The following is a 115,343-nucleotide window of genomic DNA, read 5'->3' on the forward strand; positions in this document are numbered from 1 at the left end:
ACACTGACGCTCATTCGGATCATCAAACCTTACAAACCGCAATTGAAGGCGTCACTGCTATCCAGTAATGGTGGTTTGCGAACCGCCCCTACGAGATCTGTCGCTCTATTCCGGGATGGTATCCCCCCCGATTGGTAGAACTTACGGCAGATCTACCCCTACTCCTTACTCCCTACCCCCCAATCCCCAATCCCCACCCCGCCATGACCCAATCTGCTGTCGCTCCGGAACTCAGCCAGACTGATTCACCCATCATGCTGAACGTTTCCGGCTTAAACGTTTATTATGGCGAAAGCCATATTCTGCGAAATGTTGATTTAAGTGTGCCGCGTGGACAAATGGTGTGCCTCATCGGCCGAAATGGGGTTGGTAAAACCACCTTGTTGAAAACGATTATGGGCTTGCTAAAGCCACGCAGCGGCACAATTGTGTTTGACGATCGCCCTATTGTTGGACTGACACCCGATCGACGAGCCAGACTAGGAATTGGCTATGTGCCGCAAGGACGCGAAATTATTCCGAGACTAACGGTGAAAGAAAACCTACTGTTGGGGTACGAGGCCCGCGCCGACAAACCCCGCAGCAACCAAGAAATTCCAGAGGAAATTTTTGACTTGTTTCCCGTCCTTAAAACCATGCTGTCTCGGATGGGCGGCGACCTCAGCGGCGGACAACAGCAGCAGCTAGCCATCGCCCGCGCTATTATGGGCAATCCTCAATTGCTGGTGTTGGATGAACCCACCGAAGGAATCCAACCCTCGATTATTCTCGACATTGAAGCAGCTGTGCGACAAATTATCGCCAAGACGGGCATTTCGGTACTACTCGTCGAGCAACATCTTCACTTTGTGCGTCAAGCCGATCGCTACTATGCGATGCAAAAAGGCGGCATTGTGGCCTCTGGTCCTACGAGTGAACTCAGCAACGATATCATTCAGCGCTTCTTGGCTGTGTAACCATATGGCGTCTAGTTGAAAAGACTCACTTGAAGCCTCACACAGCGCTAGCAGGCCGGACATGGGACACCATCTCCTTCATTCGAGCCGCCCGTCGGCGCTTTCCCCAGTGCATTCAACTTTCCCAGCGTTCGGTGCGAGCGAACATCTACCCAAACTTTGTAGTGATGTTGGGAGACTGTGATCACCGTTTCGCTGCCTTGATAAGCTAGCTGACAGCCAATACTATAGGCCTGCGATCGATGTTGCAAATCAAAGGCTTTCACCAAGCGATACAACTTGGTGTGATGACTCATGGCTTGGTGAATGACGCCTTCATGGTAGAAGTTGAACAACTGGACGGCGGTTTCGTAAATTACGACAGGGAACATGTCACTAACCTGATTGGCTGCACGATACTTCTTCTGCTAAGACTTCCTTCAGTTTGTCGCTTGGTAATGGTTAATTGCATCCGCATCGTGGCTGCATTGTTTCCGCATCATGACTGAGTTAAGACTCACTAGAAGTTTCGCTTACCAAATTGTCACTTACAAACGAGCAGTGCTGCTGTACTGCCTGTTTAAGCAGCCGTTTATACTCACGGTTCGACACAATATAAGCGCCAAATCGCTCTAGATGCGGATTTGTCATTTGTGCGTCGAACAATAGAAATCCGCGCGATCGTAACCATTCCACCAATTTCACCATCGCCACCTTAGAGCCTTCAGGTATTTGGTAGAACATCGACTCTCCGATGAATGCACCGCCGATGGCAATTCCTAGAATTCCACCCGCCAATTCCTCACCTTGCCAAGTTTCAAAGCTGTGGGCCCAGCCCATCAGATGTAACTCCCAATAAATCTCTTTGAGTTCTGCTGAAATCCAGGTTAAGTCGCGATCGGCACAACCGTCTACAACGGCTTCAAAGTTGCGATTGATAGCCACCGTAAACCGATTTTGGTTCAAAACTCGTTGTAGCGATTTGGGATAGCGAAATCGATCGTCCAGGGGAATGAGTGCCCGCTCTTTGCTGGAATACCAGCTTAAATTGTCACCGGCATCATCTGCCATTAAAAAATAGCCTTCTGCATAGCCACGAATGATGCTGGTAATGTCATACCGAAGTTGAATCACGAGGAAAAATTGATCTGCTAACTTCCATGATCTTATGGCAGCGAATGGCACGTGAGGATAATCCAACCCCGTCAAGCGGCATATCGACTGGCTAGCAACTCGAGAAACCGTCGTAATGGTGCTGGTTATGACCCTAAGAGAATGTTTAATCCTGTAGCGGGGGCTGTCCATAAATCCTCAGAGTCACCCTTAAAAAGTCGCGATCGGGCGCAAGTTCTTGACAAGGGAAGCTAAGGGTTGGATGACAGTCTCCTGCGGTTCACGCAAATGGGTATTTTTGAACAAAATGGTAAATGCTCCGGCTCCCAACCGCTCCTGCGGAAACATGCGATAGCAAGGCAAGTGGCTATAGCGAGACTGATAGGGCTGAAGGTGGGGCACGTCGATCGGGGCAAACTGTGGAAATTGCTGCACAAGCCATTCGCTGACCTGTTCATTTTCTTCGATTGAATAAGCACAGGTCATATAGGCAAGATACCCTTGAGGAGCCACCAGTTGGGCCGAGTTGGCTAAAATTCGCTTTTGGCGGTTAGCGTTTTTGTTGATAGTGACGGGATGAAAGCAGCCAGGATTGTTCAACCCTTTAGCCAGCAACGATTGCCCAGTGCAGGGCGCATCGACCAAAACCACATCCGTCGATCGCGGCAATTGCTCAGCTAGTAAACTAGAGTCGAGATTGAGCACAGTCGCTGGTTGTACATGACAACGTTTGAAATTAGAAATTAGCGCCCCTAGTCGTTTACCGATCACCTCATTGCTGATTAGATAAGATGGCTGCAACAACACCCACGCAAATATACTTTTACCGCCGGGTGAGGCACAAACATCGATGACCGATTGTACCGGAACGTCAAGGGATAACAGAGTAGAAATGGCAAAGACCGAGGAAAAATCTAAGCAGTAAAAATAGCCTTGCTGGTGTAGGGGATGTTGACCTGGCTTCTCGCCTATTTGCAGCCGATCGATAAAGTCTGGTTGCCAGGCAATTGGTGGCTCGGTTGAAAACGGCGTGTCACTTGGTTTCGATCGACACCATAAAATACAAGGAGAAAACGGCTGAGGTTGGGTCAACGCCTCGATAAACTGCTGTCGATCGCTGGGCACAGGAAAGAGCTTTTGGCTCAACTTAACTAATAATTTAGAGGCAGGAGCCATCCCGTTCCTCCAGGGTTGACAGACTTTCAATCCAGTGTCTCTCAAAAGTTGTTAGAGTGTATACCCCTGGGTGGAGACGAATTCTCCCGTAGCGAAACCGGATCAGAACGATCGCGGAGTGTCCGCATGCAATTACGTCGCATTAGACACTTGCTCTTTTTGAAATTCATCCTGAATACGACTGGAAAACTGGAAGTATAAAGTGGTAGATGCACCCTGATTCCCACCTCCTGGCAAATTGCCGGGAGGTTTTTGTTTTTTTGAGCAAAAACTCATTTTCAAGTATATATACGTTTGGGTGTGAAAAAAATACAACATTTCTGGTAGGATTGCAGATCGGAGTTAGATGATGTGTCTGTTTGAATGGACTCTATTGCCGTCTGTCCAATGGTTCAGGACGGTGATAACGTTTCCGCAATAGACGTTCGTTGACAACCTATACTTAATGCGCAGCATTCAACACGGTTTCCGGCAACCCCCCATTCAACATAACCAAGCGGAACTTTTTGGGCTTGGCACGATTCACCAACCGTAATGATCGACTCACTCTGCCATTGCTGATGAAAGGACAGTGGATAGAAATCGGCGGAATAACTGTAAGCGAAATGACTGTGAAATGACTGTAAGTCAATGCTCAATCTGCGACGAATTCTATGCCACACCTGCCAATTTAGGGAGAGACTAGCAACTGTGAAACACTGGCTATTACCCAGTCTTTTGAGTGTCATGGGAACAATTTGCTTCGCTGTTCCCGCTGAAGCTGCGCAACTAGAGGTTTGGCGATTTGATGCAGACAATAATCGGTTAACTTTCACAACCGATGAAGCGGTTCAACCCAGGGTACAACTGCTTGCCAACCCCACCCGCCTTGTGATCGATTTGCCCGATACTACCTTGGCTCGATCGCCCGTTGAAGACGTGTTAGATGGCGTCATTCGGGAAGTGCGCGTGGGACAACTAGATGCAACCACGACTCGAATTGTGATTGAGCTAGAACCTGGCTATACGCTAGATCCACAGCGGGTTCGGGTGCGTAGTACCACTTCAACGCGGTGGACGGTAGAACTGCCTGCACCAGCCCCTGTGACGGCAGCAGCTACAACGATTGCGCAAACCTCCGATCCTCTGGAGGCTCAAGCTCGCATTGAAGACGTGCGCATTACACCCGATGGCTTTTTCGTGCGGGTTACGGGTGAACCAGACAATATCGATCAAGATAACGATCGCCGTCCCCGCCGCTTTACTGTAGAGTTTGAGAACACGGTGCTGGCTCCTGCCATAGCGCAGCGAGACATCGCCCTCGATCGACACGGCGTTACCCGGCTGCAACTGATTCAAGATATAGACGGGGACGAACCAGTCGTCCGTTTGATTTTGGATCTAGATGCAGATAGCCCCAACTGGCGAGCCAATCCAAGCGACTATGGCGGTGTGGCATTGAACCCCAGTCGGGGAAGGGTATTAACGCAAGGACAATCCTCACAATCCTTGACAACTGCTGAAACCGTTACAACTGCTCCGTTACCCGTTCCCGATCGACCGATTCCTGCTCCTGACGCTCCATCCATTCTCGCTCCTGTTCCCTTGCCTGATGTATCAGACAGCCGCGTTACCATTGCCATCGATGCAGGACATGGCGGCCGCGATCCGGGAGCCGTTGGTATCGGTGGTCTGCGAGAAACCGATGTGGTGTTGGATATTAGTCTACAAGTGGCTCAAATTCTGGAACAGCAAGGTGTTCGTGTGATTTTAACTCGACGAGACGATCGTGAGATTGATCTAGAGCCACGGGTACAGACAGCCAATCGCGCCAACGCCAATCTGTTTATCAGCATTCATGCGAATGCCATCAGTCTCGATCGCCCAGATGTGAATGGAGTTGAGACTTATTACTATTCAGACGCCGGTCAGCGCTTAGCACAAGTGATTCACAATACAGTGGTACGGCTCACCAATTCTCGCGATCGGCGAGTACGATTTGCGCGCTTCTATGTGTTACGCAACACAACCATGCCAGCGGTGCTGGTTGAAGTGGGATTTGTTACAGGGGCAGAAGATGCCCAGCGTTTAGCTGATCCAAGCTTCCGAACGCAGATGGCTGAGGCGATCGCTGCCGGAATTTTGCAGTATGTGCAGCAAAATTTTTGAGAGAGTGGTGTTGGCTGCTTCAAACGGCTGCAAACAAAGCATCTAAAGATTGAGTTGGGGCGTCGGGTTTAGCCACAATTTCCACAATTTTGTTTTTGGCTTGTGGTTGAACCAACGCTTCGACACAAACTTGAGCCACCTTTGTGCGGGGAATGCTGCCATCAAACAACGTATCTGCACCTTGCATGACGATCGCATCGGTGTTGTCTTCGTTTTTGAGACCGCCTGGACGAACGATCGTGTAGGGGACTCCACTTTTTTGCAGGTACTCCTCGGCTCGTTTTTTCCACACCAGAATCAGCCAGAACAAATTTAGCGGATGGAAAAGTTTAGAGACGCACAGGGACGACACCATCACTAGTTGCTGAATGCCCTTTTCTTTCGCTACATCAACTAAGTTTTTTGTGCCTAAGTAATCCACCTTGTAAGGGCCGGTTGGATCAAAACTAGGAGCCGCCCCCGTTGCCGAGAGAATCACCGTACTGTCACCGATCGCCTCTCGAAGACTTTGAGGATTCAACACGTCCCCTGTCACCAATTCAACGTTATCTGGCAACAATTGCTTGCCTTTATCTAAGTCTCTCACCATTGCCCGCACTGGAATTTGCCGCTGTACCAGTTCTTGCACAATCCGTCGTCCGGTTTCACCCGTTGCACCAACCACTAACGTTTTCATGATTCCCCCTGATTGTTTAACCTCATCGCCTGGATCATCTAGCTTAAAGGATCAACAAACCTAAAAATTCAAACTATAGAGTGAGGTCTGTCACTGGTGTAGTCAGTCAAGAGAACTATTCTACAGAAGGGCAGTTGTCCAAGTGCCCAGCTTTTGTCCTGTTTACCTTGCTTGACCAACCAACTTCCAACTTATGTTCACGTCTCAGCTACTGCTTCAGCAACGTTTACAACAATCTATAATCTGGATGCAATCTGCTCCAAAGGGTATTTCACGGATCTTCACTGCGTTCAGCGTGCATATAGAGCGCGATCGAGGGCAGCCTCTGCGTCCATCAATGGTTGTTGTCCGCACAATAGAGTCGTCTGATCAACGCCTCAGATCCGTAGATCGCTCATGGCGACTCCACAAAATGTAAAGATATGCTGAATAGATTAAACAAGCTGACTTACTTTTGGAAGGACTGCTAGACTGATCTTGAAGTTTGGTAACAAAATGAGTCGAAATATAAACTTTCTTCCTCCTCATCCTCACCTGACTCCAATGCTAGTCTCCCTTGTTCTATTCCAGATGACAAACCCATTTCAGCCATTTAATCGTTGCTTCTTCAGGCAAACTCCTTAATCGCAGCAGACTTCAACTAGACAGCACAAACGAATTGTAGGAAATTGTGTTATGCAGGCAAATTCGGCTGAACACTGTACCATCGAACAGACTCCTACTGTTTTGGGAGCCACTTCTGATTTAATTGATGGCACATCTTTGATGGAAGAACAGCTAGCCCCCACAACCGATGCCAACTGTTTTCACGGCAGCTTTTCAAGCTGTATGGAAATGTATGCCGATACCAAGACCGTAGCAGATTATTTAGATGGGCATCGAGCTTGGTTTCCACGTTGTGCTCGGCCCATGAAGGTAGAAGCGATCGGTGACACTGGCTATGCGCTGACGATCGGACGGTTTGGCTCCTTTGGCTATGAGGTAGAGCCGCGAATTGGATTAAATTTGTTACCACAAGACCACGGCATTTATCGAATTGAAACGATTTCTGTCCCAGGCTATCAACCCGTTGGCTATGATGTGGATTTTCAAGCCGCTCTACAGCTGATCGAGACTGATCCTACGAACTCAGATTTCTCTCCTTTGATTACCCGGGTGGAATGGGAATTGGATTTAAAAGTATTGATTCAGTTTCCGCGCTTTATTCAAGCTTTGCCCAAATCCTTAGTGCAATCCACAGGCGATCGACTGTTAAACCAAATCGTTCGACAAGTTTCTCGTCGTCTCACCCATAAGGTTCAACAAGATTTTCATCAAACCATTGGGATTCCATTTCCGAGGCGGCGTTAATATCTTTCCTGACTCTATCTAGCCTTCGGGCTTAGTTGGCGATCGAACTAGTTCTTCTGACCGTTCAGTTGATTCTGATGGGTTTCCCAAGTTGCAGAACCGAACGGAGACGAGAACGTTCGATCGCTCTTTTTTTTGCATACCTTTGCATACCGTTGTGGCATTTGGCGAATTGCTCCAATTCGTGGCGCGAAAAAATCGACGTTCAGCGCTGAAAAAAGGCTGAAAAAAGAATGAGGAGAACTCACCGAATAAGTTTAAGTTTTATTACAAATAGCTTAGAATAACCTCAGCGAAGCAATTCAAACGAAGCATGACAAAAAAACAGGGGTGGTCTCTCTTTCCGTTTTCCAAAGGAACCGCCGTCAAGCCGTCAATCGCGATCGATTCAGCCGCATCGCAGCCACCGTCTGGGGCAATGATACAGATTGAGCATCTCACCAAGGTCTATCAAGAAGGAGAAGCCCAACGGGTCGTTCTCGACGGAGTCAATCTGACGATCGCTGCGGGTGAGTTTGTCGTGTTGCTCGGGCACAGCGGTAGCGGTAAGAGTACGCTACTCAATCTCATCAGCGGTATTGATCAACCGTCGGCTGGGACGATTCGCATCAACGACTTAGCCATCACAACGTTGGATGAACGATCGCGCACGTTGTTGCGGCGAGATTACATCGGCTTTGTTTTTCAGTTTTTTAATTTAATTCCGACGTTGACTGTCCTTGAAAATATTACGTTGCCGCAGGAGTTAGCAGGTGTGGCAGCACCGATTGCACAACAGTCTGGAGTGATGCTACTTGAAAAAGTAGGACTGATCGATCGCCAACAAACCTATCCTGATAAGCTTTCTGGAGGGCAACAGCAGCGCGTGGCGATCGCCCGTGCCTTGGCTCACAATCCGCAACTGGTCTTGGCTGATGAACCAACCGGAAACTTGGACGAAGAAACCGGACAGACGGTGCTGCAATTGTTACTAGATTTAACCCGCAACGCCAACAAAACGTTGATTATGGCGACGCACAACCCGGAGATTGCCCGCTATGCCGATCGGGTATTACGAGTGCAGGATGGACAGTTAACGCCTGTGCGAGTGCATCCAGATGCGGCGGAGGAGGTGTTGGCGTGACCCTCACCTCTAATCGCCCCCTGTGGCGACTGGCATGGCAACGAATTCGACAACAACCGTTGCAATACGTCCTTTGTATTGTGGGTATTGCTTTGGGTGTGGCAATGATGGTGTCGATCGACCTAGCGAATGGCTCGGCTCAACGAGCATTTGCACTGTCTACCGATGCGATCACGGGTCGGGCTACGCATCGGATTGAAGCGATTGCTCCAACTGGGGTGGATGAAGCGGTCTATACCACACTGAAGCGATCACTCCATTCGGTAGCTATGGCTCCAGTTGTAGAAGGCTATATCAAGGTAGAGGAACTGGGCGATCAACCAGTGCGATTAGTAGGACTAGACTTATTTGCCGAAGCACCGTTTCGCAATTACTTTGGCAATGTCGAAAGTCGCGGGACGGGGTTTGTGCAATTTCTCACCAATCCCAGTGCGGTTGTTTTATCGCAAGAAACCGCTACACAACACCAGGTTCATTTAGGTGATACGCTGCATCTCGATATCTCTGGGCAGCACCATCCAGCCCAATTGGTTGGCACAGTAGCAACCAGCGATTCCTTGAACCGTCGCGCCCTCAGCAACTTTCTGTTCGCCGATATCGCGACTGCCCAAGAATTGTTGGGACAGATTGGTAAGCTCAACCACATCGATTTGATTGTCAGCCAGCCGCAAGATCTCCAGACGATCGCTGCCCTGTTGCCACCAGACTTGAAACTGGAAACCGCCGAAGCTCAAAAAAATTCGGTGCAGCAAATGACGGCTGCTTTTGAACTTAACCTGACAGCTTTAAGTTTGCTGGCGCTCGTGGTGGGTATGTTTTTGATCTACAACACCATTACCTTTAGCGTCATTCAACGTCGTCCGCTGTTCGGTGTGCTGCGCTGTTTGGGCGTGACGCAGGGGCAATTGTTCGCACTGATTTTGGGAGAGTCCGCCATTTTTAGCGCCGTCGGCTCAGTATTGGGCGTGGGGTTGGGCATCGGGTTGGGCCGCAGTATTGTTGGATTGATCACACAAACAATCAACGATTTTTACTTTGTCGTATCGGTGCAGCAGGTAACGCTGGCGAACAGCACAATTGTCAAAGGCTTGGTAGTTGGTATAGTTTCGGCACTGGTGGCATCGGCGTTGCCGGCACTGGAAGCGATGAATACTCCTCCAACCATGACCTTGCAGCGATCGACGTTGGAAAGCAAAATCCAGCAATGGTTGCCGAAACTGGCACTGCTTTGGCTGGGGTTCACGATCGCCGGAGTGTTACTGTTACAGTGGGCTTCGGCTGGACTAGTAGCAGCCTTTGCTGGTTTGTTTGCCGTACTATTGGGAGCCGCCCTACTGACGCCGTCGCTGATTAGTTTGGCAATGCAGGGCTTTGCCCCCATCGGGAGTCGAACGTTAGGGGTCTTGGGGCGCTTAGCTCCCAGAGATATTTTGCGATCGCTCAGTCGCACCTCGGTTGCTGTAGCAGCTTTGATGGTCTCGGTCTCGGTAATTGTCGGCGTATCAATTATGGTGGGGTCGTTCCGGGGAACGGTGGTGCAGTGGCTTGATCAAACGCTGCAAGCAGATATCTATGTCTCACCTCCCACTGTTACGGCCAACCGCGTTTTGGGCAAACTCGACCCGGCGATTGTCTCTGCTCTGAAAACCTATCCCGGCATCCGTCAAGCCGTCACCTACACGGATGCGGATGTGCGCGTGGTGGAGTTCGATCGCCAAGCCAAACTGATTTCTGCTGATGGGGATGTGTCGCAAGGCAAACGCCCCTACGCTTGGATTCGCCCAGATTTGCGCCCTGATCCGTGGCAAGCGCTGGATGCAGGCAACGGCGTGATTATCTCAGAAGCGCTGATTTTGCGGGAAAATTTGCCAGACATTCCCCCAACTATTACCCTCGAAACTCCAAAGGGCGATCGGTCGTTTCCAGTTTTGGCCGTGTTTTACGATTATTCCTCTGACCAAGGCACAGTCATTCTAGACAATGATGTATATGAACCGCTGTGGCAAGATGACAGTGTGGCCTCCCTGGGGTTGTTTGTTGAGCCGGGGGTTTCGGTAGACGCAACCGTGGACGCCATCAACCGAGATTTTCAATCTATTCAAAGCCTTTCAGTGTCATCCAACCGCAGTCTGCGCGAAGACTCGCTGATTATATTCGATCGCACCTTTGCCATTACCAATGCTCTACGACTTCTAGCCGTGGTGGTCGCTTTTATTGGTGTACTCAGCACCCTCATGAGCCTGCAATTAGAGCGGACCCGCGAACTAGGCATTCTGCGGGCCACAGGCATGACGCCTCGTCAATTGTCTGGCATGACGCTGTTGGAAACCGGACTCATGGGCACGATGGCCGGTGTGTTTGCCCTGCCGCTGGGCTTTGCCTTGGCATGGATTTTGATCTATGTCATCAACGTGCGATCGTTTGGTTGGACGCTGCAAATGGCATTGGAAGGGCGTTACTTTTGGCAGGCGTTGTTGGTGTCCATCATTGCGGCCCTGCTGGCTGGGCTTTATCCCGCCTTGCGACTAGGACGCATGAATATTTCCACGGCGGTGCGACAAGAATAACGAACCATCGAACTGAACGCAAGATGAATACTAAATCCACTGATCGATCGAGTCTTTGGCTCAAACAAGGCTTCACCCGACTGAGACAACTGGGGACGATCGTCACATTGGGGATCTGCCTGTTGCTGTTGTCCATTCCATCAGCAGCGTCCAGCACCACCCAACTGACCTGGTTGGATACGGCTCCACCTGATACGACTGGCTTTCTGAAAGCAACCGCCCCTCAAACCTGGCACTTTCCCGAAGATTTTGGTCCCCACCCAAGCTATCAAACCGAATGGTGGTACTATACGGGCAATCTTGAAACATCAGAAGGACGGCCGTTCGGCTTTCAGTTAACCTTCTTTCGCCAAGCGTTATTCCCAAACGCTGCCCAATCCACTTCTACGTCGCACTGGCGCAACAATCAAATCTATTCCGCGCATTTTACCATCAGCGATATCGCCCAACAGCAGTTTTACCCATTCGATCGGTTTAGCCGCAGTGGGATTGACTTAGCCGGAGCCACGGCCATTCCCTATCATGTTTGGTTAGAAGATTGGTCTGCCACCGAAATCGCACCTGGACAAGTGCAGCTACAGGCTCAAACCTCAGATGTAGCCTTAGATCTAATCGTTGAACAAACCTTGCCGCCTGTCTTACACGGCGATCGAGGCTTGAGCATCAAGGGACTGGAACCCGGCAATGCTTCCTACTATTATTCGTTGGTGCAACAACCCACAACTGGCACGATTACGATCAACGATCGGTCGTTTCAAGTCACAGGGCTGACCTGGAAAGACCACGAATATTCCACCAGTTCCCTGAGTCCAGGGACAGTGGGGTGGGATTGGTTCTCTATGCAATTTGACAATGGCTCAGCACTGATGCTGTACCTATTGCGTCATGAAGATGGTACGATCGAACCGACCTCAGCCGGAACATTCATCGCCGCTAATGGAGATTTGATCCCATTAACTCCACAAGACTGGCAAATTGATGTCTTAGATACCTGGAAAAGCGCCAAGAGCCAAGCTACCTATCCGGCTGCATGGACCATTCGCATTCCTAAAGTAGACCTAGTCCTGCAAGGTCAATCTATGATGGGCAATCAGGAATTGAATACCGCCACCGCCACCTACTGGGAAGGTGCCGTTGCCTTTGAGGGATTGCAACAGGGACGATCGCTGCACGGTCAGGGCTATGTCGAACTCACAGGCTATGCTGATCGACTCGATGCTATCCTATCGGCACGAACACCCACATAGCAAGCACGAAGGATAAAAACTGTAAAAGATGAGGAGGTAAGGGTAGACTGACTTGCCTACCCAGCGGCGCGCCAGTTTAACGAGTAGTGATTGCCTCATCACTCATCGCATGTCTAGATGAAGGGGTTGCGCCTTGAACCGCTAGCACAGGACAGGCGGCATGGTGCATGACATAGTTGCTGACACTGCCCATCAGCCACTCGTTCAGTCCAGAGTGGCCGCGACGACCCAACACAATTAAGTCTGCCTGCCAATCTTGTGCAACCTGACAAATCAACGGCCCTGGGTTGCCAATATTTTGAGTAAATTCGGTTGGTATGCCCAAGCTGGTTGCTTGAGTGGCTAACGATCGTAAACGCTCTAGCCCCCGTCGTTCAGCAGCTTCCCACTGTTCTCGGTATTGCTCTATGACTGCATCGGTAACGATCGGATAGTAATAAGGAATCAAGGTTGGAACCACCGGCCCTGCTTGTCCATTTGACGAAAGCACATGCAGCAGCAACAAGGCAGCCTTGCTCTGTTTAGCTAGATCTAGCGCTTCGTTAAATGCCTGTTCACTAATTGGCGAATCATCCACCGCAACAAGAATTCTTTGAAACATCGCTTTTCTCCTGCTGAATGGGTTTCTGTAGCGCTACTCCCCACTCATTTGATTATGAAAGAACAATCTGAGAAACTTGTGAAGAGACCGATCGCAGGCGATATCGTTAAAATCGGAGAAACTACGTCTTTCTTTCCCACCGTGCCTGAACAGACTCCACCCAACCCCAACATTGAACCGCTGACCCGTACCCAAATTTTGATTGCCATGGGTGCCACCGCAGTGGTTTTGCTCATTGCGGCGCGGTTATGGCTATTGTTTGATCCCTCTATTACTCTGCTGCCCTTATTGTGGTCGTTCCCAACGCTACTTTTAGGGCTGGGGCTGGGTGTGGCCATTAGTCTCGCCAGTTCTGCCATTTACCAAGTATGGCCGGCCTATCGCAAGAGCGCGGATTTTTATCTGCAACTCGTCATTAAACCACTGGCATTACCGGATTTGATTTGGTTGGGGCTGTTGCCCGGTATGAGCGAAGAACTGTTGTTTCGAGGGGTGATGCTGCCTGCCATTGGGCTAACTTGGTTTGGACTGGGAATTTCAAGTGTTTGTTTTGGAGTGCTGCATTTTAGTGGATCGCAACATTGGTCTTATGTAGTGTGGGCGACGGTCATCGGACTAGTGCTAGGAATCAGTGCTATGACAACCGGAAATCTATTGGTGCCCATTCTGGCACACATTACTACCAATCTGCTTTCCAGCTATATCTGGAAGTTCAGCAACTAAACAGTTTTAGGCTCTGCCTCGGTGTTCCTCAATGGCTAGGGGCCAATTCGTCGGATACATCCTTCTTCGATTGCCTCCCGCAAAATCGTTAACAATGTGCGATCGTAGTCAGAAAGATGGCGCTGAGTCTCCCACTGTTTGATTTGTAATTCTAGTCCTGGCGAAAGCTCGCCCAACTCCAACGCCGTTCGGATGCAGCATTCTAAGGAAGTAACGTTGGATTGAGAGGAACTCATTAACGAAGTGGAGACCATGTGGCAAGGAGGAAGAAATGGCGTAACGAGTACAGCTTCAGCGTGAAATTTGCCTATTCCTGAAAATAAATGAATTTTCGATTGACGGTGGTTATAGGCAATACAGCAATTGAAAGTACCCCCAGGTAAGACCCTTCAAGTAGAAGACAAGTAGGAGACCAGCACTCATGGGACTTGGAATTTTAGATCACGGTAAATGGATTCCTGAACGCGAGCAGGAAGATGACAAAGGGCGGTTTGTGCGACCGTCTACTACCTTTCGCAATTGGATTACGGCAGATGGATCAAGCGGATTCCAAGCAGAAGCCGATCGATATCACCTTTATGTATCGCTAGCGTGTCCTTGGGCCCATCGCACGCTGATTTTGCGGCAATTAAAAGGGTTAACAGATGCTATTTCTATTTCGATTGTTGATCCGGTTATCGATCAAAACAGTTGGGAGTTTTCGGATGCCCCCGGAGCGATTCCCGATTCAGTCAATCATGCCAACTATCTGTGGGAACTGTATGTGAAAGCTGAACCCGACTATACTGGGCGCGTCACTGTACCAATATTGTGGGATCGACAAACGAATTCGATTGTCAATAATGAATCTCGTGAAATCATCCGCATGTTCGATACCGAATTCACAGACATTGCTACTACCCATCTCGATCTCTATCCGTCAGTGTTGCAATCGCAAATCGATGACACGATCGATGCTATTTATCAACCTATTAATAACGGTGTGTATCGGGCGGGGTTTGCCACCACCCAAGATGCCTACGAAGAAGCCGTTACCGAATTGTTCGACGCGCTTGATCGCTGGGAAACGGTTCTGCAAAATCAACGCTATCTTTGTGGCGATCGCCTCACTGAAGCGGACGTTTGCATGTTTACAACCCTACTACGGTTTGATCCAGTATATTATCTTCACTTCAAATGCAACTTGCGCCGCATTGTAGACTATCCCAATCTCTGGGGCTACTTGCGCGATATTTACCAGTATCCGGGTATCCAGGAGACGTGTAACTTAGAACACATTAAATTGCACTATTACAAAAGCCACCCTAAAGTGAACCCAACCCGGTTAGTGCCCAAAGGTCCAATCCTTGATCTGGAGAGTGCCCATGGGCGCGATCGACAATTTGCTTGATTACAGATCGCATCACAGGTCGCCTGATCCTGCCTAGTTATTCGGCTGGCTATCGAGTTTGATTGGCAATATCAATGGAACTTTTTCCCTGAACCCCCATCAACTTATCGATCGCTTTGTTACGGAATTTGTAACTCTTGTGTCATCTTGTTTGCGATCACTTCTGGTAACAGTGTAATTGGGTAAAGTGGTAAAAGTGAAGAAAGTCTTAAGCGGAGGGTACCATGAGTCCGATAATGTTGCGGCAATTTTGGTCTCTGGTGGAGATGACACGGGCCAGTATTCCCCTGACGATGGATGATCCAAGCTTGGCACAGTGGCTTCTGCGTCGAGTACGTTCCGAACGATCGCTCAATAATGTTGAAGCAGACATTTTGACTGACTATATTCGGTCGCGATTGCCGTTGATTCGAGATTTAGCTCAAGATCAAGCCTGTTAGCGGTGTGCCTATCTTCCTACACCATTGAATCCTACTGGAATTTGGTATCTAGCTCGTTCCTCCATCATCTGGCGATCGCTACGCTTCAAACACTTAACTTTTGGCTCGTTTGGATGAGAAAGAGTTGTAAGCTGTGATACAAAAAGAAAACATAAACCAAGAGAAGGTTGAAAAGGTGAAAAGCGGTGTCGCAGAAAAAGCACGAGGCTTCAGACCTCGTTTCTAGATTCGGCATTCGATCCTGTCTCGAGAATGATTCACTTGGATGAGCGCCGCTGAGTAACTGCTTCCGTGGAGATGTACAGTGAACTCTGTACGTTTTTCAACCCCAATGAATGGTTGTTCTCAAGGTTTGTTTTCTCAGTGCAAGGAGTAAAGACAATAGCTATGCAAAAGAGGGGTTCTTTGTTGCTGGCAGTGGCACTTTCAGTAGTCACCATATCCGCCTGTAACTCGCCAACAGCATCTAATACAGCGGGTTCGGGGTCTGAAACGACAACCACAGCAACGACAGGTGGCGCTAGCCGCTTGGATACTGTCAAATCTCGAGGCACGCTTGTCTGTGGCGTTGAAGGCAGTATTCCAGGTTTCAGTTTTGTAGACTCTAGTGGGAACTACTCTGGGTTAGATGTCGATGTATGCAAAGCGGTTGCTGCTGCTGTCCTTGGCGATGCAGAAAAAGTAGAATATCGCAACTTGGACTCTACCGAGCGCTTTACAGCATTATCGGGTGGCGAAGTTGATATGTTATCTCGCAACACCACCTGGACAAGTAGCCGCGATGCCGCTGGTGGTAATGGATTAGAGTTTGCTCCGACTACCTTTTTTGATGGTCAGGGCATTATGGTACGGACAGATTCTGGAATTACAGATCTTGAAGGTTTCGAAGGCAAATCCATTTGTGTAGAAACCGGAACCACGACCGAATTAAACTTGGCGGACCGAATGCGTGAACTGGGTGTCACCTACAATGAAGTCAAGTTTCAAGATTCCGACGCCACCTATGCTGCGTATGCGGAAGGCCGATGCGAAGGCGTTACCTCAGACCGATCGCAATTGGCGGCTCGTCGTACGACGTTGCCCAATCCAGATGAGCATGTGCTGCTGGATGTTGTCATGTCGAAGGAGCCACTGGGCCCTGTCACCACCAACGGCGATTCTCAGTGGTACGATGCTGTCAAATGGGTGACGTTTGGCTTAATCCAGGCAGAAGAGTTTGGCATCACCCAGGCTAATGTGCAGCAGCAGCTTCAAAGTGAAAACCCAGAGATTCGGCGTTTTCTGGGGGTAGAGGGTGATTTGGGCACGCAGCTAGGGTTGCCGAACGATTTCATGGTTAAAGTCATCGAAGCGGTGGGCAACTACGGTGAAATCTATGAACGCAATGTCGGTGAAGGCTCGGAACTCAATTTAGAGCGTGGACAAAACCAACTCTGGACGGAGGGCGGGCTAATGTACTCACCTCCGTTCCGCTAAGCCCCGAAGGGCAGGTCGCGCTAGAGCATCTTCACCTGTAACGGCTGCTCATTGCTAATCAGGCCCTGCCAAAACCTGCCCTAGCAGGAGGCTTAATGTTCGTTCTCATCCTCACTATTTCCGAAGGGCTGCATCCTTCCTCTTTCATCCTTCATCCATACAACCAGAGATGACCCACGCTAGCGATCGTGAAAAAGTTCCCTTGTGGCGAGACGAACGGTTTTGGCGCATTGCCCTGCAAGTCATAGTTTTGGTCATTATCGTTGCCATCTTATCCCTACTGATCGGCAATATGAACCAAAGCCTACAGCAACAGGGGCGACAGTTTAATTTTTCCTTCCTGTTTAACACCGCTAGTTTTAACATTGGAGAGAGCATCATTCCCTACTCGCCCAACGATCGCTACTATTGGGCATTTGTGGTGGGGTTGGTTAACACCCTACGCTTGATCCTCGTTGGGTTTGTACTCACGACGATTGTTGGCGTCATTGCCGGCATTGCCAGCTTTTCGGACAACTGGCTGGTACGTAAAATTAGCCAAGTTTATGTAGAGTTGGTGCGCAACATTCCGCTGCTGCTGCAACTGTTCATGTGGTACTTCGGGGTGTTCTACAGCTTGTCGCGATCGGCCCAACCAGGAGCCAATCAGCCCCCAAACCAACTCCTCGGTGCTGTCTTCTTCACTCGACAGGGAATTGTGATTCCCTGGCCTGCCAATACGCCAATTTCGTGGATTTCCTTTGGACTCCTGATCCTGGCAGCGATCGTGGCGCTGTTGCTGTGGCGCTGGCGCATTCAGCTTATGGAAGAACAGGGCGTCTCCGGCAAGCCCCAGTTGATTGCCCTCGTCGTTTTGGGGATAGCGGCGCTGCTGCTGTTTGTCATAGGGCTGGGATGGCAATTTCCTCAATTAAATGAGTCCAACGCAATCACGGGCGGATTGCGGTTGTCGTTGGAGTACTCAGCCGTTCTGGCAGGACTGGTGTTCTACACCGGAGCCTTCATTGCTGAAATTGTACGGGCTGGGATTCAAGCCGTTTCTAGAGGTCAGTGGGAGGCAGCCAAAGCCCTAGGGTTGCAGCAAGGCTTACTAATGCGGCTCGTGGTGTTTCCGCAAGCGCTACGGGTGATTATTCCCTCCCTCAATAGCCAATACATGAACTTGGCCAAAAACTCTAGCTTGGCGTTGGCGATCGGCTATCCGGACATCTTTTCGTCGGCGGCTACGGCGCTAAACCAATCAGGGCGGGCTGTGGAAGTGATGCTGTTAATTGCGGCAACGTACTTGGTGATTAATCTCATCATTTCCGTCGTGATGAATACCCTGAATCGCGCGGTTCAACTCAAAGAACGCTAAGCCGTTTTTCCTGCCCCCCATGCGGTTTGTATCTTGCAGTGGTGTATCTGTCTCTAATGTCCTGCTTTAATGTTCCTGCGCCCTACTCCCATGACCACTACTCATCCTCCTTCTTCTGCCTCTCCTCCGCCTGTAGCTCAGATTGGGCCGGTTGCCTGGTTACGAAAAAACCTGTTCAGCGATTGGTTTAACAGCCTACTAACGATCGTCATCCTGCTGTTGTTGTTTAATACCCTAACCAGTTTTCTAGGTTGGGCAACGACGGTGGCACAGTGGCAAGTCATTCCGGCTAACTGGCCACTGTTCTTTGTGGGGCGGTTTCCAGCGGCGCAATACTGGCGTCTCTGGGTTGTATTGGCGCTCATTGCTAGCTTGGCTGGACTTAGTTGGGGCATTCTGGCACGCAATGCTGCAACCTTATTTACTCGTCCGGTGCTGGCGGCGATCGCCATTGCATCCCTGCTGGCGCTGCTGATGCCCACTCCCATCTTCTACCGGCTGCTGATGCTGGGTGTCATTGCCCTCTTGCTGATCGGGGCTTGGGTGGGACGCCGAGTTTCTCGCACCACACCGACCTTGGGCAAATGGATTCCACTGGTCTGGTTTCTCTCTTTCTTTGTGGTGCTGTGGCTGATGGCGGGTGGCTTTGGCTTGCCCGCCGTTTCAACCAGTTTATGGGGCGGGCTGCTGCTGACCATTTTTATGGCGGTGGTCAGCATTGTGCTTTGTTTTCCGTTGGGGGTGCTGCTGGCCTTGGGACGACAGAGTAGTTTGCCTGTGATCCGCTGGCTTTCGGTACTTTACATTGAGATCATTCGCGGCATTCCCCTGATTGCCATTCTGTTTATTGGACAGAATATGATCCCGCTGTTTTTGCCCCAAGGAGTGCGGCCGGATAACATCTTGCGGGCTATTATCGGGCTAACAATATTCAGCGCAGCATACTTGGCTGAAAATGTGCGGGGTGGACTGCAAGCTATTCCGCGCGGTCAAACTGAAGCGGCCAATGCCCTGGGATTGAACCCAATGTTGACTACGGGGCTGATTGTGCTGCCGCAAGCGCTAAAAATTTCGATTCCGGCGATCGTGGGCCAATTCATTAGCTTGCTGCAAGATACCACGCTATTAGCGATCGTGGGCATTATTGACTTGCTGGGCATTACTCGCGCTATTTTGGCTAACCCGCAGTTCATTGGGCGCTATTGGGAAGCCTACATTTTCATTGGTGCAATCTACTGGGTGCTGTGCTACGGCATGTCGCTAGGTAGTCGTAGGCTTGAAGAATCACTAAACACGGGTCACTAACAGAGCTAAGAAGCTATGATTTTTCCATCAGGTTGTGCGTTTAACTCTAGCCCTCCAACTTAGCACTGGCTGTATTTGAGACTTGGCTAGCTTGATACAACGCCTCGATCGGGGTTTACCTACAATCAACCCAATAGGGTTTGTGACTGGATTTTGCGGACTAATTTGTGGACTGATTTGTGGACTGATTTGTGGACTGACAGGGAGATAAGCGAATGACCCAATCTCAAACGGATGCTGACATTCTGGCTGCGGCTCAAACTGGCGCGGAAGACATGATTATTGCTGAGAACGTAGAAAAGTGGTATGACAACAACTTCCATGTGCTGCGGGGTGTAAGCCTGACGGTAAAAAAGGGCGAGGTTGTGGTCATTATGGGCCCTTCAGGGTCTGGTAAATCCACGTTCATTCGCACCTTTAATGCCCTAGAAGCCTATCAAAAAGGGCGTATCATCATCGACGGCATTCACCTATCGCACGATTTGAAGAATATTGAAACCATTCGGCGGGAGGTGGGGATGGTGTTTCAGCAGTTCAATCTGTTTCCCCACCTGTCAGTATTAAGCAATATTACCCTGGCTCCCATCTGGGTCCGCCGTTGGACTAAAGCCCGCGCCGAAGAAGTGGCGATGCAACTGCTGGAACGAGTTGGCATTCTGGAACAAGCGCACAAGTTTCCGGGTCAACTATCTGGCGGGCAACAGCAACGAGTAGCCATTGCCCGGGCATTGGCGATGCAACCCAAAATCATGCTGTTTGATGAACCAACCTCGGCACTTGACCCAGAAATGGTGCGGGAGGTATTAGATGTGATGCGATCGCTGGCCAAATCCGGCATGACGATGGTATGTGTTACCCACGAAGTAGGGTTTGCCCGCGAGGTAGCCGATCGGGTAGTGCTGATGGCCGACGGCGTGTTAGTGGAAGAAGGCACCCCGGAAGCATTCTTCAACACCCCCCAAGAGGAGCGTACCAAGAAGTTCTTGTCCCAAATCCTTTAGATAGGGTTTATCAGTTAGCGAATGAGGCAACCGCCTACAGTCAACGAATTCTTCGAGATCATTCTTCGAGATCTTAGTTGCCCTAAGCAGGTTGTAGCGTGTGCAGAATCTCTCGCAGCAGGTACTCACTAAACGGAGACGTATGCTTCCAGAGAATTTCCTTAGCACGAGGAGTCACGAGCAAGCCACCCACCGGTAAGCTGCTGAAGTCTTGTCCGGGAATACAACCTTGCCGAATGAGTTGCCGAGCCGCCGCAACCACCGTTCGCCGCCGTAACTCTGTATAGAATTCCGAATCGTAGTTGTGTAAAGCCCAGCGAAATGCATCTAAGTCGCTATCGGCAAGATGATGGAGCGCAGCGACTAGAATATTGTTCAAACTGTTGCGATCGAGGCGCAGGTTGGCTTCTTCCTTGAAGGACTGAATCACTTGTGGATCTTGAGTTTTGAGGATGCTGACAGCCCAGTTTAGATAAAGTTCAAAATCTGCGATATTGATGTTATCCATAGGAAAGTTTAGAAACGCTGTACAAACTCACTACAACTTGTTGCTAAAGCGTGACAAAAGGCGATCGCCCCACACATTGACTCGATCTGAGACTCAATCTGACCGATAAACCGATAAGCAGTTCTGCTCTATCCACTCGCCTTAACCAATCCACCCCGCTGGCTGCTGAAGGCAACGCACCCACATGAAACCTCACTTGACAACAACTCCATTGACAACAATCACTTAGCAGCATGGTTGTTATCTGGCTTTTCTGAGGCAAACTTCAATCCCTAGATGGTGTTACTAGCAGGCAACTATTGACTTTCAGGAACCAAGGATACAATCTTATCGTTGTCCAATCACTGCCCAACGATTGGGGCTATTTCGACCTTCACTTAATTTTTGTTTCGATCGAGGATGTGCCCCTGTTGCCCTTATCGACAGCGGTACTCGACAAATTTCTACCGGTTGACAAAATAGCGACGCAACCCAGTACAGACACACCAAACTTGTGATGGTTATTACCTATATCATGGCAGATACTTTGTCCTGTATCAAATTCTAGAGAATAACAGCCCGTTCCGGTATGCAGTAAATCTCTCTACTGCTATTTCTACGCTAGATGAAGAAAGTGTAAGTTGCGTGAAGATGATAGATTTTTATAATATTTATTCCTGATGCGAGGCAGATGCCGGCGATCGTCTTCGTTGTCAATAGCGGACAACAGCGAAGAAGCTTCCCGATCGATCACCCTGCTTGTCGGTGTGACCCTTGATAGATGTGGAGATAGCTGCGCGTGGTTCACTGTTGCAGCGTTTGAATCAACTCGTCCAGATCATGAGGGCACGAGCTAAATCCGCCAAAACCGAGCGCTCCAGGAGGTTTCGATTAATTATACATCCAGGGTTGGAAGTTCCTCCGCATCAGGAGATGGGTTAAGATTTTCTTGGAGAATGTTGAGCACCACTTGCGGATCAGTGGCTTGCTTCATCATCTCCGCTTCCCAATCATGGCGATCGTGCAAATTCGGCAGATCCACCCGCAGTTCTTCCAACAGTCCAATAATTTTGGCGGTTTTTTGCTCAGTGAGAAGATTAATTTGCAGCATCAAATGCGATCGTTGTTCAGCCAGTTTTTCTTGGCGCGATTGGCGCACCAGCACACCTGTGGCGATTAATAGAGCCGCTGTATCCAGAAATTGATCTTGAACCCTATATTTAGGGAGATTGAACGGCAAGGTTAGATCGCCGGTCGTTTGACTCCAGATGATCCAGACAGTAAAGAATAACAGTTGAGCATACAAAAAATAAGACGTACCAAAAACGGCAGCAATTTTGGTTAAGAGTTGCTCATGCCAAGGCTCACATTGCTCTTGTTTCGCTTGAAACCCCAGCACCGTTTCAATGTTGTCAATGACCTGTTGCGGCAACGGATATTTTTCACCTCGGATATACACTGATCCAGAATACATTTGAGTGTCCCTAGACGGTGGATGAGAGCGATCGCTCATTGGCATTCAATCCTTTGTTCTGTTGTTATTTTGAATGATTTCAAAAACTATCGTAGGATAGGCAACCGCAGAATCCAAACACAAGTCTAGATGGATAGAGATCCATAGAGAGTCCACAGGTAGACACCATCAGCGATCAGAGGTGGGATGACAGCACTCTATGCTCAACTTGGTTGATTTGTTGAACGTCTGAGTATTTAGAGATATTTAGGGCTGGGCAGCAACCAGTTTAACTAACGGAACGGTCGGTGGTTCAACCGGAACCAGTTGCAGCGTTCCCGTTGCTTGAAGAGATTGCTTCAAGGACTCGGTGGGGTAATACAAAAACCGATCGCCTGGTTGCCAACGGAGGGGGACAGCCGGATCAATTACCAACTGAAACCAAATCAAGCGATCGCGGCGAGCGACCTCACGGCTGAGGGAAATTACATTGCCAAGGGTATCAGGAGCCAGACTGCTGACAATCACAGGCTGGTCAAACTGGCTAAGAAAGTCCGCCACAGTGGGATTGTAGTAACTGACGCCTTTGCTCCACCAAGCGGTTGCTTGCCAGCTTGCTGCACAGGAGATAATCCCCACCGTCAGCAGCAGGGTCAAAAGTCCGTATCCCCACCGCTGACGCCTTACGGATGGATGCTGTATCCAGCCAGCCAACAGATATGCCACCGCCAGCAACACGCCAATTAAACTGGGCACAAAATAGCGGGTGTTTAACGATCGCTGTCCACCCACAAGGATATCTGGAAGGATCAGGGACAACGCAGGTAGCACGACTAATAAGACAACCATCAACCAAACGCGACGAGGGGTTTGACGACACAGCCTCCCCAAAGATAGGGCTATCAGCGCCAATACCAGCGGCGGTACAAGGTAGGTGTAGGGGTGATCGAGGGGCAGTCCTAGATCGATAAACGTACTGCTGAAATGCAATCCCCACAGTTTAGCGAGTACTGACAGCGGCGGAGATTGGGTTGTCCACGCAGTTTTAGACTGTAAAACGTCCCAGTTGCGTATCATGATCCTCAGCCAGGGCAGAAAAGCAAGTCCCCCAGCAACCAGCGCCGCTGCAAATCGTCGAATTGATCGCCACGAGAACGGCCGCGTTGCCAACACCACCAGCCCATGACAGGCGAACACGAACACCGATAGCAAGAACGTGTAGAGATTTAACGCGACGGTTATCGCATAGATCAGCCAACTGGTACGGGTTTGCAAGCGCAACGATCGCAGTAGGGCTGCCGAGGACAGAATAGTTACCAACGTCCACAAGCTTGACTGCCGCGCTTCTTGAGCATAGAGCACATGAAACGGAGAGACTGCCCAGAGCAGTATGACAAGGGTGCTTACCCACAATGCCTGTCTCGAACCCTGAGGAGACTGATAGGAACGATCAAACAACTCTTGGCTGAACCAGTAGAGAGCGGGCAGGGTGAGCAAGCTCAAAACCACCGATAAGCTGCGCACAGCGGCTACTCCACTGCCAAACCATTCCATCCACAGCCGCACAGCCAAGTAATACAGCGGTGGATGTTCAGGATTGCTAGTTAGGGCTTGCCAAGTCTCGCTCCAACCGTGTGTATCACTGAGTTGTTGATATTGTAACAATGTCTCTGAGGTAATAGGATCACCCGAAAACACTTGAGGAATAATTGCTTCTGCAGTGTATCCAGATGCCCGCACGGAGGTAAACACCTCATCATGCCAGTATACTTTTTGATCTAAATGCGTCACTCGAAAGTACACACCGAGTATTAAAACTGTAATAAATAGAATAATTAATTGAAATGGTAATGAAAAATAGAATGATTTTGTTTTCGCACTCATGATGAATTTTGGATGGTTTATCACTGGACAACAAGCAGGACAGAAAATAGACTTGCTATGATGAATCAATGTTGTCTATTAAGTTCTGGTAAGTTCCAGTTGCTTCGCTGATCGTAAGTTGGGCAGTTTATGTAAGTCAGTTTATGAGAAAATTTTCGACTGCTGACAGATCTAACTCCGCCTTGCCACCCCAATCAGGCAATTTTCTGAAACGATCGTCCGTCGGCTTGACAATCGGGGGAATTGGGTTGATTTTAGTGGCGACTCTGTTTCCATTCAATTTTTCCCCACCCCAACTTGCACCGATTGAGGCATTCGCCTACTTTAATCGCTCTGGCAATTTAATTGACCAAATTGGCAATATTGGATTGTTCGTACCGTTTGGATACGGCATCACTGGACTGATTCGGCAGCAAGGACGTTCGCGTTGGGTCGCCTTCATCATTGCAGCCATTCTCAGCACCAGCCTGTCCATGTTGGTGGAACTGTTACAGTTCTTTTTGCCCAAACGCACTCCCACTGTGACCGACCTTATTGCTAATAGTTTAGGGGGCAGCACAGGTGCTACTTTGTGGTTTACGGCGGAAAAAGCAGTCGATCGAGTTCCAAATCTGCTAGGTTGCCTCCGCACCAAGCTAGCGTTGAAAATTTTGTCTGTGGCATTTCTGGGATATGTGCTGTTGACAGCAGGTCTCGCCATGATGCTGCAATCGCAAACGCATCTGAACAACTGGGATGATTCGTTTCCACTGGTACTGGGAAATGAAACCACAGGCGATCGACCTTGGCAAGGGCAACTGGCAGCTATCTCACTCTATGATGCCGCACTTTCAGAAACAGAGGTGGCGGCGCTGCTCTCAAACCATGCCTTATTTACTTCTCCCCTCGTGTCCTATCAGTTAAAAGCACCCGGGATCTATACTGATCAAACTGGGAAATTTCCGGATCTATTTTGGAGTGCCAATGCTGTCAGCTTTCCCCCACCGGGAGCATTCGCCACTCTCATTCGATCGATTCAACAGTCATCACAATTGACGCTGTTGGCTATCGTAGCCACTCATCACGCCTCCCAAACTGGGCCGGCTCGAATCATTTCGATCTCGAACGGAACGCTGTTGCGTAATTTGACCCTAGGGCAGCAAGGTCACGATTTGGCGATTCGGCTGCGAACTCCTATTACAGGCGAGAATGCTAAATATCCGGAACTACTTGTTCCTAATTTTTTTCTCGATCAAGTTCCTCATCGTGTTGTAATGACCTATCGCTATTCTCGATTAGTTTGCTACATCGATCGAGTGCAGAAAGCTTATTCAATTGATCTCAGCCCTGAAGTGATTTTCTTTCGCTATCTGTTACCTTTTAGCGAGTGGAGTGTTCGCTTAAGTCCTGCTGAACTTTGGGCATATAAAATTTCTTATTACAGTTTAATTTTTATACCATTAGGTATTCTCTTGGGTTTAATCGCTATCGTCTCAGCACGCACCTTTACAATTTACAGCGGGCTAGGTCTTGGCGGCATTGCTCTCCCTACCTTACTGCTAGAGTTTGTCTGGTCAAGTAGTGCACATCGCAGTTTCAGTGTTGTGAACTTGGGGTTGGCGATCGGATTGTTGGCTGTAACCGCATTGATTACAGTACGGTTATTACAACGGGTTATCTTACTTTCCGCTTCCCAACCAACTAATCGTCGGAATAACGCTTAACTGTTGGGGCAAATGGATGGGCCAGGACAGCCCGCAAACTGCCCTGACTGAGGTTGGTTTTATGGTTAATGGAGAACGAGCTGTGGCACGGCTGTTGTTTCCCCTAGCGCCGCGGCACGAGTTGCATCAATCGCCATAAACTGCCGAATTTGTCCCTCGGTGATCGCTCGCATATTCGCACCAGCTTGGTAGGCTTTCGTCCAAATCACAATCCACTGTAATGTGGTGTGTAAATCAAGCTGAGGACGCCAACCAAGCCGTGTTTGGGCCTTGGAACAGTCCAGTTTCAGGAAGGTGTTCTCATGGACGTGCGTGGTGCACGCATCGCGTTGCCATCTAGCTCCATTCCCCCACAATTGATACAGCCGATCAGCAATCCAGCCAACCGTTTCCACGCCGTTGTCGTTGGGTCCAAAGTTCCAGGCTTCAGCATAGGCAATTCCTTCGTTGTATAATCGCTCTGCCACCATGAGATAGCCATTCAGCGGTTCCAGTACATGCTGCCACGGGCGGGTTGCTTGGGGATGACGAATTTGCACTGGCTCATCGCGCATCAATGCTTTGAGAATATCGGGCACAAGGCGATCGGCCGCCCAATCGCCACCGCCAATGACATTACCAGCGCGGGTCGTTGCCAACGCGACCCCATGTTCTTCATAGCGTTTGGGATTAAAAAAGGAATTGCGGTAGGCGGCTACCACCATCTCGGCACAAGCTTTACTGCTGCTGTAGGGATCATAACCTCCCAACGCATCGTCTTCACGATAGCCCCATGGCCATTCGCGGTTTTCATAGCATTTGTCTGTGGTGATATCGACCACTGCCCGCACGCTTGTCACCTGGCGCACCGCTTCCAGCAGATGGGCTGTACCCAGTACATTAACAGAATAAGTTTCGATCGGGTTTTCGTAGGAACGCCGCACCAACGGTTGAGCCGCCATATGAATGACAATTTCTGGTTGAGCCGCCCTCAACGCTTGCTGTAAATGCGCCATATCCAAAATATCGCCCACGATCGAGGTCATTCCCTGTGCTACTCGCGCCAGTTCAAACAAACTGGGATTGGTTGGTGGTTCTAGGGCAAACCCTGTCACCTCTGCCCCTAGCATCTGTAGCCACAGCGATAGCCAACTGCCTTTGAAGCCAGTATGACCCGTGATAAAGACTTGCTTACCTTGCCAAAAATTATGATTTAACATCCGCTTTCTCCAGCACAATGGCGTATCACAATGCAACAATTTCGGCACCAACACCCATACCATTCAGCATCTTCTGAATCTCAGCACAATAAATTGCATTCATGACAATAATTTGATCGGGTTGGTAGACTTTGAGGAATTCCGGTGATTTAATTTCTTTACCGACACCTGGAATAAATTTGCCATGACGATGGGGATTAATATCGACCACATATTGAACTTGGTCAGCCATGCCCAACGTTGTCAAAAATGCCACACATTTAGATCCTGATCCCCAGATAACAACGCGCTTTCCTTGATCTTGTAAGGTTACCAGGTGTTGTTTCCAGTGGAATAGCTTGGTTTCGATCGCCGCTGCAAAATACTGCACATCGGCGGCGGTTTGTTCTAGGGCTTCTTCTAGCGGCAAAATTCGATCGGAAGAATGTGTCACTGGCCGAGCTTCGATCATCAAATATTGTTGACCATAGGCTAAATAAAGATCGAGAATTTCAAACCCACAGGAACGGAATAACCGCGCCAGCGATCCGGGGGTGAAATAAGAGCAATGTTCATAGTAAATATCTTCAAACGCCAGATCATGCAACACGCGAAGGGTATCAGGAATTTCAAAGAAAACCACCGTATTTAGCCGATCGCCAATCGATCGCCGCACAGTGCTTAAAAATTCAGCAGTCGGTTGAATATGCTCTAGCGTATGGCGACAGCAAATAAAGTCACCTACATACTTGGCATGATGATCGCCATAATAATCTTGAATGAACGTGACGCGATTGGCAGCAGCACTCTTCACCCGTCCTGGAACCACACTCGGATCAATCCCGACACCTCGATTATTGCCTAACTCGCACAGCAGCAGCAGAAAATCACCTTTACTACAGCCAATCTCCACGATGTCTTTCTCGTAGAGATCGTATTTCTCGATGAGGCGATTAGCAAGATCGATCGCAAATTGATTGAATGTTGGTGAAAAACTTTGCTGATCCTCATAATTGGGCGCATAGGCCGACCACTTGGCATCAAAAGCGATGTTAGTAATGAAGCCACAGTGTTCACAATGCCCTAAGACAACATCACCGCGGGGAAAATCTAAAGCTTCCAATTGGGTATTAGGCATCAAGCAGCTATGTACAGGTACATTCCGAACCTCGTAAAAAACTGATAATTCACCATGTCCACAGTTTGGACAAGTTTTATGTACCTTTGTAGTTCGAGTCACAGCATGAGCAGGTTCAAAAGATGGTTGCACTAACATAATAAACTCCAGAAAATTGTGGAAGCTATGGCTGTCCGTTTAATGACGAACTTTATGAAAGATTAGGAAACGCAAGGGGCTTTTAGCCGTAGAATGCACCCCTTGCGAATTCGATCGCACGACTCCTCAGAGGTAATCTATCCTGGTCTCTCGAATCAAGGCATTCACAGGAATCTTCTCAGTTGGAGCCATCCGACAAACTTGAGCTAGGCAGCGGAAGAAGAGGCAGGTACGAAGAGGTCAGACGACATGAATTCCGGTTGGTCAAGTTCTGGTTGAAACAGTAATCCTTCTTCTGTTCCTGGGTTATCCTCGTATAGTGCTAATATATCAGCCGAGATGCGGGAAAAATCAGTTCCTCGCATGAAATCTCTTAAAGACGTTCCTTGTGGTGCAGAATCGAGATTGGGTGCACCTCGCCGATGAATCACATCTTCAATATCTACAGTTCTAAAGTCAATGCTGTAGCGAGTCAAACCAGAGGTATTTGGAACGGTGGAGTGAAGCTGTGCGCCAGAAAATAGAATGACTCCTCCTGCTTCACAAACGACTCTCACCTGAGGTTCCAACTCAATCACTTCAGTGGCATGGGGTTGTTTCCGAGTGTCTTTTCTAATGTGCTGTGCTGCGTGCTTACGACCGTTGCTATTCCATTCATAGTAGCTGAAGCTGCTTGATTCATTTTTCACCGATCGATTCCAGTAACGAGGATGAAACGCTAATGAACTTTCAGATTCAAACTCATAGATTGGCAGCCACCAGTTGAGTTGGCACATCGGGGCTGAGTACCACGTATCGCGATGGGGATGAAATGCATAGCCGACACCGCTGGTTAAATACCCATCTGAGGTAGTCATACGCAGGCGTGGTACATCCAGATAGGTCATGTGTAAATCACAGGCAAATTCCTCAAGAATCTCGCGGATCAGGTGCTTGGTTTTGGGGTGGTGAATGAACTGAGGTTTCAGTGGAGCCACGATCGCGACATACTGTTCAACCGGCAAATGATACTGAGCCATTTTGGGATCAAGTCCCCTAAAGGCAGCCTCAATCATCTCACGGGCAAATTCGCAAAGGGCAATTGTGCTGGGACGAGGTGTAAACACAAACACCTGACCTTGGTAGAGTCGCTCACGCCTCACTCGATCGCTGACCACTGCATCGACGTAGACTGTATTCAATTTACTTTCTCCTTGGGTTTAAAGAGTCCATCAACAGATCACGGTGGAGTCGGTACGCTACGAGAACCTGCTCTAGCAATAGAACCGCGTCGAATTGCCAGTAGGTTCTGCAACCAAGATTGCAGCCGTGCCAAGACTTTGACCATGTTGTTTTCCATACTGTTTGCAACCGGAAGACAGCCGTGACGCCTTGGACGCCAAAGCTGGCTAATCTCGTTCAATTGGGAACGAGCTAAACAATAGGACTGTTTTAGTTCAAGAATCATCAGAGTTTCCTCATGATCGAGTTTGACAGTAATTAAAACTCGACAACAATGGTCGATCGCAAATAAATCGATTCACAACCAAGTAGAAAAGTTTCATGGAGCTAAGCAACTCGTGAAATAATTGCTTAGACTACAGTAGGAACAGGAATTGGAACAATGAATTTACCACCTTGCTGATGATATTGACGCTGTTGCTGCATAATCTCATCGGCAAAGTTCCAAGCCAAAATCAATACATAATCCGGCTTATCTTCGAGCAGCTTTGAAGGAGGAAAAATTGGCAGATGATTGCCACCCATATAACGCCCGTGCTTGAATCGATTCAGATCTACTACATAATCCACCAAGGTTTGATCGATCCCTACATAGGACAACATTGTCGTGGCTTTGGCAGCGGCTCCATAGGCAGCAATGCGCTTACCTTCCTGCTTCAAGCCAGATAGCTGCTTACGCAATGTCTGTTTGATGCTCGACACCCGATCGGCAAACTGGTGATAGAATTCAACCCGATCAACACCCCGATCGCGTTCTTGCTGAAGTAGCGTTTTTACTGAATCTCCAACCGCTTCATGAGGTTCAACAAACAAGCGTAGCGAGCCGCCATGAATAGCAATGCGCTCAATGTGATTTAAGAACAACGAATGGCGACGGAATAACTTGTCTAAGGCGGTGACAGAGAAATAGCAAAGATGCTGGTGATAGATCGTATCAAACTCACAGTGATCAACGAGATCCACCACATAGGGAGCTTCAATGATCGCGACCCCCGCCTTCTTCAGCAAGATGTGAATACCTTCCACAAACCCATTTAGATCAGGAACGTGAGCCAAAACATTATTAGCGAGAAACACATCGGCTTGCTTGCCTTCCGATCGCAGTTGTGCCGCTAGATCTTGTCCAAAGAAAGTGCACAAGGTGGGAATGCCCGCTGATTGGGCGGCTTCTGCGGGGCCTTGGGCCGGATCAATGCCGAGGACGGGAATTCCCTGCTCGACAAAGTTCTTCAGCATATAGCCATCATTGCTAGCCGCTTCAATCACCAAACTATGGCTGTTTAACGATCGCGATTGCATAATTGCTTGGGCACTGTCGCTAAAGTGCTTCAACAGCGACGGAGACACCGACGAGAAATAGGGGTAGTTGCGACAGAACAAGATTTCTGGTGGCACAACCTCAGTAATTTGCACTAGCCCACAATCTGGGCAGAACGCCAAATCAAGCGGCGCAAAGATCTCGTTAGACTCCAGTTGCTCGTGGGTTAGCAATGCATCCGCTAACGGTGTTTGACCAAACGACAACACTAGTTCAAGCTCAGAACTTCCGCAGGAATGACAAGTTGGTTTGGAACCATTTTCGAAATCATTCATTGTGGACAATCAGGAAATAAAGGACGAAGAAAACAAGGCGAAGAAAAGAGAGAAGAACGAAGGATGAGGTTAAAGGTTAAAAGTTAAAGGTAATTCCGGACTCCTAACCCCCAACCCCTGCTTCCTCAACCAACAGCCGAAACTGCCAAAGACTTCACGCGCCAACGCAAGGTTGAATCTAGGCGTTCTGTATCTAGTAGGTTTTGCAGGTGCGCAATACGTTTGTATCGAGTGCCTTCAAAGTCCTCCAGAATTACTCCCACTTGTTGGTAGGCGGTGTAAAGTTCTTCAACCCCACGACGGGCATTCCATTCGGGTTTAAATTCGGGCAAAACTTCCTGAATTTTGCTGCAATTGACGCGATAGCAGCGCTTATCAGGCCCGGCACCTTTTGCGTACTCAATCCGGCAGTTGGGAACGATCGCTTGAACAATTTCGGCAAGTTCACGAATCCGATAATTATCGTCATTACGACCGACGTTAAAGGCTTGATTGTGAATTACTTCACGCGGTGCATGAAGAACAGCGATGAACGCTCGGCAGATATCAGCAATGTGAACGATCGGACGCCAAGGAGTGCCATCACTTTTGAGGTAAATTAACCCCGTAGTGTAGGCCCAGGCCACCAGGTTATTTAGCACCAAATCAAACCTTAACCGAGGCGACACGCCATAGGCGGTAGCACTCCGCAGAAACGTGGGGCTGAAGTCATCATCTGCCAACTTACTGACATCTTGCTCGGTGAGCACCTTCGACAGACCGTAGGGCGTTACCGGATTAAACGCTGACTCTTCCGTCAACCAATCATCACCACCCGCCCCATAATTGCTACACGAAGACGAAAAGATAAACCGAGAAATGCCCGCTGCTTTGGCGAGTTTTGCTAGACGTACTGAGGCTAGATGGTTGATCTCATAGGTGAGTTCAGGATTGAGATCACCTAGTGGGTCATTGGACAGCCCAGCCAGATGAAGCACCGCATCAAATCCATCTAAATCCGCAATTTCCACGTCCCGTACATCTTTTTTCAGGTCAGGAATGGGACAAATACCGCTGCCAAACGTGCTGCTTGCATACAGATCACTGTCTAGCCCAACAACCTCATGCCCCTGCGCCAACAGCATGGGCACCATTACGGTTCCGATATAGCCCTTGTGGCCGGTTAATAATACTCGCATCGTGTTCCTCCCATGTTTTCCAAGGCGCATTACCACTTTGCCAGAGCGATTCCAGCAGGCGCTTATCACGCAGCGTGTCCATACATTGCCAGAAAGACGTATGGCGATAGGCCATCAACTGCCCGTCCTTAGCTAGTTGTTCCAGTGGTTCTTTTTCCCACTGGGTCTCGTCTCCGGCAATGTAGTTAAAGATTTCCGGTTCTAGAACAAAGAACGCCCCATTGATCCAACCTTCTCGCGTTTGGGGCTTTTCCGAGAATTCAACGATTTGATCGGACTCTAAATTCAAATGACCGAAACGAGCAGGGGGGCGCACAGCCGTTAAGGTGGCCAGTTTGCCATGCGATCGATGGAATGCTAGCAAATCATAGAGATTCACATCGGAGACCCCATCTCCCCAGGTCAACATAAAGGTTTGATTGCCAATATAGGGAGCCAATCGCTTGATGCGGCCGCCCGTATTGGTGTTGGCTCCGGTATCAATTAAATCAACTATCCAATCCAGAGCATAGCCGTCATGGGTTCTCACTTCGCCATTTCTCAGTTGCACAGTGAGATTACTGTTGAGCGAACAGTATTCCACCATATATTTCTTGATCACTTCTCCTTTGTAGCCAAGCGCGATCGCAAAATCATTAAAGCCATAGTGGGCATAATGCATCATAATATGCCACAGGATGGGACGCCCTTCAATTTCTACCATCGGCTTGGGCTTTAATTCCGTTTCTTCTGCCAGTCGTGAACCTAATCCACCTGCTAGAATTGCGACTTTCATAACAAAACTCCGTTGTCCAATGGTTACAACTCCACGTTAGGATTTCAATACGACGTTTGAAGATCTTGACGTTAGAGTTTGGTATTAAGCATGGATGCGATTGAATGGATGCGATTGAACTGTCACGAGCGGACTGAGTTAATTTTGCTCTAAATCCTTGACTAGAGAGATCGCATTTACATGAATTACTTTTGACACAGAAGAACTAGCCTATATCCACGAGATCAAAAATGATCAATGATACGTTTACTCACACCACACAATTGAACGAGAAGCTGGATTAAGGTTATCCAGTCAGGCAAGGTTATCCAGTCAGAATTGTGGTTAAAACAAGCAATATTACTCAAAAAACGCAAAACTTGAGTTCAATGAATCCAAGCAATTTTATACTTCTACCATCAACAAGATTGATTCAGGTCAGACGATCGTCACGATCGCTTCCTAACGCGGTAAGTCACTTTCGTAGTTTCAACGTTGTGCTTCAAACTCAATCGTACAGCAGAGGTGAGTGAGTAATGTACTGACGTTAAAACGTTCAAGCAACTTGTTTTTAGAGCGAACATTGAAAAGGCACTGATCCCATAGCTTCACAAGCTTTAAACCTAGGAGATACCCACTCATTTCCAATGCCGATTTTGTCTATTAATTGGTCTACTGAAAAATGGGCAACGCTGATTCCTACAACGCTGATTACAATAGACGAAAACCATTGAGGTTGATTTTCAAACCAAACGCAAAAAATAAACTAGACGACAAACTTGAATAAACCCTAAGCTCTTTAGCCTTTACAGGGACAAAACTTAAAACTCAACTAGAAACTCAACTAGACAGCCTCTCTGTATCGCGACTCAAGTGAACGAGATCTTTAAGAATGTGCCGAGGTGGAACTCCGATGAAACACATATTTACAGCAAATCCATAGAGAACAATGACAGACTTGAGCCAACTTCACCTAAACTTTATAAAAGGGAAATACCTTGTGAAGCTAGGGTAAACTACTTGGATAGCGGCATCCACCGTAATTTTAGGAAGCAAATGAAGTTATATTAAATCCTATGTTTACTTCCATAAAAACCGAATAAGGTTTAAACAATTCAGGTATACCTAAGATAGCTATCCTGATATGGTTTGGGTGAGTTTAGGTATTTAGAAGAACTTCTTCGATAGCAGAGGCGAAGAATTCTTTGGTGGAACTTGTTTTCACGTTCAATCCTAAACCGTGACCTATCCAGGGAGATGCCGTAGTCCCCTGATTCGATGTTTGCTGAGTAGACGATCGTTTGAATTGAATAACGCTCCAATCAAATATCTCTTCAACTGAATAGCTGACGAACTGAATATTTCTTCAATTGAATAGTGCCTATTAACGTTATCAGCTTTTATGGGTCAATGCATCCCAATACAAGTATTGGCTATGCCTGAACAGGCATACTTAGCCTAGTTATTGGGTTTCTCTAAGTTACCTTTAATAGTCTAGTCAATCGTTTGCTCAGTGCAACTTATCGTTAACTTGGTGCAACCATTGCCGATCGATTTTCGTACTGATTGTTGAACCTTTTGCTGGCTAGTGACGTTCAATTATCAAAATTGATTGCTTGACCAAGATCAATGGTCGGTGTTTGTAGAACTAGTTGAATCTTTGGTTGTGTGTCATGCGTCAACCCGTGCTGACAATTTTTTATCAATTTAATCCCTGGCATTCAACGATCGGCGGGATTCAAACCGTGATTCGATCGTTTATTAAATATGCCCCTAGTGATTGGACAGTGCGCCTGGTGGGAACAGCACACACGTCCGTTGACCCTACCGGACAGTGGCAAGACGCGGAACTAGCAGGACGCCCAATTCAGTTCATGCCGTTAATTTATATATCCAATGACAACATTCGTCAACGAATTCCGACAACTGTTAAATATACGTTGGCGCTGCTAAAACACCGCTTTGTCTCAGACTTTCTGCATTTTCATCGACTGGAGCCGTCTTTGGCTGCATTTGGCTGGACAGGAGACAAAACGCTATTTATCCATAACGATATTCATCAACAGATGGCAGTGGCTCAGAAGCAATCAGATAGTACGTCCATTCTGTGGCAGCATCTTCCAGCCGCTTATTTTGCACTAGAGCGATTACTTGTCCATCAGTTTAACCAAATTCTCTCCTGTAATTCTCAGTCAGCGAGCTTCTATCAACAACAATATCCAGCGATCGCCAACAAAGTAGCCCTCATTAAAAACACAGTAGATGGTGATATTTTCTATCCGTTATCTGCACCAGAGCGGGAAGCCAAGCGAATTCAATTGACAAAACAATTCAATTTGCATCCAGAAACCCACTTTATTTTGTTTGCGGGTCGGCTGCATCCCCAAAAAGATCCGATTTTGCTACTGCAATCGATTGCGGCCTTAGAGCATCCGCATGTTCATCTTTTAGTAGCAGGAGATGGCGAACTGACTACTGTGATGCAAGCAGAAATTGCTCGACTACAGCTAACGCCTCGAGTGACTTTACTGGGAGCACTTTCACAAGCAGACTTGGCTAATTTACATCGCCTATCTAGTGTATTGGTACTCACTAGCATCCATGAAGGCTTACCGTTAGTAGCGCTCGAAGCCCTAGCATGTGGTACTCCTGTGGTGACAACCCCCTGTGGCGAAACTCCCCATCTTCTGACCGCCGAAAGCGGTATTGTTTGCGACGATCGCGCTCCTCAAACCATTGCTGCTGCCATTCAACAAGTTTTGCTAAATCCTGATATCTATTCTGTTCAATCTTGCCTTCGAGCCGCTCAGCCCTATAGCGCTCGGACTGTCATCAGCCATCTGTACGACGACATGCTGTCGCGTTGGCAACCCTAAAAGCTTCGTTTGCTTCCTCTAGATAATTGCCCCCGTGCGAAGGAGCATCGCCATGAAAATTGCTGTCATTGGTGCGAAAGGTTTACCTCCAACTCAAGGAGGCATTGAGCATTACTGTGCTGAGATTTATCCTCGAATGATTGCCCAAGGTCATTCCGTTGATTTATTTGCTCGATCGTCTTGTATTTCCCTCTCTCCATTTGACTATTACGATTTTGAGGGTATCCGCGTGATCTCCTTGCCCTGCCCCGGTAAAAAAGGACTGGATGCCATGTCAAGTTCGGTGCTGGGCGCATTGTTTTCGCTGGGGGCTGGTTATGACATCATTCATTTCCATGCCCTTGGCCCCGCTTTGTTCACTTGGTTATCTCGCATTTCTTGCTCTGCCAAAATTGTGGTAACGTGCCACGGATTAGACTGGAAGCGGGACAAATGGGGAAAATTATCGAGTCGGTTAATTCGCTGGGGGGAACAGGCTGCCGTCAACTTTGCCGATGAGTTGATTGTGGTATCTGAAGAACTGCGATCGTATTTTCAGAAAACTTACGATCGGCAGACGCTCTACATTCCTACGGCTCCTGCTAGGTATGCCGCCTCTGATCCAACGTTTGCGTTCGGCTCGTCGCTACAGTTGCAGCCAAGGCGCTACATTCTGTTTTTAGGGCGATTGGTTCCCGAAAAGTGTCCGAATTTACTGCTCAAAGCCTTCCAAAGCCTGCGGTTAGAAGATTGGAAGTTAGTTTTTGTGGGAGGTAATAGCGATACACCTGCCTTCAAAGCCAAATTAATTCACAGTGCCGGTAACGATCCGAACGTGCTATTTACAGGAGAACTGCGGGGCAGCCAACTGGCAGAAATTGTCCGAGGGGCCGGCTTGTTTGTGTTGCCATCTAAGCTAGAAGGGTTGCCGCTTGCCATGTTAGAGGCAATGGTCGAAGGCATTCCAGTTCTTGCCAGTGATATTCTGCCACATCGTCAGTTACTAAAAGACGATCGGGGATTGTTATTTCAGGTAGGCCAGGTTGATTCCTGTGCAGCGTCTCTTAATTGGGCCATTCAGCATCCGCAGGAAATGAAACTCATGGCGGAACGAGCTAGACAATACGTTCGTTTGAATTACACCTGGGAACAAATTACCGCGGCCAATTTAGATGTATATAAGTCCCTTGCTAGCTTGCCTCGTCATATTCCGGTTGGCGAAATGATTCCTGCCTTTTCCGGAGTAACGACTGATTCAATTGGACATGAGCCATAGCCAAACTGATGACACTAGTCTCTTGATATCACCTAATCACTTGAATCGTTCTACTGTTGTTTTGCCGTTGCCATCCTCTTTTTTCACGAATGATTGCAATCAATCGCTCACATTGATAATCACACGAGAGAGACAAAGATGAGTAAAATTTCATCTCTACCATTGATCTTAAAACGTCATTCCTGGGCAGCTTTGGCGACCTTTGCCTCTGTGGTAGGTACAGCTTGCGTATATTTATATACAGCTTCTCCTGTTTACGAAGCATCTGGGCGACTGATGCTAGATGAACGGCGCACTAGCGTCTCTGAGTTGGGTCGCGCGTTATCAGAAATTCCTGAAGGCTCGCAAGGTTCTAATCCGATCGCCACACAGGCGGAGTTGGTGAAGTCGCAGCGGGTATTACGTCGAGCTATAGACCAAGTGTTTCCAGAGGGGACAAGCCCCCTCGATCAACCAGTTGTCACTCCTGAACAGCTAAGCCAGGACTTGCAAATCAAAATTGTGCCGGCTACCAATATTCTGGAATTAAGTTATCGTCATTCCGATCCTCAGGTGGCAGCGGATCTTTTAAATGCGATCGCAGATGCCATGATTCAGGAAAACGTTGAGTCAATCCGACGGGAAGCGTCGTCGGTGCGCAAATTTTTGGAAGATCGCGTTCCTCAACAACAAGCTCGCTTAGAACAAGCAGAAGCGATCGAAAGTCAGTACCGTCAGTCCAGCGGGGTTGTCTCGTTTGAAGCGCAAACTAGCCGATTGGTAGAAAGCTTAGCCGAAATTGAGAATGAAGAACGAACCGTCATGGCAGACTTACGGCAAGCGCAAACGCGAGATGCCTTGTTACAACAAGTGACAGGGTTGACGGCTTTGCGGAGTGCTTATACCGCTGTGCGAGTTGGACAAGATGAAGGGCTGCGCAACCTCAGAACGCAATTGTCCGAGTTGGAAGCGAAGGTGATTGAACATCGATCGCGCTTGGGCGAACGCCATCCCGATTTGCTGGCCGCCATAGAACAACGAGACGAAATGCGAGCCTATTATGCTCAACAACTGGCGCGGCTGGTACCCAGCGGCGAATCCGTTCCAGCTAGTGCAGAAGCCGCAGACGATGTTAGTAAAGATTTAATTTCACAGTACATTGTGGGCGAAGTTGAGCGCACGGCATTGGAAGATCGGCTGAGGGTTGTAAAAACTGAACGGCAAGGTCTACAATCACGGATTTCAGAACTACCGATTAAACAACAGCAGTTATCGGCGTTGGTGCGGCAACGAGAAGAAGCTGAAGCCACGCTCAAACTTTTGCAAAGCAAATTGGAGGAAGCCCGGATTGCCGAAGCTCAATTGGTCAGCAATGTACAAGCGCTAGATTTAGCAGAAATTCCGGATTCTCCGGCTGTGCCGAATCCACCTGTGGTATTTGTGTTGGCAATTGTGGCAGGAACACTGCTGTCGGCTGGGGTTGTAGCGCTGCTAGAAGCAATGGATGATGTGGTGCGCAGTGCACCCGAAGTGGAAGCCGCCATTCAACTTCCGGTGTTAAGCGACTTGCCCAAGCTAGAGCCGATCGCCACCTCTCCCTATGAACTAGAGCATTTCCTCAACGACGCCAACCTTGTTGAACCCTATCGCTTGTTGTTGAAGACGCTGGAATTTCGCAAAGATAATCAACTGAACGTAATTTTGGTGAGCAGTGCGATGGCAGGAGAGGGCAAATCGGATTTAGCCGCTCGGTTGGCGGCGGTGGCTGCTATGTTTGCTCGTCGCACCCTGTTAATTGATGCTGACTTACGGCAACCCATTCAACACGGACTGTTTAATGTGCCTGCTCGACCCGGGCTAACCGATGTCATTGAAGGGCGCAAAACGTTGTCAGAAGCAGTGCAGACAACGGAATTTGGCAATTTGTCGCTGTTGCCTCATGGCGCTTGGTTGGCTCGCCCGTCGGTAATTGTGGAAGCACCCACTATGAAAACGCTGATCAGTGATGCGGCTGCTCGCTACGATTTAGTAATCATTGATACATCTCCAATCAGCCTGTGTGTGGACGCCGTCACGTTGAGTCATCTAACCGATGGCTTGTTGTTTGTCGCTCGGCCAGACCATACTGCTAAAACTGCGATGATGCGCGCCATTACCGAGTTAAAAGGTAGCGGCACCTCGATCTTGGGAGTTGTTCTCAACCGTACCACTGATATGACGCGCCCACCTGATAGCTCTTTGATTGAGCAACTTCAGCCAGCGATCGACTCACTCCACTCTCTGAGGCAACCGTCTGTCAATAACTGATCGGTTTCTCTATCTTTACGCTTTCCTGAATCGATACAAAATTTCTGTTATTACAGCGCCCATCTACTATCCTCTACTCTTCGATTTTTTATCATCAGGAATTACCTATGAGACTATCAGTTTTCTCACCATCAATTGCGATCGCTATCCTTTCTGTCTTTGGAGTTGGAACAGCGACCGTGGCACAATCGATCTCGCCCACTGAGCAGAGAGCCGAGCCGATCCCTGAGCAAACAGTTCCAGCAATGTCTGTGAACTCCGCGTTGAGCGACGTCTCATGGAGCGATCCGTCCTCAACCCCCCTCAAGGCTGGCGATCGATTACAAGTCACCGTTGTGGGATTTCCCGAACTCTCTGGAGAACAACTTGTTACTTCAAACGGTGGAATTCAGTTACCTATGGCCGGTTTAATTCAGGTATCTGGATTAACGCCGCCGCAAGCCGTGGCCAAAATTACCGATGCTCTTCTGCCCTATGTCCGCTATCCGCAGGTGGGGTTGTCAGTTGTTGCCTTCAGCCCTATCCGAGTTAGCATTACCGGGGAAGTGCGTCATCCTGGACCGCGCGTCATGTCCGCTGCGACTGCTTCTACTCAGGCAACGAGTCCCATCCCAACCAGCAGTGCCATGACGTTGAGCGAGGCGCTGACGTTAGCCGGCGGTATCACCCCCAATGCAGATGTGCAGAACATTCTCATTCGTCGTACTGTTCATCATCATGATGATTCTGGTAGTTCCAACCCTCCTGCTGTTGCTCGAACAGAAATTCCAGTGGATTTATGGCAGGCAATTCAGACAGGGGATCTGTCCGCTGATCCACGTTTGCAAGATGGAGATGAAATCATCGTGCCGACGATTCAAGTTGCGCACAGTTATCAACGGCAATTGCTAGCCTCGACCATCGCTCCGGCTCAAATTACGGTACAGGTTGCGGGAGAGGTGCTAAATCCCGGACAAATTCAAGTCGATCCGCGATCGGGGGTCAGCGAAGCAGTCGCGGCGGCAGGTGGCCCTACCGATGATGCCAACACACGATCGATTGAACTATTGCGCATGGTAGATGGTCGATTAGAGCGCCAAACCTATGATTTTGGCGATGCGTCTAGCCCGTTACTGGATGGCGATGTCATTGTAGTTTCCAAATCTAATTCCAGTAGCCTTCTTGATTCGTTAGGACGAATTATTCCATTACTTAATCCATTCCTATTCTTGTTCTAGCGCTGGGTTTAACAAACTTTGTGTAAGGGCTACTAATTGTGTTTATTCATCAACAAAATCGTTCCATATATTTACCGATTGCTATTGTCACCGGGGCAATCGGACTAGGAGCCGTCGTTGGATTACTCGCTGGGGCCAAACCCTTGTATTTAGGCATCTTACTCGTTGCTGCTCTGGTCTTTCTGCTGTTTTTTCTGCGATTTGAGCAAACAGTCTTAGGATTGCTAATTTTACGCAGCGCGATCGACAGTTTTGTGGGGCTACAGTTGCCGTCTGTTTTTGCCGTTGGCTTAAATTTGCTCATCATCGTTTATGTACTTATGGCTTTGGCAACCGATCGATCTGTGCGTACCGATCGATTTTGGTGGTTTTTTGCAGGTTGGTGGCTGATACAAGGCTTGTGGCTGGTGCTGCTGGCAATGGGCGCATTGGGACACTCTGCCTCGCTGATGTCAGACAGCATTCGCGAGTGGGTGCGGCTGTTTTCTTGGGTCATGGTGTATCTGCTGATTCTGCAACTGCGCGGTCGCGTTGCGCCTCAAACCATTATCTCTGCGCTGTTTCTATCGTTAATTATCCCGATTGCGGTGGCGGTGCTGCAAATGGTGGCTCCTTCAGTGCTGCCGAATGAACTATCTCCGGTGATGGGATTAGATCCAGGTGCGGCCCTACCCGATGAAGGCGTGCGAATTCGCGGCACGATCGGTCATGCCAATAGCTTTACCACGTATCTCCTCTTGTTTATCGCCTTGACGCTATGGAAAATGGAACACTCTAAACAACGCTGGCTGTGGTTGCCGCTGCTAGGGACATTGATCGTTTGCCTTGTTGCAGCTAAAGCGCTATTCGGCGTGGTGATGCTAGGTGTGTTCATGCTGGTGTTAATGGCTCCCCGGCTAAACGGGCTGAACTTGATTGGTGGCGCAATTTTATTCACGCTGGTGATTGCCTTGTTTGCCAGCAGCGAATTTGGTAGACAACGACTCGGTTCGATCGCCAATACCCCGCTACTAAATCCAGACATCGACATTTCTCGCGCAATTTTATTGTCTAACTCAGATTACAACAGTTTCAATTGGCGAATTTCTCAATGGTATACATTGCTGAATGCCTGGAAGCAGTATCCAATTTTTGGCTATGGACTGGGATTAAGTATTCACACTTCAGGTAATAACTTGCTTCCTCACAATGATTACATTCGATCGTTAGTAGAGGGAGGCGTTGTTGGATTTAGCGCGTTTATAGGCTTATTGGGGATGCAAGCCATGCGCTTGTTGCGCCTACGACAACGGTTGCAACCCGGACCTCAGCGCAATTTTTGCTGGACACTTTTTGCGATGTTTGTGGCAATGTGTGTAGGCATGATAACTGAAAATATCTGGAGTCACACTTTGCTGTTTTTCTATTGGTGGACACTCTGGGTTGCGGCTAGTTGGGACTGGGAACAGCCCACATCCCAGCCTGTATCTGTACCAGAAACGTAATAACTCTGAAAAGAATAACCATCGTTGCAGCCGTTCATGTGCCTAACTGCTATCAATTTATCAAACTAACGTGACGAATCAAAAAAGATGAGAAGGGAGCACTTCCACCTTCCCCATCTGTAGCCCCAAATCTTTATATCACTTGGCAACCACTATTCTTAATACCCCAGAACAGGAATGGCAGTCATGAAGAAAATGATTCGCTATATCTTTCAAGATTGGTCCGTTAATCGATCGGCTAGTATCAAGTCAAGTCTGGTCTTAGCACTGTTTCGACTGGCTCAATTAGCAACTCGATCGCCGCGCTATTTAGCAGGTTTGGCAAGCGTATATGGCGTGCTATACCAAGTGCTCGTAGGTTGGCTACTAGGAATTGAGTTACCTAGTTCTGTGCAAGTGGGTCAATACTTAAAACTGCGGCATGGCGTAGCCTTGGTAGTGCATCGGGATACGGTGATTGGCGATTACTGCACGCTGCGGCACTCTACGACAATTGGCAACAAGCAGCGATCGGACGGCTCATTCACTAACGCTCCCAAAATTGGTAATCATGTCGATATTGGAGCCAATGTGGTGATATTAGGAGCGATTACCATCGGAGATCATGCGGTGATTGGTGCAGGAGCCGTGGTAGTGAAGGATGTGCCGTCTGGTGCAGTAGTGGCAGGCAATCCTGCTAAAATCCTTGGCGTTGTCAATCAATCTACCAATCATGAAACAGAATTTCCTCTAATGATGGAGGTTTAGTGTATGCCTAAGGTTTCTGTTATCGTTCCTACCTATAACTCGATCGCGTATCTTCCTGAAACGATCGAGAGTATATTACAGCAAACATTCACTGATTTTGAAGTGCTGATTGTCGATGACGGTAGCACCGATCAGACGGTAGCGTGGGCCAAGCAAATCGTTGATCCCCGGGTACGGGTCATAATGCAACCGAACCAAGGAGTTTCAGTGGCTCGCAATACAGGCATTCTGCAAGCCCAAGGAGAGTATGTAGCGTTTCTAGATGCCGATGATACCTGGAATCACTCTAAATTAGAACAACAAGTCTATTATTTAGATACTCATCCGAAGATTGGCTGGGTACATAGTTGGGTATCGCTGATTGACGCGCAGAGTCAACCGATTGGTAAACCGCTAATTTCGTCAGCCGAGGGACAAATTTGGGAAGAATTGCTGATTCGCAATGCCATTGCTTGTTGTTCAGTGATGGTGCGGCGATCGTGTTTTTCTGTGGCAGGATTGTTTGATCCCAATATTCGCTCAGCGGAAGATTGGGAATTGTGGATTCGTCTTGCGTTTCATTACCCAATTGGGTTAATTAAAGAACCTCTAGCACGATATCGAGTCTTACCAACAAGCAAATCTAAGAATTGCCAACTAGTAGAACGATCGTTGCATCAAATTATTGAAAAAACTTTTGCAGACATTCCACTTAACTACCAATCATGGAAGTCCCGCAGCTACGGCTACGCCTACTTATATTTGGCGTGGAAGGCACTGCAAGGTCAAACCAAAGATATCAGTGCAGCAATCCGGTATCGACAACAAGCCAAACAATACTGTCCTCGTTTGCGTTATTCCGTCGAGTATCTGCGTTTAGGTGTGGCGATTGGTTTGATACAAGTAGTTGGAGGCGATCGCTATACATTGTTTTTGCGCACGGTGAATAGGCTGCAAGGGTGGATCACTCAGGTACAAAGGATAAACGTTCGCTGGCATTCTCAACAAGAATCATTGTAATGTGCTTGCTCAGGTTTGCATCCTTATCTAGATTCGGCGATGTTATTCGTATTAGCTCATGACACTCACTCAAACACTGAAGCGGCTTTCCTCGAATCAATTTGCCAGAAATGTTGGTTGGTTGGGCGGTGCAGAACTGGTGCAACGAGTCTTTCGCCTAGCTACCACTGTTACCTTAGCGCGAGTTTTTACGCCGGAAGACTATGGGATGGTTTCGGCAATTTATACAACGTTTGAGTTTGGCAATGTGCTTTGTTTACGAGGAGGAATTGGAGCTAAGGTGGTGCAAGCATCTGATTCCGAACTGGCTATTATCACCAATACGTCTTATTGGCTGAACTGGCTGTTGTGCGGAGCGATCGCCTTGATTCAGTGTGCCTTAGCTTATCCGATCGCCCAGTTTTATGGTAGTTCTGAATTATTTCTACCCATTTGCGTCCTGGCGTTGAGCTATTTAATCTTGCCTGTGTTTTTGGTGCAATCGTCGCTCGTGGAACGGGAAAATCGGTTGCATGTTAGAGCCTGGGGATCGGCAGCACAGACGATCGTTAGTAACTTAATAATGGTAGTGTTAGCTGCACTAGGTTGGGGCGTTTGGGCGGTCGTTTGGGCAATTGTTTGTAGTTATCCAGTGTGGATTTTCATCACCTATCGCAATCATGATTGGCGGCCTCGGCAGGACTTTAATTTGAATCAGTGGCAAGACATTCTTCGGTTCGGTAGCCAGATGCTAGGAGTAGAGTTACTGAATCGAATTCGCTTCAACATCGACTATCTGCTAGTAGCTCATTTTCTAGGGTTGGAAGTTTTGGGGCTTTACTTTTTTGCCTTTAATGCTGGACTCGGAATTAGCCTTAGTGTAATTGGGTCTTTAACACTGGCTTGGTATCCTCATTTCTGTCAGGTACGCACAGATCTGAATCAACTGAAGCAGCGATATTTTGGTAGCTTCAAAACCATTCTGACAATTGTTGTCCCAATCGTACTCTTACAAACCAGTCTTGCCCCCCTCTATGTGCCAATTGTTTTTGGGCCACAATGGACTTCTGCTATTCCCATTTTAATTTTGATTTGTTTTTCTGCTATTCCCATCGCTTTATCACGAGCAAATTCTCAACTGTTACAAACATTAGATCAGATTGTGATTGATTTGCGCTGGAATGTTATATTCACTGTTTTCTTTGCTGTTTGTATTTACTTTGCCGTTTCAGGCGGAATTACCTGGGTGGGGATTACGGTTCTACTAACGCAAGCAATCTGTGTGCCGTTTTTCACTATTTGGGTCATCCATTATGTTTTTGGATGGAGAAGCTAGATTATGAAAACGCTTTACACCGACTTACAAAAACAGGTAAATCAAGCCCTGTGGAAGTTAACACAATCCTCAATGAAATCAGCTAGTTCTCCGCCAAATTTGCCTGTTTCGACAACGATGCAGATTTACTGGCCAACGGTCTATCAATGGGCATTGGCTCAAAAGTGGGTTGGCTCTTTGGTAAAAAACTTTCAGCAATATCTTCCAGTTCAATTCAGTAATATTCCACAGCCTTATCAGGGTATCGTGATTTTTCAAGTTAGGAAAGACAGCGAGCTACAGTCTGTTGCGATCGATTACAGTGATTCTTCAACAGTAAATTTAGATTGTGCACAACAGGTTAGACTTTATTTCAAAATGCAGTATCTTTGTGAGGGTTATCAACTTGCTCATGTTGTTCCTGGAGGTTTTGTTCCAGCAGATAAAAACCTATATCGCCATTTACCGTATCTACGTCATCAGCGCGATCGAAAAACATTCACTTACGATGTGTATGGACGATTTGGAAGGCATCTAGGAACAGCCATTCGCACCCAAGCCGTAGAGATTTTGTCTCAACAACACCAATTTCGCTATGAAGGCGGGCTGAAGAAAGTGCGCTACCTCCGATCGTTGCAAGAAATCAGCCGATCAAAGGTCTGTCTTGATTTACCAGGGAATGGATCGTTTTGCTTCCGCTTAGTTGATTATTTCGCAGTTGGCGCCTGCGTGATTAGCTATCCACATCGAACCCGTCTGCCGAGTCCACTTGTCGATCGGCAGCACATTGTGTACTGTCGCGAAGATTTTTCAGATTTACTGGATCTATGTGCCTATTACCTTGAGAACGAAGTGGCACGTGAACAGATTTGTCAACAATCTCGCCACTATTTCGATCACTATCTCGATCGCACACAACTATCCCAATATTACTTGACTACTATCCACAACGTCTTATTTTGTTGATGGATACATTGATTTAGATTATGGTATCACCTTCATCATGCTAGTCATCAACTTTAAATTCAAGCGATATCTATTCCTAGCCCTGTTTGCGGGGTTACTGGCTTTAGTTCCAACACTAGCACAATGTACTGATTTACCTAGCAGCGATTTACCTAGCGTAGCTCCCCTTCCCCATCCGGCGATCGCAACAAGCACCAATCTCGCCCCCCCTACAACTCGCGATCCTTGGCTTTGGCCGTTTTCTCAAGATTCGATTTGGAATATGCCGATCGGCAGTCACGCTCAATATAAGCCTGCCAACTTGCCACCTGCTGAGCGAATGCGCCCCGATTTTGATCTGCTGTTTGTCATCCCTGAGGGCAGCCCTTTGCGGGCACTTTATAATCCCGGTAGCTGGCATCAACGCTGTTTAGGCACCACAACCTATGAACATTTATCTATTCCTATTCCAGATGATTTAATTGTGCCAGATGCAATTAACACGTCCACCCGACTATATACTCCTAACAATGCAGCGGCCCTTTTACAACCGGATGGGCGCACACTGATTCAATTAGCTCCAATGGCGCGTTGTGTTCGGGGTGGCCCGGTTTATGGTTATCGCTTGAAAGATAATGTGGATATTTATAGTCAGGGTATTGAAGGAAGTCATTATGGCTCTGGGTTGTCAGCGATCGGCGGCGCAATTCGCAAAGGAGAACTCTTGGGTGATGCTCCAATTCGTCATGCGCTGAAGTTGGAACTGTGGGAGAAATATCTTCACTATGACCCTACAAGTCCGACCCCTGGCTATCGTTGGCCTGCTACGCGAGCAGATGGACAGGCAGCGGAGATTTATGAAGGAACCGATCCGGATCTTGTGATGGGAGCGTTATTGGCAATTCCACCTCAAATCAGTGAAGCCAGCTTGAATTTACAAACACCAGCGGGTAGAAAATTATTTCATGCACTGCAAGACTATGGTGGATATCACGTGGATGTAACAGGTTGGAATTGTTATGGAATTGCTATCGAGAAAGGAGCAGAGGAAGAGTTCAAGCAAGCATATGGATACGATTTTTTGGCAGACACGCAAACAAATCTACCATTCTATGAAGACTTAATGAAACTATTTCAATCGCTCTCGATCGTAATCAACAATGCACCTGATAATGTAGGGGGAGGTGGAACGCTGCGCACATCTTTAGCACCCCCTTTCCGTAACGAGATTCCTGAAACTTCATAACTATTACAGTTCTAATTTTTGAACTCTAGAACGAATTCAATCGATCGTAATCTGACTAATTGCACATGAAAGAAAATATGACAAATCACTCTCCTCGCATCAGTATTGGACTGGCTGTGTATAACGGTGAGACTTATCTGCAAGAAACTCTAGATTCTATTCTGGAGCAAACGTTTACTGACTTTGAATTAATCATTTCAGATAATGCTTCGACCGATCGCACAGTAGAAATCTGTCAGGATTATGCAGCCCGCGACTCTCGGATTCGCTTCTATCAAAACGATCGCAATCGCGGAGCTTGTTGGAATCAAAACCGCGTCTATGAGCTTGCTAGAGGTGAATATTACAAACTAGCAGCCCATGATGATCTGTGTGCTCCAACATTTTTAGCTCGCTGTGTAGAAGTCTTAGATCAGCATCCTGATGTAGTTGTATGTTATCCTCAAACCTTGATCATCAACGAGCAAGGTGAGATTCAAACTCAGTATCCTGATGGTAAATTAATTGGTAATCCCAACAAACACGCCCGACCTTGGCAATCTTGGTTATCTCCTCTGATAGGAGACGGACAGTTACACTTGGATTCTCCTTGCCCTTCAGTTCGATTTCGCGATATTGTTTGCGAACTCGGCAAGTGTCATCCGATCTTTGGTCTCATTCGTGTCAGCGCTCTCAAGCAAACACCTGGTTTGCAAGCCTATAGTCACGCAGATGGAGTGTTGTTGGCAAGATTAGCTTTGCTTGGAACGTTCTATCAAGTTCCAGAAGTACTGTTCTTTTCAAGGGAGCATCCTCAGCAATCTTCGCAGCGATATCGCAACCGCCAGAAGGGAGGACATGATTACCACGCCTACAACGTGTGGTGGAACCCCGACAATGCTAGTAAATTATGCGTACCAACCTGGAAGATTTTTTCAGAGTTTTGTCTGGCGGCTGCGGAATCGCCCATTACGATACCCGGCAAACTAGGCTGTTATTTTGCAGCGCTGCGCTGGCTACGTGGCAACTGGCGATCGTTGCTATCGGAAGTGCAAATTGTGCTGAGGCAACAAGCCGGCCGTAGGTGGCAGTCGTGGCAACCAAAACGTCGATCGCTAGTTTCAAATGATTAATCACTGGGCGTTGCTGAACGCCGAGATGAATTGCCCTCATCCCCAACCCTTCTAGGGAGAAGGGAGCTAGACCTGTTGTTTCCTCTGCTTTGGGAAAGGGCTAGGGTGAGGACTGCAAGTAGCTCCAGCACGAGAATCATACTTCTGTTCGGCAACGCCAATCACTGCACCAAATTTATGATGTCATGAAAATTGCATTTGTCAGCCAACCCTGGAACGAGGTAACACCCCCTGTGTTGTCCTCATCGATTGTTATTTGGACGCATGAAGTGGTTCATCGCTTAGTTCGAACCCATGATTGTGATGTGGTGATCTATTCTAAACAAATCCCATTCCAACCTCGAACTGAGAAAAATGACCGCATCCTGTATCGTCGCATTCGCAATGATTGGCAAGGAGCGCTTTATCGGTTGTTCGATAAAGTTTCTAAGACAATGGGTTGGCAGTGGCGATCGTTTAGTTCATCCATCTATTACTTGCCTTATATTCTGCACATTGCCTACGATTTACGCCAACAGCAGTGCGATGTGGTGCATGTTCATAACATGTCGCAATTTGTGCCAATCATTCGCCAATTGAATCCTCACATCAAAATTGTGTTACATATGCATTGCGAATGGCTGACGCAACTTCATCCCACCCAGATTAAACCTCGAATTCAGCAGGCAGATCTTGTTATTGGGTGCAGCGAGTTTATTACCCACAACATTCGTCAACAGTTTCCACCCCTGGCTTCACGGTGCCATACCGTGTGGAATGGGGTTGATCCACAGAGATTTAATCGTCGTGATCGCGCGACTGAGTCATCCACTCAGAATCTGCTATTTGTCGGTCGCATTTCGCCGGAAAAAGGTACTCACATCCTACTGCAAGCCTTTGAAAAGATTGTCACCGTTTACCCAAACGCACGCCTGACGCTGGTAGGGTCAATTGGAGCGAGTCCTGTTGAATTCACCGTTGGTTTGAGCCAGGACTCAATCGATCGCGCTCTGATTCCGCTGTATTCCAAGCAATATTTTGCCCAACTACAGCAATCCCTAGCGCCATCGATTGCCAATCGGGTGGTGTTTACAGGCGCTATTAGCCACTCCAACTTGATGGAGTTGTATCAGGATGCGGATGTTTTCGTTTACCCGTCGGTATGGAACGAGCCATTTGGCATTCCGATTGTAGAAGCAATGGCGGCGGTACTTCCAGTCGTCTCAACCCGCAGCGGTGGCATTGTGGAGATCATTACCTCTGGCAAAACCGGGCTGTTGGTTGAGCGCAACAATGCATCGGCACTGGCAACCGCCATATTGCGGCTTTTAGCAGATGCAGAACTGCGAACTTCCATAGCAAAAGCCGGACGCCGGCAAGTGTTAGAGCAATTTACCTGGGATCGGGTTGCCCAAGATGTGCTGCATCATTATCAACAACTGTGTCGTCAGGAACCAACGTCGATTAAGCCTCATCGATCGCGGGTAATGGCTAATTGGTGATGGCTAATTAATCTCGGGGCTTGGCCTTTTTGCCAATCTCTAATTCTCAACTTTCAACCTCTCAAAGCGATGACTCAGTATACGTTTGCAATTATTGGCGGTGGCATTGTTGGTCTATCTACTGCAATGGCAGTAGGGCAACGGTATCCAGATGCTCGGATTCTCGTTCTAGAGAAAGAAAGCGGCTGGGCCCACCACCAAACAGGGCGCAACAGCGGCGTGATTCACTCTGGGCTGTATTACCAACCGGGAAGCTTGAAAGCAAGATTGTGTCGCAACGGCAATCGATCGATGGTGGCATTCTGTCAGCAATATGGGATTGACTACGAGTTGTGCGGTAAGGTGATTGTTGCCACAGACCCAGCAGAGTTACCACAACTCGATCGCTTATATGAACGAGGATTGCAAAATGGTGTGAAACTCGATCGCCTCAGCGGAGACGCCATTCGAGACATTGAACCGTATGTCAATTGCATTGCCGGGCTACGGGTTCATTCGGCTGGTATTGTCAATTATAAACAAGTGTGTCAAACCTATGTTGATATCATTCAACGACAGGGTGGCAATCTCTGCTTAAATACTACTGTTCAGAATTTAGTTCAAGCATCAAATGGATACACTATAGAAACGAATCAGGGAACATTTTCAACCCAATTTTTAATCAATTGTGCTGGGCTACATAGCGATCGAATCGCTCGAATGGGGCAAGCAGATCCAACAGCCAAAATCATTCCCATTCGCGGCGAGTACTATGAACTCAAACCAGAAAAACGGTATTTGGTTCGTCATCTCATTTATCCTCTACCCGATCCGACCATGCCTGTATTGGGTGTTCACTTCACTCGTATGATTGATGGCACAATTCACGCCGGCCCAAATGCGGTTTTAAGTTTAAAGCGCGAAGGCTACCGCAAAACCGATATTGATTTACGGGATATGACAGAAGTGCTAACCTATTCTGGCTTTTGGAAAATGGTGGCTGCCTATCCAACCACCGCCATTCAAGAATTGATTCGCTCGTTCAGTAAAGCTGCATTTGTTCGCAGCCTGCAACGATTAATTCCCGATGTGCAAGCCAATGATCTGATTCCGTCTCCCGCTGGCGTGCGAGCACAAGCGGTGAAGCCAGATGGACACTTTGTAGAGGATTTTTTGCTTATTCGTACTGCTCATGCTATGCACGTTTGCAATGCTCCCTCACCAGCAGCCACCGCGTCGATCGAAATTGGCAAGGCGATCGTTGCCGAACTGTCTTCTCTGGTAAACGATAGAGCCGTGGAAACATTGAGGTCAGGTTAACGCCGCACTAGTTCAATCACGGCTTCAATGAGTAGTTCTGGTTGCAATGGTTTTGTGATATGACGCTGATAGCCACTATGGAGTGCCTGCTGCTGGTCTTCTTCACGAGCATAAGCCGTCAAGGCGATCGCAGGTAGCTGTCCACCTTTCTCAGCAGGCAAGGTCCGAATCTGTTGAATAAGCGCATAACCATCTACATCGGGCATTCCAATATCACTGATCAAGACATCAGGTTGAAAAGAGTCTAAATTTGCCAACACGTCGGCGGCTGAAGCAACAGACAGCACGTCTGCCCCATACTGAGTGAACAATCCTGTTAATAGCTCCCGGGCATCCGAACTATCATCAACTGCCAGGATGCGAATTCCTGTCAGATCTAAATCGGGTTGGGGTAAGTTGTCTAGCCGCTGAAGTTGGGGTTCAGCATTCAGCAACGGTAGCCAAACGGTAAACGTTGCGCCCAGCCCTTCACCGGGACTATCAGCGGTAATTGCGCCACCGTGCGCTTCCACCAATTGCCGCACGATCGCCAGTCCCAACCCTAGCCCGCCATACTTGCGCGTCGTCGAAGCATCTTCTTGTCGGAATGATTCAAAAATATGAGGAAGAAACGCGGGACTGATGCCTTTACCTGTGTCGGTAATAGTGAGCCGCGCGTGATCAGTCATTGGTAAAGAACAAGGAGTCATGGAAGCGGATTCCGAAGCATTCCTCATCGCCCAAGCGCAATTTGCCCTGACCTGTTCTAAGCGAATTTCTACTCGTCCTCCTTCTGGAGTGAACTTGATGGCATTGGAGAGTAAATTCCAGACGATTTGCTGAAGGCGGGCCGCATCCCCCACCACCTGACCAATATCAGGCAAGAACGCAGAGAGGGTAATCGATTTGGCAACGGCAGCGGTTTGAACTGTATCAATCGCGGCTTCAACGATGGCAGATAATTGCACAGCAGTGGTTGTCAGACTGAGTTTTCCCCGCAAAATTTTAGCCACATCCAGCAAGTCATCGATCAATTGCGTTTGTAATTTGGCATTGCGTTCAATCGTGGCAATTGCAAGCGCCATTTTGGTTTCATCCAGTTTGCGAGTTTGCAATAACTTTGTCCAACCCAGAATTGGATTCAACGGCGATCGCAACTCATGGGAAAGCACAGCCAGAAATTCATCTTTAATACGGTTAGCGCGTTCGGCGGCTTCACGGGCGGCTTGCGCTTGCTGAAGTAATTGTTCTCGCTGAGCTTCGACTTGTTTCTTTTCAGTAATATCTAGAACCGTGCCAATGAAGCGTTGTGGCGTGCCAGATGCATCAAAGTAGGCTTGTCCTTTTGCGGCGATCCACCGTTCAACCTTATCTTCAATTCCAATGACACGATATTCCATATCATAGTTGCCACCGCTATCGGGACTACAGGAGTATTGGATCGCCTGTTCAAGCCGGTCCCAATCATCGGGATGTAGCGCTTCAAAAAAGGCTTCAATGCTCGGCTCGACACCGGCAGGTAAACTAAACATCGCTTTGCAACCGGCATCCCAGGTCAGTTCATTGGTCAGAAGGTTCTAGTCCCATGTGCCGATTTGAGCAGATTCGAGTGCCATACGGAGACGATCTTCACTTTGACGTAGAGCCATTTCGGCCTGTTTGCGATCGCTAATATCTTTGAATAGAATCGCTACCTTCCGGCTTCCTGGCGAGCCAATGCGAAAGGCAGAAACGTCAAACCATCGATTCATAGAACAGGCATAATTTTCAAACCGGACAGGCTCACCCGTTAAAACCACATTGCCATACAGTTCAAACCAGTAGGATTCTAGGTTTGGCAGCAATTCGCGGGCTGTTTTCCCCTGTGCCTGTTTCAAACCTGTTTGGTTTTCAAACACCGAATTGATTTCCAACAATCGGTAATCGATCGGGCGATGGTCGTCGTCAAAGATCACCTCAGCTACGCAAAACCCCTCATTCATCGACTCAAACAGAAGACGATATCGTTCTTCCGACACACGCTGGGCTTTCTCAGCTTGTTTGCGTTGGGTGATATTGATTTGAATACCAATCATTCCGTTGGGTTGATTGTCTTCATCATAGGTCAGATGGCCAATGTCGGCTAGCCAGCGCTCAGAGCCATCGGGTAAACAGACTCGATACTCTAGATAAAGGGGGGTACGGTTATCAAGGGCTTGGTTGACTGCTTGTTGAGCTCGGTCTCGATCGTCCGGATGCACAGCATTGAGCCAAGCGTCATACGTTGACACAACACGTCCTGGTTCATACCCCAACAAGCGGAAGTTTTCGTCTGACCAGATAGTCCGATTATCGGACTTGAACCACTGCCACATTCCCGCTTCCGCGGCACTTAACGCCAGCGCCAACCGTTGTTCACTCTGATGCAGTTTTTCTTGAATTTGTTTTTGATCATGAATGTTGGTGATTGTGCCAATCCAACTGGTGATTTGGCCTTGAGGATCTCGAGTTGGAATCGCTCGACAGATAAACCAATGGTAGACGCCGTCCCAACGACGAATCCGATACTCAATTTCAAATGGTTCTCCGGTTGCAATTGATCGTTGCCAGAGCGCCATCGTGCGATCGCGCTCCGTCGGATGCACCGTCTTCACAGCCTCTACCCCCATCGACTCGGCTGCACCCAAACCCGTGTACTCATACCAGCGCTGATTCCAGTAGTTGACACCCCCGGTTGCATCGGCTGTCCACACCATTTGCGGCATGGCTTCAGCTAGCTCTCGATAGCGTTGTTGACTAACTTGTAGAGCCGCGATCGTTTCGGTTAACTTGATTTCCATCTGCTTGCGATCAGTAATATTTCGCCAAGAGGCCACAAAGCCATCGTTGAGTTTCGCTGCACGAATATCGAACGCCCGGGCGAGTCGCTGTCCACCATAGGTATCTTCGTATACTAACGATTCTTTAATCAGCGGTTCTCCGGTTTCAACCACATGGCAATATCGATCAAACAACCCTGTTTCGCGATGACCAGGCAGCAATTCACATAATCTTTGTCCAATTTGTCTGGCTTTGGGCATTTGGTTGTTTTCACAGGCGGCTGCATTTAGATAATCGATGCGAAAATCTACAATTTGTCCCAATTCATTACGTATGGATGAAAAGATGCCAAAGCAATCCAACATATTTTCGACCGATGTTTGAAACTGCTCTTGGCTGCACTGCAAGGCTTGCTGAGACTGAGCGGTTTCAATTGCACACTGTAGGGCGTTGTGCACGTGCTCCGGCGTGATTCGATCGTGAATCAAATAGTCGGCGGCTCCGTTTTTGAAGGCTTGTCTGGCGATTTCAGCGTCATTTCGACCAACCACGACGATCGGTGGACAATCATCTCCCAGTTGGTGCTTTAATTGCTTCAGCATCTCAAGATTGTTGCCATCAGGAACGCACGCGCTCAGCAGAATGACAGCAACGGGCTGCGATCGACACAGAAACGGAACGTTCGCGCCGTCTTGCTCGATTAAAACTCTGTAGGAAGAGGCAACCATTGGCAGCCATTGCAAGCTATCATGGCTACCAGCACCACGAGAATTCGCAATCACAAGGACGGCTTGACCAGGGGTTGACATACGACAATGAAATCTATAAATCGGCGGTCAACCTCGTTGAACCACATAGCATAGATATTATCCTACAAGTAGGGAAGCAGGCAGCGTTTCCCTGCGAAAAGGGGTGCATCAAGGCGAAAATCACTAGGGATTGCCGCTTGAGCAGCGAACCAGAGCTAGTTGAGGAGACAAGCCACTCTGGAATGGAAGCAATCGCCCTTACAGTAGGACTAGATTATTACAACAGCGCTGGCGCAACTCGATCGCCTTTCCCCACTCCCAACTCTTGACCGACGACTCCCACAAAGCGGTCCGTTTAAACAGGAAAGGTCTTCTTTATGCATTATCCTTTTACAATCAATTTGCTCACGTTTATTTAATCGTTTTACTATCATTCACTTTTAGCGTTCATTAATCAGTCAAATTATTTAGTTACAACAATCTAATTTTTTATTGAAATTAGTTAAAAGCTTTGTTCAAAAGTTTCCATTTTTTTCACCCGGTTTGTACTTTCACCAATTCCTCTGATCAACATAAATTTTCTTTAATAAGTAAAAATTGTTTATACAAGATTACTTTTCATTGCTCCATGTTTATTATTAGACTCATCTACAAATTGGTCAAGCACTATACTCTATCTACGGCTACAGCATGTTTAGTCTGTAAAATGTTTAGTCTGTAAAATAGTTGCATTCATTCAGCTAAGTCACCTGAAAGACACTAACTCCTCGCCATTTGCCGCTTGACTTGCCACAAAATCGGGATTGCTAGCAATTGCAAACCGATAGAAATCACAATCAGAGTCGGAATTGAGCGATCGTATATAATTCCCATCAACGCACTGCCAACAAACCAAGCAAAGCCGTAGCATAAGTAAAACAGGCCAAAGGCCGAACCGCGCTTATTAGGGGGAACCATAGCCGCAATGGCTGCCTCCAATCAATTCACCTGACCCTGCTACCAGTCCTACGATCGCTCCGCTTGCTCCAAGCGCTCCAAGGTATGCTCCCGCAACACTGCGCCCTCCTTCGTAGGTAGCATCTGCACATAAACTGACAAGTCCCAAAAGGATGACGAACTTTAGGGCACTGGCTTTGTGAGTCATTGGTTGTGAGGCATTGGAGAGAGAAGATACAAGGAAATCAGAAATTCTTTATTCAAAGTTTCTGCTGTGATTAGTAAACGCTTCTTAAGAGAAATTGTCAATAATTGAAGACTTGTTGGTATTAAGTTTGATTGCAATCCGTCTCTGTACTCTGTAGTCTCTACTGTGAATCATCGCAAGTTTGACGAGCTGTCTTTTGACAGATACAGATACCAACTGTCAGAATTTTGTGTCTCTTTGATAGATTGACTGATAAAACGACAGCATCATGGGGAGCATGAAGAAGTTCCAATCACTTGCATTAATGACACTGGCTGGGATTGTCCTAGCTGACAGCTATTTTGGAGTAGGGCGATCGGCAAGGGCGGCTGAGACTCAAGAGGTCACCATACGATTTAGGGGCATGGTGGGGGAGCAACCGTTTCGCTGTGGGGAAAGCTACAGTCTGGGAACAACTGCCAGTCTGATGACACCGACTGATTTTCGCTTATATATCTCGGATGTGGCGTTGATTGACGCCAACGGAAACCCCGTTCCACTCACGTTGCAGCAAGATGGCAAGTGGCAGTATGAAACGGTGGCACTGCTCGACTTCGAGGACAAATCGGGAGCCTGCACCAATGGGACTGTAGAGATGAACGATCGCATCATTGGCACGGTTCCCGCAGGCAACTACAGCGGACTGCAATTTACCCTTGGTGTGCCATTTGAACTGAATCATGCCGATGCAACGCTGGCTCCCTCCCCTCTAAATCTCACGTCGCTGTGGTGGAATTGGCAGTTCGGCTACAAGTTCGCTCGTATCGATTTAAGCCATCAGCATCAAACTGGAATGCTGCCGAGCCAGTCTCTCAAACACGAAAACAATCAGCCGCACGGACATGGAGAAGAATCCAATACTGGGTTTGCCATTCACCTAGGCAGCACGGGCTGTGAAATAGCTGAGGGCAGCCAAAGCCCGTCAAGTTGTAGTTATCCCAATCGGTCTACTATGACCTTCACGGGATTTAATCCGGCTCAGAATGTGGTTGTAGCAGATTTAGCGGCACTGGTTGCCAACACTGATCTAAGCCGCAATCAACCCGATACGGCCCCTGGCTGTATGTCGGAACCCACAGACAGTGATTGTGCTGGCATTATGGAGGCGATCGGGTTAGCCTTTAATGGCACCCTTGCTCAAGATCAGAGCTTCTTTAGAATGGAATGATGCGCCGTTTGCCCGTTCTTATCTTTGTTTGCGTGCTGTCTTGTTTGCTGGCGATCGGCTTCAAGCGCGTCCTAGCCGTAGAGTCTGTCTCGTCAGAGCTTGTTTCGTCTGGCTACCAGTGGAATCTTCCAGATTGGGCACCCAAGCCGATCGTGCCTGCGGACAATCCTATGAGTCAGGCCAAAGTGGAGCTAGGCAGACACTTGTTCTATGAACAGCGGCTGTCGATCACGGGAGACCATTCCTGTGGGTCTTGTCATTTACAGTCTTTGGCATTTACTGATGGCAAGCCAGTAGGCATTGGAGCCACCGGAGAACAACATCCCCGTAACTCCATGAGTCTGACAAATATTGCCTACAATCCGGTGCTGACCTGGGCCAATCCCTTGATGACCCAACTGGAGCAGCAAGCCTTGGTGCCTTTGTTCGGGGAACATCCGGTAGAACTGGGAATGGTAGGCAAAGAGAATGAGATTTTGACGATGTTGCGAAATGATCCGCAGTATCGATCGCTGTTTGCCTCTGCTTTTGGAGAAGGTGATGCGAACATCAACTTGAACCATTTGATGAAAGCGATCGCGGCATTTGAACGCACCCTAATTTCATTCAATTCACCTTATGATCGTTACCGTTATGGAGGCGAAGCTAACGCCATTTCAGAATCAGCTAAACGTGGGGAAGCGTTATTTCATAGTGAACGCTTGGAATGCTTTCACTGTCATGGCGGACTCAACTTCAGCGATTCCATCATGCACGAGCGTTTAGCATTTCAAGAGATTGCCTTTCACAATACTGGATTGTATAACATTGATGGAAAAGGAGCTTATCCCCCAAACAACACAGGGATATATGAGATTACCCATGAACCAACAGATATGGGGCGGTTCAAAGCACCGACACTGCGAAACATTGCGCTAACGGCTCCCTACATGCACGATGGCAGTATTGCTACATTGGAAGAAGCGATCGATCATTACAAAGCAGGAGGTAGAACGATTGAGTCCGGTCGTTACGCAGGAATAGGCAGTGAAAATCCACTGAAAAGTCATTTCATCTCAGGGTTTGAACTAACGGAACAGGAAAAACAAGATCTGCTCGCCTTCCTTCACAGCTTGACCGACGAGACCTTCATTCATAATCCAGCGTTCGGTGATCCGCAGGATTAGTAACGTCGATCGAAATCAATTCATTACTATGTCTCAACAGAAGGTCACTTATAATCACCTGATTGTACACGCCAAAGACCTGCGTAGACTCCAGTCTGGGTGAGTAATTCTTCGTGTGTGCCCTGCTCCACAATCTGCCCCTGATCCATCACATAGATGCAATCGGCATGACGAATCGTAGAAAGCCGATGGGCGATTGCAATCGTGGTTCGATTCTGAGTAATCTTGGTCAAGGAGCGCTGAATCGCTGCCTCAGTCTCATTGTCTACGGCTGATGTGGCTTCATCCAGAATCAGAACTGGCGGGTCTTTGAGAATGGCACGGGCAATCGCCAACCGCTGTCGCTGTCCTCCCGAAAGCTTCTGTCCCCGTTCTCCCACAATTGTGTCATAGCCTTGCGGCAACTGCTCAATAAACGTATGGGCTTCTGCTAACTTCGCTGCGTGAATAACCTGCTCATTCGTGGCATCAAAACTACCATAGCGAATATTCTCAGCCACCGTTCCGTGAAACAAAAATACATCCTGACTCACCCAGCCAATACATCTTCGTAGGTCAAATAAATTCACGTCTCGGATATCAATACCGTCAATCAAAATGCATCCAGTTTGTACTTCATAGAAGCGCAGCAACAGTTTCACCAGCGTACTTTTACCAGAACCCGTCACACCAACAATGCCGATCGTCGCTCCAGCAGGAACCTGTAAAGATAAATCTTTGAGAACAGGTTTGCGACCGTTGTAGGCAAAGGTGATATCCTCAAACTTTACCTCGCCTTGAACAATTTCAACTGACAGAGATCGATCGCCATGCGGAATGGAAATCGGGATATCCAGCAAGCCCATCACCCGCCGTACCGATGCCATTGCCCGCTGATATTCATCCATTAGCTCACTTAAATCAGTGAAGGGCCACAGTAATCGCTGAATGATGAACACCAGAAACCCATAGGTTCCTGCCGATAAATTGCCATTAGCAACCGCGACACCACCCAAAAATAGTGTGGTGGTGAACCCCACCAGAATCAAAATCCGAATCAGGGGGACAAAAGCGGCACTGAGGGCGATCGCCCTGCCATTACTGCGACGATAGGCTTCACTTTCCAGTGTGACCCGATCGCGTTCATAAGCCTCTGCGGTAAAGCTTTTGATGGTGGCAATCCCCGACAAGTTATTGGCTAATCGACTACTAATTAATCCACTTTTCTCCCGCACATCTGCGTAGCGTGGTTCTAGTTTAGACTGAAAAACCATTGACCCCCAGATGACAAAGGGAATCGGTACCATCGCCCACCAAGACACACCGGGAGCCAGGGCAATAAATGTCGTACCAACAAATAGAACTGTTGTGAGAAAGTGAAGAATATTGTGAGCACCAAAGTTGAGAAATCGCTCCAGTTGGTTGATGTCGTCATTCAACACCGACAGCAACATTCCGGTACTGCGATCCTCAAAGTAGTTCAGTTCCAACTCTTGCAAATGACTATAGGCATCGATTCGCAGTTCGTGCTGCAACGTTTGCGCCAGGTTTTGCCACAGACGGCTATAGAGATACTCGGTCAGGGATTCTAGGCTCCAGATTAGTAACGTCAGCAGCGATAACACTGCCAGTTGTCCAGTAACGCTGGTGATGCCGAACTGAGCGATGAGGGAGTTCTCTTCATTGACAACCACATCAATGGCAACGCCGATAAGATAGGGAGGCGCAAGGTCAAAGACTGTATTGAGGATGGAGTTGGCGATCGCCCCCCAAATTTGAGAGCGGTAGGTGGTCGCGTAGGACAGCAGTTGCAGGATAGAAAGACGGTTCATATCAAGAGAAGGCTATGCTCAATAAAATTGAGGTTGAACGGTTGCAATGTAGAGTTTGCCAAACTCAAGATAGAACAGTAGTGCTAGGTTTTGGAAGCTTGCGCGATCGCAGGAAAAAAATGAGAGTGCGATCGCGCTGCCAATTGGTCGTGTTCTAGTTTTCATCGGTATAGGATTCATAGGGTTCCTCCGGCTGATGAGGGATTGCGAAAAAGCGTTTCAGGTGATGCGCTACGCTGCGTTTTAGCAAAGCCATGTCCGAAGGGCTATACACAGCCCACAAGAGGAGCGATCGCACTGAATACAATGTATGAAGTTGTTCAAGTAAACGTGTGCTATTTGCGGGCTGATGTTCCGATCGCACTTCAGAACGTAGGATTGGTAAACAAACAGGATGTGTTCGGAGAGAAGTTTAGGATGTATTGATAAAGTACTTGTAAAGATCATCAATCAATTGATTAGCCGTAATCGGGCCAACAACAGTACTCGACCAACTCACTGCATAAACTCGATCATTTTGCACGGCTTTTAAGGTTGACCAAATCGGTTGTTTCAAGAATGACAATGATTTGAGCTTCTCAGAGTCTTCTTTTTGAAGTATGTCTACAAATAGAATATCGGCATCCCAGTTGGGCAAATCTTCAAGACTTAGTTGTAAGTAGCCTTTTAGATTTTTATAAGCAGGAATAAACTCTATGCCTGCATCATTCATAACTTGAGAATGAACAGAAATATCTGATCCATAAACATGAACTGTCAAGTCGTAAAGATGGACAACAGACACTGTTTTAGTTTTTAACTTTTCTCCTAGCTGCTGCCGAAACTTTTGAATTCGCTCATTGTACTCAGCCAAGATTTCCTTAGCTTGCTCGCTTCTATCTAGAATCTCAGCTAAATACTTCAAATTCTTCTTAAAATCGACTTCACTATCCGTATCTATCATCACTGTAGGTGCGATCGCCGCTAGCAGTGCATAGTATTGCTCCTGCCAGACATGCCCCACAATTAAATCTGGTTTGAGGCTGAGGATTTTTTCTAAAGACGGTTGCTCCCAATGCCCTACGGGTGACACATCGGCAACAAACTGGTTCAACGTCTCCGATGGAATGCAGTAAGCACAAATAGCTGCCCCCACGGGCTTGATATCCAACGCCAACAAGGGATCGAGTAGGAACCTATCATCGAGCACCACAATCCGCTGGGGATGGCGGGGAATTTCTGCTTGCCCTAAAGCATGGCTAACGACTTTTGTCGCTGCCGAGTTTGAAGCAATGTTTGACGGATTTGTCTGTCCAGGGGGAGAAGTCACTTCGCTCGGTTGGAACCACAGCAACTTACTCGTGCAACTCGTTGTAGAGAAAATAACAACTGTTGTTAAGAAGAGTAACCATCGAGTGGCTTTACGGAGCACCTTTTTCTTCATTGTGGATTATTGCAAAACCATATTTGACCTGCATCTTTGAGTCTTAATCAAAAGAAGCTGTCGATTAAAACTCCCAACTTACTGAAGCAATAACTGTAAATGGTGCGGCTCTATAAACACTCGTGTCAAATCCAGCAACAGCATAGTCGATATTGAATAAGTTACGAATGTTGATTGCCGCATTCAATCGTCCTCTCCGGTAGTAAAGGGCTGCATCAGTGCGTAAATAGTCATCTAGTTGAAATGAGTTTGCCAAATCAGTCTGTCGCTCACCAACGTAGAACAGTCCTAGTCCAAATCCTAACCCTTGTAAATCGCCTCCTTGAATGGTGTAAGTTGTCCAAAGGCTGGCTTGGTTTTCTGGGACACCCGGTAGACGATTGCCAACCGGCGTAGAGTTGTCTTCTGTAACTTTTGCATCTGTATATGCATAAGATAAGATGACATTCCAACCTGGCAAAATTTCACCTGTCACGTCTAATTCAATGCCTTGACTCCGTGCTTCTCCAGTCTGAACGGAAAAATTAGGATTACTCAAGTCAGGAGTTGTAATGTTCGTTTTTGTTAGGTGATAAGCTGCTAAATTTGCTGCAAGCCTGTCTTCTAGAAATTCCGATCGAAGTCCGATTTCATACTGTGTTCCCCTTGTTGGAGAAAATTGGTTCCCCTCCGCGTCAAATCCACTAGTTTGTAAAAATGAACGGCTATAGCTGGCATACAGAGAGACTGTATCACTTGGTTGATATACTACGCCAACTCGGGGGCTGAAAGCACCATCATTTTGAAATGGAGTATTGATTCCATCTCCTAATGTTTCGTTTCTACTCGATATCCAATCATATCGACCGCCAAGCAATACGATGAATTGATCACTCAACCTAATTTGATCTTGAAGATAAACTCCATAGGACTGAACTGTATTTTGAGACTGTATGAGTGGAGCAGTAACTAGCTCTGGAATATCGTATTCTGGATTGAGCAAATCCAAATCTGGTACATCAGCCGTAAAGTCAATACTAAGGTTATCTACAAATCGATTGAAATCGAAACCTGCTAAAACTTGGTGCGAAACTGAACCCATATTGAACCTTCCAACCAAGTCAATCTGTCCAAAGTAATTGTCTATTGCTTGTTTACCCTCATAAAGATCGAATTGTATAAAGCGATCGTCCACAATACCAATAAAAGCTAGATTCCTCACTCGAAAGGTATCGGTCAAGGCTACAGATAATCCATTGCGAATCTGCCAATTGTCGTTAAACTCATGCTCTAGCGTATAACCAAATCTCTGAGTGGCTATATCTAAAATGTTGTACTCAGGATAGCCAGCATAAAAGTCTCGTGGTGTTAGAGGGTGTTTGAGAAGCCAGGAAGGTCGTAAAAAAGCTCACTCAGTGTAGGCTGCGAATAGCAAATATCTACAGCCCTGAGTGAGTCAGATGAGTAAAGCATATCCCAGTAACCTAACCCGCGCCCAATATGAGGTTTTGAGTGAATTAATTCCAGCAGCAAAGCCAGGTGGTCGTCCTCGCAGCGTTGACCTGTGGGAGGTGCTCAATGCCATGCTCTATGTTCTGGTTGAAGGCTGTCGTTGGCGTTCTTTACCTGGTGATTTCCCAGCCTGGCAGACGGTGTACACGTACTTCCGCAACTGGCGATTGGACGGCACCTGGATTTCCATTCATGACCAGTTGCACCAGTGGGTTCGCATCGATGCGCAACGCTATCCTAGTCCATCAGAAGCGATCATCGATAGCCAAAGCATCAAGAGTGCAGCAGGAGTTCATCAACAAGTTGGCTTTGATGGAGGCAAGCTGATTACAGGACGCAAACGATTTTTAACGGTGGATACGTTAGGACTGGTTTTGCGGGTGTTTGTGAGTGCGGCAAACCTGGGGGAACGCGAAGGGGGCAAACGTGTCCTCAAACGAGTCAAACGGATGAAGAAAAAGGTTTCACGCTTAATCACCATTTGGGTAGACGGCGGGTTCGATGGCGCCCCTTTTCTGATGTGGGTGATGGATGTTTGTCGTTGGATTGTGCAAGTTGTACTGCGACCTGAGCAAACCAAAGGCTTTAGCTTGCTCAAAAAGAGGTGGGTGGTAGAACGAACTTTTGGTTGGCTAATGGGATGCAGACGGTTGGTCAGAGACTATGAATTATTACCAGAGACATCAGAAACCTTGATCTACCTTGCCATGATTCGGATTATGGTGAGGCGGTTGGCATAAATTTGACACCTCAAATCTTTTCAAACACCCTCTTAAACTACCATTGCTAAGAGCAAAGGAGTAGGTCTGAATGGAATCTAGGAAAAGATCGGCATATTCGTAGTAAAAATTTAAGCTTGTTCGGTCACCCAAGTTTAGAGTAACTGAAGGTGCAACTGTGATTCTTTCTGAGTTGACAAAATCTTGAAAGCTATCTGCGTTTTGATAGCTAGCAATGAAGCGATATAATAGCGTGTCGTCAACCGTTAAGGGGCCTGATAGATCGATATTAGGTTGATAGAAACCATAACTTCCTGCTTCAAAGGCAATCTCGTAAAAGGGTTCGCTTAAAGGCTGACGGGTGATCACGTTGATGACTCCACCCGGTTCCAAAGCACCAAACAGAACTGAGGCAGGCCCTCTTAGTACTTCTATTTGCTCAATCGTTCCAATTGGTGTAACAGAATAGTAGTTGACATCTCGATAGCCGTTTCTCAGGTTCGCAGGAGCCGCTCCAAATCCCTGACTAAATCCTCTGATAATTCTATCTCCTGCATATCCACCATCATCGCCATTATCAATTACACCAGCAACAGTTTCTACTGCCTGATTCACACTTCTCACATTGCGATCGTCCAACACCTGTCGCGGCACTACTGTAATCGACTGAGGAATATCGCGTAGGGGTGTATCCGTTCGGGTGGCCGTGCTGGCCCTGCGTGGGTTGTGACCTTCGTCCTGTTCTCCCGTCACCACCACTTGAATCGCATCTTCCTCTGCAACTGCGCTAGCATCCCCCAGCATCACCGTCAAAACCAACCCTTGCACTTCTGATGTCACCTCAGCACTAGGCGGCGCATCGGTTCCAGTAATGGCAACCCGCACGCGATCGCCCGGTAACTGCGTCACATTCACCAACGCGATCCCTTCGATCGGGTTTGCCTGAGAGAACTCCTCGGCAATCGTGGCATTGGGAATATCTGCAATCAAGGCATTACCGATCGCTCTGGTCTCCGGCACGTTCAGCGCACCATCTGCCGTTTCCAAAATCACCTGCAATCCAGCGTCAGTCGTTTCAATCCGGACTCTAGTAATTTGTGTCAAAGAAGCTTGGATTTGAGCGAGCCATTCTTCAACCGTAGCGGCAGGTTGGTCAAGATTAGAGAGGGAATCGGGAGTTAAGAGTCGGGAGTCGGGAGTCGAGTCAGATTGTTGTTCCGCTCCATTCCCCATTCCCCATTCCCTATTCCCTATCTCCCCTACCTCCTGTGCCCATCCAGGCAATACCAACCCATGCCCAAAACCTCCTGCCAGAACCACAACCACCAATGCCGATCGCACCGAATTGGCAAACCACCACAGACACATTTCAGTTCCTCACACACAAGCAATTAGACTATTGCCAATTATTCTTAACTGCAATGAAAGGCAGTGTAAGGAAATTGAGCGATCTGCGTCTACTCAAATCCGGACTTTGATCCGAAACTGGACAATTTAAGCCATCTTTTTTGATAAGCGAAGATGACTCCTCTGCTTCTGTTCAACTCAAACCGAGGGATCAACCCCCAATTCTCGCAGTTTTGCAGCTAGCCGCTCTGCTCGTTGCCGCTCCTGTTCTGCCTGCTGTTGTGCTTGTTCTGCTTGCTGTTGTGCTTGTTCTGCTTGCTGTTGTGCCGCTTCTTCAGGCAGTAACACCAACTCTCCTTGGGGCGTATAAAATCTCAGCCAGGTACAACTGCCGTTGCTTGGCTCCCGATCGATCGCGCCCTCCCAAGTGCCTAGCCATAGCCCCAGCGTCTCGCACCACAACCAGCCCTGATCGTTGGGAGTCAGGGGTTGATAGCCCTGCGCTAGATCCAAGCGCCACCCTGCCAAAGAGGTCGGATCAAACGGATCAAAGACAAAATAATCGGGGGTGCGAAACGTTTGCTCATAGAGGTCTTTCTTTGCCCCGCGATCGATCGCTGCCGTGCTGGGAGACAGCAGTTCGATAATCACATCCGGATAGCGACCCGATTCTTCCCAAATCACCCAAGCCTTTCGTTCTCGATCCGGTTCGACCCCTAGAACTGCAAAAAAATCAGGTCCTCTAAAATCGCGGTTCATTGCCTGCTGGCGGCTGTAGTAGACGAACATATTGCCGCCTACAAAACTGTCGAGGCGAGAGGATAGGGCTTGCTGCGCTGAGCGAATCAGCACATTCATCGCAATCCGATGACGATTACTTTCCAAAGGTTCTCCATCGTCAAAAATTAAGTCGGAAGGAGGGGTAGGAACTTCCCAGTCAGGGGGGAGGGCAGGCTGGGAAGATGAGGCAATCTCTTGAACCATAACGTGCGCCTCTGCCAAATGCTTTTTGATTATATCGAGTCGTATCGGTGGCTGAAATCGCTAAGTTTTTGAGCTTTTTTTAATTTTGTCCGAATGCCAAAATCTGAGCCACACTGAGGGCAAAATCAGGAACGACTGTAGACTGAATCGGCGTATCGCCCTGATAAACCGTATCTTCATACTGCCCATTCACCCACAGACACACCGTCACCTGCTGCATCTCTGGGTCAATAATCCAATATTCCGCAATGCCGCGGGCGGCGTATTCTGTGTGCTTGAAGCGATAGTCACGGTCTCGGTTCTCTTGCCCAGGAGAGACCACCTCAACCACCAGTGCCGGAGGTGGCATATCTCGCAACAGGATCGCGCGTTTGCCTCCAGATAATGCAGCGTGGGATTCCTCGGAATGAATCATCAGGTCAGGCACTCGGCTCTTGGCTCGTTTGCCAGAGACTTCTACCTCGGTCATTGTCGCCAACAACGCAATCGGTAGATGTTTAGCGAATTCAAACAGCAAATATTTGACAATGCTGAGATTGATCTGACTCTCTACTGGCATTTCCACTAATTCTCCATCCACCAGCTCATAGCGGGTGTCAGTGCCATCGTCATAGGTCAAATATTCTTCCATGGTCATGAACTTGGAGAAGGTACTCGCTGTTTGTGTCATCGTTGCCAACCTCCGCGATCGCCCCAATCGAGCCGTAAAAGCACGCTATGATCCTATCAAATCCTATGGATATGCCGATTTCTGACCCATGGCACACTGCTTAGGCGTAATGCCAAACTTGCGTTTGAACGCAGCCGCAAAATGTCCCTGGTTGCTATAACCGCAGCGATAAACTACCTCCGCAACGGTGAAGCCCTGTCGCAGAAGCTGTTCTGCTTGAATCAATCGCTGTTCTGTCAAGTAGCCCAGCACAGTTGTGCCAAAGACCGCTTGAAAGCCGCGTCTGAGGGTGCGATCGCTCACGCCGACAAACTGCGCCAGTTCGGTTTGCAAGAGAGGAGATTCTAAGCGCGATCGCAAAATCTCGGCAGCGTAGTGAATGCGGGCGATCGTATCTGCCTTGAGAGAATCAGACGGTGTAGCTGCTTCATGGCTCAGCATCCCTTCCAGTTGAAGTGCCATCAGTTCAAACACCTTACCCTGCAAATACAACCGCTTGGTGATTCCCAAATACGGACAATCGATGATTTGCTGCACCACCGATCGCATTGTCCTTGTCACCTTGGGTGAAAAGACTCGCTGCCAGTCTTCCCCCTGTATTAAAGGTTGCAGTTCAGAAGGAAGTTCCCCAGTCGGAGTCGCAAAAAATTGATGCAATAGGTGCGGCTGCAAGTGAATGTTCACGCCTACTTCCGGCTGGTTCGCTCGATGAGTGCTGGTCACAGATGGTTGTAATCCACTCCCCCCGACATAGCTTTGAGTTGCATCTTGATACAGAAAATCACCGCTATCCACCACCCCAGACAGATGCATCATGAACTGCACCAGATGCGAATGCTCAACTCCCCGACAGATGTAGTCTTCGGCATAGGTTTCATGAAAAATTGCCAGTTCCAAACCAGGGCATAACTCCATCACCCGAATGTAGCCTCTGCCTAACCGAGATGGCATCATGTGAATGGTCTCCAGGCGATCGATCGAGGTGACAGGGGGGCACTGCTGCTCTGCTTCCAGCCAGAGTTCGTCTTCTTCGCGGGCAGTCAGGTCGAGACTCATGAGAAACAAGAGGTCAAGGTAATGAGAATCAGTTTCAATAATCTCGGTTCACCCATTAGAAGTCAAGGTGCTGGCTTTTACCCACCAAGGTCTACCTGCCTCTATCCAACCACGATAGATAATAGAAGGACTGGTAGCAGTTGCTGATATTAATCGATCGCCAACCCTAACAATCGATCACAATGCTCTCGTGCCCGATCGATTGTATTTATGTATTTGTATTTATGTATTTAACTTTCACGGCTATCTTACTCTCAATCGCAATCGGTTCTATCACTCGGCTTGTGCAAGTGATGGTGATGGCAAACAAGTGCAGCAATGGGTTCACCAGATTCTCTTGTGAGGTTGAAGGCGATCGACGATGGATTCGTTCACTCTAGATTTTGTGGTGCTTAATGACTTAACGGTTGATTCTAGCCTGTTGGGTTCGATCGCAACAGGTTCCTCATCCTGGAGAGGATCACGCCAATAGGTGATGGCATTAGTCAACAGTTGCAGCTCGGACCCAGGATAGTAAAAGCTGAGGATCTGCTCGCTTGACCAACCCAAATCTCCTAAATTATAGGCTCCAGTTTGGCTCATGCCCACACCATGCCCTAACCCACCACCTACAAAGGCATAACCCTTTAGAACAGGAGCCACAGATGGTTGGGCTGTTGGTTGGGGCGATGGGGTTGCTGTTGTGGAGCTACCTGCTGGACTTGTGGTTGGTAACGGTGTCGCACTAGGAGAACTGGTCGCTTGTGCGGGTTCAACGGCTGGCTTTTTGGCTTGAGGAGCGGAAGGTTGCTGATAGATGGGTTCTAGGTAAAAGAGGGTGCTGTTGGGAGCATAGAGCGCCCGCAAGATTTCGTCTTTCTCTAAAATTACTTGTCCTCGATCGGTGGTAATTGCAATGCGCTGCACCCGTCCGGCTGGCGATCGTTCCAGCACTTCCATCTGTTTCACCTGCGTAAAGTTAGCTAACGGATGCTTTTTACTCTGCAAATAGGCCTTCAAATCTCCGGCAATTTCAGTCAGGGGGCTTTCGATCCGCCAGCGGAACATATCCCAGCCCTCTTCATTAAAACCAGATTTGCGGTTAATAAACGCACGAAAATTCAGTTCTTCAGTCAACGGCTGGTTGGTAATATCCCAAACGTTTTGCACCGAATCAACAACAGCCCTAAGATAGGGGCGATCGCTACCATTCCAGACATCGCTAAAAGGGGCCGTAATACCGCCCGCTGTCGAAGAATACAGGGCATCCACCAACTCGTTTTGGTATGTAAGCACCTGCCCGCGAGTGGCTGCAATTGCCCGATCGGTGTCAGGAACGGCTCCATTCAACCCCCAGTAGACTTGGCATTGAGTATCGGCGCAAAGCTGATAGTTATCGATGGCAAACCGGCGCAGATTTCGCAATGCATAGGTGCGGGCAAGGATAGCTTGCGCTTCGATCGTCGTTTGAGGTGCACCAATGCCAATTTCGTGCGGCACCACGCCCCGCAAATAGGTTTCCAGTGGGACATGATTCACCAACGTATAGGTGCCATAAGCATTCGGCTGAAAGCTAAATGTACCACCATATAGCCGCCGCCCATGATCATCACGGTTTGAGATCACCTCCAACCGATCATTGACTGTGTCAATCGAGACCTCATCCGATTGCAGTTGCGCACCATTGACAGTAAATGAAGCTTGCGGTTCTTGCTGCTGCACGTGGGTATCGATGAAAGCAGTCCGCGATCCATTCGACTGCAAGTTCTGCATCAACAAGCGGCGCAACAATGGAGTGCCATAGGTTTCTCGCTTAGCCCAAACCTGCCATTGCCGAGGTTGAGCAATTTCCACTTCAATGCCCTGTTGTCGCCATTGATTGGCGCTATCTTCCGCACTTTCGAAACTGCGATGAGTACTTAAAACCAATCGCTCTGTCACTTTTGGTTCTGGCAATGGCTGCATTACCACATTCACCTTCACTTCGGTGCTAGTGGTCAGGGTTCGCTCTTGTTCGCCTTGCTTGAACTGCAATGTTATCTGATCGCCCGCTTCGGGTTTTAGGACTAGAGAATCACTAGCATTTGCGCCAAACCGCTGTACAACACCAACATCTATAGTTGGATTTAGTGGCCCTTCTTGAGCAAATCCTGGTGTAGCTAGGCTCACCAAACAGGCAGCCGCCAAAAAGGTACCCCAAGCGGCTTGAATGTTGGCTGAGGTGCTGAGCAAGGTAGGAAAAATCGTGTAGCGATCGCTCAATCTTTTAGTTTGAAGCATTCTCCGTACCGATGAAACTCCCCAAAGAGAGATTAAGAATCTAACGGCTAACAGTTTCCGATTATGGACGCTGACCAAGGAAATCGGCAAGGTTCTAAGTAAGTTTATGAAAACTTTACAGGGTTAGCTGGGTGAGTGACGCCAAAGCTAGTGACAAATCCGGGCGAGCAAGCACTGCCAAACCCTACTGTTGGCCAAGTCTATAGCCCTACAGCTTCTCTTGACCACGCAATTCAGAATACACCCTTACTTGCGGCAATACGGTCATGGTCGCGAGCATTGATACGTTGGATGGCATCAGCTATGGATTCGTTAGCCTCTTAGTGACCATGGGTTGGACACGGTGGAGCCGAAATCGATCGATCGAGCCAGCCACTGGCCTGCTGTAGACGGGCGAGGGCTTCTTCAGGGTGCTGATTCAGCAGATATACCAAGGCAATTGCTGCCTGTTCTGCCGCACGGGCATTACGATTTGCCTTGAGCCGATGCCAATCCCCTGGTGCAATGGCTAACCGTTCAGCGAGGGCTTGAGCTAGCTCGGCTGTTGATAGTTCTGCAATCGGTTTCTGGCTATTGGAACGGGTGAGAGGCGTTGCGAAATCAGAGGTTGGGGACATAGCTGAAAATTTAAAGCAAACTTTTCAAAAACGATGCAACTTGGCAATTCAACAGTCAATCAGGGAATGCTTGCTAGGGAATCCGATCTCTTCTGAGCGCTCGGTGCTTCATTTCTACTCTACGTTAACTTAACCCTATGAAACTGCCATCTTTTCCGCCGGCCCAACCCGATCGATCGGCAGGTGATTCTGCGTCGCTGTCCGCAACACCTCTTGAGTCTACCCCCAACATCGAAATTGGCGAAATTGACAAGATCGATCAGACCATACATGAGAGCATACATGAGCTTGAACAAGCCTTTCAACTCCTCAAAACCCGTCATGCCCAAATCCAGACCGATCGCCAGTGTCAGCAAATCCTCCGTGATCGCAAAGATCAGATCGAACAGCAGCTTCAGCACACTACCTCTGCACGGATACAACACCAACTGAAACAAGACTTGAAGCAAATTCGTCAGCAGCTTGAGACATTGGAAGTAGCATTGGAAAGCCAGTTGTTTTCCTGGACTGGACTCAAAGAAGTCTTTTGGCAAGCTGTGCGGTTTGGCGGACTTGGAATGATGATCGGATGGGTGCTGCGATCGTGGATGCGGTAGGAACTGGGGATTAGGGATTGGGAATTAGAACTAAAAACGCGGTGTACCACTTGATGTGCCACTTTCTGAAAAAGCATAGATCAATTCTGTATCGCCTTCATCCCCAGTCCTGCTCTCATGCGTGAGAGCAGGGAAACGATGCAAAAAATCTATGAAAAACAAAACCCCTGGGCGTCTGTCCGTGTTTCGACTCCAGGGGCTTGCTTTGTTTCGTTCCTCCTCACACATCCTTAATTTACGGCCCTTATCTGAGAGATAAATCTGATTTGGGACACTTCATAGAGTGGCACGATGTTGTATTTGCAAGAGGGGCTATGTTGCATGAATTCATGCTTATGAGAGAATTCGCTCAATTTCTAAATTGGATGCGATTTGAACCAATTTGTTGACGTCGGTTGGGTCTGCTAAGTAGGGCAGACAACCCAAAACGGGTTTATTCGTCAAAGCTTGAAGCAATTCAACAGCAGCCCAATCATCTCGATCGTTAGCATGGCAGGGCTGCACACAGTTCAACACAATTCCTTTTAGGTGAATGCGTGCATGACGGGCCAACGCGACATTAGCAACGGTTTGGGGAATAGCCCCAGGTAGGACGGGAACAACGAGTACAACCGGAATCCGCCAATCCCAGGCTAAATCAGCTAGGGTTGTTTCTGCGGTAATCGGAGATCCCAATCCACCCCATCCTTCCACCAACACAAACGATCGCTGTTGAGTCAGTTGCTCGAAGGCCCGCCAAAGGTACTCAAGTTCAATGCGACGGCCCTCTCGCTCGGCAGCGATAGGAGGGGCAAGCGAAGCAGCAAAGTGCAGCGGGTTGATGTCATCAGGAGTTTGATCCAGATTAAACAATTGGCTGTAAAGTTGGCGATCGCCGTCGGGATACTGATCTTGAGCGTATCCGCTTCCACACTGTACAGGCTTAAAAAGAGCCAAGCGCGACGGATGATACCGTTGCCAATAGGCAGCCAATGCACTGGTGAGTACGGTTTTGCCAACACCACTGTCTGTTCCTGCAATCAATAATGCGTCCAACTTAAACTCCCTTCTAGAGCGATCGAAAAAAAGCAAGCTATAATAGCTAAGGCAACGGGATGTAGCGCAGCTTGGTAGCGCGCCTGCTTTGGGAGCAGGATGTCGCAGGTTCAAATCCTGTCATCCCGACTTTAGATAATTTAATCGATTTTCCTCAACTTTGCGGGCTAGTCCGGCTGCGTTGTTTTATCCAAATTGTGATTGATGCGCTAAAACCGGGAACCTTAACGGTAGTTTAGGCACAAACACTCTATGGAACGACGTTTGAAACAGGCGGCAAACGGTCTCACCTCGTTGCTGTTGGCCTTGTCAGCATTGTCACTATCACCCATGGCGCCAATAGAACCAGCCCAAGCGAACCCGGTAGAAGCTCAACAGGTGACGGCTTGGCGTTCTGGTTTGCATCGATCGTACTGCAACAGTAATTGGACAGAAGCGATTAGCCTCGCTGGGGCAATGATGGGTAGTTCTGAAGTGACATCCAATGAGCGCTTGTGGCTATTTGTAGTGCGTCAAGATATGTTCAACTTTCAGCGAGGTGTTGCAGAATTTTCGGGATGTCAAGGCGGACGAGTGCTAGCGGGAATCACTGCCGATGCAACTCAAGCATTACAAGCATTAGTTGAATTTTCAGATTCTTCAGCGACAAGTTCTTCAGTCAATTGGGCAAGAGGGTTGACGGCTATCAGAGCCGATCGTCGCCAATCGACACCCTTGGCTAACGCCTCAACGACACCATCCTCTGTCAATCCAACCAGGATTGATCGGTCGGCTCAAACTCCGACAACTACTGATTGTCCAGCGAATTCTGAGGGAGACAGGCGTGTAGCAGACGGCTCAACGAGCAATCAATGGAATTATGAAATCTGGCGAAATACGAGTTCTCAGTTCTATGTGAGATATTGGCGGCAACATCAAACCTGTGCCCAGGCTAGAATCACTTCCGAACGTTACTCTACACAAAACGAGGCATGGCAAGCATTTAGACAGGCAATTCGGTTTGAAAATAACTAAAAAGGGCGCTTCACCAACGCCCTTCTTTTAAGAATAGGCTGGATCGATCATCTATGACTCGCCGCCAACTTCGATCGTTTCTTGCACCTCTAGCTGCCCATTGTCGTTAATCGTCCAGATATCGTAGGCTCCAACTACATCGCCTTGATCGTTAAAGTCAACGTTGCCGCTAGCTCCTTGATAGTTGATGTCTCGGCCTTCCCGCACCAACGCCAAGGCTTGGCACACATCCGTGACTTCTTCGCCAGGGGCATTGGCCACCTCGCGAATTTGATCCTTCAACGCAGATCCTGTATTTGCTTTGGCCGCTTCTGCGGCTAAAACCATTACGGCTGCTGCATCCCAAGAGTTCGGATCATACACATTCGGCTCGCGGTTGAATTTAGCATTGTAGGCGGACTTAAACGCCTCCAGTCCTGGACCAGTGGCACTTGGAGCCGTTCCTAACACTCCAGACACAATGTAGTTACCGTCCGCATCGCGTCCCACAAGCTCAGCCAGTTCATTAGTTTTCATCCCGTCGGTCAGCAGGATTTTGGTTTCTCCGTCTAGTAATCCTTGCTCGAAAGCGGATTTGAGAATGAGACTGCCAGTTTCAGGATACGCTACCAGCAAAACCCCGTCAGGATTGCCGCTAAAGGCTGCACTTAGCTCCGAGTCAAACGTTGTAGCATTTTCTGCATACAGGGTGGGGTTCGACTCATTCACCACGGTTCCTCCCTGGGCCTTAAATGCGTCCGTAAAGGCCTGCACTAATCCGTTCCCGTAATCATTGTTGATGGCAAACACGGCCACGTTCTGTAACCCTTGATCGCGCGCGAGTTGGGCCAACGCATCGCCTTGGAAACTGTCGGGAGGAGCCGTTCGGAACCAATAGCCATTGAACTCTCCCTTTTCTGCCCGAGCGGTAAACTCAGGACTGGTGCTAGACGGAGAAATTTGCACCACCTCATTACGAACGGCAATATCAACTGCTGCGCTAGAAACTGCACTACCTGCGGCTCCAACAACGCCTGCCACCTGATCTACTTCTGCGAGCTTGGTCATGCCAGAGGCCCCAGCCGCCGGATCGGTTTGATCGTCTTCGGAGATTAAGGTAACTTCGCTACCCAGCACCCCATCACACGCATTGACGCTTTCAACTAGTAGACTAACGCTGTCTTGCATCGTGGTGCCGTACTGAGCTAGATCGCCCGTAATGGGAAGCAACGTACCCAATTTCAGCGCTCCAGCCGCGGCTCCATCGCTGCTAGCTGTTGTCGTCGAAGTTGCATCAGAATTGGCAGGAGATTCAGTCGTGGTCTGTGTACCGCCACAAGCCGTTGTCAGCATCAATAGGGCGATCGCTCCTCCGGTTAGTTGCAATCGTCGGATTTTGCTCGTCGGTTGAGGGATTGACTGAGAAGCTTGGGGCTGAGAAGTTTGGCGGAATCGATCGAAATCGAATAGGTGTTTAAAGCAGTTCATACGGCAACCTAACTCAAAAAAATAAGCGTGTTACTGAAGTTGAAATTAAAACAAAGATTAGGCCTATAATCGCGCCAACTGTTGTGGAGAAGCAACAGGGTTGTTAAGGTTACATCAACTGAAATAACAGATCGCTGTGAAGACGTGACAAAATGACCTTTCACAGAACTGTGATCTGGTGTCTGTGTTGACTGGCTTGAGCCAAATCGTAGATTGGCAATTCAGCATAGCAACAATTCAATTATTTTGACGCTGCTCTGTATCGTTCAACTGCGGATGTTGCCCCTTCTGATAAAAAACTTTGAAGTTTCGCGGCTCGGATGGCTAGTTTTTGCTGATTGATGGGAAATGTCCGATCGCAAATGTACCTTGGGTATAAGGAACTATCGCTCGATCGAGCCAGTCAAGATTACCTACGACCAATTTGGTAGTTTTGTCGATGCGCAGCTAGATGTGTTTCATCGAACAAATCTAAACGGTTGCCTAACGCATTAATTTATGTAAATCTAGTCTGCTAGTCGCAGCGATTTATTCCACTGGCTGTTTAAGTGGGTTCAATCAGTAGTTTCAGTCAATTACCGCGAACCCTTCTGCTTCTCAGCTTGTCCTCATAAACCCACAACTTGAGTTGAAAGTGATAGCCTTTAGGCGAGCGATCTAAGTTGCAGTTTAAGTTAAGGTGAGTGGGCCAATATTCGACTGTTCAACGGTGGAGATCTATCCCACGAAAATGGTCTGCGATCGAATGAAGTGTTTGTTGATGGTTGGATTGAGTAATTGGGTTCAGTAGTTTTTCCGTCTGAGCAGATGACTCATTGCAAATGGCGTTAAGTGCGGATGATTTAGTTTCGTAGGAGTTTTTATGAAATCATTGATTCGCTGGAGTGCAACCCTTGCTCTCATTGGAAGTGTTCTGTTTGGTTCTCTCTTTGTTGGAGGCAGCAGAGTACTAGCTTTATCCGATGAAGAAGTGAAAGCCCGGTTGGAAACAGTTCCAGTTTTCACCCTAGTGGATGGTGAAGGTTCACTGGTTGTTGCAACTTTTTCAGAAGAAGAGAACGCACCGCCTGTTGCCACCGTATTTATTAGCCATACCAATGCTGAAAACTTTTTGCGCAACATGTCCAATACCGACCCACAGGCTGTAGAAGGTGTACGAATTGTGCCAATTTCGCTGGCACGGGTGTATGAAATTGCCCTGGATGGACAAAACGAAGAAAACCCGCTGCGAGTTGCGTTTATTCCTCAACGGCAAGAGGTGGAAGCGGCAGTTGCTATCTTAGAAGAGAGTGGTCAATCCGCTGAGAATTTTCAAGGTGTGCCGCTGTTTATTGCCAAATCGGGTGAGGGGGAAGAAGAAGCCCTGTTGACTGTGCGTCGAGGGGAAGAGGAAGTTATTCCTATGTACTTCAGCGAAGACGAACTGCAAGCAGCCTTGGCTGGACTGCGTGAAAGTCAACCGGAATTAGCAGAATCGGTTCGGATTGAAGTAGTGCCGCTCGATCGACTGATTGAGAACTTGCGCACGAGTGATAATCAGGAATTGAACCAGATTTACTTGGTGCCCCCTCAAGAAAGCATTGAATATATTCGATCGCTACAACAACAGGGTGGGCAACAACCAGCCCCACAGCAAGCCCCGGAACCAGCCCCACAGCAGTAGGGAGGCTGTCAGCGAATAGATCCAAGCGTTGAGTTGAGGGGCATGGTCGATCGTGCCCCTTATTGCTATGGTTTTGTGAGAATGGTTTGTAATTTCGGCTGTGTCCGGCTCACGGAACTCTATGCACCGCACTTCTCAAGGAGATCTTTGGCACTGGCGACAAACTGCACACCAGCAGGCGATCGCAGCAAACATACCACCCGTGGAAGTTGATTGGCTCTTGCAACACCTAACTGGTCTAGATCGGCTGAGGTTGCGCTTACTGTCTCCAGGTGATCCAACGGTGATTGACTTAAAGTACTCTCTCTACGAGCTAGATCAGCGTTGGCATCAGCGATTAAACGCTCGGACCCCTGTGCAATATTTAGTGGGTGCAACACCGTGGCGACGGTTTATGTTAAAGGTTTCGCCCGCGGTTTTAATTCCTCGACCGGAAACAGAATCGATCATTGATTTGGCGATCGACGCGGTGCAAACCCACTCAGAACTGGGGTACGGACACTGGGCGGATTTGGGAACAGGCAGTGGAGCGATTGCCTTGGGGTTGGCGGATGCATTTGCTGAAGCCATGATTCATGCTGTGGATTACAGCCCAGACGCCCTCGCGATTGCCAGGTTTAATGCTCAGCAGTCAGGATTCAGCGATCGCATTCGGTTCTATCAGGGCCATTGGTTTGAACCGTTGACCCAACTTCAGGGTCACTTGCGCGGGATGGTATCCAATCCGCCTTATATTCCCAGTGATATGGTGGCCAAGCTTCAGCCCGAAGTTGCAGATCATGAGCCTGCCTTAGCCCTAGACGGTGGAGCCGATGGATTAGATTGTATCCGTTACCTTGTTGCTGAAGCCCCAAATTATTTAGTGTCTGGGGGGGTATGGCTCATTGAGATGATGGTGGGGCAGGCAGAGAATGTGGTCAATCTGTTGCAGTCCCAAGGGTGTTATCGCGATGTGCACATCTATCCCGATCTGGCAGGGGTCGATCGATTTGCGTTGGCTTATCGGGTTTAAATGGCAAATGGCTATTTGAGACGGTTTCAAGCGGTGCGTTACTCTGTCATGGTAATAGGTAATGGGTAATGGGTAATGGGTAATGGGTAATTAAGTATGCCGGGGGTTTCCTTTTCTGAACTGGTTTCGGCGGCTCGATCGGGTGATCGGCTTGTTAGCTTTCCTACAGATACAGTTCCCGCTTTGGCAGTGCGGCCCGATCGATCGGCGTTGATTTTTGAGGCTAAGCAGCGGAGCCACACTAAGCCGTTGATTCTCATGGCGGCGACGGCGGATGATTTATGGCCCTACGTGCAAGGCAGTGATGCAGAGTTCAATCTTTGGCAACAGGTGGCGGCTACTTATTGGCCGGGAGCACTCACCTTGGTATTGCCCGCTAGCGATCGACTGCCGCCTGAGATGAATCCTACTGATCCGACGACTATCGGCATCCGAGTTCCCAACCATGCGATCGCTCGACATATCTTGGCTCAAACTCGACCGTTGGCAACGACAAGCGTGAATCGATCGGGTCAGCCACCCCTAGAAACCCTAACGGATATCAACGCTGAATTTCCAGAGGTACTGACTCTACGATCTGACGAGTTAGCAGAATTGGAGCGCACCCTGATGTTGGAAACCCAGCCAAGTTCTCGCCTACCTTCTACCGTTGCTAAATGGACATCGACAGGATGGGAAATTCTACGACAGGGAACGGTCAGGTTAGAAGGATGAGCTTGAGCCACGTAGGACGGCACTGCTTACCGGATTCAACAGGATTTTCGCTAGAACGTTGGACAATGGGTATTAGCGCATCACCAGTGGTGAATCGAGCGTCAAATCTAGATCCACCGCCGGATTAATCGAAATTAGGGTGATTCGATCGCGTCCCAGAAATAGTCCTGCCAACCCTCCAAGGGCTGCTCCCCCTAGCACTTCTTCGGTGGCAATGGCGCGATCGCCTGTTACTGCGGCTACGCCAGCGGCCGCCCCTGCTCCAAGAGCCGCCCCTGCCAAAATTTCACCGACGTTAGCGCCTCGAGTAATTCTGCGAGTGGTGGTGACAGTTCCCGATGTCGCGCTCATCGGCATTCGAGTTCTGTCGGTGAGCACCAACTCTTTGGCATAGAAGCGAGCACCCGTCCCACCATCTACGGTGCGTAACTCGCCTACAATTTGGCTACCAGCAGGAATTAGCAAGCGATCGCCTTGACCCCGGATGTTACGTGCCACCGTTAGTGTCACTGGTACAGGTTCTGGTTCTTCTGTTGAAATAAAGATTCTCTCTGCCTCATCATAGCGAACCGTAATTACAGTTCCTGCGGGAAGCTCCGCCATGTTGGTTGGCGGTGTCGGTGTAGAGGCTTGATTGCCAACAATATAAGGCGAATTAATGGCCGCCACATTGCCAGAACTAACCAAGGCTTGATAGATAAAGGCTGCAACTTCAGCACGGGTGGCCGATCGATTGGGGTTCAAAAAGCGAACATCTGGATAGTTCACGACAATTTGGCGATCGGTAGCCGCCGCGACGCTGGGGCGGGCCCAGTCGGGAATTGCGCTAGCATCGGCATAGGCTTGCAAAGTACCATTCACGGAACCAGCCGTCGAATACCCCAATCCGTTGGCTAGCGATACTAATACCTGTGCCCGAGGGATGTTCTCATCGGGACGGAATACATTATTAGGATATCCTGATAAAAAGCCCATTGTGTAAGCTTCTCGAATGGCATCAGCCGCCCAATAATTAGCCGGAACATCGACAAACCGTGTCGAGCCTCGAACGGCAGACCGGCGAAAGGCTTGGCGTACCATGGCTGCAAACTGGGCCCGCGTCACTGAATCATTAGGACGAAACGATCCATCGGGAAATCCGCTAATGACACCGCGATTGGCTAACTCTTGAATGAATTCTCTTGCCCAATAATCTGAAGAGATATCTGAAAAGGTGCTTTGTGCCTGCGCTGGAGCCTGAACTACTATCAAGGGAGCCGCTGCCCCTGCCATTAACGTCAGCGCAGTAAACAAGGCAGTGCCAGACTGCCAGGAACGGAAACTAGACATAATCGTCCTCTTTAGATGCTATGAAATGGCTTGCTGTGGAACTTAATATTCCCTATATCGCTCAGGATGGAAACGTCCTGTAGACGACTGAGTTTCATCCAAGGGTTAATCTATGCACCGCAATTAGAGGGAATATTGCAAAGTTCTAACGCGCTAGCTTACTTGACTATTGAGTCATTCTCTGAGTTCCCGATTCATGCCCCGCAATTCTCATCTTTCCTCATCGTCGTATCAAAATCTGTAACCCTGTCAGTGCCAGGAGACGTTTCATCCTACTCTAAGGTAGACAGCTCCTCATGCACCTCATGTATGGGAAGAAGCAGCCGCCCCGATTGGCTGCTTTTTTATTGGAATTGCTCCTTAGCAAGTGGCTGACGTTGGGTCGATCGCCTTTCACTGATTGGGTTTCGAGAACAAGTTTCGAGAACAAAATTAAGTTATAGATTTAGGTTCGGGTGGATGGTGGCTGCCCAGCCCGTTGCCAACCCCAGTAACGAAAATGTGCTCAAAATTAGCAACGCCTGCACTCGAGTAAATCCAGCATTTTGTAGATCAAGGCGCGCCAGAATTTCAGCGGCAATCAGGACAAAAAAGTAACCAAAGATCCGGAACCATACCAACACGATCGTCACGCCCAAGGACGCCACAATAATCAGCGTGAAGTAGCCAATATCGGACTTCAACCAAGCTTTGATCAAGGCTTTCAGTCCATCAAACAGGGTGGTGAGCAGTAAGGCTTGCAACAACGTGAAGGCTAAGACCAACGACCAAGCCAGCCAAGTGGCAGTTGATTGAATCAAAAACCAACTGAAGCTGGTATAGGCTGCAAACAGAATTGCCAGAGAAAGCCAGGGTAACCGTTTCACAGAAGAGAGTGATAGAACTGAAAGCGAAAGGGAATACCCTAGAGTTTACCGGTAAGCCTGGCTTTGTACCAATTGAGCCAACCGTTGAGCGGCTCCTGCTTGCCCTCGGGTTTGCCGCAGCCGTTTCCGTATTTCTGCAAGTTCGTCTGGATGAGACAACCACTCTAGCGCTAGCGCTGCCACTAGTTGTGGCTGAAGTTCTCCAATCAGTTCTGGAACGATCGCCTCTCCTGCCCAAATGTTTGGCCAAGCCAACAAGCGAGGTTTCCGCAAAAACCACCAATTAATCAATTTGGCGAACCCACTCCCCACTCCTGGCAAGTTAGCCAACAATCCTGGAATACCGTCCCAAGCCCGCATCGCGTCTAGTTGTTGAGTCGGAATCAGGACAATCATCGGCACAGCCAAGGCTCCTAACTCTGCTGTGTTTGCACCTACCGTAGTCAGGCACAGAGCACAACGGGACAATAGATCATACGCAGGAAACTTTAACCATAAATCAACCCGCAATCCGTCTGTGGTTTTTAGATAAACGCGATCTCCTTCCCGATCGATCGTAGCTGTGACATTGCCAAATTTTGAGGCGATCGGATTTTGGGTAGCGTCGGCAAATTTGGCCAGGGTAGCTAAATCCAGGGTAGGAGCTACGGGAATCACAAAGCGCGTATTGGGGCGCCTGTGATAAATCTGTTGCAGAATCGCCAGCCCAAATGGAACACCTTGAGCTAGTTTGGCTGGTTTGGAACCAGGGAGGAGAGCGATGAGGGAGTCGGAAGGATGAGGGATGAGGGATAAGGGATGAAGGGGTACCGGGGTGTTTTCTTCCCCATCTCCTCTATCTTCCTTAGCTCCCCAACCCCCATCTTCCCAACCCCCAATCTCCACATCTGCCATCAAATCGCCCACCACGCTTAGCTTATGGGCGTACTGCTGGGGAACGCGATCGATTAACTCTGGTTTCATGACGCCAAACCGATCGACCCAACGATGCCAACGGGTCTCCCATTCGCCATAAACCACAATGCGATAGCCGAGCCGCTTGCCGATGATCACTGGATAAATTTGATCGCCGCCCAGAAACACCACTACCCCTCGATCGCGCCAGTCCCAGCTATCTGCCGTTTTGCCCCACAACAGAAATGGGAAAAAATGCCGAGCCGCTTGAATGCGATCGATCTCTGGATAGGATTGGGCAATTTCCACCTCGCGCCCGCTAGCATTGGGACAGGGAGACAGGATGAGGGAGATGCGGACACAACGGCGATCGTTTCCCATTTGCTGACGGATGGCTCTCACGACGGGGCGCACCCAAGTGGTAATTTCACCCGGACCGTTGGAAAGCAGGAGAATATCAATGGGATTCATAGTCAGAAGCCGCGATAGATAGAAAAGCTGAACGATGAAGGGGCCGGAATGGAACCAAATTCCACTGAAGGACCTCACCAAGGCTAGAGACACTGAAGGCAAACGTTGGGAGCAGCGAACATGCTAGGGTTACTCGTGATGGCAGTTCTTGCGGGGGTTGGGGCGATGTGGTGGTTTCTGCGTCGCCAAAAGCGAGAGTGGATCAGCAACCACGCTTTAGTCTATGTGAAAGGGGCCGAGTACCGCTACCCAGACCTACCTTTGGGGGGCTATGGTATCCCGATGCGGGTGAAAGATTCTGGCTACCAACGAGTTGAGGTGGTGTTTCCTCGTCTTACCGAAAGCGGAGAGGTTGAATATATCTACTCCTGGCATTATTGGCGAGATGTGGAAATGGCGACTCCCGCAGCGGCTCAACAGCTAGACAAACCGATGGAACTTGCAGACGGAATTGCACCAGTGATTCGGGAACATCTGCAAATTGATGCAGAAATCTCGCGGTTAAATCGAGAGTATAAAAAAGTCAATGAATTAGCCGATCTAGTCTCAACATCAGATCTTTACTCTAATCAAGTGAGTCTCTATGAACGTGCGCTAGATCAGATCGAAAACTTATTGAGAAAAGCAGAAGAATTGGAAAATATCTATATTTGCTTCATTCGAGAAACATTAATCGGTCTACAAATAGCGTCATACGATGCCGATCGCATCACTAGTGATGTATTGCAGTTTGATGAGCAATATCGGCAATTAAGAGAAGAATATTTGCGCCTGAAAGAGACGGCGATCGCCCATACAGAACTCATGCGCTAGCAAATAAGTAGCAAATAACAATTCGATTGCTTTTTTAGAAAAAGCTGTGAAACCTAGGTGCAATTCATAGATTTTTCCAATCAAATTGATTAGATTTTTTTAGAAAAACTGAGCATACACTTTTATGTTCGTCAAGAAATGTAAAAAAATATCTCGTTGTTTTTATCAAATTGTGTCAGATAACCGGTCGATTGCCCAGTTGGTAAGGGTTTTCTGGTAAAACACTCATGTAACATTATTTCGGGGCATCCGCGTCAGCGCTGTGCTTGGGCGGCTGGGTTCGGTCTATCTGCGTGCTGACCCCTACCTGCCAGGTATCCTTAACTTGCGCTGATAGAAGGATGAACTCGTGCTAAGTAGCCGACAGCCTTTTGAAAGGAGCCTAACCGCATGTTCACTCACGTCAAGCCCGCCATCAGGCACATCGCGCCCACCGATCTACAGGGACGATCGCTGATCAAGGTGGTCTATGTCGTGCTAGAGCCGCAATACCAGAGTTCGCTCTCGGCGGCCGTTCGTTCCATTAACCAGAACAACCCTAACCTGGCCATCGAAATCAGCGGCTATCTACTAGAGGAGCTTCGTAGTCCCGAAAACTATGAAGCGTTTCAACAGGATGTCGCCCAAGCTAATATCTTCATTGCCTCTCTTATCTTTATTGAGGAACTAGCCGAGAAAGTCGTAGCCGCTGTAGAGCCGCACCGCGATCGGCTCGATGTAGCAGTGGTGTTCCCGTCGATGCCGCAGGTGATGCGCCTTAACAAAATGGGCAGCTTTTCCATGTCGCAGTTGGGGCAATCCAAGAGCGCCATCGCCCAGTTTATGAAAAAGCGCAAGGAAAAGTCAGGGAGTGGCTTCCAGGATGCCATGCTGAAGCTGCTGAATACGCTGCCGAAGGTACTGAAGTATCTGCCGATGGAAAAGGCGCAAGATGCCCGCAATTTCATGCTGAGCTTTCAGTATTGGCTGGGCGGTTCGTCCGAGAATCTGGAAAACTTCCTGCTGATGCTAGCAGACAAGTACTGCGATCCAGCGGGAAGTCTGCGCGATGCACCGCTGCAATATCGCGATCCTGTCACCTATCCCGATATGGGCATTTGGCATCCGCTTGCGCCACACATGTTCGAGGACTTGAAGGAATACCTCAACTGGTATGCTTCTCGCCAAGACGTTCCCAATGATTTGAAAGATCCGCTGGCTCCCTGTGTGGGGCTGGTGCTGCAACGAACGCACTTAGTCACAGGGGATGATGCCCACTACGTGGCGATGGTCCAAGAGTTGGAGTGTCTAGGAGCCAAGGTGATTCCTGTATTTGCTGGCGGACTAGACTTTTCTAAACCCGTCGATGCCTACTTCTACGATCCGATCGTTAAAGAGCAGGCGATCGTTGATGTGGTGGTATCCCTGACTGGATTTGCGCTAGTGGGCGGCCCGGCTCGACAAGATCATCCCAAGGCGATCGAGGCGCTGAAACGACTGAATCGTCCCTATATGGTGGCGCTGCCGCTGGTGTTTCAAACTACCGAAGAATGGCAAGACAGTGATCTGGGTCTGCACCCGATTCAAGTGGCGCTGCAAATTGCCATTCCTGAACTGGATGGAGCGATCGAACCGATTATCCTGTCGGGACGCGATGGTACAACGGGGAAAGCCATTGCTCTGCAAGACCGGATTGAGGCGATCGCTCAGCGGGCAATGAAGTGGGCCAACCTGCGCCGCAAGCCTAAGCTCCACAAAAAAGTGGCGATCACAGTGTTCAGCTTCCCGCCGGATAAGGGTAACGTGGGCACGGCGGCTTATCTAGATGTGTTCGGCTCCATTTACGAGGCGCTGAAAGCTCTAAAGCAGAATGGCTATGACGTAGAAGACCTGCCGGAGTCGGCAGAAGCGTTGATGCAAGCGGTGATTCACGATGCGCAGGCGCAGTATAGTAGCCCCGAACTCAATATCGCTTACCGGATGTCGGTTCCAGAATATGAGCGGTTAACGCCCTACTACAAACGCCTGGAAGAGAACTGGGGCCCAGCTCCGGGTCACCTGAACACCGATGGCGAAAGCTTGTTGGTGTTTGGTAAGCACTTTGGTAATGTCTTTATTGGCGTCCAGCCCACCTTCGGCTATGAAGGCGATCCGATGCGGCTACTGTTCTCGCGATCGGCCAGTCCCCACCACGGTTTCGCTGCCTACTACACCTACCTGGAACATATCTGGCAAGCGGACGCAGTGCTGCACTTTGGTACGCATGGATCGCTGGAATTCATGCCAGGCAAGCAAATGGGCATGTCCGGTGAGTGCTACCCCGACTCGCTGATCGGGCACATTCCTAACCTCTACTACTATGCGGCCAACAATCCCTCGGAGGCGACGATCGCCAAACGCCGCAGCTATGCAGAAACGATCAGCTACCTGACGCCGCCGGCAGAAAATGCCGGATTGTACAAGGGCTTGAAGGAACTGAGCGAGTTGATCGCCTCCTACCAAACTTTGAAGGACACGGGACGCGGCGTACCCATTCTCAACGCCATTGTGGACAAGTGCCGCCTGGTGAATCTGGATAAAGATATTGAACTACCAGAACAGGATGCCGCGGCATTAGAGCCAGAGTACCGAGATACGCTGGTGGGCAAGGTCTATATCAAGCTGATGGAGATCGAATCGCGCCTGTTGCCCTGTGGTTTGCATGTGATTGGCAAGGCTCCCACCGCTGAAGAAGCGATCGCCACGTTGGTCAACATCGCCGGACTCGATCGTCCCGAAGAGGAAATCATGAGCCTACCGCGCATTATCGCCAACAGCCTGGGCCGAGATATCGATCAGATTTACAAAAACAGCGATCGGGGACTGCTGGACGATGTGCAGTTGCTCTACGAGATCAACCAAGCCAGCCGGGCGGCGGTGGCAGCAATGGTGAAGGAACAAACTGATGCCGACGGTCGCGTTTCAAAAGTAACGAAGCTCAACTTCTTCAACATCGGACGCAAGGAACCCTGGATTGAAGCCCTGCACGAGGCAGGTTACCCCAAAGTTGATCCAGACGCAATCAAACCCTTGTTTGAGTATCTGGAGTTCTGCCTAAAGCAGGTGACAGCCGACAACGAACTAGGAGCGCTGCTAAAAGCCTTGGAAGGCGAGTACATTCTGCCGGGCCCGGGTGGCGATCCGGTGCGTAACCCCGATGTGTTGCCGACAGGCAAGAATATTCATGCCCTCGATCCGCAATCGATTCCCACCACTGCCGCAGTACAGTCGGCACAAATTGTGGTCGATCGCCTCTTGGCCCGGCAAAAAGCTGAGAACAATGGGCAATATCCAGAAACGATCGCCTTTGTCCTTTGGGGTACAGATAACATCAAAACCTATGGTGAATCGCTGGCTCAGGTGATGTGGCTCGTGGGTGTGCGCCCGGTCCCCGATGCTTTGGGTCGGGTGAACAAACTGGAGTTAATGTCGCTGGAAGAACTGGGGCGTCCTCGCATTGATGTCGTGGTCAACTGCTCCGGTGTGTTCCGCGATCTGTTCATTAACCAAATGAACTTGCTCGATCGGGCAATCAAAATGGCAGCGGAGGCCAATGAGCCGATCGAACTCAACTTTGTTCGCAAACATGCGATCAAGCAAGCAGAAGACATGGGTGTGAATCTGCGACAGGCGGCGACTCGCGTTTTCTCCAATGCCTCTGGTTCCTATTCCTCCAACGTCAACTTGGCAGTGGAAAATAGCACCTGGGAAAGCGAGTCCGAGCTTCAGGATATGTACTTAGCGCGGAAGTCCTTTGCGTTCAACTCCGATAATCCCGGCATGATGGAGCAGGCGCGAGACTTGTTTGAATCAACGCTAAAGACCGTGGATGTGACGTTCCAGAACCTGGATTCATCCGAGATTTCCCTCACTGATGTGTCACACTACTTCGACTCCGATCCCACCAAGCTAGTATCTACTCTACGGGGAGACGGCAAAACGCCCACGGCCTACATTGCCGATACAACCACCGCCAACGCTCAAGTCCGCACCCTGTCGGAAACTGTTCGCCTAGATGCCCGCACCAAATTGCTGAATCCTAAATGGTATGAGGGTATGTTGTCCCATGGGTATGAAGGTGTGCGGGAACTGTCGAAGCGACTGGTAAATACGATGGGCTGGTCGGCTACCGCCGGAGCCGTAGACAACTGGATCTACGAGGACGCGAATACAACCTTCATTCAAGATGAAGCGATGCGGAATCGATTGATGAACCTGAACCCAAACTCCTTCCGTAAAGTGGTGGGAACGCTGCTGGAAGTTTATGGACGCGGTTATTGGCAAACCAGCGAAAGCAATATTGAATTGTTGCAGCAACTGTATCAAGAAGTAGAAGATCGCATTGAAGGGGTTGAGTAATCTCTGTTTAGAGGATTGATGGCAGTGGATATTCGGCTAGAACTATCTCAGGTGGTTAAAACTCGAAAAGATGGATGATAAAGTACACAACTTACCCTTCATCCGTCCATGACCGAGCAATTTACCCAAATTAATACTCAATTAATAAGGCGGGTGATGAACCCGTCTTTTTTGGTCGCATTTGTCACTTATGTGCCCTTCCCGTTTCTATATTCCCTAACTTACCTTTACTCTGGGGTTGAAGCAGTTCTTGAAAGTCACCTGTCGTGAAGGTGGCTTAACTTGAGCGTTACATCCCAGATTTGAATATGAAACTAATCCTCAAACCAACTCGATCGCCAAGCGGCTTCAGCTTCGGCGATCGATCGTTCTTTCTGTTTTTTGTGATAATCGCGTCCTAGTTTATGCAGTTGGTTCGAGAGGTCGCGAATTTTAGCGCGCCAAATCGTGGTGGCAGAATCACTAAATTCAATTTCAGATAGCCGTAAGCGGATGGCCATCAATTGTGTCATTGTTGGTTCTTTCTCTTCCTCGCCATCAGTTTCAATTAGTAGGTGCAGAAGATTAGGTGGGCTAACCGTGGTTTCAGCAGCGATATCGGCTTTGGATGCAACTTCTAATACGGGTTCTGGCAAATGCCCCGACAGTACTTCAGATTGTTGTAAAAGGCGATTGGCACCGTGCGACAGGGTTTGCAACAGGTCAATAATGCCCGCTTCTAGGTGTTCTTGCCACTGCAATAGGTCTTTGGGATGCGCCGGCAAGATTGGTTTTTGATCGGGAGAGGCGGAAGGTTCGATCGTATCCTCTGTCTTTGAAGACTCAGCGGCGTTGGGGGGGGGGACGAGGGAATCAGATTGGGTCTCTAAATTGCACTCAAGGGGGGGAGCCTGATCAGCATCCGGATCAAAATGAGAGTCGCTAGTTGCCTCCGTTGGGGCAGATCTGAGCGCTTCGATCGCCTTTAACCAGTCAGGCAGTGAATCAGATGATGACAGGGTTGCCTCCGTTGAGGTGTCGATCGTCGTTGCCTCAGATTCATCGGGATTGATGGGCGGGGCCGATTGCTGGTGTGCCCGCTCAATTTCTCTTGCTACCTCCTCGTCAATTTCCTGAAGAATGGCCAGATCGGTGGTGTCCAGGAGCGACGCGGCCGTGGAAGCAATCGATGAGGATCGCGAAGTTGCTGGAGTATAGGCAGCATGAAGCAACTGTAGAAGTTGGGGTTGGGCCGCTTTGGCTAGCTGCCGTAATGCCTGTTGTAACTGTTGCCGTTGGCTGAGGGAAAGCTTCAGAAATCGCTCTGGATAGGCATGAGTACAAAGATGATAGCTAGCCACCACAAGCTGCTGCTGCACAGCTTGTCCCAGCGCCGTGAGATATTGCTGATAGGTGTCATAGAACTCTTGAGCGATCGCCGTTACAGACTGATTGAGGCGAGCCAGTTCTTGATCAATGCGCTCAACTGTTCTCATCGTGTGTTCCAATCTCTGTTGTTTCCAGAATAACGTTTGTTTATGTCCAACTAACGAAAATGGGTAATAGGCGTTGAGAAAACGGCTTCCCATTCACCTATTACCCCCTTCTATCTAGACTCGGTATAGGCGCATAGGATACGCCTCCACAAACTGTCTATTTCTTCTATTTCTTCTTTTTCTTCTTATCCGACTTGGGCTTGCTTTCGGTTTTGGTCTTAGGAGCCTCGATCGTTTCAGCCGCCGCGACGGGTTCAGCATCTTCCACTTCAGAGACGGTCGCTGGCTCAGCAGCAGTGGCAGCCGTAGGCTCACTTGCGGCTGGAGGTGCGTCCACCTTCTCGACCTCTACAGTTTCGGTCACGGTTGTAGAAGGTTCCTCTGGTTTTGGAGCAGCCGCACCCGTTTGGGCAGCCACCTCAGCGGCAAAATCTGTCTCTTCCTTCTCAATGCCCTCGCCCATCACAAAGCGAACGAACCGACGAATCTGAATGTTTTCTCCCAAACTAGCGATATTTTGTTTAACCAGATCGGCAACGGTAATGCTTTGGTCTTTAATGTAAGGCTGATCGAGAAGAGACAATTCCTTCAGCCGTTTCTCAATTCGCCCTTCTACAATTTTCTCGCGGATATTTTGTGGTTTGTTGGCCATATCATCTCGGCCCATTTCAATCTCTTTCTCTTTCGCTACCACATCCGCTGGAATGTCCTCAACTTTGACATATTCCACATTAGGACAAGCCGCAATCTGCATGGCCACATCTTTGGCTAGAGCCTTGAAGGCTTCATTGCGGGCCACAAAGTCTGTTTGACAGTTAACCTCGACCAGAACCCCAATGCGGCCGCCCGTGTGGATGTATTGCTCGACCAATCCTTCAGCTGTAATCTTGCCGGCTTTCTTCTCCGCTGAGGTAATTCCTTTTTGGCGGAGCCATTCGATCGCCTTTTCAATATTGCCATCTGTAGCTTCTAGCGCTTTTTTGCAGTCTCCGAAGCCTGCATTGGTTTTATCACGCAGTTCCTTAACTAGTTTTGCTGGTATATCCGCCATTGTGCCTTAGTCCCTTTCTAAGTCAGTGTTGAGTGCTCAACCGTGTCCTTACTCAATCCTAAAAGGGGAGGGGAGCAAGGAAAAGGCTAAAAACTAAAGGATGACGGCAAAAGCACAGGCTTAGGCTTTTATTTTTTACCTATCTTTCACCTTTTTCATCCTTTGAATTCCCGTCCTTGCCCGCCGTCGCCTTGCTCGACCTATTCTTCCGTTTCTTCTTCGTCGTCTACAAACTCGCTGTCGTCGTAGTCAAACTCTTCTTCGGCTCCTTCGTAGTCGATATATTCTTCCTCTTCTGGTTCTAGTTGACCGTGACGCCCTTCGTAGATAGCATCTGCCAGGCGACCCACAATGAGTTTAATCGATCGAATGGCATCGTCATTGGCAGGAATCGGAATATCAGCTGTATCCGGATCGCAGTTCGTATCTAACAAAGAGACGATCGGAACACTGAGCTTTTGACATTCTTGAACGGCGTTGTACTCCCGACGCTGATCGACAATCACGACAACATCAGGCAGTTTGCGCATTCCTCGAATACCACCTAGGTATTTTTGTAGCTTCTCTAGTTCCCGCCGCAACACCGCTGCTTCTTTTTTGGGCAACAGATCTAGTGCGCCTGTTTCTTGGCGACGCTCCAAGTCCTTCATGCGCTCAACCCGGGTTTTGATGGTGGCCCAGTTTGTGAGCATTCCGCCCAACCAGCGCTGATTGACATAGAAAGAACCACAGCGAGACGCTTCCTGAGCAATGATGCCCGCCGCTTGCCGCTTTGTGCCCACAAACAAGACACGCTTACCTTGTTCAGATGCGGTACGTAAATAATTGTAGGCTTCCTCCATCAACTGAGCGGTTTGCACCAAGTCGATGATATGAACCCCATTGCGAGCCGTATAGATGTACGGAGCCATCTTCGGATTCCAGCGACGGGTTTGATGCCCGAAATGGACTCCAGACTCCAATAGCTGAGCCAACGTAACAACTGGCATATCGGTTTTTCTCCTTTCGGGTTAATCCTCCATCCAGGCGTATTTCTAACAACAGCGCAATAACGCCGTCAGAAACACCCGAAACCCCGGATGTGTGAAGTTAGACAACCCTACTAGGGTATCATGTCTTGCCCAGGGGCTGCATGTTGTATGGGGCTAATTTTCCGCTGCTTGAGACAGAGAATGAACGGAACTACGGTTACGGCTTTTTGATCGGGCCTTGGTGCCACCATCCAAGCCGGAGTGAGCTTTCACAATTTCTACGTTAAAGCGGTAGCCAACGTTGCGAACCGTTTGAATTAAATTAGGTTGGCGCGGATCGATCTCAATTTTTTTGCGCAAGGATAGCACATGCGTATCAACTGTACGGTGGTTGTCAATTTCATCCGGCCAGGCCTTGCGCAATAATTCTGCCCGGCTGAGGGGGGCCCCTCCAGCTTGCGCCAGCACATAAAGTAAGCTAAATTCCTGTGGGGTTAAATCAATTAACTCATTTTTGAGGCGAACTCGACGCTGAATTAAATCAATTTTTAGATCGCCATAATCTAACGAAGCGGGGGCGGTTATGGTACGATTTCGGCGAATTAGAGCTTCAACTCGAGCCAAAAACTCTTGCATACCAAAGGGTTTGGTGAGATAGTCATCCGCCCCTGCCCGCAACCCCGCCACAATGTCAGCCTCGGTATTACGAGCCGATAGCATTAAAATCAAGGCCTGCTGTTGCTGAAGCCAACGACAGAATTCTAGTCCATCCCCGTCGGGCAATTCTGAATCGAGAATGATTAAATGCGGTTGGCGGCTAACGAACATATCCCTTGCCTGTTGGAGGTCAGCAGATTGATGAACCCAATAACCAGCCTGTTGCAAGTGCCAACCGAGTAACGATCGCAAGTGGGGGTTTCCCTCAACGATTTGAATGCAAACAGAGGCCACGGCGCTAAGTTTTGCTTTGACTTTATTCTTCAGGCTAACAGAGCCTTTGTCAGGGTTTTGTAACCACGGCTACGTGATATGGTTCGGGGGTCGGCCATAGAAATTGAGGATTTAGACCTTTAGACTACCTCAAAAACACTAGATCCCGACAGGGATCAGCGCAAAGGCAGTTCTACTGCAACGCTACAATAGTCTTACAGATAGATAAACCCAAGTCCACAAGCCTTTATAATGACAAGACACCTTAAATAAGTGCTTCCTAAACCCACTGAGTTGTTTGTAATCATTTGTAGACTCGTTATTCTTTACAGTCAAAGATTGGAATAGCTACTATGCTTCAAGATGCCCAAACAATTCGCTACTACCAGAGGCTAACAGATGCCTTAGTTGAGTTATGGAATCGGGGGTATCGCTTTGAGGAAATGCGACATTACATGGAAGGTTATGTTGCAGCTTTGCGGCATTCTAACGCGATCGAGCCATTTATGATTCATCGTTTAGAAGAAGAAGTGACTCGTTATCTCTATGATCCATCCAATTTCGCGATGCCTGAATCAGAACCAGACTACCGATAGCAAGCAAATACCCCTCTAGCAAATTGCCTGGCTAGGGGGGTATCTAATTTAATTTAGTTTGATTTAGTTTGCTGTTTGATCGCGTAACCAGACTTGGATCATTATGAGGCAAGCGCAACTTCCACCATCTGCTGCAACTCACCCTTTTGATACAGTTCAATCATGATGTCTGACCCGCCGACAAACTCACCATTGATGTAAACTTGCGGAATCGTCGGCCAGCTAGAGTACTCTTTAATGCCCTGCCGAATGGCCTCATCGCTTAAGACATCAAAGGTTTCAAAGGGAACGGCCAGCATATTCAAAATTTGTACTACATTGTTCGAGAACCCGCACTGAGGCATCAACTTAGTGCCCTTCATGAAAACCATGATCTTATTGTTTTGGACTAGCTCATCAATTCGTTGCTGAGTTTCTGGAGACATATCGTTTAAAGAAATAAAAGTTCAATCAAGTGTGTATCAGTGTGTATCACGTTTCGATTGCTTCCATCTTAGGCAAGATGTAGGTATATAGGTGCTAGATTTGTCCAGACATTGCCCACTCTTGCGGAGTATAGGTTTTCATCGTCAATGCATGAATAGCTTCAGACGACATAGCTTGCTGTAAAGTTCGATAAACTAGCTGATGCTGTTGAATCAGGCGTTTACCCTCAAACTGCGAAGAAACAACCACTACTTGGTAATGATCGCGCGTTCCAGTCAGATCTTGAACCTGAACTTGAGCATCTGGCAGTCCAACTTTGATCATTTCCGCAACTTGATCGGGACTCACCATTCAACCTCCTGGGATGTGAATTTACCTTTAATTTTACTATTGAGGCACTGGCAACGCGGAGGTAGGCTCATTAGAACCGCGAGGATAGGGGGAATCAACGAATCCTAGTTCAAATAACTGCTGATAGGCCTGGCGTCCCAGATCGCGGGTTGGATTTTGACTACGAATGATTTGGATAAGCAGGGGAACAGCTAGTTCTGGCTTATTTTGGGCCCGATGCACCAACGCCAACTGATAGGTAGCTTGATCGCGCATCTGAGCCGTTTCTACGGCCTGGGCACGCTGTTCTTCGGCAATGCGATTGTCAATACCGGAAAAGCTAGCGGCTAGCTCTTGGTAGAAATTGGAAAGTTGATTAAACACTTGACGAGCTTCTTGTAGCTTTGAAACCGCCAACTCGTAGTTTTGGGCAGACACGGCGGCTCCCGCTTCGTCCATGAGCCGCTGACCGCCCTGGATGCTGAGGATGCTACCTTGGGCCAGCGGACGTAAATCGTCAGTTGTAGTGGCTGGCGTTGGTGCAGAACCTTCCTCTTCGGGCAGGGCTGGAACTTCGTCTGAAACATCAGGGGTTTGGGCTTGCACAACTGGGTGCCCAATGCCCACGAGTGCCATGGTTGACACAGTTGTCAGCAAAAGCAAACTCGTCGAAGGCAAAACGCGAAGGGGGTTAAACGCTACCATGAACTCACTCTGTTGAACTGTGTGACTGCAAACAAATTTGGTCTTGCGCCATCTTACCACTGAGTGCTTTACTCCATTGAACTTTTTATTTTGATTGCTGCTTCGATGTGGCGTCCAGTTTTCAGGTCGTTTCGCCCTCGTCTCTTAGCTGGATTTAACCGCATTGTCTGACTTCCGTGGCGATCGCCGCCGCCAACATAGCTGGTTCAATGGGTTTAGCTAGATGCTGTTGAAATCCAGCGACAAGGGACTGTTGCCGATTCGCCTCAGTAGCGTAGGCCGTGAGAGCGATCGCATAAATTGATTGGTAGGGAGCAGAGGACGATCGAATTTGCCGCAGCAAGGTATAGCCGTCCATATCCTGCATGCCAATATCACACACTAAAACATCAAAAGGAGATGTTTCGACAGTATTAAATTCCAAGGCATCAAGGGCAGCTTGGGCAGAGGTGACGGCGGTTACGGTTGCACCTTCTTGTTCCAAGACAAAGGCAATGAATTTTAGAGTAGCAGGCTCATCTTCTACAACCAGTACCCGAATCCCCGACAAATCAAACCGCTGCATGGTCGGAGCGATCGAGAGTTTGAACGAGGGAGAATGAGACACCAACGGCAGCCGCACTGTAAAGGTTGCACCCTGATTATTTCCTTGGCTTGCGGCGGTGATGGTGCCGCCATGCGCTTCTACCAGTTGTCGAGCGATCGACAGCCCTAGGCCTAATCCTCCATACTGGCGGGTGATTGATCCATCGCCTTGGCGAAAGCGCTCAAAAATAAATGGCAACAGGTCAGGATCAATGCCCTGTCCCGTATCGCGGATGGTGATTTGAGCATAGCGATCGACTCGCTCTAAGCCAACGTAAATTTGACCGCCCTCTGGAGTGAACTTGATTGCATTGGACAGCAAATTCCAGATCACTTGTTGCAATCGCCCTACATCGCCCATAATCTGGCCAACTGTTGGATCAAGATTGGTCTCAAGGCGAATCGATTTTGCATCGGCAGATAATCCGACGGTTTCCAAGGCCGCGGCGATCGGAGTGATCAACGAAACAAAGGTTAAATTCAGCGTCAGTTTCCCCTGGACAATACGTGACAGATCGAGCAAATCATCGACAAGTTGAGCCTGGCGTTTAGCACTTTGTTCGATCGCATCCAACGCTTCTTGATATTTGTCTGCTGATAGTTGCTTGGTTTGCAGCACCTTCGTCCAGCCTAGAATCGGGGTGAGGGGGGTTCTCAACTCGTGGGAAAGCGTCGCCAAAAATTCATCTTTGCTGCGGTTGGCTAGTTCTGCCTCGGCTCGTGCCTGTTGTTCTTGCTGCAATAGCTGTTCTCGTTCGGTTTCAGATCGTTTGCGATCATCAATATCTCGCTGAATGGCTACAAAGTGAGTGATAGTCTGATTGCCATTCCGAATCGGCGTAATGTTCCACTCAACATAAAATGGAGTTCGGTCTTTGCGATAGTTAATTGCTTCGCCATGAAAGGGCTTGCCTTGAGCAAGATGAGTCCGCAACTTGTCTAATACCGTGCGATCGGTTTCTGGCCCTTGCAAAATTCGCGGTGTTTTCCCCAATACATCTTCGCTGCGATAGCCTGTCATTTCGCTGAAGGCCGGATTCACATAGACGATCTCAGGACCTGGTGGATTCAATTGGGCGGTGGTGATGATGATTGAATCCCGCGATTGCTGAACAGCCGAAAGCAACAACCGAATGGCTTCTTCGGCCATTTGCAAATCTCGTAGAGCTGCTGTCAACCGTTCCAGTGATTCGGTTAATCGACTTTTCTGTTGGGGCGGCAACTGCTTGGCATTTTGCTCAAACTCGGCCACCCTTTGTTGCACATCTTGAATTTGATCAATAAATTCGTCGCCGTTCACCTGTTTCGCAACCCAACAACACCGACTCCTATTGTGAAGAAATATATCAACAAAAACATTGCCACAGAGAGAGATTTATGAGGAACACAGAAGGCAGGTTAAGTTGGTTGGTAGTACGATTGCTCTATGTGCTAAGTTGATGAGCATCACAAGTTATAAGTTGATGAGCATCAGGTTATCTACCCATGGCTTGGGTGCTGGGGGAACAGGGCTAGGGGCTAGAATTGTAAGACCACGGCTATGGCTGGAACGTAACCTATGACAGTTTTGTATGATTTAGCTGACTGCGTAATTCTTGGCATCGATCCAGCGATCGCCACAATTGGCTTCGGTGTGATTCGCGGCAAGCAAGCTTTAGACTATGGTGTGATTACCACGCCTGCCAAACAACCGATGTACGAGCGCTTGAGTCAGATTCGCTCGGACATTCAAGAGTTGTGCGATTTGATCCAGCCAGATCTAGCGGCGATCGAGATGCCGTTTTTTGGGCGTGAAAATACTAACGCCAGCAAGGTGCTACGGGCCCTGGGTGTGATTGAATTGGCCCTAGGCGATTGGGGCTTGACTGAACTTGTGTTCCTGCATCAATCGCAGGTAAAGGCGGCCGTGGCGCAGTATGGAGCTAATAAAGGGGAAATTAAGCAAGCCGTGATGCACATTTTTGGGCTGGCGCACCCCCCCTCACCGGATGACAGTGCTGATGGCTTGGCCATTGCTTATGCGGCTCAATGTGGCGCACGGGCCAATGTGGCATAGTAGGGGCGATCCGCGCATCGACCCCACTTTGCGCATCGCCTTTACTACAGACATGACTATCGCACTCCAGCAGGTTTACCCGTACCGTTTTGGCTAGCTTCGGTTTCTGGATCGGCAAGCCCAAACACCTGATTGAACACCTTTTGCACTTTGTAACCAGAATCGATCGACTCCAACGGGTCTTTCCGTAAGCGGTGGCGCAAGGCCATGACAATTACCCGGCGAATGTCATCAACCGTGACTTCGGTGCGGCCTTCCAATGCAGCCAGGGCTTTGGCAGTGCGATTCGTGACAATATCGCCGCGCAGACCGTCTACATCCAGTTCAGCACAAACCTGTGAAATGTTCACCTTCAATTCATGGTCAATCGAGACCAACTTGAGGCGTTCTTGTGCACTGATTAGCTTTTGCTGAAGGGCTGCTTGTTGCGCTTGATATTTTTCTAGAAAGGCGTCTGGATCTTGGTCAAATTCCGATCGCTGTTCCACAATTTCGACGCGCAGGGTTGGATCTTTGACGGTGCGGATTTCGGCATGTAAGCCAAAGCGATCGAGCAATTGCGGTCGCAGTTCACCTTCTTCGGGGTTGCCCGACCCCACCAACACAAATCGGGCTGGATGACGAATGGAGATGCCTTCTCGCTCTACCGTGTTCCAACCAGAAGCGGCCGAATCGAGCAGGACATCCACCAGATGATCATCTAATAAATTCACTTCATCCACATAGAGAATGCCCCGATTGGCTTGAGCGAGGAGTCCTGGCTCGAAGGCCTTGACACCTTCCGACAGCGCTTTTTCAATATCGATCGTGCCACAGACGCGATCTTCAGTCGCGCCCAAGGGCAGATCGATCATGGGCACTTTTTTCTTTATCGTGGTGATTGCGTCGCCCGCTTCAATCTGCTGCTTCACCCAGTCGCTCATCAAGCCTGGATCACTAGGATGGCTGTTGAAGGGATCGCCAGAGACGACTTCGATGTCCGGCAACACATCAGCCAAGGCTCGAATAGTGGTGGATTTGCCCGTGCCGCGATCGCCCATGATCATGACGCCGCCAATTTTGGGATCGATCACATTTAGCAATAACGCCAGCTTCATCTCCTCCTGTCCAACAATCGCAGTGAAGGGAAACACGGCGCGACGAGTCGAAAATTTAGCAGAGGAACTGGCAATGGTAGGACTCACAGGATTACCTAAATTCTAATAACGCGACATTAAGACTGTTTTTCATTTTGACACATTCAGGGAAAGCGAATGCTGCCGACTAGCTATCTTTGGAAATTTGCGATCGGAGGTAGGAGGTAATGTTATACGCCGTTATACGCCAATTACCAGTTCGTCGCTGATCTTAGCTGGTCATGAATTGAAGACCTGAACCAAGCACTGACATCAGTCTCGAGTGAGCATTCGCTACGATCAATTAATCAAGCAATTAATTAAGACAAATTGGAGACAGATTCAGGAGAACGGCAATGAGTGTTTTAGGAAATCTCATCTGGCTGATTTTTGGAGGATTGGTGAGCGGCTTCGGATACATTATCGGGGGCTTGACTTTGTGCTTGACGATCGTTGGCATTCCCTTCGGGCTGCAAGCCATCAAGCTGGGCATTGCAACGCTGACCCCCTTTGGACGGGAGGTCGTTGAACTAAAGGAGGCTGACAGCACATTGAGGCTGGTGTTTAACCTAATTTGGATTGTGCTGTTTGGCTGGGAGATTGCGCTGTCTCACCTAATTCACGGCGTGATTTTAGCCATCACTATCATTGGGTTGCCCTTTGCTAAACAGCACTTTAAATTACTGGAAATGGCGCTGCTGCCCTTTGGTCGTGAATTTCGTCGCGTCCGCGTCAATCGCCCCTACCTCACCGATCGGCTAACCTGATCTCAACCTGATCTACAATGCCTTTGTCGCAATCAACACAGGATAGTATGGCAAGTCAGGCTGCAATTCCAGTCGTCGTCAATGGGGCAGGCGGCAAGATGGGTCGGGAGGTGGTTAAGGCAGTGGCCGCAGCGGATGACATGTCTCTCGTGGCTGCCGTCGATCGCAGCCCCGACTTACAGGGTCAAGACATTGGCGAACTGGCAGGTTGCGGCGAATTGGAAGTGCCGATCGTCAATGATCTTCAAGCGGCGTTGGTGCTCTCGACGCAGGAGCGCGGAACCCCCGTCATGGTAGATTTTACGCACCCGGATTCGGTGTATGACAATGTGCGCACGGCGATCGCCTATGGAGTGCGTCCGGTCGTGGGAACCACAGGACTCAGCGCTGAAGAAATTCAAGACTTAGCGGAGTTTGCCGACAAAGCGAGTACGGGTGCTGCAATTATTCCCAATTTTTCGATCGGCATGGTGTTGTTGCAACAGGCAGCCGTGCGCGCCTCGCAGTATTTTGATCATGTAGAGATTTTGGAACTGCACCACAATCAAAAAGCCGATGCGCCCAGTGGTACAGCTATTCAAACGGCTCAATTGCTGGCTGAGTTGGGTAAATCCTATAACCCGGCCCGCGTCAACGAAACCGAGAAAATGCCCGGAGCACGCGGCACTTGCACTTCGGAGGGAATTCGGATTCACAGTATTCGCTTACCAGGACTGATTGCCCACCAGGAAGTGATCTTTGGTGCACCTGGAGAACTCTATACGTTGCGCCACGATACGAGCGATCGCGCTTGCTATATGCCCGGCGTGCTGTTGACCATTCGTAAAGTGCTTCCGCTGAAGTCGCTGGTGTATGGACTAGAAAAGCTGCTGTAATAATCCGCTGCCAGAGGCGGGTGTTCACTAAAATATGAAATCATTGAACACTTCTGCCTAAATCTCTCTCCTAAAATAGGCGAGAAACTCTCGATTTGGCTCTCCTGCTCCAGCGGATGGAAGCAGGGGTTAGGGATGAGAGTAGTTCTAGATACGAGTCCACCGATGTTACTAGGCGAATAAAGTTCGAGCCGTCCCCACCACAGGGTAGAATGCGGATGGTTTTTGGCAGGTTGAGTCTGCCAGTTCTCATCGATTTGATTGACTTTAGCTTAACCAAAGCTTAACCAAACAGTTGACTGTAAGGAGGGTAACGTCCTGGCTACTCGTGTCGTTCTTGTGCGTCATGGTGAAAGTACCTACAATGCTGAACGTCGAGTTCAGGGACACTGCGATGCATCCCGGCTAACGGAAAAGGGGCGAGCAGGTGCTCGTCAAGTTGGAGCCACGCTCAAAGAATTACACTTTGCCGCCATCTACAGCAGTCCGCTGCAACGGGCCCGCGAAACCGCAGAGCTTATTCGATCGACCCTGCTTGACCAGAATGGCTCCGCTGCACCAGCTTTATACCTAACCGACAACCTTAAAGAAATTAGTTTGCCGTTGTGGGAAGGCTTGACGTTTCAAGAGGTTGAAGAAAAGTATGCCGAGGGCTATGCGGCGTGGCGCGAGCGCCCCCATGAACTATGCATGGAGATTGTCACCGATCAGGGCATGGAACCGTTTTATCCCGTACCGACCCTATATGACCAAGCACGACGTTGTTGGCAAGAGGTGCTGTCTCGTCATTCTGGAGAAACCATTTTGCTGGTCGCTCACAGTGGCATCAATCGTTGCTTAATCAATACGGCGATCGGGTTAGGGCCAAAATCCTATCAGTCCATTCATCAATCTAATTGTGGTATTAGTGTCCTCAATTTTGCTGGGCAGTTGGGCGACTCTGTGCAACTAGAATCAGTCAACTTGACGGCACATTTAGGGGAACCACTCCCTAAACCTAGAAATAACCATACGCCTCGATTTTTGCTAGTTCGGCATGGCGAAACGGACTGGAATCGCCAGCAACGCTTTCAAGGTCAAATGGATATACCGCTTAACGATCAAGGACGGGTGCAAGCTCAACAAGCTGCTGCATTTCTAGCGAATGTGCCCATCGATCGGGCAATTAGTAGCCCGATGCTCCGGCCCAAGGAAACCGCCGAAGTGATTTTGCAACACCATCCCAACCTTTCCCTAGAACTCGATGGCAAGTTGCGTGAAATTAGCCATGGACTGTGGGAAGGCAAGCTAGAAGCAGAGATTGAGCAAGCTTTTCCGGGTACTCTGGCGCAATGGAAAACGGCTCCTGAGACAGTGCAGATGCCTGAAGGCGAGAACTTACAGCAGGTTTGGCAACGGGCGATCGCGGCTTGGAACGCTATGTTGAATTCCACCCCCCCCAGCGGCGGCGATCGTCCCTTCACCACGTTGGTAGTAGCCCACGATGCAGTCAACAAAGCGCTATTATGCCACCTTGTCGGGTTGGGACCTCAGCACTTTTGGACGTTCAAACAGGGCAATGGCTCTGTCACCGTAATTGATTATCCGCAAGGCATCACCGGCAATCCCTTAATCCATGCTCTCAATATCACCAGCCACTTGGGAAGCGTGCTCGATCGAACGGCCGCAGGCGCATTGTAATCCGTGGAAGCCAGTATGTCGAAGGAACTGCTTCAACAGGTTCGGCTGATTGATCCAAACACCAGCACCGATCGCAGGGTTGATGTGCTGGTAGTAGATGGCAAAATAGCCGCGATCGAGGAGAAACTGGTTGATATTCCAGCCGATGTTCAGGTGCAGCATTGTGCAGGACTGGTTTTAGGACCAGGGCTGATGGATTTGTATAGTCACTCTGGAGAGCCTGGCTTTGAAGCCCGCGAAACCTTAGATTCGTTGCGGCAAGCGGCCCTCGCAGGAGGCTTTACTCGCCTAACGCTGTTGCCGGATACACATCCCCCACTTGACAATCGCGCGAGTGTGGAGTGGATGCAATCGCAATCCTCCCGATATGTGCCTATGGCTCAATTGCCTAATGACCAATCGACTCAGTACCACGCTGCCTTACCCAAGCTCAATTACTGGGGAGCATTGACACTGGGAACGCAAGGCGAACAAATGGTGGAATTGATGGAACTGGCTGAAGCGGGCGTGATTGGGTTTACAGATGGTAAACCGATTGCCAATACCTCGCTGCTGCGAAGACTTTTGGACTATGGACAAGTGCTACAAAAACCGATCGCCCTCTACTGCTGCGATCGCAGTCTAGCTGGAGGAGGGGTCGTGCGGGATGGGCTAGAGGCGGTGCGGTTAGGGTTACCGGGCAGTCCAGTGATAGCTGAAACGGTGCCGCTTGCTGCTGTATTGGAGTGTGTGGCCGAGGTGGGAACACCAGTGCATCTCATGCGAATCTCGACGGCACGGGGGGTTGAACGACTGCGGGCTGCTAAAGCAGAAGGGTTGCCCGTCACTGCCAGTACCACCTGGATGCATTTACTGTTGAACGTGACCTCGGTGCATGCCTATGACCCCAGCCTATGCCTCGACCCGCCCTTGGGTAATCCCAGCGATCAAGCGGCCCTGATTCAAGGCTTGCAGGATGGCACGATTGACGCCATTGCCATTGATCACACCCCTCTCACCTATGAAGAAAAGACCGTAGCCTTTGCCGAAGCTCCACCCGGTGCGATTGGGCTGGAACTGGCCTTGCCGCTGCTGTGGCAAACCTTTGTGGCATCGAACCGCTGGTCGGCCGTGGCGCTATGGCAATCCCTCAGCACCAATCCTGCCAAATGTTTACATCAGCCCACCCCCCAATTGCAACTCAACCAACCCACAGACCTGATTTTATTTGACCCCAACCTCGTCTGGACTCTGACGCCAACGACCCTGAAATCTCGATCGGCCAACACCCCGTGGTTGGGACATGAAATTCAGGGACGGGTGATTAAAATCTGGGGATAATCGACGGCATCTACATAAGAAAAACTTCGGGGATAAAGCTGTTCGGTCTAAAATCATGAATCGAAATTCGTGAAAAGCTGATACCCTGATCCTGAGCTAACAAGGTAGTTAGGTGCACTTGGAGTACAATGTACACCCCGCTGTTCCTTCATCCTGGTTTCCCTGAGGTTTGAGATGGCGTTTTGGGAATTTCTGATTCAAAAAGAAGGCGATCGCTCTTGGTTGCCGCTGGGATCTTCTAAGGTAGAGATTCTGGAAGGACGATACCGCATTGTGGCCCATTCCGAGCGCAGCAATACCCCTGTGGAAATTCGGATCATTCACGATGCCACCGCTGAAATTCCGCCCATTCGCCGTACGCAGAAGCGGGTTAGTCAAACCAACAACAATGGATTAGTGGCGATTCTGCCGTTTACTCGGCTGCTGCCTGGAGTTTGGGAACTGCGCTGCACCAGCGATTTGATGGCAGATATGTTAGGAGAAGGATGGCAGCACAGCGTTCAGTTGCAAGTGTTGCCGCTAGAGGCAGACGAGGATTGGGAACCAGATTGGTTAGAGGCACACAATTTAGTTCGTGAGGCCCCCCCGCAACCTCTGACTACTGTGCCCTCTCAGGAGTCGGAGAAGGCTCCCCTCACTGCTAATTCAGGTGATGGCTTTATCGCTCGCCATGAATCGCCATTGCATTCCGTTCTCGGTCCAGAGATTTCTTCCGCAAAGCCCGCAAAGACAGAGGAAGCATCTCAACCAGCCGCCACAGACGAGCCTCCCATCCTATCCACTGACACCCCCCCAGACACCACTCCAGACACCGCTCCAGCCGCCACGGCTTCTGATCTGCTCCCCCTAGCCGAGCGGACGATTTCATCCGCTGCCGAGGTACCGGCACGGTTGCGTTTGGGACAAGATACATTTATTATCCAACGCGGACAGTCTCTGATGCTGATGGGGCAGGTAGAAGCCAGCAATGGGCAACCCACTGAGCAGCCCGTTTCGCTAACAGCGCTGCAAGTCCGTCTCTATGACCCTCGCACATCTAATATTCTGGCTGAACAGCAACAACCTCTCACCGATCGCCCTTTGCCCTTTCCGTTTACTTGCCAAATTACTCTCCCCGATGACTTTCAAACTTATCTTGTCCTAGGAGAAGTGATTCTGCATACTGGCCCGGCCGCCATCAGCCAGTCCTTCAGCGTCACTACCGATCTCCACGAGTTGTTAGACGCCATTGCCAACGATTTCTCTGATATCGAGCTTTTGCCGCCGCCTGGTCTGTCTTCCGAGGCAGAAGCGCTTGCGCCCCTGGACTCAACTCCTTTACCTTCTGCGCCGACGGATACCATCGTTCAAGCAGTTCAGTTCCACCCCTCTCCTCAGCAACCGCTGCCACCGCAACTGTATCCCGCTACTGCTTCTGCCGATGCTTCTGCCGATCAAGATGGGGTTCGCAAGCCCCTCGATTTACCTTCTTTCCCAATCGCATCAACCCCAGCCAGTTCTGCTGATGTCCATCCTGCCTTCAGTGATCCGGCGGCTGGCAATGGCTCATCTCTTGCCGATCGCCCGATCGCAGAATATGCTGGGCACTCATCTCTCAATCCAGAAATGACGGTTCCGGCTTTCCTTGATCCAGGAGCGATGGCTGCTACCACTCCGTCCGTTGTACCGCAAGCATTCGATAATGATGCTCCGCTTCCGGATTGGGAGCAGCTAGAGCGTACCGAACCACCACCATCGCCATCGGTTACTGATTCTCCAGAGGACGTAGCGTTTCGATCGTTGAATCTACAGTCCCGGTTTTGGAATCGACTTCAGTCCTTAGCGTCCGATCGCGAGTTAGTCGAATGGTTGCGGACTATAGACCCAGTGTTTGAATCTAGACAAGCTGGCGTTGAAACTGCGGCGATACCGCCAGTCGTCGATCGCGAGTCCGAGTTAACCGCTCAAGAAATTGTAGTCGAGGACGAACTCACGGATAATTCCTCAGCTATGAATGGCGTCTCAATGGACTCGGCGGCAACAATGCCCGTTCTGCCAATTCAGGAACCTGTTCCCGTTCCCGAATTAGAGATTGCCACAGACGAGTTAATTGCTGGTGAACAAACCTCTGTCCGTGTGGTGCTCCCCTATGGATTGCCTCGGCTACTAGTGAAGCTGTGGTTTGTCGATCGGCAACAACGCACGCTCTTGGATGGTCCCCACTGGCTTCTAGACTTCGCACCCGATGGGTTTGGTCATCTCGTCACTGAAACGAAGCTTTTAGTCCCCTATGGGTGTGTTGAAATTCAAGTTGAGGCAATTGCCATTGAAATGGCGACCCAGCGCGAAAGCAACAAGGCGATCGTCGTTTGTGGCGTTGTACCACCGGATCTGTCGGTTCCATTGGATGAAATCGACGTGTGGTTGAATCAAGACAGTTAACCCCTGAAAGAAGGGACTTCCGATCCAGCTCTCCTTTTCTGGGAGAAGGAAAGGGGGCTGGGGGATGAGGGGGGTCGGAAGGCAAGATCCAAGATCAAGGATGGCCGGGGTAATAGCTGGCTCTACCAAAACTCTGGGGTAGGAATGGGTTCCCCATAGCTAGGATCATAGGGAACTGGCACGCCGTATGGGTCAACTGGCAGCGGGTCATCGTAGATTGGCTCAACCGGAATAGGTTCCCCATAACCAGAATCGTAAGGATCAACCAGACCATTGGGATCAATCAGGACAGGAGCATCGTCGGTGCAGCCAAGATTCACTGCTTCTTGCACGGTATAAATGTCACCCGTCAATGTTTCGACGTAGGTGTCAATCACCGATTGATAACCGCAAGTTCTGCCGAATTCGTCGGTGATAACGTATCGATCGCTAATTTGACGATCGGAGTGCACCACCTCTGCCCCTACCGGAGCCGCGATCGGCAAAATCAAGAGAGCCGTTGTCATGCCAATAAGTTTGTGCATAAGGCTGATGGGTAACGAGTGGAATCAAACAATTTTCCAATCAATACCATTGACAACAATGCCAAGACCGGCTATTCCAAATTGCGTTTAGGTTTCTTAGAGCGGGGGATTCGATCGCAATGGCTCGATTGACGCGCAATGGTTGTTAAAATTTCTTAGCAGTCAGAAATTGAGACCCAATTCACAGTAAAGTTGGCTCTAAGATTTGTTGTATTTATGAGGAGAGCCGATGCTTTTTGCAGCTTATTCAGCTTCGTTTTTGCCCTCAGTGCTAGTTCCCGTCACTGGATTGGTGTTTCCGGCTGTGGCGATGGCGTTTTTGTTCCTTTACATTGAGCGCGAAGACGCCGCTGGTCTGTAGTCCTAACTTTTTGTCTTAAAAGTTAGCAGGTATCTCTGCCCTAGGCGCGCTTGCTAACTCGTTCTGCTGGGTTTGGATTTAATATCCAAACAGCAATAAAACTAGACTTAGATAACATAAACAAGCGATTTTGGAGATAAATCCACGATGACAACGGAAGTAGTTAAACCCGCTGACGATCCCCAAATCGGTAATTTGGCTACCCCTATTAACTCATCCCCGTTCACAAAGGCGTTGATTAACAACTTGCCCGCCTACCGGGCTGGGTTGTCCCCTCAGCGTCGGGGACTGGAAATTGGCATGGCCCATGGATACTTGCTGTATGGGCCATTTACCTATGCGGGTCCCTTACGTAATTCGGATGTGAGCGATCTGGCTGGGTTAATTGGTGCGGCTGGTCTCGTTGTAATTTTGACAATCTGTCTCTCCATCTACGGCAGTTCTCAGCCCAACAAACCCATCAGTACTGTTACCAATCCCAACCCACCTAGCAGCCTGGAAACTTCCGAAGGTTGGAGCGAATTTGCCGGTAGCTTCTTAATTGGTGGCATCGGTGGGGCAGCGTTTGCCTATCTCTTGTTCCAGGTGTTTAATTCTGGTGTTTTCCATGCGATCGGCAATCTAGGGTAAGGGTTCCTTTGTTCACTCCAAACTCTGCCTGACGACGCTCTGGCTACAACGTTTGAATGAATGTGTGATTGAACATGCAACACTGTCCAAGGTAAAAACTTGGGCAGTTTTTTTAGGCCGCCACTTGAGGCTTTAAAGCCAAATAGAGGTGCAACGACAACACCTCTACTGACTAAACTAGTGAGCTAGGAAGCTTCAAGCAATGATCGAACCAGGGCAAGTTTAAATTGAAGACCCTAAGCCTGCATAAGCCCCATAGAAGAACAGGCCAACCACAACCAGCACGCCCGTTCCGGCAATGGTTGCTACAACCCAGAGGGGAATTCTGCCAGATTGCAACATAATCATGAACCTCCCAACTTGCTTAAAGAATTAATTGAAGAAATAGCTAGAGAACAAAATGCCAAGTACGAAAACTAATAGCAACCCGAGGTAGAGCGAAGTACGATTTAACTCAACTGGTTGCTTATTAGGATTAGGACTCCGTTGTAACGCCACAATGACCTCCTAGCGCTGAATAAACTGCATTGCCGCAATTGCCCCTAAGAAGAATACGGTTGGGACAGCAAGGGTGTGAACGGCTAGCCATCTAACCGTAAAAATAGGATAGGAAACGGGTTGATTTGGCGTGTTACTCGTCATAGTGTGTCAATCTGTGTTTGTTACTACTTGTCTTGTAAAAACTCATTGATTTGTTGCTTCGACTCAAACCGATCGTTCACAATGGGCAACTCTTGTCGAGTTTCCGTGAAGTATTCGTTGGGTCTAGGTGTGCCGAACACGTCGTAGGCCAAACCAGTGCTAACAAAAAGCCAGCCAGCAATAAATAATGCTGGAATTGTAATGCTGTGAATGACCCAATAACGAACACTCGTTACGATATCGGAAAAGGGACGTTCACCTGTAGTACCAGCCATTCAATCTCCTCCCAAAGATGGTAAATTGGAACCCAATTTATATGATACGAGAGTACGCAAAGAGTCACAAGCAAGAATTGCCAATTGAATTCTCTTTGCTCATCGCTTTATTCATCAGTCGAGTCGTTCAATCCTCCATTCAGCTATCAGTTTTAACTGGAAATCAATCTAGTTGACCTCTGTAAACCGCCGTGATTTCTTGGATACTTTCTAACTGCTTCTGACCGATAACAAAGTTATTCCAAACGCCTATCTGCAACCTCGATCGCCACAACCAGAGTTCAATCAGTTGGTATCGTCTACCTGCTCGCAAATGGTTTCACTCAAAATCGATGAAGGATTAGGCCGCCTCCGTAGACGGTTGATATTTCAACAGCGTTCCATTTTGACCTAAAATAAAGCCTCGGTCTGGTGATATAAACATCACTTTGTAGAAATTAGACGGAACATTTTCGACCGCTCTATCTTTTTGCCAAGTTTGCCCGCCGTCTACACTCACCAGCAGATTGCCACTGCCGCCAGCAACCCAAATCTCTTCAGGAGTGCGATAGGCCAAATCCAGTAACCCCCAACTGGTGGCATATTCTGGGGAAATTGGCTCGTCCCATTCGTCTAAACTATCCTCCTGACTAAATTGGACAACGCCTCCACGCGCCAACAGCCAAACCCGACCATCCTTACCAAAGCCCATATTTTGTAGACGGCGAGAACTATTGCGATTATGAGGTTCCCAAGCTTCCTGACCCGGCTCCCACGTGGAATAGAAGCTGCCGCGGGCTGATACGGCTACATACTTGCCGTCGTTCGATCGCGACACATTCCGAATAACCCCGACGGCTTCCTGCACCATTGCCTGCCAAGTGCGCCCCCCATCTTTGGTGCGATAAATTGCGCCAATGTCCGTTGCTAGCTCTGCCGCCTTTGGCCCCAAGGCGGTAATTGCATAGGGCGAACCCGGTAATTTTTCGCTAAGTGGAACGCGCAGCCAAGTTTGGCCACCATCTAAAGTGTGCAGCAGAATATTGGGCTGTCCAGTGATCCAGCCTTCATCGCCCGCAAAACTGACTGAATTAAAGCTATAGATCAATGAGTCGCCCAAATCTAGACTGCGTTGTTGCCAACTCTGCCCGCCATCAGTGGTTTCTAGAAGTGTGGCGTTTTTACCTACCAACCACCCGTGATTCGGGTCATCTGTAAATGCAATATCTGATAGTGTTTCCTGGGTCGGCAATTCAATGACTTGCCAAGGATTAAATTCGACAGATGGCAGAAACCCGCGTGCGCAACTGGCACATAGCAGGACTGCGACAACTACAATAGCAATTTGCTTTAAGGGTTTTAGAATTGAGTTCATCGGACTACAGACTACAACTCCTAACTGGTTTGGGATGACAAGACTGGATTTAGCGATCGCCAGTATTGCCTCAAGCGAGTCACTTCATAGGGTGTGATTCACATCCACGTGACGCACTGCCTATGGAGGTGAACCGGATGGGTCAATACAATCGTCCCTTAAAAAAGAGGTGCGATCGGCAAGGATGGGTGGCAAGGAATTGATTTACCGCAAGCCGTACAGACTAATGAAGAATAAAAAGCCCAGTGCCAGGGCCCCAAAGATCAACACATTTTTCTGACCGGGGGTGAGTGAATTTACCCCAAGCCCGTACTTCAAGTTTTCCTTAAAGCCAGATGGATTACCTACTGGACCAATGTTGCTGAATCGAGGTTTGCGTGCTCCACAGACGGGGCAACGCCAACTTTCAGCAAGCGCTTCAAAGGCAGTCCCTGCGGGCGTGTTGCTGGTGCTATCCCCCTTGGTGGGTTCATAAACATACCCGCAAGCCCCACATTCATAGCGATCGAGGGTTTTGGGATCAAGAGCTTCTGTACTCATTACTAGTGCCCGTTTATTTCAATCGAGAGTCGCTAGAGATTCGCTGCAAAACTGCAAATATGAGAAACTCTGTTACAAAAGATTATGACATAGAGTGATGATCCTAATGATTGATCCTAGCGATCCTGATCTCGATGGGAGCGTTTAGGGTTGCCGTTGGAGGATGTCGGACGAAAGGCCGCCATCAGCAAGCAAAGAATGCCCAGGTTGATAAACACATCGGCAATATTGAACACGGGGAAATTAATCAAGCGAAAATCGAAAAAATCCACCACTTCGCCATTGAGAAAGCGATCGATGCCGTTTCCCAAAGCACCAGCCAAAATACAGCCATAGCCCGCTTGCTCCCAGCGCGGCAACCGAGGGCCAAATATCGCCAAAGCAGCTAGCCCTAGACTCACAATCAACGACAACCAGCGTAGCCACTCACCTTGCTCACTGAATAAACTGAAGGCGGCTCCTTTGTTGGTGACATAGGTGAGATGAAACACACCTTCCCACAGCGGCACGGTTTGCGTGAGTTCAAAGGTGCGAGTAACCCAAAATTTGCTGACCTGGTCTAACACCAAGCCAATGACGGCAGCAATCCAAAACAGACGGTTTTTTATCCTCATGACGGTGGTGGCGATCGAGTTGGCTGCCGAGTAGAAAATCAGTGACTTCTAGCGCTAGGGCTATTCCTAGTAAACCATTGTTCGGAGAGTTGGGATTAATAAAACATTAAGTGTCGCAAAATATAGGACATGACCGTGACAGCACAGACGATCGCCAGTTGCCCCGGCAGGGGGTGGATCGAATAAGTGAGAAACGCTTGCCAAAACGGAACTGCACTCAGCGAAGCCCACTGAAATAGGTGAGCCATCAGAAGATACCCTACTCCTGTTAGATGAATCGTCAGTAAGCCAAACACACAACTGAGAGCTAGAAACTCCAAACGTACTGGCAAGCGAAACGCCAACCAACCGCAGATCCAGGCACCCGGAATAAAGCCCAACAAATAGCCAAAGCTGGGTTGCAATAGATATCCCAACCCGCCGCCTTGGGCAAACACATCAAACCACGTCAGCCCCAGCAGCACATAGGCAATTTGGGAGACAGCGGCTGCACTTTTGCCGCCCAAACACCCCACCAATAGCACGGCTCCAACTTGCCACGTGACACCCAGCGAATAGGCATAAATACCAGACTGACTCCAACTCCAAGGAGGACTGGCAATAAAAGCTTCTAACAAAGTCCCGCCGATCGTCAGGACGATGCCAATCAAAACCCACAACAGTTGGGTGGGAGCAGCCACGTTCACGCTAGACACAAAGAGATATTAGGAGTAAAGATTTGCGGGAATCGGGGTGCACAATAGTGAGTCACCCAATGTCGAGTTGCCCAATAGGACGAGTGTTGCTGCATGGGATGCTGAAGATTCAACCCAAAAATTATACTGCGCTACTCAACAATTGCTTCGCCCAGATTTTTGTCCAGATTTTTGTCTGGATGATAGAAGGCTATCAACGAGTAACCGCCAATGCTTCCACCTGACGACGGGGAATCTCGTAGGTAAAGAAATCGTGCGCCATCAGAGTATTGGGAAAGATGGCTTTGGCTTCTGCAAGTAAATCATCCAAGCCGATCGAATTGCCAGGAGCATAACGGGGGCTGAAATGTGTCATGATCAATTGCTTGGCTTGCGCTCCCAGCGCCACCTGAGCCGCCATTGTAGACGTAGAGTGTAGGCGTTGATAGGCTAATTCGGCATCTTGATGCGAAAAAGTAGCTTCATGCACCAACACATCAGCATCCTGAGCTAACTCCACCGCTGCATCACAGTAAATCGTGTCAGTACAGTACACAAACTTGCGTCCTATCTGCGTTTCGCCACATAGATCGGCTCCATTGACAATGCGTCCATCGGATAATGTAATCACCTCGCCCCGCTTGAGTTTGCCATAAAGCGGGCCAGGCGGAATGCCCATTGCCATTGCTCGATCGACATCAAACCGGCCCGCCTTATCTTTTTCAGCGACTCGGTAGCCAAAGGCAGGCACGCGATGCGTCAACGGAGCACAGCTAACAGTAAATTCTTCATCCTCGAACACCAACCCCGGCCTGACTGTATGTACTTTCACCGGATATGAAAAATGCGTTTGGGAATAGCGCCCACAAGCCTTTAAATAGTCATCTAACTTAGGAGGGCCGTAAATATCAATTCGGCTAGGATTTCCTGCCAACCCGCAGCTTGCCAGTAGCCCCATCAGCCCATAAATATGATCTCCATGCATATGGGTGATGAAGATCCGAGTAATTTGACTAACTTTTAGCTCGCTGCGCAACACCTGATGCTGAGTGCCTTCACCACAGTCAAACAACCATACTTCGGCGCGCTGAGGTAGACGTAGGGCAATACTGGAGACATTACGCGATCGAGTGGGCACTCCGGAACTCGTCCCTAGAAACGTAATTTGCAAAGCTTCATCCAATCCGTCAGTAAGGGTTTACCACCCACCTATAGTGACATAAGTAAATTACGATTTGCTATTGGCTAATTAATCACTCGATCCGCATGGATCACAGAAATCAGTCCTGACCGAGAAATTAATCCGTGGAATGACTGAAGCAGCCTTGGTGATTGCCTAAAGCTTTTATCTTGCTCTCCGTAAAACTGAGGAGGAAATCAGCGGTTTTGTTCTGATTACAAAATAATCTCTCCGTTCTTATCCAAATCTTGATGAAATGGCCCTACTATTAAGCAGAGAAGTTAAGTACGATCGACTAATTTTAAGTAGATCCAGGTTTAGGACAATCTAGACAAGCTAGATGTGAGCAGACAGAAAAGGGCTTTACCTGTTTCTAATACTAGTGTTCAAGGATGGCTAGGGATTACTTTTGAGTTTGTTTTTGACCGATCGTTTTTGCTTTTTCGGTGCGAGGAGCTTACCAATATGACTCAATCCTGCTCTGCGGAGCGTGCCGATCGCACGTTCTGGCTCATGCAGATAGCTCAAACCTTTCGTCATTACGCCCAAAAAACTTGGTGGATGGTGTTGGGTCTATGGCTGGTGGCAGCGGTTCCGGCACAAGCGCGATTGCTGCTGCGAGTGGCGATCGAACAAGATGTTAGCCAAGTGAAAATTGGCAGTTCCACTGATGCCGCGCTACTAGATGCGTCTGGGCAAGCAACGGAAGCGATTCCCGCCATGAATGCCGTTGTGGCCGAAGCCAAACAAGGTCAAATTGCGATCAACCATTTACGCTCTCCGCAGTTTTGCTTGCAACCCAGCGAAGGGGGATTTGTTTTCATTGGCGAAAAATGGTACCGCGGCTCTACTTGCCTGATCATAACGGGGAATAATCTCACTGCTGTTAACTATGTGGATCTAGAGCAGTACCTCTACAGCGTTGTTGGAGCTGAAATGCCGACGCATTGGTCGTTGGAAGCACTGAAAGCTCAAGCTGTTGCTGCTCGATCGTATGTATTGTATCAGCGACAAAACAGCGCCACTGCCATTTTTGACGTAGGCAGTACCACTCGCTGGCAGGTCTATGGTGGGGTGGAGGAGGAAACCGCTAGTACTCGTGCTGCCGTCGAGTCTACTCGCGATCAAGTGTTAATTCATAATGGCCGCATCATCAATGCAGTGTTTCATGCCTGTGCAGGCGGCTATACCGAAAATGTGGAAGATGTCTGGTCAAGTCCGTTGCCCTATCTGCGTGCTGTGCCCAGCCCCGATGCCAACATTACAGAATGTCAGTGGACACAATCGTTTAGCGCTCAAGAACTGAGTCAGAAATTGAATTATCCGGGCACGATTTCAGCAGTAATTCCCAGTTTTGACAATCGCGGTCGCATTGCCTCCTTGCGGCTGGAGGGTAGCACTGGCAGTACCACCCTACGCGGCACAGAAGTCCGTCGAGCTTTAGGAGTGCGCAGCACCTTATTCACATTACAGCCGCTGCGCAGCCGAGTTGCCGCTGCTGGCGATTTACCTGCTGCCCCCAGTAGTTTTCAACTGATTGGTCGCGGCAACGGGCACGGAATTGGTATGAGTCAATGGGGCGCTAAGGTGTTTGCTGATCAAGGTTATAACTATGCCCAGATCTTGGCGCATTACTACACCGGAGCCAGCTTAGCTACGATCGAGGTGGAATAAGCCGATCAAGCGAAATGGCTACCATCGTGATTCGTACGGGCGGGCAAACAGGGGTCGATCGGGCTGCGCTTGATGTCGCAGTCACATTGGGAATTCCCTATTTGGGTTGGTGTCCCCAGGGAGGTTGGGCGGAAGACTATCCTCAGCCGCCGGGAGTGCTGGCAATTTATCCTCAGCTAGTAGCAACGCCATCGGCAAACCCCCAACAGCGCACAACCTGGAATGTTCGCGATAGCCACGCCACTCTAATTTTGATCTCTGAATCACCTTTTGGTTCAATGAGTTCTGATGCAACGAGTGAGCAGGCGTTGCGATCGTCTCCGGGTACGTGGTTTACCTACCGCACAGCCAGCCTTGTGTTTTTGCGGCCGTGTTTGGTACTCGTCCTTACCGCTGCTGCTGTCGATTCTTGCAAACAATGGCAGCAGGATGTCCGAAACAGGTTGAAACTAAAGACGTTGATTTTAAATATTGCTGGCCCCCGCGAGTCTGAACAACCAGGTATCTACCGACAAGCGCAACAGTTTTTGTCTCACGTTTTGGCATAACGCATTGGAGCATCCGTTTCCAACTAAGAACCTACTGTTCCTACGGCATCACTTTTAAAATTATTCACATTTAAAACTATCCATAAAACTATCCGCCCTCACTGGGCTGTAATCTGGAACTCCATCATACAGGAAAGTAAGGGCGGCCTAGGGGGTCTTCAATTTGGAACTTGACTGCCGGGAGGAACTCTATTACCCCAGCAACGATTCAGGAGCTATACTCCGACGAGTTAACTCGGCTATTAGAGAACAGCCCCGGCGCACAGCCAGCATACTCCAAACCGACGACCCATGAATTTACTACTATCTTGCATGGGCATCACCTCCTTAAATCCTAAACGGCAGTTATCTGTAGAGTTTCAACCTAAAGCACCTCAGAATCTAAGACTCGGAAGCTATTGGGTTGCAGGTGCTCTTGCACCGTACTGCCAGCATAACATGGAAATTTAAATTGGTGGAGGAATGAACCGGAATTGCTCAGGAGCAACGGGATGTTCTCGGATTTTTAGTTCGCGCTAGGGCAGACTTCAGTAATGCTCTGACATCGATCACTAAAGCTAGGTGGTTTTGAGCCGTGAGGCAACAGCCATACACATAGGGTGGAGGGACGATCGCATCTCCTAGCGAATGAACGACTAGTTCCTGTTCACCCAAAACCTGATCAACTTGTAGCCCAATCCAGCCAGTATCGGTTTGCAAAATTGCAATGTGAGACCCTGATGAAGGTAGTGCCCTAGCTGGGTCTGAATCAGCTAGCAAGCTAGACAAAGTTTGTACCACGATGGGAATGACCTCTTGCCTGTGTTGCCACTGCCAGATAAATTGATCTGCTATTTCCACCTGATTTGGAGCAAATACAATTTGTTCGATCGCATCTATTGGCACCGCATAGATCGTTTTCTGACTTTCACATAGTAACAGCTTCAAGCTCTCTAGAAACGGACTCTGAATTACTGTCAACCGATTTCTAGCTATCCCTAAAAGTTGCTGCTGTGAAGTCAAGGAATAGCACTGCTGGCGGTGTATATATTGCAAAGTCTCTGTAATGCTGGTCAATTCCATTGCTTCATCTATGGCAATCTGAATAGAGGTTTTCAGGTTGCGACAGTCAATCTCTGATTCAGTCTCAAATGTGTGAGTATTCAGGTTTATATTTTGTCCCCTTGCTGAAGATATTTGAGTTTTAGAATTATCTTCTATAGGTTGCAGCAATAACCACTCGATTGCATCCAATAACTCGTTGAGTGTCTGTTGATGATTTTGCAAGTGATGTACTAATGTTTGTAGAACAGAGTACGAATGATAGTGGTGATTAATTTGTCGAGTTTGATTCTCCAATAGTTCACAAGCTAAGTGATCGAGTTGCGCTAGCTGACCGGATCGAACTGCAATCACTCCGTCGGTGATTGGCTGATCTGAATCGTCAGCCTTCTGGAAGGCGGTATTAGCTGATTCCATTGTGGCAGAACTTCGCGAGGAAGGGGCTATTGCGATCGCAATGGCTGCTTCTGTAAACTGCCACCATTTTTGCCACCATTTTTTCATAGGAATTTCAGTTATTCCACGGTGAACTGGTTAAGGCTGGTTTGCAATGCTTCTATTGTTGCAAGTAAGGTTTGAAACAATGTGGAAACAGATGCAGTTTGAGAAACGGAGCATTCAGCGACCGGCTCTGTTGAGATCTCAACTATTCCTTGTAGACTATGTGTAATAGATTGTACCAAATGATTTACTTTTGCAATAGCATTCGCAATTT

General features: G+C 48.8%; 102 protein-coding genes, 1 tRNA gene and 2 pseudogenes (2 of these 105 cut by a window edge). 51 read left to right on the forward strand and 54 right to left on the reverse strand.

Annotated elements, in window-relative coordinates; genetic code table 11:
* Together urtD and urtE are read left to right on the forward strand one after the other, a co-directional pair.
* Positions 1–68, forward strand: partial view of an urea ABC transporter ATP-binding protein UrtD gene (gene urtD, locus OXH18_RS11425; protein ID WP_268612910.1) — the 3' end only. 745 nt of this gene lie to the left of the window's left edge; 68 of the gene's 813 nt are visible here — the last part of the coding sequence; its start codon lies off the left edge, out of view; it ends in the stop codon at positions 66–68.
* Positions 69–254: 186 nt separating this feature from the next.
* Positions 255–956: an urea ABC transporter ATP-binding subunit UrtE gene (urtE, locus tag OXH18_RS11430; protein WP_315874706.1), complete on the forward strand. Its 702-nt coding sequence runs from the start codon at positions 255–257 to the stop codon at positions 954–956.
* A gap of 47 nt (positions 957–1,003) precedes the next feature.
* On the opposite strand, the gene OXH18_RS11435 is transcribed toward urtE, so the two are convergent.
* The 3 genes from OXH18_RS11435 to OXH18_RS11445 form a co-directional block, all read right to left on the reverse strand.
* On the reverse strand, positions 1,004–1,327 hold the full coding sequence (locus OXH18_RS11435; protein WP_268612912.1) for a hypothetical protein: 324 nt from the start codon (positions 1,325–1,327) through the stop codon (positions 1,004–1,006).
* Positions 1,328–1,445: 118 nt separating this feature from the next.
* On the reverse strand, positions 1,446–2,006 hold the full coding sequence (gene aat, locus OXH18_RS11440) for a leucyl/phenylalanyl-tRNA--protein transferase (RefSeq protein ID WP_268613165.1): 561 nt from the start codon (positions 2,004–2,006) through the stop codon (positions 1,446–1,448).
* A gap of 252 nt (positions 2,007–2,258) precedes the next feature.
* A complete protein-coding gene (locus tag OXH18_RS11445; RefSeq protein WP_268612913.1) occupies positions 2,259–3,224 on the reverse strand; it encodes an RsmB/NOP family class I SAM-dependent RNA methyltransferase in 966 nt (321 codons plus the stop codon).
* A gap of 690 nt (positions 3,225–3,914) precedes the next feature.
* On the opposite strand from OXH18_RS11445, the gene OXH18_RS11450 reads away from it, so the two are divergent.
* Positions 3,915–5,372 carry an N-acetylmuramoyl-L-alanine amidase gene (locus tag OXH18_RS11450; protein WP_268612914.1) on the forward strand — a complete coding sequence of 486 codons (1,458 nt, stop codon included), beginning with the start codon at positions 3,915–3,917 and terminating at the stop codon, positions 5,370–5,372.
* Between the two features lie 19 nt (positions 5,373–5,391).
* Here OXH18_RS11450 and OXH18_RS11455 read toward each other — a convergent pair whose 3' ends face one another.
* Entirely contained in the window at positions 5,392–6,048 is a 657-nt protein-coding gene (locus OXH18_RS11455) for an SDR family oxidoreductase (protein WP_268612915.1), read from the reverse strand.
* Between the two features lie 675 nt (positions 6,049–6,723).
* Here OXH18_RS11455 and OXH18_RS11460 point away from each other — a divergent pair.
* The 4 genes from OXH18_RS11460 to OXH18_RS11475 all read left to right on the forward strand — a co-directional run bounded on the left by OXH18_RS11460 (position 6,724) and on the right by OXH18_RS11475 (position 12,335).
* Positions 6,724–7,398: a DUF1997 domain-containing protein gene (locus OXH18_RS11460; protein ID WP_268612916.1), complete on the forward strand. Its 675-nt coding sequence runs from the start codon at positions 6,724–6,726 to the stop codon at positions 7,396–7,398.
* Between the two features lie 418 nt (positions 7,399–7,816).
* A complete protein-coding gene (locus OXH18_RS11465; protein WP_315874707.1) occupies positions 7,817–8,521 on the forward strand; it encodes an ABC transporter ATP-binding protein in 705 nt (234 codons plus the stop codon).
* Between the two features lie 104 nt (positions 8,522–8,625).
* A complete protein-coding gene (locus OXH18_RS11470) occupies positions 8,626–11,088 on the forward strand; it encodes an FtsX-like permease family protein (protein ID WP_449369404.1) in 2,463 nt (820 codons plus the stop codon).
* A gap of 23 nt (positions 11,089–11,111) precedes the next feature.
* Positions 11,112–12,335, forward strand: coding sequence for a lipocalin-like domain-containing protein (locus tag OXH18_RS11475; RefSeq protein WP_268612919.1), 1,224 nt, complete (start codon positions 11,112–11,114; stop codon positions 12,333–12,335).
* Between the two features lie 76 nt (positions 12,336–12,411).
* Here OXH18_RS11475 and OXH18_RS11480 read toward each other — a convergent pair whose 3' ends face one another.
* On the reverse strand, positions 12,412–12,936 hold the full coding sequence (locus OXH18_RS11480) for a universal stress protein (RefSeq protein ID WP_268612920.1): 525 nt from the start codon (positions 12,934–12,936) through the stop codon (positions 12,412–12,414).
* Between the two features lie 141 nt (positions 12,937–13,077).
* On the opposite strand from OXH18_RS11480, the gene OXH18_RS11485 reads away from it, so the two are divergent.
* Positions 13,078–13,659, forward strand: a complete 582-nt coding sequence (locus OXH18_RS11485; RefSeq protein ID WP_315874708.1) for a CPBP family intramembrane glutamic endopeptidase — start codon at positions 13,078–13,080, stop codon at positions 13,657–13,659.
* Between the two features lie 35 nt (positions 13,660–13,694).
* Here the strand turns inward: OXH18_RS11485 and OXH18_RS11490 are convergent, their stop codons facing one another.
* Positions 13,695–13,895, reverse strand: a complete 201-nt coding sequence (locus tag OXH18_RS11490; protein WP_268612922.1) for a hypothetical protein — start codon at positions 13,893–13,895, stop codon at positions 13,695–13,697.
* Between the two features lie 185 nt (positions 13,896–14,080).
* Here OXH18_RS11490 and OXH18_RS11495 point away from each other — a divergent pair, with 185 nt between their 5' ends.
* From OXH18_RS11495 to OXH18_RS11520, 6 genes are all read left to right on the forward strand, one after another.
* Positions 14,081–15,049, forward strand: coding sequence for a glutathione S-transferase family protein (locus OXH18_RS11495; RefSeq protein ID WP_268612923.1), 969 nt, complete (start codon positions 14,081–14,083; stop codon positions 15,047–15,049).
* Positions 15,050–15,273: 224 nt separating this feature from the next.
* Positions 15,274–15,489: a hypothetical protein gene (locus tag OXH18_RS11500; protein WP_268612924.1), complete on the forward strand. Its 216-nt coding sequence runs from the start codon at positions 15,274–15,276 to the stop codon at positions 15,487–15,489.
* A 387-nt stretch (positions 15,490–15,876) separates the two neighbouring features.
* Complete coding sequence (locus OXH18_RS11505; protein WP_268612925.1) at positions 15,877–16,965, forward strand: amino acid ABC transporter substrate-binding protein; 1,089 nt, start codon at positions 15,877–15,879, stop codon at positions 16,963–16,965.
* A gap of 169 nt (positions 16,966–17,134) precedes the next feature.
* Complete coding sequence (locus OXH18_RS11510; protein WP_268612926.1) at positions 17,135–18,322, forward strand: amino acid ABC transporter permease; 1,188 nt, start codon at positions 17,135–17,137, stop codon at positions 18,320–18,322.
* Positions 18,323–18,412: 90 nt separating this feature from the next.
* A complete protein-coding gene (locus OXH18_RS11515; RefSeq protein WP_268612927.1) occupies positions 18,413–19,627 on the forward strand; it encodes an amino acid ABC transporter permease in 1,215 nt (404 codons plus the stop codon).
* A 215-nt stretch (positions 19,628–19,842) separates the two neighbouring features.
* Positions 19,843–20,628: an amino acid ABC transporter ATP-binding protein gene (locus tag OXH18_RS11520; RefSeq protein ID WP_290428451.1), complete on the forward strand. Its 786-nt coding sequence runs from the start codon at positions 19,843–19,845 to the stop codon at positions 20,626–20,628.
* A gap of 82 nt (positions 20,629–20,710) precedes the next feature.
* On the opposite strand, the gene OXH18_RS11525 is transcribed toward OXH18_RS11520, so the two are convergent.
* The 3 genes from OXH18_RS11525 to OXH18_RS11535 all read right to left on the reverse strand — a co-directional run bounded on the left by OXH18_RS11525 (position 20,711) and on the right by OXH18_RS11535 (position 24,452).
* On the reverse strand, positions 20,711–21,136 hold the full coding sequence (locus OXH18_RS11525) for a hypothetical protein (RefSeq protein ID WP_268612928.1): 426 nt from the start codon (positions 21,134–21,136) through the stop codon (positions 20,711–20,713).
* An 874-nt stretch (positions 21,137–22,010) separates the two neighbouring features.
* The gene (locus OXH18_RS11530) at positions 22,011–22,628 is read right to left on the reverse strand and encodes a DUF1003 domain-containing protein (RefSeq protein WP_268612929.1); all 618 of its coding nucleotides are present in this window, start codon (positions 22,626–22,628) and stop codon (positions 22,011–22,013) included.
* 207 nt (positions 22,629–22,835) lie between these two features.
* Positions 22,836–24,452, reverse strand: a complete 1,617-nt coding sequence (locus tag OXH18_RS11535; RefSeq protein WP_268612930.1) for a glycosyltransferase family 39 protein — start codon at positions 24,450–24,452, stop codon at positions 22,836–22,838.
* Between the two features lie 143 nt (positions 24,453–24,595).
* Here OXH18_RS11535 and OXH18_RS11540 point away from each other — a divergent pair, with 143 nt between their 5' ends.
* Positions 24,596–26,155, forward strand: coding sequence for a VanZ family protein (locus OXH18_RS11540; protein WP_268612931.1), 1,560 nt, complete (start codon positions 24,596–24,598; stop codon positions 26,153–26,155).
* Between the two features lie 65 nt (positions 26,156–26,220).
* Here OXH18_RS11540 and rfbG read toward each other — a convergent pair whose 3' ends face one another.
* The 7 genes from rfbG to rfbF all read right to left on the reverse strand — a co-directional run bounded on the left by rfbG (position 26,221) and on the right by rfbF (position 33,376).
* Entirely contained in the window at positions 26,221–27,354 is a 1,134-nt protein-coding gene (gene rfbG / locus OXH18_RS11545; RefSeq protein ID WP_268612932.1) for a CDP-glucose 4,6-dehydratase, read from the reverse strand.
* Positions 27,355–27,379: 25 nt separating this feature from the next.
* Positions 27,380–28,609, reverse strand: coding sequence for a class I SAM-dependent methyltransferase (locus OXH18_RS11550; protein WP_315874649.1), 1,230 nt, complete (start codon positions 28,607–28,609; stop codon positions 27,380–27,382).
* 206 nt (positions 28,610–28,815) lie between these two features.
* Complete coding sequence (locus OXH18_RS11555; RefSeq protein WP_268612934.1) at positions 28,816–29,790, reverse strand: phytanoyl-CoA dioxygenase family protein; 975 nt, start codon at positions 29,788–29,790, stop codon at positions 28,816–28,818.
* A 38-nt stretch (positions 29,791–29,828) separates the two neighbouring features.
* Positions 29,829–30,056: a hypothetical protein gene (locus OXH18_RS11560; protein ID WP_268612935.1), complete on the reverse strand. Its 228-nt coding sequence runs from the start codon at positions 30,054–30,056 to the stop codon at positions 29,829–29,831.
* Positions 30,057–30,181: 125 nt separating this feature from the next.
* Positions 30,182–31,423, reverse strand: coding sequence for a class I SAM-dependent methyltransferase (locus OXH18_RS11565; protein ID WP_268612936.1), 1,242 nt, complete (start codon positions 31,421–31,423; stop codon positions 30,182–30,184).
* 125 nt (positions 31,424–31,548) lie between these two features.
* The gene (locus OXH18_RS11570; protein ID WP_268612937.1) at positions 31,549–32,601 is read right to left on the reverse strand and encodes an NAD-dependent epimerase/dehydratase family protein; all 1,053 of its coding nucleotides are present in this window, start codon (positions 32,599–32,601) and stop codon (positions 31,549–31,551) included.
* A complete protein-coding gene (rfbF, locus tag OXH18_RS11575) occupies positions 32,525–33,376 on the reverse strand; it encodes a glucose-1-phosphate cytidylyltransferase (RefSeq protein WP_290428452.1) in 852 nt (283 codons plus the stop codon). Before rfbF ends, OXH18_RS11570 begins: the two co-directional genes overlap by 77 nt.
* 1,652 nt (positions 33,377–35,028) lie before the next feature.
* Between rfbF and OXH18_RS11580 the strand changes: the two genes are divergently transcribed.
* The 13 genes from OXH18_RS11580 to lhgO all read left to right on the forward strand — a co-directional run bounded on the left by OXH18_RS11580 (position 35,029) and on the right by lhgO (position 51,596).
* On the forward strand, positions 35,029–36,231 hold the full coding sequence (locus tag OXH18_RS11580) for a glycosyltransferase (RefSeq protein WP_268612938.1): 1,203 nt from the start codon (positions 35,029–35,031) through the stop codon (positions 36,229–36,231).
* Positions 36,232–36,283: 52 nt separating this feature from the next.
* Entirely contained in the window at positions 36,284–37,486 is a 1,203-nt protein-coding gene (locus tag OXH18_RS11585) for a glycosyltransferase family 4 protein (protein ID WP_268612939.1), read from the forward strand.
* Positions 37,487–37,624: 138 nt separating this feature from the next.
* Positions 37,625–39,772 carry a GumC family protein gene (locus tag OXH18_RS11590; RefSeq protein WP_268612940.1) on the forward strand — a complete coding sequence of 716 codons (2,148 nt, stop codon included), beginning with the start codon at positions 37,625–37,627 and terminating at the stop codon, positions 39,770–39,772.
* Positions 39,773–39,879: 107 nt separating this feature from the next.
* Entirely contained in the window at positions 39,880–40,989 is a 1,110-nt protein-coding gene (locus tag OXH18_RS11595; RefSeq protein ID WP_268612941.1) for an SLBB domain-containing protein, read from the forward strand.
* 38 nt (positions 40,990–41,027) lie between these two features.
* A complete protein-coding gene (locus OXH18_RS11600; RefSeq protein WP_268612942.1) occupies positions 41,028–42,473 on the forward strand; it encodes an O-antigen ligase family protein in 1,446 nt (481 codons plus the stop codon).
* Positions 42,474–42,659: 186 nt separating this feature from the next.
* On the forward strand, positions 42,660–43,220 hold the full coding sequence (locus OXH18_RS11605; protein ID WP_268612943.1) for a serine acetyltransferase: 561 nt from the start codon (positions 42,660–42,662) through the stop codon (positions 43,218–43,220).
* 3 nt (positions 43,221–43,223) lie between these two features.
* Positions 43,224–44,219, forward strand: a complete 996-nt coding sequence (locus OXH18_RS11610) for a glycosyltransferase family 2 protein (protein ID WP_268612944.1) — start codon at positions 43,224–43,226, stop codon at positions 44,217–44,219.
* Positions 44,220–44,277: 58 nt separating this feature from the next.
* Positions 44,278–45,534: a lipopolysaccharide biosynthesis protein gene (locus tag OXH18_RS11615; RefSeq protein WP_268612945.1), complete on the forward strand. Its 1,257-nt coding sequence runs from the start codon at positions 44,278–44,280 to the stop codon at positions 45,532–45,534.
* 3 nt (positions 45,535–45,537) lie between these two features.
* Positions 45,538–46,479: a glycosyltransferase gene (locus OXH18_RS11620; protein ID WP_268612946.1), complete on the forward strand. Its 942-nt coding sequence runs from the start codon at positions 45,538–45,540 to the stop codon at positions 46,477–46,479.
* 37 nt (positions 46,480–46,516) lie between these two features.
* Positions 46,517–47,704, forward strand: a complete 1,188-nt coding sequence (locus tag OXH18_RS11625; protein WP_268612947.1) for a hypothetical protein — start codon at positions 46,517–46,519, stop codon at positions 47,702–47,704.
* Between the two features lie 77 nt (positions 47,705–47,781).
* Positions 47,782–48,816: a glycosyltransferase family 2 protein gene (locus tag OXH18_RS11630; RefSeq protein ID WP_268612948.1), complete on the forward strand. Its 1,035-nt coding sequence runs from the start codon at positions 47,782–47,784 to the stop codon at positions 48,814–48,816.
* A 185-nt stretch (positions 48,817–49,001) separates the two neighbouring features.
* A complete protein-coding gene (locus OXH18_RS11635; RefSeq protein WP_268612949.1) occupies positions 49,002–50,297 on the forward strand; it encodes a glycosyltransferase family 4 protein in 1,296 nt (431 codons plus the stop codon).
* A gap of 69 nt (positions 50,298–50,366) precedes the next feature.
* Positions 50,367–51,596 (forward strand): L-2-hydroxyglutarate oxidase, encoded by a 1,230-nt coding sequence (lhgO, locus tag OXH18_RS11640; RefSeq protein WP_268612950.1) that lies wholly within the window; start codon positions 50,367–50,369, stop codon positions 51,594–51,596.
* Here the strand turns inward: lhgO and OXH18_RS25500 are convergent.
* Positions 51,593–54,634 (reverse strand): annotated as a pseudogene (locus OXH18_RS25500) (hybrid sensor histidine kinase/response regulator). The gene lhgO and the pseudogene OXH18_RS25500 overlap by 4 nt on opposite strands.
* A 686-nt stretch (positions 54,635–55,320) precedes the next feature.
* Between OXH18_RS25500 and OXH18_RS11655 the strand changes: the two are divergent.
* Positions 55,321–55,452: a hypothetical protein gene (locus OXH18_RS11655; protein WP_268612953.1), complete on the forward strand. Its 132-nt coding sequence runs from the start codon at positions 55,321–55,323 to the stop codon at positions 55,450–55,452.
* Between the two features lie 430 nt (positions 55,453–55,882).
* Here the strand turns inward: OXH18_RS11655 and OXH18_RS11660 are convergent, their stop codons facing one another.
* Both OXH18_RS11660 and OXH18_RS11665 read right to left on the reverse strand, forming a co-directional pair.
* The gene (locus tag OXH18_RS11660) at positions 55,883–56,080 is read right to left on the reverse strand and encodes a hypothetical protein (protein WP_268612954.1); all 198 of its coding nucleotides are present in this window, start codon (positions 56,078–56,080) and stop codon (positions 55,883–55,885) included.
* 16 nt (positions 56,081–56,096) lie between these two features.
* Positions 56,097–56,267: pseudogene (locus OXH18_RS11665) on the reverse strand (MFS transporter); the annotation flags it as partial.
* 304 nt (positions 56,268–56,571) lie between these two features.
* Between OXH18_RS11665 and OXH18_RS11670 the strand changes: the two are divergent.
* Together OXH18_RS11670 and OXH18_RS11675 are read left to right on the forward strand one after the other, a co-directional pair.
* Positions 56,572–57,474 carry an MbnP family copper-binding protein gene (locus OXH18_RS11670; RefSeq protein WP_268612956.1) on the forward strand — a complete coding sequence of 301 codons (903 nt, stop codon included), beginning with the start codon at positions 56,572–56,574 and terminating at the stop codon, positions 57,472–57,474.
* Complete coding sequence (locus OXH18_RS11675) at positions 57,474–58,640, forward strand: methanobactin export MATE transporter MbnM (RefSeq protein ID WP_315874709.1); 1,167 nt, start codon at positions 57,474–57,476, stop codon at positions 58,638–58,640. The genes OXH18_RS11670 and OXH18_RS11675 overlap by 1 nt, the downstream gene beginning before the upstream one ends.
* Positions 58,641–58,684: 44 nt before the next feature.
* Here the strand turns inward: OXH18_RS11675 and OXH18_RS11680 are convergent, their stop codons facing one another.
* The 3 genes from OXH18_RS11680 to OXH18_RS11690 all read right to left on the reverse strand — a co-directional run bounded on the left by OXH18_RS11680 (position 58,685) and on the right by OXH18_RS11690 (position 63,183).
* A complete protein-coding gene (locus tag OXH18_RS11680; protein ID WP_268612958.1) occupies positions 58,685–60,451 on the reverse strand; it encodes an ABC transporter ATP-binding protein in 1,767 nt (588 codons plus the stop codon).
* Between the two features lie 412 nt (positions 60,452–60,863).
* Positions 60,864–61,760 (reverse strand): ABC transporter substrate-binding protein, encoded by an 897-nt coding sequence (locus OXH18_RS11685; RefSeq protein ID WP_268612959.1) that lies wholly within the window; start codon positions 61,758–61,760, stop codon positions 60,864–60,866.
* 178 nt (positions 61,761–61,938) lie between these two features.
* Positions 61,939–63,183, reverse strand: coding sequence for a TonB-dependent siderophore receptor (locus tag OXH18_RS11690; protein ID WP_315874710.1), 1,245 nt, complete (start codon positions 63,181–63,183; stop codon positions 61,939–61,941).
* 130 nt (positions 63,184–63,313) lie between these two features.
* On the opposite strand from OXH18_RS11690, the gene OXH18_RS11695 reads away from it, so the two are divergent.
* Complete coding sequence (locus OXH18_RS11695; protein WP_268607476.1) at positions 63,314–64,105, forward strand: IS5 family transposase; 792 nt, start codon at positions 63,314–63,316, stop codon at positions 64,103–64,105.
* Here the strand turns inward: OXH18_RS11695 and OXH18_RS11700 are convergent.
* From OXH18_RS11700 to OXH18_RS11725, 6 genes are all read right to left on the reverse strand, one after another.
* The gene (locus OXH18_RS11700; RefSeq protein WP_268612960.1) at positions 64,049–65,452 is read right to left on the reverse strand and encodes a TonB-dependent receptor plug domain-containing protein; all 1,404 of its coding nucleotides are present in this window, start codon (positions 65,450–65,452) and stop codon (positions 64,049–64,051) included. The two genes, OXH18_RS11695 and OXH18_RS11700, sit on opposite strands and share 57 nt — an antisense overlap.
* 177 nt (positions 65,453–65,629) lie before the next feature.
* Positions 65,630–66,415: a Uma2 family endonuclease gene (locus OXH18_RS11705; protein ID WP_268612961.1), complete on the reverse strand. Its 786-nt coding sequence runs from the start codon at positions 66,413–66,415 to the stop codon at positions 65,630–65,632.
* A 79-nt stretch (positions 66,416–66,494) separates the two neighbouring features.
* The gene (locus OXH18_RS11710) at positions 66,495–67,085 is read right to left on the reverse strand and encodes a Uma2 family endonuclease (protein ID WP_315874650.1); all 591 of its coding nucleotides are present in this window, start codon (positions 67,083–67,085) and stop codon (positions 66,495–66,497) included.
* 63 nt (positions 67,086–67,148) lie between these two features.
* On the reverse strand, positions 67,149–68,141 hold the full coding sequence (locus OXH18_RS11715; protein WP_268612962.1) for a helix-turn-helix transcriptional regulator: 993 nt from the start codon (positions 68,139–68,141) through the stop codon (positions 67,149–67,151).
* Positions 68,142–68,465: 324 nt separating this feature from the next.
* Positions 68,466–70,400, reverse strand: coding sequence for a SpoIID/LytB domain-containing protein (locus OXH18_RS11720; RefSeq protein ID WP_268612963.1), 1,935 nt, complete (start codon positions 70,398–70,400; stop codon positions 68,466–68,468).
* Between the two features lie 320 nt (positions 70,401–70,720).
* Positions 70,721–71,017 carry a DUF6439 family protein gene (locus OXH18_RS11725; protein WP_268612964.1) on the reverse strand — a complete coding sequence of 99 codons (297 nt, stop codon included), beginning with the start codon at positions 71,015–71,017 and terminating at the stop codon, positions 70,721–70,723.
* 137 nt (positions 71,018–71,154) lie between these two features.
* Here OXH18_RS11725 and OXH18_RS11730 point away from each other — a divergent pair, with 137 nt between their 5' ends.
* Positions 71,155–71,613, forward strand: coding sequence for a hypothetical protein (locus OXH18_RS11730; protein WP_268612965.1), 459 nt, complete (start codon positions 71,155–71,157; stop codon positions 71,611–71,613).
* A gap of 333 nt (positions 71,614–71,946) precedes the next feature.
* Here OXH18_RS11730 and bioD read toward each other — a convergent pair whose 3' ends face one another.
* Positions 71,947–72,648: a dethiobiotin synthase gene (gene bioD / locus OXH18_RS11735; RefSeq protein ID WP_268612966.1), complete on the reverse strand. Its 702-nt coding sequence runs from the start codon at positions 72,646–72,648 to the stop codon at positions 71,947–71,949.
* Between the two features lie 55 nt (positions 72,649–72,703).
* Here bioD and OXH18_RS11740 point away from each other — a divergent pair.
* Positions 72,704–72,777, forward strand: a tRNA-Pro gene (locus OXH18_RS11740).
* A 123-nt stretch (positions 72,778–72,900) separates the two neighbouring features.
* Positions 72,901–73,662, forward strand: coding sequence for a hypothetical protein (locus OXH18_RS11745; RefSeq protein WP_268612967.1), 762 nt, complete (start codon positions 72,901–72,903; stop codon positions 73,660–73,662).
* 51 nt (positions 73,663–73,713) lie between these two features.
* Here the strand turns inward: OXH18_RS11745 and OXH18_RS11750 are convergent, their stop codons facing one another.
* Complete coding sequence (locus OXH18_RS11750) at positions 73,714–74,994, reverse strand: ABC transporter substrate-binding protein (protein WP_390904391.1); 1,281 nt, start codon at positions 74,992–74,994, stop codon at positions 73,714–73,716.
* A gap of 997 nt (positions 74,995–75,991) precedes the next feature.
* Here OXH18_RS11750 and OXH18_RS11755 point away from each other — a divergent pair.
* From OXH18_RS11755 to OXH18_RS11765, 3 genes are all read left to right on the forward strand, one after another.
* Entirely contained in the window at positions 75,992–76,792 is an 801-nt protein-coding gene (locus OXH18_RS11755; protein ID WP_268612969.1) for a Tic22 family protein, read from the forward strand.
* A gap of 121 nt (positions 76,793–76,913) precedes the next feature.
* On the forward strand, positions 76,914–77,804 hold the full coding sequence (prmC, locus tag OXH18_RS11760; protein ID WP_268612970.1) for a peptide chain release factor N(5)-glutamine methyltransferase: 891 nt from the start codon (positions 76,914–76,916) through the stop codon (positions 77,802–77,804).
* Between the two features lie 96 nt (positions 77,805–77,900).
* Positions 77,901–78,518, forward strand: a complete 618-nt coding sequence (locus OXH18_RS11765) for an L-threonylcarbamoyladenylate synthase (RefSeq protein ID WP_268612971.1) — start codon at positions 77,901–77,903, stop codon at positions 78,516–78,518.
* 72 nt (positions 78,519–78,590) lie between these two features.
* On the opposite strand, the gene OXH18_RS11770 is transcribed toward OXH18_RS11765, so the two are convergent.
* The 3 genes from OXH18_RS11770 to OXH18_RS11780 all read right to left on the reverse strand — a co-directional run bounded on the left by OXH18_RS11770 (position 78,591) and on the right by OXH18_RS11780 (position 82,078).
* Positions 78,591–79,847, reverse strand: a complete 1,257-nt coding sequence (locus OXH18_RS11770) for an S-layer homology domain-containing protein (RefSeq protein WP_268612972.1) — start codon at positions 79,845–79,847, stop codon at positions 78,591–78,593.
* 437 nt (positions 79,848–80,284) lie between these two features.
* Entirely contained in the window at positions 80,285–80,713 is a 429-nt protein-coding gene (locus OXH18_RS11775) for a hypothetical protein (RefSeq protein ID WP_268612973.1), read from the reverse strand.
* 45 nt (positions 80,714–80,758) lie between these two features.
* Positions 80,759–82,078, reverse strand: coding sequence for a glycosyltransferase family protein (locus tag OXH18_RS11780; RefSeq protein ID WP_268612974.1), 1,320 nt, complete (start codon positions 82,076–82,078; stop codon positions 80,759–80,761).
* Positions 82,079–82,198: 120 nt separating this feature from the next.
* On the opposite strand from OXH18_RS11780, the gene OXH18_RS11785 reads away from it, so the two are divergent.
* Entirely contained in the window at positions 82,199–82,891 is a 693-nt protein-coding gene (locus tag OXH18_RS11785; protein ID WP_268612975.1) for a hypothetical protein, read from the forward strand.
* A 390-nt stretch (positions 82,892–83,281) separates the two neighbouring features.
* Entirely contained in the window at positions 83,282–87,268 is a 3,987-nt protein-coding gene (locus tag OXH18_RS11790) for a magnesium chelatase subunit H (RefSeq protein WP_268612976.1), read from the forward strand.
* Between the two features lie 314 nt (positions 87,269–87,582).
* Here the strand turns inward: OXH18_RS11790 and OXH18_RS11795 are convergent, their stop codons facing one another.
* The 4 genes from OXH18_RS11795 to OXH18_RS11810 all read right to left on the reverse strand — a co-directional run bounded on the left by OXH18_RS11795 (position 87,583) and on the right by OXH18_RS11810 (position 91,716).
* Entirely contained in the window at positions 87,583–88,743 is a 1,161-nt protein-coding gene (locus tag OXH18_RS11795) for a hypothetical protein (protein ID WP_268612977.1), read from the reverse strand.
* A gap of 166 nt (positions 88,744–88,909) precedes the next feature.
* Positions 88,910–89,794 (reverse strand): translation elongation factor Ts, encoded by an 885-nt coding sequence (gene tsf, locus OXH18_RS11800; RefSeq protein ID WP_268612978.1) that lies wholly within the window; start codon positions 89,792–89,794, stop codon positions 88,910–88,912.
* A 200-nt stretch (positions 89,795–89,994) separates the two neighbouring features.
* Entirely contained in the window at positions 89,995–90,783 is a 789-nt protein-coding gene (rpsB, locus tag OXH18_RS11805; RefSeq protein ID WP_268612979.1) for a 30S ribosomal protein S2, read from the reverse strand.
* A 156-nt stretch (positions 90,784–90,939) separates the two neighbouring features.
* Positions 90,940–91,716 carry a response regulator transcription factor gene (locus tag OXH18_RS11810; RefSeq protein WP_268612980.1) on the reverse strand — a complete coding sequence of 259 codons (777 nt, stop codon included), beginning with the start codon at positions 91,714–91,716 and terminating at the stop codon, positions 90,940–90,942.
* A 332-nt stretch (positions 91,717–92,048) separates the two neighbouring features.
* Here OXH18_RS11810 and OXH18_RS11815 point away from each other — a divergent pair, with 332 nt between their 5' ends.
* The gene (locus OXH18_RS11815) at positions 92,049–92,291 is read left to right on the forward strand and encodes a DUF6761 family protein (RefSeq protein WP_268612981.1); all 243 of its coding nucleotides are present in this window, start codon (positions 92,049–92,051) and stop codon (positions 92,289–92,291) included.
* A 101-nt stretch (positions 92,292–92,392) separates the two neighbouring features.
* On the opposite strand, the gene grxD is transcribed toward OXH18_RS11815, so the two are convergent.
* The 4 genes from grxD to OXH18_RS11835 all read right to left on the reverse strand — a co-directional run bounded on the left by grxD (position 92,393) and on the right by OXH18_RS11835 (position 95,637).
* The gene (grxD, locus tag OXH18_RS11820) at positions 92,393–92,716 is read right to left on the reverse strand and encodes a Grx4 family monothiol glutaredoxin (protein WP_268612982.1); all 324 of its coding nucleotides are present in this window, start codon (positions 92,714–92,716) and stop codon (positions 92,393–92,395) included.
* A gap of 94 nt (positions 92,717–92,810) precedes the next feature.
* Positions 92,811–93,068, reverse strand: coding sequence for a BolA family protein (locus OXH18_RS11825; protein ID WP_268612983.1), 258 nt, complete (start codon positions 93,066–93,068; stop codon positions 92,811–92,813).
* A gap of 36 nt (positions 93,069–93,104) precedes the next feature.
* Positions 93,105–93,752: a hypothetical protein gene (locus OXH18_RS11830; protein WP_268612984.1), complete on the reverse strand. Its 648-nt coding sequence runs from the start codon at positions 93,750–93,752 to the stop codon at positions 93,105–93,107.
* Positions 93,753–93,906: 154 nt separating this feature from the next.
* On the reverse strand, positions 93,907–95,637 hold the full coding sequence (locus OXH18_RS11835; RefSeq protein ID WP_268612985.1) for an ATP-binding protein: 1,731 nt from the start codon (positions 95,635–95,637) through the stop codon (positions 93,907–93,909).
* A gap of 258 nt (positions 95,638–95,895) precedes the next feature.
* On the opposite strand from OXH18_RS11835, the gene OXH18_RS11840 reads away from it, so the two are divergent.
* The gene (locus OXH18_RS11840; RefSeq protein WP_268612986.1) at positions 95,896–96,393 is read left to right on the forward strand and encodes a crossover junction endodeoxyribonuclease RuvC; all 498 of its coding nucleotides are present in this window, start codon (positions 95,896–95,898) and stop codon (positions 96,391–96,393) included.
* A 56-nt stretch (positions 96,394–96,449) separates the two neighbouring features.
* Here OXH18_RS11840 and bchI read toward each other — a convergent pair whose 3' ends face one another.
* Entirely contained in the window at positions 96,450–97,577 is a 1,128-nt protein-coding gene (gene bchI / locus OXH18_RS11845) for a magnesium chelatase ATPase subunit I (RefSeq protein ID WP_268612987.1), read from the reverse strand.
* Positions 97,578–97,864: 287 nt separating this feature from the next.
* On the opposite strand from bchI, the gene OXH18_RS11850 reads away from it, so the two are divergent.
* The 5 genes from OXH18_RS11850 to OXH18_RS11870 all read left to right on the forward strand — a co-directional run bounded on the left by OXH18_RS11850 (position 97,865) and on the right by OXH18_RS11870 (position 104,571).
* Positions 97,865–98,275, forward strand: coding sequence for a YccF domain-containing protein (locus OXH18_RS11850; protein WP_268612988.1), 411 nt, complete (start codon positions 97,865–97,867; stop codon positions 98,273–98,275).
* A 47-nt stretch (positions 98,276–98,322) separates the two neighbouring features.
* Positions 98,323–99,150 (forward strand): 4-hydroxy-tetrahydrodipicolinate reductase, encoded by an 828-nt coding sequence (gene dapB / locus OXH18_RS11855; RefSeq protein WP_268612989.1) that lies wholly within the window; start codon positions 98,323–98,325, stop codon positions 99,148–99,150.
* Positions 99,151–99,468: 318 nt separating this feature from the next.
* On the forward strand, positions 99,469–100,830 hold the full coding sequence (locus OXH18_RS11860) for a histidine phosphatase family protein (RefSeq protein ID WP_315874711.1): 1,362 nt from the start codon (positions 99,469–99,471) through the stop codon (positions 100,828–100,830).
* Positions 100,831–100,845: 15 nt separating this feature from the next.
* Positions 100,846–102,150 carry a dihydroorotase gene (locus OXH18_RS11865; RefSeq protein ID WP_268612991.1) on the forward strand — a complete coding sequence of 435 codons (1,305 nt, stop codon included), beginning with the start codon at positions 100,846–100,848 and terminating at the stop codon, positions 102,148–102,150.
* A gap of 174 nt (positions 102,151–102,324) precedes the next feature.
* A complete protein-coding gene (locus OXH18_RS11870; protein ID WP_268612992.1) occupies positions 102,325–104,571 on the forward strand; it encodes a hypothetical protein in 2,247 nt (748 codons plus the stop codon).
* Between the two features lie 122 nt (positions 104,572–104,693).
* Here OXH18_RS11870 and OXH18_RS11875 read toward each other — a convergent pair whose 3' ends face one another.
* Positions 104,694–105,095, reverse strand: coding sequence for a hypothetical protein (locus tag OXH18_RS11875; protein ID WP_268612993.1), 402 nt, complete (start codon positions 105,093–105,095; stop codon positions 104,694–104,696).
* Between the two features lie 229 nt (positions 105,096–105,324).
* Here OXH18_RS11875 and psaI point away from each other — a divergent pair, with 229 nt between their 5' ends.
* Positions 105,325–105,456 carry a photosystem I reaction center subunit VIII gene (gene psaI / locus OXH18_RS11880; RefSeq protein WP_268612994.1) on the forward strand — a complete coding sequence of 44 codons (132 nt, stop codon included), beginning with the start codon at positions 105,325–105,327 and terminating at the stop codon, positions 105,454–105,456.
* A 147-nt stretch (positions 105,457–105,603) separates the two neighbouring features.
* Positions 105,604–106,086, forward strand: a complete 483-nt coding sequence (locus OXH18_RS11885; RefSeq protein WP_268612995.1) for a photosystem I reaction center subunit XI — start codon at positions 105,604–105,606, stop codon at positions 106,084–106,086.
* Between the two features lie 222 nt (positions 106,087–106,308).
* Here OXH18_RS11885 and OXH18_RS11890 read toward each other — a convergent pair whose 3' ends face one another.
* The 9 genes from OXH18_RS11890 to OXH18_RS11930 form a co-directional block, all read right to left on the reverse strand.
* Positions 106,309–106,428 carry a photosystem II reaction center protein J gene (locus OXH18_RS11890; protein WP_088893283.1) on the reverse strand — a complete coding sequence of 40 codons (120 nt, stop codon included), beginning with the start codon at positions 106,426–106,428 and terminating at the stop codon, positions 106,309–106,311.
* A gap of 30 nt (positions 106,429–106,458) precedes the next feature.
* Positions 106,459–106,584, reverse strand: coding sequence for a photosystem II reaction center protein L (locus tag OXH18_RS11895; protein WP_268612996.1), 126 nt, complete (start codon positions 106,582–106,584; stop codon positions 106,459–106,461).
* 9 nt (positions 106,585–106,593) lie between these two features.
* Entirely contained in the window at positions 106,594–106,728 is a 135-nt protein-coding gene (gene psbF / locus OXH18_RS11900; RefSeq protein ID WP_009556732.1) for a cytochrome b559 subunit beta, read from the reverse strand.
* A gap of 23 nt (positions 106,729–106,751) precedes the next feature.
* Positions 106,752–107,003 (reverse strand): cytochrome b559 subunit alpha, encoded by a 252-nt coding sequence (gene psbE / locus OXH18_RS11905; protein WP_268612997.1) that lies wholly within the window; start codon positions 107,001–107,003, stop codon positions 106,752–106,754.
* Between the two features lie 340 nt (positions 107,004–107,343).
* Positions 107,344–108,357, reverse strand: a complete 1,014-nt coding sequence (locus OXH18_RS11910; protein WP_268612998.1) for a photosynthesis system II assembly factor Ycf48 — start codon at positions 108,355–108,357, stop codon at positions 107,344–107,346.
* A gap of 204 nt (positions 108,358–108,561) precedes the next feature.
* The gene (locus tag OXH18_RS11915) at positions 108,562–108,897 is read right to left on the reverse strand and encodes a rubredoxin (RefSeq protein ID WP_268612999.1); all 336 of its coding nucleotides are present in this window, start codon (positions 108,895–108,897) and stop codon (positions 108,562–108,564) included.
* A 116-nt stretch (positions 108,898–109,013) separates the two neighbouring features.
* The gene (lspA, locus tag OXH18_RS11920) at positions 109,014–109,511 is read right to left on the reverse strand and encodes a signal peptidase II (protein ID WP_268613000.1); all 498 of its coding nucleotides are present in this window, start codon (positions 109,509–109,511) and stop codon (positions 109,014–109,016) included.
* A 95-nt stretch (positions 109,512–109,606) separates the two neighbouring features.
* Positions 109,607–110,206, reverse strand: a complete 600-nt coding sequence (locus OXH18_RS11925; protein WP_268613001.1) for a biotin transporter BioY — start codon at positions 110,204–110,206, stop codon at positions 109,607–109,609.
* A gap of 193 nt (positions 110,207–110,399) precedes the next feature.
* Positions 110,400–111,356, reverse strand: a complete 957-nt coding sequence (locus OXH18_RS11930) for a ribonuclease Z (RefSeq protein WP_268613002.1) — start codon at positions 111,354–111,356, stop codon at positions 110,400–110,402.
* 474 nt (positions 111,357–111,830) lie between these two features.
* Here OXH18_RS11930 and OXH18_RS11935 point away from each other — a divergent pair, with 474 nt between their 5' ends.
* Complete coding sequence (locus OXH18_RS11935; protein WP_268613003.1) at positions 111,831–113,039, forward strand: SpoIID/LytB domain-containing protein; 1,209 nt, start codon at positions 111,831–111,833, stop codon at positions 113,037–113,039.
* Positions 113,040–113,053: 14 nt separating this feature from the next.
* On the forward strand, positions 113,054–113,587 hold the full coding sequence (locus tag OXH18_RS11940) for a YpsA SLOG family protein (RefSeq protein WP_268613004.1): 534 nt from the start codon (positions 113,054–113,056) through the stop codon (positions 113,585–113,587).
* Between the two features lie 477 nt (positions 113,588–114,064).
* On the opposite strand, the gene OXH18_RS11945 is transcribed toward OXH18_RS11940, so the two are convergent.
* Together OXH18_RS11945 and OXH18_RS11950 are read right to left on the reverse strand one after the other, a co-directional pair.
* Positions 114,065–115,132, reverse strand: coding sequence for a chemotaxis protein CheW (locus tag OXH18_RS11945; RefSeq protein ID WP_268613005.1), 1,068 nt, complete (start codon positions 115,130–115,132; stop codon positions 114,065–114,067).
* Between the two features lie 11 nt (positions 115,133–115,143).
* Positions 115,144–115,343, reverse strand: the end of a protein-coding gene (locus OXH18_RS11950; RefSeq protein WP_268613006.1) for a methyl-accepting chemotaxis protein. The gene runs 1,510 nt beyond the window's last position; 200 of the gene's 1,710 nt are visible here — the last part of the coding sequence; the start codon falls outside the window, past its right edge; its stop codon occupies positions 115,144–115,146.

Source organism: Thermocoleostomius sinensis A174, from assembly GCF_026802175.1.
Lineage (GTDB): Bacteria > Cyanobacteriota > Cyanobacteriia > Elainellales > Elainellaceae > Thermocoleostomius > Thermocoleostomius sinensis.

Bases quoted from the DNA above. Each gene is read 5' to 3' on its own strand.
- urtE (WP_315874706.1), top strand. From the start codon at position 255: ATGCTGAACGTTTCCGGCTTAAACGTTTATTATGGCGAAAGCCATATT.
- OXH18_RS11435 (WP_268612912.1), bottom strand. From the start codon at position 1,327: ATGTTCCCTGTCGTAATTTACGAAACCGCCGTCCAGTTGTTCAACTTC.
- aat (WP_268613165.1), bottom strand. From the start codon at position 2,006: ATGGCAGATGATGCCGGTGACAATTTAAGCTGGTATTCCAGCAAAGAG.
- OXH18_RS11445 (WP_268612913.1), bottom strand. From the start codon at position 3,224: ATGGCTCCTGCCTCTAAATTATTAGTTAAGTTGAGCCAAAAGCTCTTT.
- OXH18_RS11455 (WP_268612915.1), bottom strand. From the start codon at position 6,048: ATGAAAACGTTAGTGGTTGGTGCAACGGGTGAAACCGGACGACGGATT.
- OXH18_RS11460 (WP_268612916.1), top strand. From the start codon at position 6,724: ATGCAGGCAAATTCGGCTGAACACTGTACCATCGAACAGACTCCTACT.
- OXH18_RS11465 (WP_315874707.1), top strand. From the start codon at position 7,817: ATGATACAGATTGAGCATCTCACCAAGGTCTATCAAGAAGGAGAAGCC.
- OXH18_RS11470 (WP_449369404.1), top strand. From the start codon at position 8,626: ATGATGGTGTCGATCGACCTAGCGAATGGCTCGGCTCAACGAGCATTT.
- OXH18_RS11475 (WP_268612919.1), top strand. From the start codon at position 11,112: ATGAATACTAAATCCACTGATCGATCGAGTCTTTGGCTCAAACAAGGC.
- OXH18_RS11480 (WP_268612920.1), bottom strand. From the start codon at position 12,936: ATGTTTCAAAGAATTCTTGTTGCGGTGGATGATTCGCCAATTAGTGAA.
- OXH18_RS11490 (WP_268612922.1), bottom strand. From the start codon at position 13,895: ATGAGTTCCTCTCAATCCAACGTTACTTCCTTAGAATGCTGCATCCGA.
- OXH18_RS11495 (WP_268612923.1), top strand. From the start codon at position 14,081: ATGGGACTTGGAATTTTAGATCACGGTAAATGGATTCCTGAACGCGAG.
- OXH18_RS11500 (WP_268612924.1), top strand. From the start codon at position 15,274: ATGAGTCCGATAATGTTGCGGCAATTTTGGTCTCTGGTGGAGATGACA.
- OXH18_RS11505 (WP_268612925.1), top strand. From the start codon at position 15,877: ATGCAAAAGAGGGGTTCTTTGTTGCTGGCAGTGGCACTTTCAGTAGTC.
- OXH18_RS11510 (WP_268612926.1), top strand. From the start codon at position 17,135: ATGACCCACGCTAGCGATCGTGAAAAAGTTCCCTTGTGGCGAGACGAA.
- OXH18_RS11515 (WP_268612927.1), top strand. From the start codon at position 18,413: ATGACCACTACTCATCCTCCTTCTTCTGCCTCTCCTCCGCCTGTAGCT.
- OXH18_RS11520 (WP_290428451.1), top strand. From the start codon at position 19,843: ATGACCCAATCTCAAACGGATGCTGACATTCTGGCTGCGGCTCAAACT.
- OXH18_RS11525 (WP_268612928.1), bottom strand. From the start codon at position 21,136: ATGGATAACATCAATATCGCAGATTTTGAACTTTATCTAAACTGGGCT.
- OXH18_RS11530 (WP_268612929.1), bottom strand. From the start codon at position 22,628: ATGAGCGATCGCTCTCATCCACCGTCTAGGGACACTCAAATGTATTCT.
- OXH18_RS11535 (WP_268612930.1), bottom strand. From the start codon at position 24,452: ATGAGTGCGAAAACAAAATCATTCTATTTTTCATTACCATTTCAATTA.
- OXH18_RS11540 (WP_268612931.1), top strand. From the start codon at position 24,596: ATGAGAAAATTTTCGACTGCTGACAGATCTAACTCCGCCTTGCCACCC.
- rfbG (WP_268612932.1), bottom strand. From the start codon at position 27,354: ATGTTAAATCATAATTTTTGGCAAGGTAAGCAAGTCTTTATCACGGGT.
- OXH18_RS11550 (WP_315874649.1), bottom strand. From the start codon at position 28,609: ATGTTAGTGCAACCATCTTTTGAACCTGCTCATGCTGTGACTCGAACT.
- OXH18_RS11560 (WP_268612935.1), bottom strand. From the start codon at position 30,056: ATGATTCTTGAACTAAAACAGTCCTATTGTTTAGCTCGTTCCCAATTG.
- OXH18_RS11565 (WP_268612936.1), bottom strand. From the start codon at position 31,423: ATGAATGATTTCGAAAATGGTTCCAAACCAACTTGTCATTCCTGCGGA.
- OXH18_RS11570 (WP_268612937.1), bottom strand. From the start codon at position 32,601: ATGCGAGTATTATTAACCGGCCACAAGGGCTATATCGGAACCGTAATG.
- rfbF (WP_290428452.1), bottom strand. From the start codon at position 33,376: ATGAAAGTCGCAATTCTAGCAGGTGGATTAGGTTCACGACTGGCAGAA.
- OXH18_RS11580 (WP_268612938.1), top strand. From the start codon at position 35,029: ATGCGTCAACCCGTGCTGACAATTTTTTATCAATTTAATCCCTGGCAT.
- OXH18_RS11585 (WP_268612939.1), top strand. From the start codon at position 36,284: ATGAAAATTGCTGTCATTGGTGCGAAAGGTTTACCTCCAACTCAAGGA.
- OXH18_RS11590 (WP_268612940.1), top strand. From the start codon at position 37,625: ATGAGTAAAATTTCATCTCTACCATTGATCTTAAAACGTCATTCCTGG.
- OXH18_RS11595 (WP_268612941.1), top strand. From the start codon at position 39,880: ATGAGACTATCAGTTTTCTCACCATCAATTGCGATCGCTATCCTTTCT.
- OXH18_RS11605 (WP_268612943.1), top strand. From the start codon at position 42,660: ATGAAGAAAATGATTCGCTATATCTTTCAAGATTGGTCCGTTAATCGA.
- OXH18_RS11610 (WP_268612944.1), top strand. From the start codon at position 43,224: ATGCCTAAGGTTTCTGTTATCGTTCCTACCTATAACTCGATCGCGTAT.
- OXH18_RS11615 (WP_268612945.1), top strand. From the start codon at position 44,278: ATGACACTCACTCAAACACTGAAGCGGCTTTCCTCGAATCAATTTGCC.
- OXH18_RS11620 (WP_268612946.1), top strand. From the start codon at position 45,538: ATGAAAACGCTTTACACCGACTTACAAAAACAGGTAAATCAAGCCCTG.
- OXH18_RS11625 (WP_268612947.1), top strand. From the start codon at position 46,517: ATGCTAGTCATCAACTTTAAATTCAAGCGATATCTATTCCTAGCCCTG.
- OXH18_RS11630 (WP_268612948.1), top strand. From the start codon at position 47,782: ATGACAAATCACTCTCCTCGCATCAGTATTGGACTGGCTGTGTATAAC.
- OXH18_RS11635 (WP_268612949.1), top strand. From the start codon at position 49,002: ATGAAAATTGCATTTGTCAGCCAACCCTGGAACGAGGTAACACCCCCT.
- lhgO (WP_268612950.1), top strand. From the start codon at position 50,367: ATGACTCAGTATACGTTTGCAATTATTGGCGGTGGCATTGTTGGTCTA.
- OXH18_RS11660 (WP_268612954.1), bottom strand. From the start codon at position 56,080: ATGGTTCCCCCTAATAAGCGCGGTTCGGCCTTTGGCCTGTTTTACTTA.
- OXH18_RS11670 (WP_268612956.1), top strand. From the start codon at position 56,572: ATGACACTGGCTGGGATTGTCCTAGCTGACAGCTATTTTGGAGTAGGG.
- OXH18_RS11675 (WP_315874709.1), top strand. From the start codon at position 57,474: ATGCGCCGTTTGCCCGTTCTTATCTTTGTTTGCGTGCTGTCTTGTTTG.
- OXH18_RS11680 (WP_268612958.1), bottom strand. From the start codon at position 60,451: ATGAACCGTCTTTCTATCCTGCAACTGCTGTCCTACGCGACCACCTAC.
- OXH18_RS11695 (WP_268607476.1), top strand. From the start codon at position 63,314: ATGAGTAAAGCATATCCCAGTAACCTAACCCGCGCCCAATATGAGGTT.
- OXH18_RS11700 (WP_268612960.1), bottom strand. From the start codon at position 65,452: ATGTGTCTGTGGTGGTTTGCCAATTCGGTGCGATCGGCATTGGTGGTT.
- OXH18_RS11705 (WP_268612961.1), bottom strand. From the start codon at position 66,415: ATGGTTCAAGAGATTGCCTCATCTTCCCAGCCTGCCCTCCCCCCTGAC.
- OXH18_RS11710 (WP_315874650.1), bottom strand. From the start codon at position 67,085: ATGACACAAACAGCGAGTACCTTCTCCAAGTTCATGACCATGGAAGAA.
- OXH18_RS11715 (WP_268612962.1), bottom strand. From the start codon at position 68,141: ATGAGTCTCGACCTGACTGCCCGCGAAGAAGACGAACTCTGGCTGGAA.
- OXH18_RS11720 (WP_268612963.1), bottom strand. From the start codon at position 70,400: ATGCTTCAAACTAAAAGATTGAGCGATCGCTACACGATTTTTCCTACC.
- OXH18_RS11725 (WP_268612964.1), bottom strand. From the start codon at position 71,017: ATGTCCCCAACCTCTGATTTCGCAACGCCTCTCACCCGTTCCAATAGC.
- OXH18_RS11730 (WP_268612965.1), top strand. From the start codon at position 71,155: ATGAAACTGCCATCTTTTCCGCCGGCCCAACCCGATCGATCGGCAGGT.
- OXH18_RS11745 (WP_268612967.1), top strand. From the start codon at position 72,901: ATGGAACGACGTTTGAAACAGGCGGCAAACGGTCTCACCTCGTTGCTG.
- OXH18_RS11750 (WP_390904391.1), bottom strand. From the start codon at position 74,994: ATGCTGACAACGGCTTGTGGCGGTACACAGACCACGACTGAATCTCCT.
- OXH18_RS11755 (WP_268612969.1), top strand. From the start codon at position 75,992: ATGAAATCATTGATTCGCTGGAGTGCAACCCTTGCTCTCATTGGAAGT.
- prmC (WP_268612970.1), top strand. From the start codon at position 76,914: ATGCACCGCACTTCTCAAGGAGATCTTTGGCACTGGCGACAAACTGCA.
- OXH18_RS11765 (WP_268612971.1), top strand. From the start codon at position 77,901: ATGCCGGGGGTTTCCTTTTCTGAACTGGTTTCGGCGGCTCGATCGGGT.
- OXH18_RS11770 (WP_268612972.1), bottom strand. From the start codon at position 79,847: ATGTCTAGTTTCCGTTCCTGGCAGTCTGGCACTGCCTTGTTTACTGCG.
- OXH18_RS11780 (WP_268612974.1), bottom strand. From the start codon at position 82,078: ATGAATCCCATTGATATTCTCCTGCTTTCCAACGGTCCGGGTGAAATT.
- OXH18_RS11785 (WP_268612975.1), top strand. From the start codon at position 82,199: ATGCTAGGGTTACTCGTGATGGCAGTTCTTGCGGGGGTTGGGGCGATG.
- OXH18_RS11790 (WP_268612976.1), top strand. From the start codon at position 83,282: ATGTTCACTCACGTCAAGCCCGCCATCAGGCACATCGCGCCCACCGAT.
- OXH18_RS11795 (WP_268612977.1), bottom strand. From the start codon at position 88,743: ATGAGAACAGTTGAGCGCATTGATCAAGAACTGGCTCGCCTCAATCAG.
- tsf (WP_268612978.1), bottom strand. From the start codon at position 89,794: ATGGCGGATATACCAGCAAAACTAGTTAAGGAACTGCGTGATAAAACC.
- rpsB (WP_268612979.1), bottom strand. From the start codon at position 90,783: ATGCCAGTTGTTACGTTGGCTCAGCTATTGGAGTCTGGAGTCCATTTC.
- OXH18_RS11815 (WP_268612981.1), top strand. From the start codon at position 92,049: ATGCTTCAAGATGCCCAAACAATTCGCTACTACCAGAGGCTAACAGAT.
- grxD (WP_268612982.1), bottom strand. From the start codon at position 92,716: ATGTCTCCAGAAACTCAGCAACGAATTGATGAGCTAGTCCAAAACAAT.
- OXH18_RS11825 (WP_268612983.1), bottom strand. From the start codon at position 93,068: ATGGTGAGTCCCGATCAAGTTGCGGAAATGATCAAAGTTGGACTGCCA.
- OXH18_RS11830 (WP_268612984.1), bottom strand. From the start codon at position 93,752: ATGGTAGCGTTTAACCCCCTTCGCGTTTTGCCTTCGACGAGTTTGCTT.
- OXH18_RS11840 (WP_268612986.1), top strand. From the start codon at position 95,896: ATGACAGTTTTGTATGATTTAGCTGACTGCGTAATTCTTGGCATCGAT.
- OXH18_RS11850 (WP_268612988.1), top strand. From the start codon at position 97,865: ATGAGTGTTTTAGGAAATCTCATCTGGCTGATTTTTGGAGGATTGGTG.
- dapB (WP_268612989.1), top strand. From the start codon at position 98,323: ATGGCAAGTCAGGCTGCAATTCCAGTCGTCGTCAATGGGGCAGGCGGC.
- OXH18_RS11865 (WP_268612991.1), top strand. From the start codon at position 100,846: ATGTCGAAGGAACTGCTTCAACAGGTTCGGCTGATTGATCCAAACACC.
- OXH18_RS11870 (WP_268612992.1), top strand. From the start codon at position 102,325: ATGGCGTTTTGGGAATTTCTGATTCAAAAAGAAGGCGATCGCTCTTGG.
- OXH18_RS11875 (WP_268612993.1), bottom strand. From the start codon at position 105,095: ATGCACAAACTTATTGGCATGACAACGGCTCTCTTGATTTTGCCGATC.
- psaI (WP_268612994.1), top strand. From the start codon at position 105,325: ATGCTTTTTGCAGCTTATTCAGCTTCGTTTTTGCCCTCAGTGCTAGTT.
- OXH18_RS11885 (WP_268612995.1), top strand. From the start codon at position 105,604: ATGACAACGGAAGTAGTTAAACCCGCTGACGATCCCCAAATCGGTAAT.
- OXH18_RS11890 (WP_088893283.1), bottom strand. From the start codon at position 106,428: ATGTTGCAATCTGGCAGAATTCCCCTCTGGGTTGTAGCAACCATTGCC.
- psbF (WP_009556732.1), bottom strand. From the start codon at position 106,728: ATGACGAGTAACACGCCAAATCAACCCGTTTCCTATCCTATTTTTACG.
- psbE (WP_268612997.1), bottom strand. From the start codon at position 107,003: ATGGCTGGTACTACAGGTGAACGTCCCTTTTCCGATATCGTAACGAGT.
- OXH18_RS11910 (WP_268612998.1), bottom strand. From the start codon at position 108,357: ATGAACTCAATTCTAAAACCCTTAAAGCAAATTGCTATTGTAGTTGTC.
- OXH18_RS11915 (WP_268612999.1), bottom strand. From the start codon at position 108,897: ATGAGTACAGAAGCTCTTGATCCCAAAACCCTCGATCGCTATGAATGT.
- lspA (WP_268613000.1), bottom strand. From the start codon at position 109,511: ATGAGGATAAAAAACCGTCTGTTTTGGATTGCTGCCGTCATTGGCTTG.
- OXH18_RS11935 (WP_268613003.1), top strand. From the start codon at position 111,831: ATGACTCAATCCTGCTCTGCGGAGCGTGCCGATCGCACGTTCTGGCTC.
- OXH18_RS11940 (WP_268613004.1), top strand. From the start codon at position 113,054: ATGGCTACCATCGTGATTCGTACGGGCGGGCAAACAGGGGTCGATCGG.
- OXH18_RS11945 (WP_268613005.1), bottom strand. From the start codon at position 115,132: ATGAAAAAATGGTGGCAAAAATGGTGGCAGTTTACAGAAGCAGCCATT.